We start from the raw sequence: 115343 nt of genomic DNA, 5'->3' as shown, positions 1-115343 counted from the left end.
GCTGCATCGCCTGGCGGACCGACGCGATCCGAGCGATCGGCGCCTGGGACGAACGGCTGCGCAAGGACCAGGACGGCGAGCTGATGATCCGCGCGCTGATCCGCGGCCTGAAGGTGGCGATCTCCAGCCAGGGCAATGGCGTCTACTGGCAGCACAACTCGCCCCATCGCGTCACCAAGGCGCAGATCAAGGACGTGATGTACGCCGCCGACGTGGTGTTCGAGCAGATCGAAGGCTGGGTACGCTCGCGCTTGTCCAGCGGCGACGGCCAGGACGAGCGGTTCGCCCTGGGCCGTCTGTGCTGCAAGACCGCCTGGGTCGCCTACGCCTACGGCGACAGTGCCTCGGGTGCGCGATGGAGCGCCAAGGCACGTGAGTTCGGCTTCCACAACCGCGGCTACAACGCGCGCAGTGCGCTGCTGGCTTCCTTCCTGGGTACCCGCATTGCCTCGCGCGTCAAGGCCAGCACCAGTTCGGTATACCGGCGTATCGCGCAGCGATAGGACGTCTCCATGCGCCGCAGCGGCGACCCTTCGTGCCCGGACGGCCGCTATACGGCCGGTTCACGTCAATCCCTCCAACGTTCGCGGCCCCGACCCACGGTCGAGCCCGCCTCCGATCCGCCACCCATGACCGACACGCACGCAAGCGCCGCCCACCGCATCCTGTTCGAGACGGACCACCTGCACCAGGACCTGCGCAAGCGCAGCGTGCGCGGCGCGGCGGTGACCATTTCCAGCCAGGCGGCGCGGCTGCTGCTGCAGGTCGGCGGCATGGCGTTGCTGGCGCGGCTGCTGTTGCCGGAGGACTTCGGCGTCTACGGCAAGACCATCGCGCTGACCGGCTTCATCACCACCATCCAGACCGGTGGGCTGTCGCTGGCGACCGTGCAGCAGGCGCAGATCAACCATGGCCAGGTCAGCACGCTGTTCTGGCTCAATGTGCTGCTGGGACTCACGGCGGCGGCGCTGGTTGCTGCGCTCAGTCCGGCGATGGCGTGGTTCTACAAGGACCCGCGCGTGCTGGCGATCGGCCTGGCCATGGCCGGCGTGGTGCTGATCAGCAGCCTGGGCGTGCAACATCGCGCGCTGCTGCAGCGACAGATGCGCTTCATGCAGAAGGTCAGCGGCGACCTGGTGGCGCTGCTGTCCGGCTTCGTCGCCGCGGTGATCGCCGCGTCGATGGGCGCCGGCTACTGGTCCTTCGTCATCCAGCAATACACCATGGCGCTGGTCACGCTGGTGATGCTCTACGGCTTCTGCCGCTGGGTGCCGGGATTGCCCCGCCGCCGCAGCGGCGTACGCCCGATGGTCAAGCTCGGCGCCAACCAGAGTGCATCGAGCATCCTCAACTTCGCCAACCGCAACGTCGACAACGTGCTCATCGGCCGCTACATCTCCGATGCCGCGCTGGGTTTCTACACGCTCGCCTATCGGCTGTTGCTGTTGCCGATCCAGCAGATCAACGCACCGTTGTCCTCGGTGATGTTGCCGGCGTTGAGCCGATTGCAGCACCAGCCCAAGCGCTTCTGCCGGTTCTATTACCGCGCGCTGGGCGCGATCGTGTTCGTCGGCATGCCGATCGTGTGCTTCCTGTGGGTGGATGCGCGCTCGGTCATCCAGATCGCCCTGGGGCCGAAGTGGCTGCCTACGGTGCCGCTGTTCCAGGCGCTCGGTGTCGCCGCATTCATCGGTACCTTCAACATCGCCGGCAACTGGGTCTACACGTCGCTGGGGCGCACCGATCGCAGGCTGTTCTGGCAGGGCATCGCCACGCCGGTGACGCTGGCGGCGTTCTTCATCGGCCTGCCGTGGGGCGCTTTCGGCATCGCGGTCTCCTTCAGCGCCACCCGCGTGCTGCTGGTGGTGCCCTCGCTGCACAACGCCTACCGCGGCACGCCGGTCGACCTGTGGACCACGGCCAAGACGCTGGCGCGGCCGGCGGCCACGTCCATCGGCGTGGCCGCCATCCTGTGGGGCCTGCAGCACACGATGACCGAATGGCCGGTGCGGTGGGTGTTCCTGGATGCGCTGATCTACGGCGGCCTGTACCTGGGAGCGTGGCTGGCCAATGCATCGGGGCGGGCGCACCTTCGCGACCTCATGTCGGTGCTGGAGGAGTTGCGCTCGCGCAAGCGCTGAACATGCGGCGGGCATGAGGGTGCCCGGTCGGGCAGGAGGACACCATGCAGGGAACATGGCTTCGCGTGTCGCATCCGCTGCGCCAGGCGGTGTCCGGCGCCATCCGCTATTGCCGGCATCGCACGGCCGCGGTGTTTCCCAGTCCGGTGATCTTCGGCGGCAGTCCCAAGTCGGGCACGACCGCCATCGCGGCGCTGCTGGCCGAGGCGACCGGCCTGTCGATCAGCAACGATCCCTTCTGGCGCGTGCTGCGCAGCGACGGCGACGGCTACCTGCTGCCGGACGTGCTGGAAGGAAACCTGCCGCTCGACGCATTCGTGCGCAAGTATCCGGCGTATTTTTCCGCCCGCATCGTCAAGGACCCGGACTTCGTGTTCCTGTACCGCGAGCTGCAACAAGTGTTTCCCGAGTCGCCGCAGGTGTTCATCGTGCGTGATCCACGGCAGAACATCCGCAGCATCCTCGACCGGCTGCACATGCGCGGCGACCTCGAACACCTGGGGCCGGCCGAAAACCGCCGGCTCGCCCGCGAAGGCGGCTGGCGCGCGGTCCTGGACGGCCGGGGGCTGGGCCTGGACGGGCGGGCGAACTATATCGGCCGTCTGGCCCAGCGATGGGTGCGGGGCGTCGACGCGTACTTCGCTGCCGGCACACCAGTGCACCTGGTGCGCTATGAGGATTTCCTGGAAGACCGCGGCGCCCTCATCGCCGACCTCGCCGAGCTTCTTGGCCTGGAACTGCGGACCGACGTCGACGCCAGGCTGGCCCGGCGGCCGACGCATCACGGCCATCGTTCGCTTTCCACGGAAGCATTTTTCGGCGAGCGCAACCTCGCGCTCATCGAGCATACCTGCGGCGCGCACATGGCGAAGTTCGGCTACGCCTGATCCTGTGCCGGGCGCTATCCGCCGGATACGTTCGGTGCGACGCAGGCGTGCCTGTGGCAAGACTCGTCCTCCTGCCCACCTCGCGTGGTCAGGGAAGGGCCGGGATCGCGACCAGAGCGCGCAGTCGCGCTCCGGAGCCTTCCTCCTCGAACGCGGGAGATGGTGGTGGCGGCCGGCGGTTTCGGCACCTTCGGCAGGCGCGCCATTCACCCGCTTGCGACGGCCGCGATGGCAACGTTCGCTGCGGTGCGGCCGCGGGCCAGGGACGACAGCCGACATGGGCGGCGGCCCTTCGCAAACGGCGGCCGCCCAGCACCGGACAACGACGTGCAAACGCCGCAGCCGTCGATCAACAACCACCGCGCGTACCCGATACCGCACACAAGGAGATCCAAGGTGACGGCCAAAGTTTTCTGCATCGGTTTCCACAAGACCGGAACCACCAGCCTTGCCGAGGCACTGCAGGTGCTCGGCTACCGGGTGACCGGGCCGAACGGCGTGCGCAATCCGGACATCGCCACCAAGGTTCGCCCGATGGCCTGGGATCTGGTCGAGAAGTACGACGCGTTCCAGGACAACCCGTGGCCGATCCTCTACAGGGAGCTGGACCTGCGCTACCCGGGCAGCAAGTTCGTGCTGACCATGCGCAGTACCGAGTCGTGGCTGCGCAGCCAGCTCAAGCATTTCGGCGAGCGCGAGACGGCCATGCGCAAGTGGATCTACGGCGATACCCACGGCTGCCCGCAAGGCAACGAGGAGGTCTACGTCCGCCGCTACGAGACGCACAACCGCGAGGTGCAGGAGTATTTCCGCGATCGTCCCGACGACCTGCTGGTGATGGAGCTGGCCAAGGGCGACGGTTGGGAGAAGCTCGCGCCCTTCCTGGGCAAGCCGATGCCTGCGATGCCGTTCCCCCACGCCAACAAGGCCGGCGATCGCGCACTGGTCGCGAAGCTGCTGAAGAAGGGCAAGGCGCAGCTCGCGCACATGGGCGTGCGGCTGGCCTGACGACAGGAACCTGTCCGTTGCGGATGTTCAAAACGCCCCGCTCGGGGCGTTTTGTACGTCCGGGCTCCTGCAGATCCTCGGGACCGCTCAGGCTTCGGTGGGATGCTCGGGCCAGCCGAAGCGCTCGCCCAGCGACAGGTCCCAGGCTTTTGGCGTGAACACATAGGTGCCCGCGCCCGGTGTGACGGTCAGCTCGCCGACGTAGACCTTGCCCTGGTGCACGTAGAAGTCCACGCGCAGGTAACCGAGCGGCTGCGCCAGCTTCTTGGCCAGCGCCAGCATCTCGGGCAGCGCCTCGGGCTTCTCGGTGGTGCCTGAGCTGGGACGCAGCAGTGGCAGGTCCATCTCGAAGGGCGCCGGCGACCAGTCCTCCAGGTACAGCTGTTGTTCGAGATCGCGGAAGCGGCCGTGCATGTGCTGGATGAACACGAACGGCTCGCGGCCTGGCGAGTTGAACACGTTGAACTTGTAGTCGTCCGGCGCATTGCCGCCGTCCAGCAGCGCCTTCTCGAAGAGGATCTTCGGCGGGATCGAGAGGTAGTGCTTTTCCCGGCTGCGCGAGGCAGCGCCCGCGGCGAGCCAGCCGTTGGCCAGCGCGGCCAGCTGCGCGGGGTCTTCCTTGCGCATGTCGCGGACGATCTTGACCTGCCCGAAGCCATTGCTGGTCTTCATCACGAACGAGGCGGGCAGGTTGTCGAAGGTCGCAGGCGTGACCAAGTCGCAGGACAGGTACGCCGGCACCACATAGTCCGCACCGACCGTGCGGGCGACGTAGTCGCGCGCGGCGACCTTGTCGGCCAGCGTGGTGAACACGGGCACCGGATAGCGCATCCGGTAGAAGATCTTTTCGGAGAAGCGCTTCGGGTTGCGGAAATTGCAGAACCGTCCATGCACCTGCAGGGACTTGTACTGGTAGAACCCAGCGTCCGGAAGCGAATTGAAAAGGCGCTTGATGGCCTTCTTGGGCGCGAGGATCTTCATGACGCTCTCTCTTCCTGTCCTTCCGACCACCCGTCCTTAAGACGGTACGCAAGGCGGGTTGGTGCCATTCGACGACGCGCCTGACCGGGCCTGAACCACCACCCCGGACAGCGGGGCGACGCTACTTCAAGGCCCCGGACCCGTCATCACTGCGCATGCCTGCCGGTGAGTGCCTCCGGAACGGCGATGGGTTGCGTTTGCCGGAGGGGACATCGTTTGTGTATTGGGTAGCACGGGTCCCGCAAGACCCGATGGTCGCAACCGACGTTCCGATGCTTCAGATCGCCTGTCGCGCCCGTTGCGCCTGGTCGCACGCGGCCCGGGCACTCGGGGCGAGATACCCGAACTTCTCCACGATGAACCGGTCGCGGTCGCCGACGAGCTTTTCGGTCTGCTCGTCGTAGTAATAGCCGGGGCCGCGCTTCTTGGAGGAGGTGTTGGTCTTGGGCCGCTCCATCAGCTCGGCGACCTTCTGCGCGGGCACCTCGACGTTCGCGGCCCGCAGCGCTTCGAGCAGGTCGGCCTCCAGGTGCTCGTTGCGGATGAACCGGTCGACGAAGCAGTGCTGCCGCTCGTGCTCGATGAGTTGCTCGGGCGTGGTCACCGCCCGCAGCGTGCCGAACTGGTTCTTGCGGCAGGTGAACAGGCGCATGTAGCGCCAGGTCAGCAAGCCGGCGAAGCGATTGACCGGAAAGCGCCAGTAACCCTCGCCGATGTCGCGCCAGTAGCCCGGGTCGTGCAGCATGCGCACCCATTCGCGGAAAGCACCCGGATCGTTGATGTCGCGGAAGGTGCGCTGCCACTCCTTGGTATGCCAGTTCGGCCGCATGCCCATTACCAGGCGCAGCACCGAGAAGAAGTCCCGCTTCCAGCCGTGGTCGCGCAGGCGGATGCCCGGCGTGCTCAGGTTGCTGTAAAGGTCGCCCCGCCCATCGCAGCAGTAGGCCCAGAGCGACACGTGCCAGTCCCATGGGTCGCGCACCGAGCCCAGGAAGAAACGGTCGCCGGTGAACACCTCCTCGGGGGCCTGGTTGTGGCGCATCACCAGGCGGCCGCCGACGATCTCCTTGAGCAGGTTGCGGATGTGGGTGCATCCGGTCTTCTGCAGTTCGAGAAAGACGATCCTGTCGGAAACGAACATAGGTACTCCAGGTTTCTTGGGTCATGCGCGTCGCGCTGGCCGGCCCACGCGCGCTCGCCCGCACGTGCGGGCGAGCCTCCTGGCCGGCAGCGTCGCGCAGGTGTAGGCGACCGCCGTAGCGGCGACGTTGCCATCGGTTCTGTCGTAGAGCGGTGAACTGCTGACCTCGCTTGGGCCGCTCATGGCGCATGACGCCGCCGATTCACCCACCTACGACAAACGCGATGGCAACGTCCCGGCGTTTCGCGGCACGTCACCGGTGACGCGCCGACCGCCATGCACGGATGACGCCGCCCGCGGGCAACAGCCAACGATGGAGCCGATATGTTTGTTTCCGACAGGATCGTTTTCGTGGAACTGCAGAAGACCGGATGCACCCACATCCGCAAGCTGCTCAAGGAAATCGTCGGGGGCGAGCTCATCGACAAGCACAACCAGGCCGGAGCGCACCTGTTCACCGGCGACCGCTTCTTCCTCGGCTCGATCAGGAACCCGTGGGACTGGTACGTCTCGCACTGGGCCTATGGCTGCGATGGCAAGGGCACGGTGTTCTACAACGTCACCACCGACGGCTGGCGCGGCCGCGGCCGCGGCTGGAAGAAGCACCCGATGCAGACGCTGGCCGAGTTCCTGCAGAGCCGCCCGAACCGTCACGCGGACCAATGGCGACGCACCTACCGCGATGCCAACGACCCGGGCGCATTCCGGCAGTGGCTGCACATGCTGCACGATCCCACCTACTGGCCCGACATCGGTGAGGGCTACTGGAAGTGGCCCGCCAACCGGGTTGCCGGCCTGTTGACATGGCGCTACATGAAGCTGTTCACCTGCCGTGAGGGCGGGCTGGGCGCGTTGAAATCCATCGTGACGCCAGAACAACTGGCGGCGCACGAAAGCCGGCACTGCTTCATCGACGCCTTCATCCGCAACGAGCGGCTGGAATCGGACCTGCTCGATGCCCTGGCCCGCGCCGACATTGCCGTGCCGCCGGCCACGGTCGAGGAGATCCGCATGCGACCGAAGACCAATACGTCTTCGAAGAAGCACGGCGCGCAGTTCTATTACGACGCCGCGACCGAGGCGCTGATTGCCGAGCGCGAGAAGCTGATCGTGGAGAAATTCGGCTACCTCGCCCCGGGGGCTGGTGCCTGCGACCGGCGTGCGACCGCGCCGGTGTAGCGGGGCGCGTTCACGCGCCGGTCATCCCGGCGAGGCCTTCTGCGGCTTCACGCAGCGCGATCGGGCCATGTTCCGACTACTTTGCGTTTCATCTCTCCGGCACGCCCTTCTGACAGCGCTTCCACGCTTGCGTTGAAAGAATTGCCCAGCCCGCCGGCGTTTGTTCAACAGGCGTATGCCGGCAGTGAAGCGGGCCGCCTGCCGGCGACGTCCAGGCGGCCCCTTGTTCCGGAATCGCATAACGCAAGGCTACCGATTTCTTTCACAAACGCTTGTCCAAGATGCAACGTCACGGTTGCCTCCTTGGCGCCCCACTGCAACAGGACTGCCCATGACTCTGGCCGCCACCCCCCAAGACCACGCCGCGCCGCGCACGGAAACCGCGCGGGACACCGATCTGCAGCGCCTCGCCGCTTCCTCTCACCTGAAGCGACTGGAGGCCGAGGCGATCCACATCATGCGCGAGGTGGCGGCCGAGTTCGCCAACCCGGTGATGCTCTATTCGGTGGGCAAGGATTCCTCGGTGCTGCTGCACCTGCTGCAGAAGGCGTTCTACCCGGCGCCGCCACCGATCCCGATGATGCACGTGGATACCACCTGGAAGTTCCGCGAGATGATCGCCTTCCGCGACCGCCGCGCGAAGGAGACCGGCTGCCGGCTGATCGTGCACACCAACCAGGAAGGCGCGGCGCAGGGGGTGAATCCGTTCAGCCACGGCGCCAGCGTGCACACCGACATCATGAAGACCCAGGCGCTGAAGCAGGCGCTGGACATGTACAAGTTCGACGCGGCCATCGGCGGCGCGCGCCGCGACGAGGAGAAGTCGCGCGCCAAGGAGCGCGTGTTCTCCTTCCGCAACGCGCAGCACCGCTGGGATCCGAAGAGCCAGCGCCCCGAGCTGTGGAGCCTCTACAACACGCGCATCCACAAGGGCGAGAGCGTGCGCGTGTTCCCGCTGTCGAACTGGACCGAGCTGGATATCTGGCTCTACATCTACCGCGAGAACATCGAGGTGCCCTCGCTGTACCTGGCCAAGGAACGCCCGATCGTCGAGCGCGAGGGCCAGCTGATCATGGTCGACGACGACCGCATGCCGCTGGAGCCCGGCGAAGTGCCGCAGATGCGCAAGGTCCGTTTCCGCACGCTCGGCTGCTACCCGCTCACCGCGGCGATCGAGTCCGACGCCGACACGCTGCCGGCGGTGATCCAGGAAATGCTCATCGCGCGCACCTCCGAACGCCAGGGTCGCATCATCGACCAGGACGCCTCGGCCTCCATGGAAAAGAAGAAGCAGGAAGGGTATTTCTGATGGATCTGCAAATCACCGATACCGCGCCGGACAACGCCGTCACCGCGATCAACGACTACCTGCAGCGGCACGAGACCAAGAGCTTGCTGCGCTTCATCACCTGCGGCAGTGTCGACGACGGCAAGAGCACCCTGCTCGGTCGCCTGCTGTACGACACCAAGCTGCTGTTCGACGACCAGCTGGCCGCGCTCGAGGGCGACAGCCTGCGCCACGGCACGCAGAACGGCGAACTCGATTTCGCGCTGCTGGTCGATGGCCTGTCCGCCGAGCGCGAGCAGGGCATCACCATCGACGTGGCCTACCGCTTCTTCAGCACGGACAAGCGCAAGTTCATCGTCGCCGACTGCCCGGGACACGAGCAGTACACGCGCAACATGGCCACCGGCGCGTCCACCGCGGACCTCGCGGTCGTGCTGGTCGATGCGCGCAAGGGCCTGATGACGCAGACGCGCCGCCACACCTACATCTGCAGCCTGCTGGGCATCCGCCACGTGCTGCTGGCGGTCAACAAGATGGACCTGGTCGACTACGCGCAGAGCACCTTCAAGCGCATCGAGAGCGACTACCGCCTGGTCGCGGCGCAGATGGGTATCGAGAATGTCACCGCGATCCCGCTCTCCGCGCTGGCCGGCGAGAACGTGTCCAGCCGCTCGCAGGTGATGGGCTGGTACAACGGGCCGAGCCTGCTCGAGCACCTGGAGACGGTGCAGGTGGAGCGGGTCACCAGCAAGCTCGGGTTCCGCATGCCGGTGCAATGGGTCTGCCGTCCCAACCAGAACTTCCGCGGCTACGCGGGCCAGGTGGTGGCCGGCTCGATCGCGCCGGGCGACGAGATCGTCGCGTTGCCCAGCGGCGTGCGTTCGCGCGTGGCGCGCCTGGTCACTGCCGACGGCGACCTGCCGCGCGCAGCCGCCGGGGATGCGGTGGCGATCCAGCTCGAGGACGAGCGCGACATCAGCCGTGGCGACGTGATCGCCTCGATCTCCTCGCCGCCGCAGGTGGCCGACCAGTTCGCCGCGCACCTGTTGTGGATGGACGCCGCCGCGCTGCTGCCGGGCCGTCCGTACTGGCTGAAGATCGGCGCGCGCATGGTCACCGCGCAGGTGACCGAGATCAAGCACCGGGTCGACGTGAACACGCAGGAGAAGCGTGCCGCCAAGCGCCTGGAACTGAACGAGGTCGGCTTCTGCAACGTGAGCCTGGACCACGCGATCGCGTTCGAGTCATACGAGGACTGCCGCGAGCTGGGCGCATTCATCCTGATCGACCGCCAGACCAATGCCACGGTGGCCGCCGGCACGCTCAACTTCGCCTTGCGCCGCGCCGACAACATCCACTGGCAGCACACGGACGTCGATCGCGTGGCGCGTGCGCGCATCAAGGGCCAGACGCCGGCCTGCCTGTGGTTCACCGGCCTGTCGGGTTCCGGCAAGTCGACCATCGCCAACGTGGTGGAGAAGCGCCTGCACGCGATGGGCTACCACACGTACATGCTCGACGGCGACAACGTGCGCCATGGCCTCAACCGCGACCTGGGTTTCACCGACGAGGACCGCGTGGAGAACATCCGCCGCGTGGCGGAGGTCTCCAAGCTGATGGTCGATGCGGGCCTGATCGTGATGGTGTCCTTCATCAGCCCGTTCCGCAGCGAGCGTGGCATGGCACGCAGCCTGTTCGAGAACGGCGAGTTCCGCGAGGTGTTCGTCGACACGCCGCTTGAGGTGTGTGCGCAGCGCGATCCGAAGGGCCTCTACGCGAAGGCGAAGGCCGGGCAGATCCGCAACTTCACCGGCATCGACTCGCCGTACGAGCGCCCGGAAAACCCGGAGATGCACCTGGACACCATGGGTGCCTCCGTGGACGAGCTGGCGCAGCGGATCATCGACGGTCTGCTCGGGCAGTAACCCGGGCCCTTGTGGCCCCCAACAGACCTGCGATTCCGAGCCCCCTCCCGTTCCGGGAGGGGGTTTTTCGTGGGCATGCCGGCTGGGCGAATTCGCCTGATGCTCTTGCACCCTCTCCCTCCGGGGAGAGGGTGCCGGCTGCTCGCGTTGTCCGAGCTGCGCGTACTTTGCTCTTGAACCCTCTCCCCTCCGGGGAGAGGGCAGGGTGAGGGGCTGGGGCTCGCGGGAAGAGGTGGCGGGCGGAGAGCGCTTCAGAGCTTCTGCGACGAGCAGGCCCGAGGCTAGTGCGACCCCTCACCCCAACCCTCTCCCCGGAGGGGAGAGGGAGCCATCTGCTCGCGTTGTCCGAGCTGCGCGTACTTGCTCTTGAACCCTCTCCCCTCCGGGGAGAGGGCAGGGTGAGGGGCCGGGGCTCGCGGCGAAGGGTGGCGGGCGGAGAGCGCTTCAGAGCCTCTGCGACGGGCAGGCCCGGGGCTAGTGCGACCCCTCACCCCAACCCTCTCCCCGGAGGGGAGAGGGAGCCGTCTGCTCGCGTTGCCCGAGCTGCGCGTACTTTGCTCTTGAACCCTCTCCCCTCCGGGAGGGGACAGGGTGAGGGGCCGGGGCTCGCGGGGAAGGGTGGCGGGCGGAGAGCGCTTCAGAGCCTCTGCGACGAGCAGGCCCGAGGCTAGTGCGACCCCTCACCCCAACCCTCTCCCCGGAGGGGAGAGGGAGCCGGCTGCTCGCGTGGTCCGAGCCGTGCGTGCTTGCTCTGGAACACTCTCCCCTCCGGGGAGAGGGAGCCAGTCGCTCGTGGCCTCAATCGAGGGTGCTGGCGACATGCGTCGCCGGCGCCGTGGCGTTTCTGCCGTTCGGTGGAACGTCCTCCCCGTAGGGGCCCGGTTCGGGCCAGCCGAACTTGGCGCCCAGGGCCTCGTCCCATCCCTTCGGCTCGAACACATATCGACCCGCACCCGGCGTGAGCGTGAGTTCGCCGACGTAGATGCGACCCTGGTGCAGATAGAGGTCCACGCGCATGTATCCCAGTGGCTCGGCCAGCTTGCGCGCGACGTGCAGCATCTCGTCGAGTTTTTCGGGGCGAGGGGCGGCGCAACCGCTGGTCTTCTGGTGCAGCAACTGGAAAGGCGCCGGACGCCAGTCCTCCAGGTAGAGATCCTGGGTCAGGTGCTCGAAACGGCCCTGCATGTGCTGGATGAAAACGTAGGGCTTCTGCCCCGGCCCGGGATTGAACACGTTGAACTTGAAGTCGGCCGGCGGCCGGCCATCGGTCAACAGGGCGTGTTCGAAGATGATGCGCGGACGGATATAGCGGTAATGCTTCTCGCGCATGCGCATCGGGAATTCCGATGCCATCCACTGGTTGGCCAGCTGCGCCAGCACGACCGGGTCTTCGTCGCGCTTGTCCAGCACGATGCGAAGCTGGCCGAAGCTGTGATTGGCCTTCATCACGAAGCTGCCGGGCAGGGTGTCGAAGGTTTCCGGCCCGACTTCCTCGGCGATCAGGTAGGCCGGCACCAGATACTGCGAGCCCACCGCGTTGGCTACGTAGCCGCGTACCTCGACCTTGTCCGCCAGGCGGGAGAACAGCGGCGAGGGGTAGCGCATGCGGTGGAAGATCTTTTCCGAGAAACGGCGTGGCCGCTCGAAACGGCAGGGCCGGCCGTGCGTCATCAGGTATTTGTACTGATAGAAGGCGCAGTCGGGCAGCGCCATCACCAGCGGCGATACCTGTTCCCTGAAGGCTTTGAGCTTGCGCGTCATCGTGCTGCCTGCTGCGGGGCGGAGTGTCCGTGACCGCTCCGCGCCCTGGGTTGTCCGCCGTTCCGCGTCCGGGGCGGCAAGCGGTCTTGCGGTGTCGGGTGAACGGTCGAACTCACGCTCTGGCGATTTCCATGGATAAGGGATGACGTAATTGTTGGGCGTGCGTAGTCGATGCAACGTGCAATGTCACGGAAGGGCGGGTGTAGGGCGGCGCAAGCGAGGCGGCCGGTCGCATGCGGCGGTGCGGTGGGCTTGCCGACGGCGTGGGCCGGCCCGCATGCCGTTTCGGTGCGGACCGGCCAGCCGGAAGGGGCAAGCCGGGGGTGCCGCAAGCGCCTGGCGAAAGGTGCTATTTGGCGGCCGAGCCGCGCTTGGGGCCGTGGCTGTTCTTGCTGTAGGAGGACAGCAGGGTGACCGACGAGCGCAGCCGAACGACGTTGCTCGGCAGCTCCGCCGCTTCCAGCGTCGGCCGCGGCTGCGGCGTGGACGGTGCCGACTGCTGCTTCTGCCACAGGCGGGCCATCGCCGTCACGTAGATCGTCGTCAGTGCGCCGAAGGCGATCAGGTTGCTGCCGGGCGCCAGCGAGTGAGTCAGCATGCCGGTCAGCGCAAACAGGATGGCCAGCATCACCAGAGCCACCAGCGTGGTGCGCGGGCCCAGGCCGGCGCGCAGCATCATGTGGTGGATGTGACCGCGGTCCGGCTTGAACGGACTCTTGCCCTCGCGGATGCGGCGCACCACCACCTGCAGCGTGTCGAGCACCGGCAGCGCCACGCACCAGAGCACGTCGATGGTGGAAAGCTCGTTGTCAGGCACGCTCTGGCTCAGGTGGATGAGCGTCCAGGCCAGGATGTAGCCCACCACCATGCTGCCGGCGTCGCCGAGAAAGATCTTCTTGCCGACCAGGCCCAGGTTCGCGGCCAGGTAGGGCACCAGTGCGCCGGCCAGCAGCACCAGCACGATCACGCCAGGCCACTGCGGCTGGCCCTGGTATAGGATGATCGCGGCGATGCTGACCAGGGCGAGCATGCCGGCGAGGCCGTCGATGCCGTCCATCATGTTGAAGGCGTTGAGCAGGCCGATCACCGCGACCACCGTCAGCGGGATGCCGAACACGCCCAGTTCGAACTCGTGGCCGAACAAGTGACCCAACGTATGGATATGCACGCCGGTGAACGCGACCATGGCCAGCACGGCGGCGGTCTGCACCAGCAGCCGTGCGCGCACGCTCAGGTCGAAGCGGTCGTCCAGCGCGCCCACCAATGCCAGCACGGCCGCGGTGGCGAGCAGCACGTTGGTGAAGAGGTGGGTCTGCCCATCGACGACGGCACCGGCAAGCACGCCGAGGAAGGCCGCCAGTCCACCGATCAAGGGGATGTGGCCTACGTGATGCTTGCGTTCATCCGGGCGGTCGACCAGGCCCCAGGCGCCGGCCAACCGGTACAGAATGGCGATCGCCAACGCCGAAACGCAGGCAGCCGTCAGACAAGCGATAAGTATCCGGGAGTACTGCATAGTGGCTAGTCCCATCGTCCTGATCGGGCCATGCCGGCAGACGTAGCTATCCCGTCGCTGACACGGCACACCTGCATGTGCAGGCAAAACCGGATATCCCCGTTCCCTGGCTCCCGCGAAGGAGCTTCCGGAGAGAGTAGGCAGGCACCAGTGCAATTCTCGTCAACAGGAAACAGGCGCGACTTGCCTGCAAGGGAGGGGCCGGAGGGCCTGTCGCGGCCGCTTCGCGATTCAGTGAAGAATCAGTCGAAAAGCAGGTTGATGACCACCAGCGTGGCCACCAGCATCGCCAGCGTCAGCGGGATGCCGACGCGCAGGAAATCCTTGCCGCGGTAGCCGCCGGGGCCGGCCACCATCATCAGCGCCGGATGGCCGGAGCTCAGCAGGAAGGTGTTGGACGAGGATACCGCCACGATCAGGGCGTAGGCTGAAGGATTGCCGCCGGTGGCTACCGCCACGCTGATCGCGATCGGCACCATCATCACGGTCGCGCCTACGTTGGACATCACCTGCGAGAACAGCAGCGTGAGCACCGCAAGGCACGTCTGCAGCACCCACGGCGAGGCGCCGCCCAGCTTGTCCAGCACCTCCTGCGCCAGCCAGGCGGCCGTGCCGGTGGCGTCCATCGACCAGCCCAGCGGAATGAGGCAGGCGGTGACGAAGATGGTCTTCCAGTTGACCGCCTTGTAGGCCTCGTCCATGTTCAGCACGCCAGTCAGCAGCATGCCGATCGCGCCGGTCATCATCGCCACCGACAGGTCCAGGTGGGTGAACAGTGCCAGGCACTTGGCCAGCAGGAAGAAGCCGACCGCCTGCCAGATCTTGCCGGGGCGCTGTTCTTCCTTGGGGATGTCGGTGACGACCACCAGGTCCTTGTCCTCGGCCGCCAGCGCCAGGTCGCGCCAGCTCGAGTGCAGCACCAGCGTGTCGCCGGCGCGCAGGTTGACGCCGCGGACGTCGTCGCGGAACACCTGGTCGCCGCGGTTGATCGCCAGTACCGAAATGCCGTAGCGCTTGCGCAGGCGCAGGTCGCCCACGTTCTGCTTGAGGAAGCGCGAGGACGGCGGCAGCACCGCCTCGGAGATGCCCGCGCGGGTCGGGTTGAACAACTCGCCCAGCTGGCGCATGCGCGGCGACACCTTGCACAGCTGGTTGTTGGCGAAGTGGTTGATCTCCTCGCGCGGCGCCAGCACGCCGAGCACCGAGCCGACCCAGATCACGTAGTCGACCGGCGGCGCCATGCGCGCGTCGTTGCCGCTCTTGATCGCCAGGATCAACGGCGCGCCGTGCAGCTGCTCGACCTCGCCGATGCTCATGCCGACCAGCGGGCTCTCCGCGGTGACGGTCAGCTCCGCGGTCTCGCCGCCGATGCCGTAGGTCTCGGCGAAGTAGCTCTCGGTGCGGCCGGGGGTCACCTTCAGCCGCTCGTCCTCGCGCTCGGGCAGCAGCTTGCGGGTGAACAGCCAGAAGTAGGTGATGCCCAGCAATGCCAGCACCAGGCCGACCGGGGTCACGCTGAACAGGCCGAACTTCGGGATCGTGTGCGCGCCGGGCGGCAGGTTCGCGTTGGCGCTGGCGATCAGGTCGTTGAGGACGATCAGCGGCGAGTTGGCGATCAGCGTGGTGTTGGTCGCCGTCAGGATGCAGAAGCCCATCGGCAGCAGCAGCCGCGAGATTGGCACGCCGGTGCGCGCGGACAGGCGGCTAGTCACCGGGATCATCAGCGCGGCCAGCGCCTGGCTCGGGATCACCGCGCTGAACAGGCTCGTCACCGAGTTGATCACCACGCCCAGCCGCGATTCCTTGCCGCGCGCCATGCGCATGACGAAGTTGGCGGTGAGCGACAGCACGCCGGCGCGGTCCAACCCGGCGCCCATGATCATGATCGCGATGATCGCGATCACCGCGTTGCCGGCGAAGCCATTGAACACGCGGTCGGACGGGATCAGGCCGGTGAGGCCGATCACCACCACCACCAGCAGCGCCACCATGTCGGCGCGGATCCACTCCAGCACCAGCATCAGCATGGTGAAGCCCACCAGCCCGAGCACCAGGATCATTTCGGGGGTGAGCGCGAGGGCCACTAGCGAGCGTCCAGGTAAGGCTGGAGGTGGAAGGCGATGGTGTTTTGCAGTGGATCCCTCACGCGGCGGCGGCCCGTCCCTGTTTGCCCGCCAGTATAAGCGGGGCGTTGCTGCGGCTGGTGAACCTCTCCTCTCCGGGAGAGGGCAGGGTGAGGGCCGGGGCTCGCGGGAAGCCGCCTATGCGCAAAGCCTCGACCCACGGCCCTGTGAGCAGGGCTGAGGCCAGTGCGGTCCCTCACCCCAGCCCTCTCCCCGGCGGGGAGAGGGCGCGGGTCACTCGCAAGGGGGCCAATGCACGCGGCCCTGCCTTTGAACCCTCTCCCCCTCCGGAGAGAGGGAGAGGGTCAATCGCAAGGGGGCCAATGCACGCGGCCTTGCTCTTGAACCATCTTCCCGCCGGGGAGAGGACAGGTGAGGGGCCGGGGCTCGCGGGGAAGCCGATCCATGCGCGAAGCTCTCAACCGAGCCCGATGAGCGGGGTCGATACCCAGTGCGGCCCCTCATCCCGACCTCTTCCGGAGGGCAGGCGCCGAGCGTCACGCCCTGCGGTAGAGCAGGTCCCACACCCCATGCCCGAGCTTCAGGCCGCGCCGCTCGAAGTGCGTCTCGATGCGCCAGGCGGGCTTCTCGGCGTACTGGCCCGGTGCGATGGCGTTGCGCCAGGCTGGCGCGGCTTCCATCACTTCCAGCATGTGCTCGGCGTAGGGCTCCCAGTCGGTGGCCAGGTGCAGCAGGCCGCCGGGTGCCATGCGCGTGGCGAGCAGCGCGACGAACTCCGGTTGCACGATGCGTCGCTTGTTGTGGCGCTTCTTGTGCCACGGGTCGGGAAACCAGATCCGCGCCTCGGCCAGCGTATCCGGCGCGATCTCGTGCTCGAGCACCTCCACCGCGTCGTGCTTGTAGAGGTGCACGTTGCCGGCCTCGCGTGCGGCCAGCGCATTCATCAGGCGGCCAACGCCGGGGCCGTGCACTTCCACGCCGATGTAGTCGCGCACCGGATCGTGCTCGCTCGCCCAGGCCAGCGCCTCGCCGTTGCCGAAGCCGATTTCCAGCACGCGCGGCGCGGCACGCCCGAAGCGCACATCGAAATCCTGCACCGCGCCGGTGTAGTCGATACCGAAGCGGGCCCAGTGGGCGTCGAATGCGCGCTGCTGTGCGGGCGTCATGCGGCCTTCGCGCAACACGAAGCTGCGGATGCGGCGCAGGTAGGGGGAGCTCTGGGGATGTTCGGGCTGTTCGTTCACGGCATGCGCCTGCAGTGCGATGGCATGACGACGGGCGCGCCATGCCGCGGGGTGGCGCATTGTAGCGGCGGCGCCGCGAGGGCGCCGCCAAGAATCAATGTTCGGGATCGAACCGTCGCGCCGATACGTGGCGCGGATGTGCCGCCGGCGCCGGCGCCTGCGACCGCGCGGCCGGCGCCTGCCTTGGCGTCGGTGCCGATTCGCGTTGCTGCGCGGGGGCCGCGTGCGGCACGGGCTTCATCTGGCGAAAGTCCGGCGGTCGCTGGAAGCGCTGTGGTTGCGGCGGCGCCGAGCGGTTGCGCAGTGCCGCGTCGAAGTCGGGTCGGCGCATGTTCGACGGCTGGGCGAGGCGGTCGTTGCCGCGCACGTCCGGCGCCCGTTGCATGGTCTGCCGGGGCGCGATCCGGGCATCGGCGGGCGCGCGCTGGAGGTGGGGACCTGCATTGGCGTCCGGCCGCTGCATCGAGGCGCGCGGCCTGTCGTTGCGCTCGATGCGCGGCACCTGCGGAAGCGTCGGCACGGCGCGCGCGGCGCGTTCGCGGTCGGCCTCGGCGGAGGAGATGAAACTCACCCCCGGCCGGGGGTCGGCTGACGGACGCACGGCATGGTCGCGCACGAAGCGCGCCGAGCGCAGTTCGCCCTGGCGAAGCGGGGCTTCGCGCGGCGCGGTGCGCACGGATCGCTCAAGGCCGCGGGACTCGCGTCCGTTGTGATCCGCCCGTGCGCCGGTGCGTGAGCCGCGCATGTCGACAGGGGCGCGACGCACGTCAGGCGATGCGTCCGCACGTCTGGCCGGGGCGATGTGCGCCACCGCCGGCAGGGTGTCGGCACGCGGACGCAGCACGCGCACGTGCGTGGGCGCGGCGGCGCGCGGTCGGGTCGTGTCGATGCGCTCGGCCACGCGCTCCATGCGCGGCGCATGGCGCGCCACGACCTCCCGCCGCAAACCCTGCGCCGGCAGCGGCCGGGCCTTCGGGCCGCGCGGCGGCGCGAAGCTGTGCGGTGTGGGTTTCGGCGTGGCGTTGCGGGTCAGCAGGCGGGCGCCGTCGAGCTTGCGCGGATCGATATCCAGGCGATGGCGCTGCACGCGGTCGGCGCCGGCGAAGACGCGTCCCGGCACCGCCGTGAAGCCGCGCGGGCCGCCCTCACGCAAAGCCCGCACTGGCGGGGCGATGCCGCGGTGCCAGTCGCGGTAGCGGCGGTCGACGCGATTGACGATCACTGTGTTGTGCACGTGGATGTTGGTCACGTTGACCTGGGTGTAGTAGCGGCGGCTGCCGCGATACCACGGGTCGTAGACGTCCCCCGGGCCGAGCGGATACCAGCCGACCGGGGCACTGCCGATCGAGGCGCGCCAGTGATTGCCGCCGACGAAGGCAACCAGCGCAGGCGCGTAGACCGGCCGCCAGCCGATCGGGCCGGGAACCCAGCACCAGCCGCGGTTGCGCCAGGCCCAACGGCCGTAGTGATAGGGCGCGAAGCCCCAGGGCGCGTCGTCCACCCAGGTCCAGCCCCACGGGCCGACCCACGCCCAGTGGCCGTCGCGGTAGGGCGCCCAGCCGGCATCGACCCGGGCCGGATACCAGACCTGCCCGTATTCCGGATCGCTTTGCCATTCGCCGTATTGATCCAGGTCCTGGTAGCCGATCACGTCCTCGGAAACGTAACGGCGCGATTCGGAGTCGGCGTAGCGGCGGCTGCGCTGGTCGCACCAGGCATCGAAGTCGTCGCCGCCGGCGATGTCTTCCACCTCCACGCCGGTCAATGCGGAGTCGCCGAAGCGGTAGCTGCGCCCGGCGATCACCAGCCGTCGCGCGTCGTTCTCCCCATAGACCGTGGCGCTGCCGTCGAAGGCAGTGATGCGGGTGGACCGGCCATCGCGATCGACATCCACGCGGTAATTACCCGGATGGTCGACTACCAGCGCCACGTTGGGTGTGTCGATCTCGTAGCTCTGGCCGTCGTCGAGCTGGCGCACGGTGAGGTTGAGGGTGCCCTGGGTGAGTTCGAGCTGGGCCAGCTGGTCATCCAGCTGCAGGAAGCCAACGTCGGAGTCGCCGTCCAGGCGCAGCGCAGCGCCGTCCAGTTCCAGCTCGGCGCGTGCGCCCTGGCTGCTGGACAGCCGGTCGCCGGTGGTCAGCGGCCGGTTGATCCCGGCATCGCCCCAGTCCTGCGCACCCGAGGGCAGCAGGCCGACGTCGCCCTCCAGGTAGGACAGGCGGGCAACCCGGTCGGGCGGATCGCCCGCAGCGTCGTCGGTGGCCTGCGCGTGCAGGGCGCCGGCGCCGCACAGCAGCACGGTGGCGGCGCAGGAGCGCCAGAACAGCTGCAGATTCGAAAGTGCACGCATGGGTCTTTCCCTTTCGCCGTGTACGCGCCATGGAAACGGCTGACGTCACGAGGCGATGACCGATTATGGGCTCACCTGTCGTCGGCCAACGCGCCGGGTCGCCCACGGTTCAGCCGGCCGCCATCTGCGGTTCATGCTCCATGCGGGTAGCCCCGACGGGCGCAGGCGTGCCCGGCCCCGTTCCCCAACTCCCGCCTCCCGGGTTACCATCGGCGGCGAACGCGGGTGTAGCTCAATGGTAGAGCTGTAGCTTCCCAAGCTACTGACGAGGGTTCGATTCCCTTCACCCGCTCCAACTCCCTTCGTTGGCCCCTGGCAGTCGCTGGCAACCACGCGGCTTTGTATCGCCGACGATGCGGGTGACGGCTTCGTGGGCCCAAGGGGCAACGCTGGACAACATGGCTGGCGCTGCGTCCGCGAAGGCGTGCGAAGTGGCTGGCATGCAGCCGGGTCATAAGTACGGAGCCGCCATGCCTCGGATCAAAGCGCAGACGCTGGTCATCGCCATCCAGGCCGTCGACTGGCAGTTGCGTTCCCTGCGCGATGAGCTGGCCAGTGGCGCCGCTGGCGAAGAGGCGTACCAGCTGCTTGAAGACTGGTCGCGCGCCGCGGAGGACCTGGAGCACGCCTACGACAGCGAGGCGGCAACCGTGATCAACCTGCCGCCCTACCACGAACTGGTCGGCGGTTAACTCACGTCCGCTCGACCGCCATGGCGGAAGCTGCACGTCCCATCGATCTCTCCCCGGCCCCACGCCCATGACAGACGTGATCACCCTCGGTTGGCGCGAACGGCTGGCGCTTCCTCAGCTGGGCATCGACATGCTCAAGGCGAAGCTCGATACCGGCGCCCGCTCCAGCTCGCTGCACGTGGACGCGCTTGAGCCGTTCGAACGAGGCGGCGCGACCTGGCTACGTTTTTCGATGACCGTCGGCCGGCGCCTGCACCCGAGCAGCGTGCAGTGCGAGGCGCCGGCGCTGGGCCGACGGGTGGTGACCGACACCGGCGGGCACGGCACCGAGCGCTGGTTCGTGCGCACGGACGTGCTGCTGGCGGGGGAACGCTATCCGATCGAAATCAGCCTGACCGACCGCCGGCATATGCTGTTCCCGATGCTCCTGGGCCGCAGCGCGCTGCATGGACGTTTCGCGGTCGATCCTTCGCTTTCCTACACCCAGCCACGCCCGCGCCCGGTCTTCGCCGCCGAGCCGGTGGCGCGGGTCGCCAACCCCCCTCACCACGGCCAGCTTCCATGAAGATCGCGATCCTCTCGCGCAACACTCGGCTCTACTCGACCCGTCGGCTGGTCGAGGCCGCGCGCGAACGCAACCACGTCGTACGCGTGCTCGACCCGCTGCGTTGCTACGTGCGCATCGCGCCCGGACAGGCGTCGGTGCGCTACAAGGGCAAGGCGCTGCGCGACATCGACGCGGTGATCCCGCGCATCGGTACCACCGCCACGTTCTACGGCACCGCGGTGCTGCGCCAGCTGGAGATGATGGGCGTTTACACCCCCAATTCGTCGGACGCGGTGTTGCGCGCGCGCGACAAGCTGCGCTGCCTGCAGATCCTGGCCTCGCACGGGCTGGACATGCCGGTGACGGTGTTCGGTGACAACCCGGATGACACCAACGACGTGCTGGCGATGCTTGGCGAGCCGCCGCACGTGATCAAGCTCAATGAAGGCAGCCAGGGCACCGGGGTGGTGCTGGCCGAGAAGCGCAGTGCCTCGCAGAGCGTGATCGAGGCCTTCCGCGGGCTGTATGCCAACTTCCTGGTGCAGGAGTTCATCGCCGAGGCCAAGGGCAGCGACCTGCGCTGCTTCGTGGTCGGCAGGAAGGTGATCGCCGCGATGCAGCGCGAGGCCAGCCCAGGCGACTTCCGCGCCAATCTCCACCGCGGCGGCACCGCGGTGAAGGCCACCCTGAGTGCCGAGGAAAAGCGCATCGCCATCCGTGCGGCCGGTGCGCTGGGCCTGGGGATCGCCGGCGTGGACCTGTTGCGCTCGGCGCGTGGGCCGCTGCTGCTGGAGGTCAACGCCTCGCCAGGCCTGGAAGGGATCGAGACGGCCACCGGCGTGGACGTCTCCGGCCACATCATCCGGCACCTGGAAGACCAGGCGCGCGCCTGAGCTTTTCTTCACGAGCGCTGCACTAGAACGAGTGCGCCGGGCGCGTCCGTTAACGGCCATGTGAGACATGGTTAACCGCACCGTAACCGCCTGGGCCCTATAAAGACCCCACTGCATGTGCTGGCGGCGACCACCTGGTCGACACCGGCAGATTCGGTATCGGGGCAGTAAGCTTGGGCCCAGGTGCAGCGACGACGAGTCGGGCATCTGGGCCTTTTTATTGGCCGCGGCCCGGCCCAGCCGGCCATCCGTCGGCGAGCTTGTTAAGCTTGCTGCCCTTGATCGACCAGTAGCCTTTGGAGTGGCGCATGCGTGTCCTTGTGATCGAAGACAACAGCGATATCGCGACCAACATCGGCGACTATCTGGAAGACCGTGGCCACGTGGTCGATTTCGCCGGCGACGGCGTGACCGGCCTGCACCTGGCCGTGGTGCACGATTTCGACGTGATCGTGCTGGATCTCACCCTGCCGGGCATGGACGGCCTGGACGTGGCGCGCAAGCTGCGCCATGAAGCACACAAGCAGACCCCGGTGCTGATGCTGACCGCGCGTGATGCGCTGGAGCAGAAGCTCACCGGCTTCGAGTCCGGCGCCGACGACTACATGACCAAGCCGTTCGCCCTGCAGGAGCTGGCCGCGCGGCTGGAAGTGCTGGCGCGCCGCGGCAAGGGCCCGCAGAGCCGCGTGCTCAAGGTCGCCGACCTGACCTACAACCTGGACACGCTCACCGTCAGCCGCGACGGCAAGTCGATCCAGTTGAACCCGATCGGCCTCAAGCTCCTGCAGGCGCTGATGGAGGCCAGCCCTTCGGTGGTCACCCGGCAGGACCTGGAGCAGCGCGTATGGGGCGAGGAACTGCCCGATTCCGATTCGCTGCGCGTGCACATCCACGGTTTGCGCGCGGCGATCGACAAGCCGTTCGACAAGCCGCTGATCCACACCCGCCACGGCATCGGTTACCGCATGGTCGAGCCGGATGCTGTCCAGGCGTAAGCTGCGGTTCCGCCTGATCGTCTCCTTCGCGCTGTTCGGCTTCGGCCTCAGCGCGTTGTTTGCTTTTGCGGCGCTCAACATCCGCACGCGGGTGGAGGACCAGCTGGTCAACGCCAGCCTGCTCGACGACGCCCGCTACGCGAACCATTACGCCCAGGAGCATCCCAACGCGCCTGGCCCCGGTTCGCAGCTGATCACCGGCATGACCAAGAGCGATCGCACGCTCTACAAGGCGCCGCTGGCCTGGCAGGGCCTGGACACCGGCGTCCATGACATCTACGAGCAGGGCGAGGACGGCAAGCAGCATCACTACAAGCTGGCCGTGTACCGCGAGAACCACATCATCAGCTTCGTCCGCTACGACGTGACGCGCGAAGAGCTGGGCAAGCAGCAGCTCTTGATCAGCGTGATCGCGGCGGTGTTCCTGTTCGGCCTGCTCTCGCTCGCGATCGGCCTGTGGCTGTCGCGCAAGGTGTTGAAGCCGGTCAGCGAACTGGCCGCGCGCCTGCGCGACTTCCGCAAGGCCGGCAAGGCGGAGCCGCTGGCATCGCACTTCGCCGACGACGAGGTGGGCGAGCTGGCGCTGGCGCTGGACGAATACGCCGCGCGGCTGACTGCGATGGTCGAGCGCGACCGCGAGTTCAACTCGGACGTCAGCCACGAACTGCGCACGCCGCTGGCGGTCATTGCCAGCACCACCGAACTGCTGCAGGGCTCGCCCGACCTCACCGACAAGCTGCGCGAACGGTTGAAGCGCATCGAGCGCGCCTCGCGCCAGGCCACCGAATTGATCGAGGCCCTGTTGCTGCTCTCGCGCGCCGAACGGCGCGGTCCCACCCGTGGCGAGACCACCGAGGTGGCCAAGGTCGCGGCCGACGTCATCGAGAGCCAGCGCCCGCAGATGCGTGACAAGCCGCTGGACATCGAGCTGACCATCCGCGATGCGGTGAGCGTGAATGCGCCCGCTTCGGTGCTTTCCGTCGCGCTCACCAACCTGATCGGCAACGCCATCAAGTACACGCTTGAAGGCCAGGTGCGGGTCGAAGTAGGCAACGGCCGCATCGAGGTGATCGATACCGGCCCGGGTATCAAGCCGGAGGATGCCGAACGCCTGTTCCAGCGTGGCGTGCGCGGCGAGGGTGCCGGCGGCAGCGGCGCCGGCCTCGGCCTGGCGATCGTGCGCCGCCTGTGCGATCTGTATGGATGGCAGGTTTCGATGCGTCCGCGCAGCGACGCCAATGGCGCCATCGCCAGCCTGGTGTTCGAGCCCGCCTAGACCTGCTCCCTTTCCCCATGGGGAGAGGGTTGGGGTGAGGGGCCGGGGCTCGCGGGACCATAAAAAAGGGCCGCGTCGCGGCCCATTTTTTAGCGAAGCGCTGTGGTCGCTCAGACCGGCTCCAGCCAGCCCCACTGGTCGTTGGTGCGACCGTCGAACAGGCCGAAGTACAGCTCCTGCAGCCGGCGCGTCACGCGGCCGGCGGTCCCGTTGCCGACCTGCTTGCCGTCGATCGAGCGGATCGGCGTGACCTCCGCCGCGGTACCGCACATCAGCACCTCGTCGGCCAGGTAGAGGTACTCGCGCGGCAGGTCGCGCTCGACCACCTCGATGCCGTCCTCGTGCGCCAGCGTCTTGAGCGTGTCGCGGGTGATGCCGGTCAGGATCGAGGCGCTGGCCGGCGTGGTGTGCAGCACGCCATCGAAGACCAGGAACAGGTTCTCGCCCGCGCCTTCGCTGAGCAGGCCGGTGTTGGCCAGCGCGATGCCTTCGCCGAAGCCCAGCCGGCGGGCCTCGCGCGCGATCAGCTGGCCGGACAGGTAGTTGCCGCCGGCCTTGGCACCGGCCGGAATGGTGTTCGGCGCGAACCGCTGCCAGCTCGACACGCAGGCGGTGATGCCCTGTTCCAGCGCCTCCGGCCCGAGATACGGGCCCATCGGCCACGCGGCCACCGCCACGTCGATCGGCGTCTCGGCAGAGAGGCCGAAGCCACCCAGGCCGCGATAGGCCACCGGGCGCAGGTAGGCGGCGCTGAGGCCGTTCTTCCTGATCACTTCACGGCAGGCCGCGGCCAGCTCGTCCTGCGAGTAGGGCAGGACCATGTCGTAGATGCGCGCGGACTGGTACAGGCGCTTCAAGTGGTCGGTCAGGCGGAAGATCGCCGCGCCGTCGGGCGTGGCGTAGCTGCGGATGCCTTCGAACACGGAGGAACCGTAATGCAGCGCATGCGACATCACGTGGGTGGTGGCCTCGCGCCACGGCTTGATCGTGCCGTTCTGCCAGATCCACTCGGGGTATTGCTGCGCCATGGCTCGTTCTCCTGCAGGGGACCGCCCATGATAACGGCGGGGCACCGTCGCCCGCGCGTGCCTACTCCGGGCGCAGCCAAAGGCAGCCGGCGCGTGGCTCGATCGCGAAGCGCGTCTGGCCGCTTTCCTCGCTGCCGTCCTCGGGCACGGTACTCACCACCAGTTCCGATCCGTTTCCGTCCGATGGCAGGTCGATGCCTACCAGCGGGCGCCGCATCAGCGCGGCCAGTGCACGGATATCGGCCACCACGGCGTGCTCGCCGTACCCGCCCCACAGGATCAATCCGGCCAGGCGGTTGGCGTCGGCGTTGGCGAACGCGTCGATCACCGCGCCGCGCAGCTGGTCCACGTCGGCGGCACAGGTGACTGCCGGCGGCCGCAGCGAAGGCGCCTCGGCCGCCGCGGATGACGTGGGCGCGGGCGTGGCCTGCAGATTGGCGCAAGGCTGGTCGGTGAAGACCGGATGGCCGTCCGCGGCGATGCAGTGGTAGATCGGCGACTGCGCGCGGGCGGGCAGCGCGGCGATGACCAGCAACAGCAAAAGGGCGAGGCGCAGCAGGGGCATCGCCCGAGCATAGTGGCCCGATCCCGAAGCTTCAGTGCAGTTGCGCAAGAACCGCTTGCGTCGCCTTGGCCCGGTTCAGCGTGTAGAAGTGAAGTCCCGGCGCGCCGCCCTCGAGCAGGCGCCGGCACAATTGCGCCACCACCTCGGCGCCCAGCGCACGGATCGCTTCGGCGTCGTCGCCGTGGGCCTGCATGCGCTTGGCGATCCAGCGCGGGATTTCCGCGCCGCAGGCGTCGGAGAAGCGCTTGAGCTGGCTGAAGTTGGTGATCGGCATGATGCCCGGCACGATCGGCACGGCGACGCCCAGCCGGCGTACGTCGTCCACGAAGCGAAAATACGCATCCGGGTTGAAGAAGTACTGCGTGATCGCGCCATTGGCGCCCGCATCGATCTTGGCCTTGAAGTGAGCCAGGTCGCGCAGCGCATCCTCCGCCTGCGGATGCGTTTCCGGGTAGGCGGCCACTTCGATCAGGAAATGGTTGCCGGAATGCTCCCGGATGAAGGCGACCAGCTCCGCCGCGTAACGGAAGTCGCCCGGCGAGGCCATGCCGGAGGGCAGGTCGCCGCGCAGCGCCACGATGCGCCGGTATCCGGCGGCCCGGTAACCATCGAGCAGCGCGGCGATCTCGGCCCGCGTACCGCCCATGCATGAGAGGTGTGGCGCTACCGGCAACCCGTGTTCGTGGTGCAGTCGCGCCACCGTCTCCCCGGTGTAGCTCAGCGTCGAGCCGCCCGCACCGAACGTGACCGAGGCGTAATCGGGCGCATGCGCCTTCAGCACTTGCGCGGCGCGGTCCAGTTGCGCGCGCTGCTCGTCGGTCTTGGGCGGAAAAAACTCGAAGCTGATCGCGGCCATGGGCGGCAGGTCCTTGCGGGGCAGGCGGGCATTCTATCCGTTCATCGCGATAAAAGGATAGATACCCAGGGCGGCGATCGTTCGCGGGTCGACCCCGCCCGGGCAGCCGTTCGTCACCGCTGCCGACCGTTCGTCATGTTTTGCCCCAGCGATGGTTCGTCGACGCGCAGCCTTCTCGTCATCCCAAACCGACAGGAGACCTGCCATGTCCAGCCTTACCCTGATCCGCCGCGGCATCCGCCTGGCCGCCCTGGCCCTCGCCCTTGGCGCCACCGGCCTGGCCGCCCGCGACGCCCGCGCCGCCGACGCCCCCGACCATGGCATCACCGTCACGGTGGTGGGCGAGGGCCGGCCGGTGTTGATGATCCCGGGCCTCAACAGCGGCGCGGACACCTGGAAGGAAACCTGCGCCGCGCTGCAGGCCGATCACGTGCAGTGCCTGATCGCCCAGTTGCCGGGGTTCGCCGGACAGCCGGCGGTCGCCAGCGAGCACTACCTGGACGACATGAGCCAGGGCCTGCTCGATTACCTTGCCCGGCACCACCTCGCGCATCCGGTGGTGGTGGGCCACAGCCTCGGCGGCGTGGTCGCGCTGAAGATGGCGATCGCTCAGCCCCAGGCGATCGGCAAGCTGGTGATCGTCGACGCGCTGCCGTTCCTGCCTGCCGCGCAGAACCCGGCCGCCACCGCGCAGAGCATGCAGTCGGTGGTCGCCGGCCTGAAGGCACGGACGCTCAACGCGGACGCCGCCGCCTACCGGGCGCAGGCCGAAGCGACGGCGCGCGGCATGGTGCACGCCCCGGCGCGCGTGGCACAGATCGTCGGCTGGGGCATGGCCAGCGACCGCGCCACCACGGCCGAAGCCATGGGCGAAATGATGACCACCGACCTGCGCCCGTCGCTGGGCGCGATCAAGGCGCCCACGCTGGTGCTCGCCTCGTGGGCGGCCTACGCGCCCTATGGCGCCACCAAGGAGTCGACCGCGCAGCTGTTCCGCAGCCAGTACGCGAAGCTCGACGGCGTGCGCGTGGAGATGAGCCAGGCCGGCTACCATTTCCTGATGTGGGACGACCCGCAGTGGCTGCAGTCGCAGCTGCGCGGTTTCATCGACGGCAAGGCCACGGCCGCGCGCTGAGCGCGGTCCTTTGCGGGGAACGACGGTGCGCGACGGACGGCGGTGGTTCGGGTGGCTCAATCTGGTGCCGTGGACGATCTACCTGGCGATCAGCCTGGCCTTCGGCGCGGGCTACGGCATGTCCGGGTCCGGCGTGCTGCTGCTGTTCGTGACGATCGCGCTGGCGATGTATCTGGTTTCCAGCGGCCTGCGTGCGCTCGCCCTGCGGCGCGGCTGGCTGCAACGCGATGGCTGGGCGTTGAGCGGCCGCCTGCTCGCCAGCGTGATGATCGGCGCGCTGGCAGTGCAGGCGGTGGTGGCGCTGGTCATGGTGCCTGCGGTGGCCCTGCACTGGGTCGCGATGCCGGGCGGGCGGCTGGACTACCGTCCCGCCGCGGTGCTGGTCTACTGGTTCAACGCCGCCATCGTGCTGGGCCTGTGGACCGCCGGCTGGGCCGGTGCGCGGGTGCTCGAACGCGCCCGCCACAGCGAGATCGCACGCCTGCGTGCGGAGGCCGAACGCAACGCGCTGGAGCGCGATGCGCTGCGCGCCCGGCTCAATCCGCACTTCGTGTTCAACGCGCTCAACAATCTGCGTGCGCTGATCAACGAGGACACCGGGCGCGCCCGCGAGATGGTCACCCGGCTGTCGAACACCTTGCGCCACGCGCTGGAACAGAACGACCGCGAGCGCGTGCGCCTGGGCGAGGAACTGGCGGTGGTCGATGACTACCTGGCGATCGAGGCGGTGCACTACGAGCAACGCCTGCGCGTGAACCGCCACATCGCGCCTGCCGCGCTGGATGCGCGGCTGCCGCCGATGGCGCTGCAGCTGCTGGTGGAGAACGCGATCCGCCACGGCATCGCGGTGACGCCCGGCGGCGGCGAGCTGGAGCTGCACGCGCATTGCGTCGACGGCATGCTGCGGCTGGACGTGAGTAATCCGGGCCGCCTCGGCACCGGCAACGGCGGCCACGGCGTGGGTCTTGCCTATCTGCGCGCGCACCTCGGGCGCGATGGCCGTTTCGAACTGACCGAGCATGAGGGCCGTGTCCGCGCCCGCCTGGAGATCGCCCAATGAGCCTGCGCATCCTTATCGTCGACGACGCGCGCCTGGCGCGGCAGGAACTGCGCACGATGCTGGCCGATATCGCCGGCGCCGAGTGCGTGGGAGAGGCCGACGACGTGCCGTCCGCGCGCGAGGCGATCGCCTCGCTCCGGCCCGACCTGCTGCTGCTGGACATCCAGTTGCCCTCCGGCAGCGGCTTCGACGTGATCGAGGGCGTGCAGCCCGTGCCCGCCGTGGTGTTCACCACCGCCTACGACCAGTACGCGGTGCGCGCCTTCGAAGCGAACGCACTGGACTACCTGGTCAAACCGGTCGCGCCCGAACGCCTGCGCGCGGCGCTGGAGCGCGCAGGCGCGGCGACACCGGCCGCACCCGCGCGTGAACTGCTCGGCGCCAATGACAAGGTGTTCCTGCGCGAAGGCGAGCGCTGCTGGTTCGTCACCTTGGGCGAGATCCAGCGCATCGTGGTCGACGGCAATTACGCCCGCGTGTGGTTCCGCGACCAGTGCGTACTGCTGGCACGCAGCCTCAACGCGCTCGAGTCCCGACTGGACCCGGCGCTGTTCTTCCGCGCCAACCGCAACACGCTGGTCAACCTGCGCATGATCTGCTCGGTGGAGCCGTCCGTAGGGGATGGCTACGTGCTGACCCTGAAGGACGGCAGCGAAGTGGAGCTCTCGCGTCGGCAGGCGCGACAGTTCCGCGAGCAGATGGCCTTCTAGCGTGTCCTTGTGCGGCCGTATGGCGGCCCCATCACGGGAGCTCGCACAAGATCACAGCCACCACTGTCGCAAGCGTGACCCCTTACCCCGACCCTCTTCCCGGAGGGGAGAGGGAGCCAAGCTCGCGGCACACGAACACACTGCGGGAACCTGCTTCTGCTCCCTCTCCCCTCCGGGGATAGGGTTGGGGTGAGGGGCCGGGGCTCGCGGGAAACAAAAAAGGGCCGCATCGCTGCGGCCCTTTCTTGTGGAGTGCCACTCTCCCGGACGTGCCGGGGAGGGTCGATCAGTAGCGGTAGTGATCGGCCTTGTACGGCCCTTCCACCGGTACGCCCAGGTACGCGGCCTGCTCGGCCGTCAGCGTGGTCAGCTTCACCCCGATCTTCTCCAGGTGCAGCCGCGCCACTTCCTCGTCGAGCTTCTTGGGCAGGATGTAGACCTTCGGCTCGTAGCTGTCCTTGTGCGCCCACAGGTCGATCTGCGCCAGCGTCTGGTTGGCGAACGAGTTGGACATCACGAAGCTCGGGTGGCCGGTGGCGCAGCCGAGGTTGACCAGGCGGCCTTCGGCCAGCATGAAGATGCTGCGGCCGTCCTTGAAGGTGTACTTGTCCACCTGCGGCTTGATGTTCAGGCGCTCGGCACCGGAGGCATTGAGCTTCTCGACCTGGATCTCGTTGTCGAAGTGGCCGATGTTGCAGACGATCGCCTGGTCCTTCATCGCCTGCATGTGCTCCAGGCGGATCACGTCCTTGTTGCCGGTGGTGGTGACGTAGATGTCGCCGCGGCCGAGCGTCGATTCGACCGTGTTGACCTCGAAGCCTTCCATCGCCGCCTGCAGCGCGTTGATCGGGTCGATCTCGGTGACCACCACGCGCGCGCCGTAGGCCCGCAAGCTGTGCGCGCAGCCCTTGCCGACGTCGCCGTAACCGCACACCACCGCGACCTTGCCGGCCAGCATCACGTCCATCGCGCGCTTGAGGCCATCGGCCAGCGACTCGCGGCAGCCGTACAGGTTGTCGAACTTGCTCTTGGTGACCGAGTCGTTGACGTTGATCGCCGGGATCAGCAGCTTGCCTTCCTGCGCCAGCTGGTAGAGGCGGTGCACGCCAGTGGTGGTCTCCTCCGAGACGCCCTTCCAGTCCTTGACCACGGTGTGCCAGTAGCCCGGGCGCTCGGTGTGCACGCGCTTGAGCAGGTTCTTGATGACCTGCTCCTCGTGGCTGCCCGAGGCGGTGTTCACCCAGTCGCTGCCGTTCTCCAGCTCGTAGCCCTTGTGGATCAGCAGGGTGACGTCGCCGCCGTCGTCCACCACCAGCTGGGGACCGAGGAAGCCACCCTTGCCGTCGGGGAAGCTCAATGCGTCGAGCGTGCAGTCCCAGTACTCCTCCAGCGTCTCGCCCTTCCAGGCGAACACCGGCGTGCCGGTGGCGGCGATCGCGGCGGCGGCGTGGTCCTGGGTGGAGAAGATGTTGCACGAGGCCCAGCGCACGTCGGCGCCGATGTCCTTGAGCGTCTCGATCAGCACCGCGGTCTGGATCGTCATGTGCAGCGAGCCGGTCACGCGCACACCCTTGAGCGGGGCCTGCGGGGCGTACTTGCGGCGGATCGACATCAGGCCGGGCATCTCGTGCTCGGCGATGTCCAGCTCCTTGCGGCCGAACTCGGCCAGGGAAATGTCGCGGATCTTGTAGTCGTGGCCCGGCGGGGCCTGGATGGCGGCGTTCATGCTTGTCTCCGGTTCTTTGGGGAACCTTGGCCACTGCGGCGAAGGTCCGCATGGGTGAGCGCCGTTGTTGCATATACCCGCCGAGCCTGGCCGTCGCGCGACGGTCGCAGCGCCCCTCGGTGGGCACGAAAGGCGCTCATTATAGCGTCCCCAGGGGCCCCGGTAGGAACGCACCTTGCGCGCGACGTCGGAGCTACCAGTCGCGCGCAGGATTCGCTCCTACAAGAGTTTGGCGGCCGATTGGCTAGTCTTGGGGAAACCTCCCGGGAGCTCCCATGGAAGCCAGCCGCGATACCGACTACCTGCCGCACGACGGCCCCTTGCGTGACGATGTGGGCCGGCTCGGCCAGCTGGTCGGCCAGATGCTTGCCGAGCAGGGAGGCGAGCGCTTCTTCGAGCGGGTGGAGACGGTGCGCCAGGCGGCCATCCACCGTCGCCGCGAGGGCGACCCGGTGGCCACGCTGGCACACGCGCTCGAAGGCCTGGACACCGGCCAGGCCGAGGCCCTGGCGCGCGCCTTCGCCACCTACTTCCAGGCGGTCAACATCGCCGAGCGCGTGCACCGCATCCGCCGACGCCGCGACTACCAGCGCGCGGGCGGACCGCCGCAACCCGAATCGCTGCTGGATGTGCTCGGCCGGCTCGAGCGCGAGGGCGTCGGCGCGGATGAACTGCTCGGCTGGCTCGCGCGGACCTGGATCGAGCCGGTATTCACCGCGCACCCCACCGAGGCGATGCGCCGCTCGCTGCTGGAAAAGGAGCAGGCGATCGTGCACGCACTGGTCGACGGCTTCGATCCGGAGCGCACGCCGCAGGAGCGCGCCGAGGACCAGGACCGCATCTACATGGCGCTGTCCACCGGCTGGCAGACCGCCGAGGCTTCGCCGGTGCGCCCCACCGTGCAGGACGAGCACGATCATGTCGGCTTCTACCTGTCCAACCCGATCTACCGCATCGTGCCGGCGCTGTACGAGTCGCTGGCCGGCGCCTTGCAGGCCGTCTACGGCGTGGCCACGCCGCTGCCGCGGCTGCTCGGCTTCGCCAGCTGGGTCGGCGGCGACATGGACGGCAACCCGAACGTCGGCGCCGACACCATCGCCGCCGCGCTGGCCACCCAGCGTGCGCAGGTGCTGGAGCGCTACATCGCCGACGTCGCCAGCCTGGCGCGCCTGCTCAGCCAGACCGTCGAGCGGGTGGCGGTCGATCCTGCGCTGACCGCGCGCCTGGCCGACTACCGAGAGCGCTTCCCGCAGGCCGCGGCACGCATCCGGCCGCGCCATGCCGACATGCCTTACCGCTGCCTGCTCACGCTGGTCGGCGCGCGGCTGGAGGCGACCGGCGACAACGGCGCGGAGAGCTACGCCACGGCCGCCGAGCTGCTGGACGACCTGCAGCTGATCGACGACAGCCTGCTCGGCCACTGCGGCCTGCACGCAGGTGCCTATGCCGTGCGTCGGCTGATCTGGCGCGTGCGCACGTTCGGCTTCCACCTCGCGCGGCTGGACGTGCGGCAGGACTCGCGCGTGCACGACGACGCTCTCTCGGCCTTGCTCGACGATGCCGACTGGGCAGGCCGTGCGGCGGGTGACCGGGCAGCCACGCTGTCGGCGTACGCCGCCGGCCAGGATCGCTTCGCCATCAGCCATGCCGATGCCGTGACCGCTCTGTACGACGTGTTCGCCACGCTGGGCGACGCGCGCCGCCGCTACGGCAGCGAGGCGATCGGGCTGTACATCATCAGCATGGCGCGCTCGGCGGCGGACGTGCTGGCGGTGCTGGCGCTGGCGCGCTACGGCGGGCTCGTGCACCCGGCTCCCGTCCGGGGAGAGGGCTGGGATGAGGGCCAGCCGTTGCGAGAAGCCAGCAACGAAGCGCCAGGCTCTGCGCCCTCTCCCCTCCGGGGAGAGGGCCGGGGTGAGGGGGCGCTCTTGCGGGGAAGTGGCGACGAAGCGCAGGCTTCAACGAGGTCCCCCGCGAGCCCCGGCCCCTCACCTCAATCCTCTCCCCGGAGGGGAGAGGATGCTGGGTGCGCGGTGCCTTTGGACATCGCCCCACTCTTCGAGACCATCGACGACCTCAAGCACGCTCCGGCCACCCTGCGAGCCCTGCTCGACGACCCCGTCTACCGCGCCCACCTGCGTGCCCGCGATGACCGCCAGTGGGTCATGCTCGGCTACTCCGACAGCGGCAAGGACGGTGGCACGCTTGCCTCGCGCTGGGCCTTGCAACGGGCACAGGTGGAACTGCTCGAGGTGGCGAGGGAGGCCGGCATCCGCCTGGCCTTCTTCCACGGCCGCGGCGGTTCGGCCAGCCGCGGCGGCTCGCGCATCGCGCCCGCGCTGATGTCCTCGCCACGGGGCTCGGTCGCCGGGGTGCTGCGGGTGACCGAGCAGGGCGAGGTGATCCACCGCAAGTACGGCATCCGCGCGCTGGCCCTGCGCAACCTGGAGCAGACGGTCAGCGCCGTGCTGCGCGCCTCGCTGCGCCCGCGCGCGCAGGAGCCGCGCGAGGCACGCTGGCGCGAGCAGATGGAGGCGCTCGCCGCGCACAGCCGCCGGCACTACCGCGCGCTGGTCGAGCGCGACGGCTTCGTCGACTACTTCCGCAGCGCCACGCCGATCGACGTGGTCGAGCGCATGACCCTGGGCTCGCGCCCGGCCAGCCGCCGCAGCATGCAGGGCGTGGAGGACCTGCGCGCGATCCCGTGGGTGTTCGCCTGGACCCAGTGCCGCTCCATCATCACCGGCTGGTACGGGCTCGGTTCCGCGCTGGAGCAGGGCGCCGCCGCCTTCGGCGAGCAGGCGCTGGCCGACATGGCGCGCGACTGGCCGTTCTTTGCCAACGCGCTGGACGACGTGGCCATGGTGCTGGCCAAGTGCGACCTGGACATCGCCGAGGCGTTCTCGCGCCTGGCCGGGGAGATGCACGCGCCATTCTTCACGTCGATCCGCGAGGAGTTCGAGCGCACCCGCCATTGGCTGCTCCGGCTCAAGGGCGACGCCGCGCTGCTGGCCGACAATCCCCGCTTGGCAGTCTCGATCCGGTTGCGCAACCCCTACGTCGACCCGATGAGCCTGCTCACTGTCGACCTGCTCGCGCGCTGGCGCGCCGGCGGCAGCGTGGACGACGCCCTGCTGCGCGCGCTGGTCGCCTGTGTCAATGGCGTCTCGCAGGGCTTGCAGAACACCGGCTGATTCTCGACCCGCCTCTTGTAGGAGCGCACCCTGTGCGCGGCCGCCGTGTATCCCGGTCGCGCACAGGGCGCGCTCCTATAGTGTCCGTTCGTGGCTGGGCGGCATCCGGAAGCGGACGCTTCTGACTGGCGGTCGCCCCGCGCAACCGCGATGTTGCACCGTTCCAACGGTTGGCACGCCTGTTGCCAACAGCCCTCCATGGATATCGCCAACACCTCCCTCAAGCTGCGCAAACGCCGGCAACTGCGCTGGGGCCTGTCCCTCGGCGCGCTCGCGGTCGGCGTGCTGGCGATCGTGATCGTGCGGCTCGGCCCGGCGCTGCCGGTCGCGGACCGCGCCAGCCTGTGGATCGATGCGGTGCAGCAAGGCGACATGCTGCAGGAAGTCCGTGCCACCGGCACGCTGGTGCCGCGCTCCAGTCGCTGGCTGGCGGCGGCCACCGCGGCGCAGGTGCAGCAGATCCTGGTCTGGCCCGGCGCGACGGTGAAGCCGGACACCGTGCTGATGCGGCTGGCCAATCCCGAAGTCGAGGATGCCTTGCGCAACGCACAGGCCCTGGTCGCCGCGGCCGAGGCGGAGGTGGCGGCCAAGCGCGCCGAACTGCATTCCCAGTTGCTGGACGAGCGCGCCGCGCTGGCCCAGGCCCAGTCCGACTATGCGCAGGCGCAGGTCAAGGCGCAGGCGGACGCCAAGGCGGTGCAGAAGGACCTGATCCCGCGCGTGCAGTACCAGCAGGGCCTGATCGCACTGAAGCAGCTCAAGGCGCGCATGCAGATCGAACAGGAGCGCGTGGACAGCTTCGCCGGCAGCATGAAGGCGCAGCTGGACGCGGCGCAGGCGCGCGCGCAGCAGCAGCGCAGCAACCTGGTGCTGCGCCAGCGCCAGGCCGATGCGCTCGACGTCACCGCCGGTATCGCTGGCGTGCTGCAGGAAGTGGCCGTGCAGGAAGGCGCGCGCGTCGCCGAAGGCGCCAACCTCGCGCGCGTGGCGCGGCCGGACGTGTTGATCGCGCGGCTGCAGGTGCCCGAGGTACAGGCCAAGGACGTGGCAATGGGCATGGCCGTCGGCGTGGACACGCACAACGGCATTGTCGCCGGCCGCGTGGAGCGGATCGATCCGGCGGTGCGCAACGGCAGCGTGCAGGTCGACGTGGCACTCATCGGCGCATTGCCGCCCGGTGCCCGGCCGGACCTTTCCGTCGACGGCCGCATCCGCATCGCCAGGCTCGACCACGTGTTGTCGGTCGGCCGCCCTGCGCTGGCCAGGGCCGACGGCGACCTGAGCCTGTTCCGCTTCGACCCCGCTGGCGACACGGCCACCCGGGTGCCGGTGCGCGTGGGCGCCGCCTCGGTCGACCGCGTGCAGGTACTGCGCGGCCTGAAGGCGGGCGACCGCGTCATTCTCTCCGACACCAGCCAGTGGGATGGTTATGACCGTATCCGTGTGGAATAGGCCCCTCTTCCCCCGGGAAAGGGGTCGGGAAGAGAGTCCGCCCGCAGCGGACCATGCATCCCGCCCGAACCCTCATCCGGCCCTCCGGGCCACCTTCTCCCGGAGGGAGAGGGATCATCGACAGCAAAGGCGCCGCACATGAACGCGACCACCCACGTCATCACCCTCGAAGGCATCCGCAAGATCTTCCAGACCGACGAGGTGGAAACCCACGCCCTGTCCGACGTGCACCTGACCATCGCCCGTGGCGAGTACGTCTCGATCTCCGGCCCCTCCGGCTGCGGCAAGACCACGCTGCTCTCCATCCTCGGCCTGCTCGACACCGCCAGCGACGGTCGCTACGTGCTCAACGGCCATGACGTGGCCGCGCTCAACGCGGCCGAGCGTGCGCGCATACGCAACGCGGAAATCGGCTTCATCTTCCAGGCGTTCAACCTGATCGGCGACCTGTCGGTCTATGAGAACGTCGAATTGCCGCTCACCTACCGCGGCGGCATCGGCGCCAACGAGCGCCGTGCGCGCGTGCAGGAGGCGCTCGAGCGCGTGGGCATGGCCCACCGCATGCGTCATTACCCCGCGCAGCTTTCCGGCGGCCAGCAGCAGCGCGTGGCGGTGGCGCGCGCGCTGGTCGGGCGGCCGGCGATCCTGCTTGCCGACGAACCGACCGGCAACCTCGATTCGCGCAATGGCGAGGCGGTGATGGCGCTGCTGGACGAACTGCACAGGGGCGGCGCAACCATCTGCATGGTCACCCACGACGCCCGCTACGCGGAACTGGCCCAGCGCAAGATCCGCCTGTTCGACGGCCGCGTGGTCGACGAGGAAACCTTCGACCGCCTGCGCCGCGAGGACGAGCAGCGGCTGGATGCACTGATCGGCCAGCGCATCGAGATCGACGCGTGAACACCTGGCTCGCCGAGATCGGGCGCACCTGGCGCGCCAGCCTGCGCAAGCCCGGCTTCCTGCTGCTGGCCAGTGGCGTGCTGGCGCTGGGCGTGGGGTCCAGCGTCGCGGTGTTCAGCCTGATCGACCGCGTGCTGCTACGGCCGCTGCCGTACGACCAGCCCGCGCAACTGGTGGCGGTAGGTCCGCTGGAAGACACCGGGGTCAGCGGAATCTCGCCGCAGCAATATCAACAGTTGCAGGGAATCGAGGGCGTGCGCGACATGGCGCTCTACATGCCCGGCGCGCCCTCGGTGAACATCTCCGGCCACGGCGAGCCGGTGCTCGCCTCGTCGCTGCAGATGGATCGCCACCTGCTGCCCACGCTGGGCGTGCGGCCGTTGCTCGGGCGCAACTTCACCGCGGAAGAGGACGCGCCGCACGGCCCGGCCGTCGCCCTGGTTTCCTACGGGCTCTGGCAGCGACGCTTCGGCGGCAAGGCGGCGGTCGTCGGGAGCAGCCTGCAGATCGAAGGCCTGCCGCACACGATCGTCGGCGTGTTGCCGGCACAGTTCGACGTCGATGGCGATGTGGTGCTGCCGCTGGCGATGCCGGCCAACAGCCGCTCCGACGGCACCAACTACGAAGCGATAGCACGGCTGCAGTCCCCCGCGCAGCGACAGCGCGTGGCCGCGCAGGTCGACGCTCGCCTGCGTGCGTTCTACGCCCGGTCCACGGGCACGTATGGCGACTGGTGGCGCCACCGCCATTTCGGCGCGCAGGATCTGCATGCTTTCCGCCACGTCGGCGACGGTTTCCAGCTCGCGCTGTTCATGGGCTGCGCGCTGGTCGTGCTGCTGATCGCGCTGGTCAACATGACCAACCTGATGCTGCTGCGCGCACTGTCGCGCCAGCACGACGTTGCGGTACGCGGTGCGTTGGGCGCATCGACCTGGCGACTGGCGCTGCCGGTACTGGCCGAGGGTCTGCTGGTCGGCGTGCTCGGCGCCGGGGCCGGGCTTGGCCTGGCGGCCGCGGCCCTGGCCCTGCTGCGCGGCTTCATGCCGGCCGGCTGGCAACCGGACAGCCTCTATCCGGGCGTGGCGGCCTGGCTGGTCGCCGCGGCCGTCGGTGTGCTGGGCGCGCTGCTGAGCGCCGCGGCCAGCCTGCGGCGGCGCGCGATCACCATGGACGACCTGCGCGAAGACGCCCGCAGCGGACTGGGGTGGTGCGGTGGTCGGCTGGGTCGCTCGCTGGTGATGGCGCAGGTGGCGCTGGCCACCGCGCTGCTGTGCGCTTGCGGATTGTTCGCGCACACCTTGATCGATGCCGCTCGCGTGCCGTTGGGTTACCGCACGCAGGGCATCGTCACCTTCGAACTGGCGCCGATCAAGGCGCTCTACCCGGATGCGGCGGCCGTGGCGACGTTGTCCCAGCGGCTGGTCGGGCGACTGCGCCAGGCGCCCGGCGTCGAGCTCGCGAGCGCCACGACCAACCTGCCTGGCGGCCCGTGGCGCGACCAGTTCAACCTCGGTGGCCTGCATCCACCCGGAGGCGAGGCGGACAACGCGCAGTTCCACGCGGTGGACGAGCACTACTTCGACCTGTTCGCCATCCGCCTGCGCCAGGGCCGCGCGTTCGCCGCGACCGACGTGCGCGGCGCCGAACCGGTGGCGATCGTCAACCGCACCCTCGCCGATCGCTGGTATGGCGGGCAGGCGCTGGGCCAGCTGATCCAGCGCGGCGAGGGGCCGGGCATGGTCTCCGCGCGCATCGTCGGCGTGGTGGAAGACACTTACCAACTTGGCCCGCTCGATCCGCGCTCACGCCAGCCGATCCTCTATCGTCCGCTGGCGCAGGTCAGCGAGGACGCGTTGCGCGCGTTCCGCAGCTTCGAGCCGATGCGCTTCGCGCTCGCTGTCCGCGGCGATCCCGGCAGCTACCGGCGAGCCATGCAGCAGGCGGTGGCCGACGTGGCGCCGGGCCAGCCGATGGACAACGTGCGACTAATGACCCAGGTGGTGCACTCGACCACCCGCGACACGCGCATGCAGCTTTGGCTGACCGGGCTGTTCGCGGCGCTGGCGCTCCTTCTGGCGGCGGCCGGCCTGTATGCGGTGATGGCGGTGGCCGTCGCCGCGCGTGCGCACGAATTCGGCGTGCGCCAGGCGCTGGGCGCGGCGCCCACGCGGCTGGCCTGGCTGGTGCTGCGCGGTGGCGTGGCGCAGGTGGCCATCGGCCTGGGCCTGGGCGTCACGCTGGCTCTGGTTCTCGGGGAGGCCCTGCGCATGCTGTTGCTCGCGCTGGGCCTGGATCGCGGCATGTTCGACCTGCCGGTGCTTGCCATCGTGGCCCTGGTGCTGCTGGGTATCGGCGCGCTCGCGAGCGTGCTGCCGGCCGTGCGCGCCGGCCGCGTGCCGCCGATGCGGGCCTTGCGGGGGGAATGAGATGACAACGCTCCATGGAACCGGCCGGTCGGCCGGACGGCACGCATGAACGTATGGCTCGCGGAGATCGCACGCGCCTGGCGCGCCAGCCTGCGCAAACCCGGCTTCCTGCTGCTGGCCAGTGGCGTGCTGGCGCTGGGCATCGGCGCCAGCGTGGCGGTATTCGCGCTGATCCAGCACACCTTGCTGCGGCCGTTGCCGGTGCCGCAGCCGGAGCGGCTGGTGGTGGTCGGCAAGCTTTGGCAAGGCAAGGTGGGCGGCCTCTCGCCACACGAGTTCCAGCAACTGGATGCGCTCGACGGCACGACCTCGCTGGCGCTCGAACAGGTCGGCATGGTGGCGAACATCGCCGGCAACGGAGAACCTGAGCAGGTGTCGCTGGTGCGCGCCGATCGCGCCCTGCTGCCCACGTTGGGACTGCGTCCGGTGCTGGGCCGCAACTTCACCGCGCAGGAAGACCAGCCGGGCGGACCCAAAGCCGTGTTGCTCAGCCACGGCCTGTGGCTGCGTCGCTACGGCGGCGATGCCTCGGTGATCGGCCGGCGCATGCAGGTGGAGGGCACGCCCGCCACCATCGTGGGTGTGCTGCCGGCGAGCTTCGATGCGGCCAACAGCTTCGATCTGTTCGCCGGGGGCGGCGGCATCGTGCTGCCGATCGCCTTGCCGGCGGTCAGCCACGACTACAACCAGAACGCCCACATCGCAATCGCACGCCTGGCCGATGGCGTGAGCGTGGCGGAAGTGGCCGCACAGGTCGATGCGCGCGAGCGCGCGATGTACCGCGACATGGCGATGGGCGGCGACTGGAAGCAACCGTGGTTCGGCGCCGGCAGCCTGACCGAATTGCAGCACCGCACCGCCCGGCCGGTGCTGCTGGTGTTCATCGCCAGTGCGGCACTGGTGTTGCTGATCGCATGGGTGAACCTGACCAACCTGATGCTGCTGCGCGCGCTCTCGCGCAACCACGACGGCGCCGTGCGCAGCGCGCTGGGCGCACCGGCCTTGCGACTCATGCTGCCGGCGCTGGGCGAAGGTTTGCTGGTGGGCGCGTGCGGCGCATTGGCGGGCATGGCGCTGGGGGCGGCGGGGTTGGCGGTGCTGCAATCGCTCATTCCCGCGCAATGGCTGCACGGCGATTCGGTGCGGCCCGGTCTGGCGGCGTGGGGCGTGGCCTTGGCGATGGGCCTGTTCGGGGCCTTGCTTGCCGCGCTGCTCGCGCTCTGGCGCAGTCGCGGCCGGGTCACGGTGGATCAGCTGCGCGAAGGCGGGCGCTCGGGCATCGGCGTGCACAGCGGCCGGCTCGGGCGGGTGCTGGTGATGGCCCAGGTGGCGCTGGCCGCGATCCTGCTATGCGCGGCCGGCGTGTTCATGCGGGCGCTGTACGACGCTGCGCAGACGCCGCTGGGTTTCGCCAGCGACCACATCCTCACCTTCGAACTGTCGCCGGTGAAGGGCCATCATCCGGATGCCGGCTCGACGCACGACCTGTCGCAACGACTGGTCGAGCAGCTTGCGCGGATCCCCGGCGTGACCGGGACCGCGGTGACCACCAACCTGCCGGCCAGCGACGATGGTTTCGGGCAGTTCCAGAACCAGGCGCGCACGCCGGATGGCAAGGAGATGCATGTGCAGCTCCATGGCGTCGGGCCGGGCTTCTTCGACCTGTTCTCGATCGCGCTGCACGGTGGCCGCGACTTCACCCGCAACGACGTGCGTGGCGCCGAGTTCGTCGCGATCGTCAGCAAGGATCTGGCCGATACCTATTACGACGGCCACGCGATCGGCAAGACGCTTCGCGTGGAAGGCAACGGTGAGGACAGCTGGTCCGCGCGCATCGTCGGCGTGGCCGCCCCGACCCGTCAGCTCGGCCCGCTGCAACCGAACCAGCCGGTCATCTACCTGCCGCTGGACCAGGTACCCGAACCGATACTGCAGATATTCCACAGCCTGGAGCCGTTGCGCTTCGCCCTGCGCGGGCACGGCCAACCGGCCGACTGGCGTGCCGGCATCCGCGAGGCGGTCGCCGGGATCGCGCCGGATCAGCCGGTCGCCAACGTGCGCAGCATGGACAGCATCGTGCGACAGACCACGCAAAGCGCGCGTCTGGGCCTGCTGCTGATCGGCCTGTTCGCGGCGCTGGCCTTGCTGCTCGCTGCGGCGGGCATGTATGCGGTGATGGCGGTGGCGGTCGCCGCGCGCGAGCGCGAGTTCGGCGTGCGGCTGGCGATGGGTGCGCAGCCGACGCGGCTGGTGCGGCTGGTGCTGCGCGGGGGGCTGGCGCAGGTCGCCCTGGGGCTGGTCATCGGCATGGCCGTTGCGCTGGGCCTGACCCATGCCCTTTCCATGATGCTTCTGGGCATGCTCGGACGCGCCAGCGCCTTCGATCCATGGGCCATGCTGGGGGTGTGCGTCGTGCTTGCCGCCGCCGGTCTGCTGGCCTGCCTGCTGCCGGCCTGGCGCGCCAGCCGCGTGCCGCCAATGCGTGCGTTGCGGGGGGAGTGAGCATGGTGCTTTTCAATGAAGCGCGCGAGGCATTCCGCCGGCTGTGGCGGCGACCGGGCTACAGCCTGCTGTCGCTGGGAATACTCGGGGTTGGCCTGGGGCTGACGCTGTTCCTGTTCAGCCTGGTCAACACGCTGATCATCCAGCCGCTGCCGTTGCCGCGCGCGGAGCGGCTGATGGCGTTGGGCGAGCCCACCCACAGCGGCAATGGCATCGACCCGCTGGACAGCGACCAGTACCTGGCCGTGCGCGGCCGCCTGCGCAACGTCGAAACGATAGGGGCCTATGACGGCATCGGCGTGAACGTGGACGAAGGCGGCACCGCGACGTACTACGCCGCCAGTCTGGTGACGGCCTCGATGATGCCGTTGCTGGGCATCGAGCCCGTGCTCGGGCGTACGCTCACGCCCGCGGATGATGCCCCGGGCGCGCCGCCGGTGGCACTGCTGGGCGAGGCATTGTGGCGGCACGGCTTCGGCGCCGACCCGCACATCATCGGGCGCGCCATCCGGATCAATGGCCTGTGGGCCACGGTGGTCGGCGTGGTGCCCAAGGCGGCCAGCCGCCTGCCGGTCACCCACAGCCAGGTCTGGTTGCCGCTGCGGTTGCGGCCCGGCGAGCATCGTGACCTGTGGACGGTGGCGCGACTGGCGCCGTCGAGCCAGCTGTCGCAGGCGCGGGCGGAACTCGATGCGTGGGGCGCGCGCCTGCAGGCGGCCTTGCCGACGACCGAGCGCACGCGGGGCGTGGTCATCAAGCCGTGGAAGTACGGTTTCGTGCCCGAGGACATGCGCCACTGGGTGTGGCTGATGTTCGGCGCCGCGGTGCTGGTGCTGCTGCTGGCCTGCGTCAACGTGGCCAACCTGCAACTGGTGCAGACGCTGCAGCGTCGGCACGAGTTGGCTATGCGCAGCGCCCTGGGCAGCAGTCGCGCGCGGCTGATCGGCGGGGCGCTGGTCGAAAGCCTGCTGCTGAGCCTGGCGGCGCTGGTGGTGGCACTGCCGATCGTGCATTGGGCCAACCGCTGGCTGGTCCAGGTGTATTACGCCAACGCCCCGGGCGCCGGCCCGTTGCATCAGTTCGGCATCGATGCCCGGGTGCTGGCTGCGGCCCTGGCGGCCGCCGTGCTCAGCACGGCCCTGGCCGGCGTCATTCCCGCCTGGCGAGCGTCGCGTGCCGACCTGCAGGATGCCCTGCGCGATGGCGGCAAGGGTTCGGGGGCCGGTTTCAACCGGGTGGCCAGGGCGCTGGTGATGACGGAGATCGCGCTCACCGTGGTGCTGCTGGTCGGCGCCGGCACCTTCGTACGCGCACTGGACGTCCTGCTGGCGCAGCCGGGCGTGGGGGCGACGCATGCCGATCAGGTGCTGGTCGCCAGCGTGGCGCTGCCGCCGCAAACGTATGCGGGCGACACCAGCCGCATCCACTTCTTCGACCAGGTGGTCGAGCGCCTGCGCCAGTTGCCCGGCGTGGTCGATGCCACCGCCTCGGACACGGTACCCAGCGCCTTCCGCGGCAGCCACGAGGAGGTGTCGCTGCCGGGCCAGCCGCAGCCCTCCGAGGGTTGGCCGCGGGTGCAGCTGGGCATCGTCGATGCCCACTTCCTGGACACCTACGGCGTGCGCCTGCGCGAAGGCCGCTTCTTCGATGCGCGCGACAATGCCGGTGGCCAGCGCGTGGCGGTCGTCGACGCCAAGATGGCCGCGGCGATGTGGCCGCACCAGGACGCGCTCGGCCGCAAGCTGGTGTTGTGGCCCGGCTACCCGCAGCCGCTCACGCTGACCGTGGTTGGCGTGGTCGAGTCCCTGCAACTGGACGGCATGCTGGAGAAGTCGTTGCCCGGCATGCTGCTGCCGCTGGACCAGGCGTTGCGGCAGGGGCCGCTGCACAGCGTCGGCCTGGCGGTACGCACGCGTGCCGACGCCACGGCCCTGGCGCAGCCGATGGCTGAGGCCGTTCATGCGGTCGAGCCACAGGCGGCGCTGTATCGGGTGCGCACCCAGGCCAGTGCCATGGCCGAGGGCCGCGTGAACCTCACCGTGCTCACCGGCGTGTTCGGCGCGCTCGGCCTGGTGGCCCTGCTGCTGGCCGGCGCCGGCCTGTACGGCGTGCTGTCGTTCTCCGTGGCGCAACGCACGCGTGAGATCGGCATCCGCCGCGCGATCGGTGCGGGACACGGCGCCGTGGTCCGCACCGTGGCGCGGCAGCTGGCCTGGCAACTCGGGCTGGGCCTGGGTACGGGCCTGCTGCTGGCGATGCCGTGGTCGGCGGTGCTGGCCGACCCGGGACTGCACACGCGCGCCCACGATCCGGCGGTGTTCGTGCCGGTGCTGCTGGTGGTGCTGGGGGTTTCCCTGGCGGCCGCGTTGGTACCGCTGTGGCGGGCGCTGCGCGTCGATCCGGTGGTGGCGCTGAGGTACGAGTGAGGTGAGTCGCCTCCTCGCTTTATCGTGCCGGAGATGGCTGAGGCTTCGGGGCAGGGCTCGCCTCGAAGGGCTCGTGTCGAATTCCTTTTGAAGCCCACCCGATAGGCCGTGGCGAGCCCCGGCCCGCTCCCCGGTGGGGAGAGGGAGCAAGGGTGCGGCGCTATGCTGCATCCCAAACTACAGGCGACCGCATGACCCGATCCGATCCCACCGTGTTGCTGGCCGACGACCAGCCCGACGTGCGCGAGGCGTTGCGCCTTCTGCTCAAGTCCGAAGGCCTCGCCAGCGTGGCCGCCGACGGTCCGGGCGCGGCGCTGGAGACTTTGCGCAAACGCGAATTCGCCTGCGCGCTGATCGACCTCAACTACACCCGCGACACGACCTCCGGCGAGGAGGGACTGGAGCTGCTCGCGCGCCTGCGCGAACAGGCACCGGAATTGCCGGTGGTGGTGATGACCGCCTGGGGCAACGTGCCGCTGGCGGTGGAGGCGATGCGACGCGGCGCCGCCGACTTCATCGAAAAGCCGTGGGACAACGCACGCCTGCTGCGCGTGCTGCGCGCGCAGATCGCGATTGCCGAGGGCTCGCGCCGGCAACGCCGGCTGGAGGCGGAGAACGCGCTGCTGCGCGGTTCGTCCGAGGTGATCGCCGAATCGTCTTCGATGCGACGCGTATTGGAACTCGTCGCGCGCATCGCGCCGAGCGACGCCAACGTGCTGGTGCTCGGCGAGAACGGCACCGGCAAGGGCGTGATCGCGCAGTTGCTGCACGAGCGCTCGGCGCGGGCCGCGCGTTCGCTGGTCAAGGTCAACATGGGTGGCATCGCCGAGAGCGTGTTCGAGTCGGAGATGTTCGGCCACGTGCGCGGCGCCTACACCGACGCCAAGGGCGAGCGCATAGGCCGCTTCGAACTGGCCGATGGCGGCACGCTGTTCCTGGACGAGGTCGGCAACGTGCCGGCCGCGCAGCAGCCCAAGCTGCTGCGCGTACTGGAGGACGGCGAGTTCGAGCGGCTCGGTTCCTCGCGCACGCAGAAGGTCGACGTGCGGCTGGTATCGGCCACCAACGCCGATCTCGATGCCGACGTGGCCGCCGGGCGTTTCCGCAAGGACCTGCTCTACCGCCTCAACACGCTCGAAGTCCGCCTGCCGCCTTTGCGCGAGCGCAGCGAGGACATCCTGCCGCTGGCCCGGGCCTTCCTGGTGCGCAGCGCGCAGCGCTACGGTCGCGACGACCTGCGACTGGCGCCTTCGGCCGAGCGTGCGTTGCTCGCCTGGGCCTGGCCGGGCAACGTGCGCGAACTGCAGCACCTGATGGAGCGCGCCGCACTGCTGGCCGAGCGCGACCAGGTGGACGCCGCGACGCTCAACTTCGGCACCGCCGCCCCGGCGTCGGCGGACCTGGACGGAATGACCCTGGAGCAGGCGGAAGCATGGCTGGTCGCCCGCGCGGTCGAGCGCCACGAGGGCAACCTGCAGCGTGCGGCCGACGCGCTGGGCATCACCCGCCAGTCGCTGTACCGGCGACTGGAAAAGCACGACCTGCGCGCGGCCGGCACCGATGCCGACGACTGACCCGTCGCCCGCGCGCACCGGGCGCATGCCGCGCTTCGAACGGCGCGTGCTCGGCGGCAGCCTGGTGGTGGCCGCGCCCGCGCTGCTCGCCCTGCTGCTGCTCGTGGTGCAGCCGACGCAGGAGAGCACCCTGCGCTGGACGCTGCTTGCGGGCGCCGTGGCCATCACCGTCGCGCTGGCGCGGTGGCAGTACCGTCGCGTGGTGTTCCCGCTGTACACGCTGGCCGGCTTGCTCGAAGCCCTGCGCGAGGGCGACTACAGCCTGCGCGGCGTGCAGGGCGGCGTGCTCGGCGACGTGGTCTACGACATCAATGCGCTGGCCGAGCGGCTGCAGAAGGAGCGGCTGGAGTTCGAGGAATCGGCGCATCTGCTGGGGAAGACCCTGGCCGCGCTGGACAGCGCAGTGTTCGTGTTCGACGAGCAGCATCGGCTGCGGCTGGTCAACCCCGCCGGACAACGCCTGCTCGATGCCGAGCGGCACCGCCTGTTCGGCCTGAGCGCGGCCGAACTGGGCCTCGCCGGCCTGCTGGAAGGCGCGCCGGACCGGGTGGCACTGCACACGTTCCCCGGCCGCAGCGGCCGTTTCCAGGTGCGCCATGCGGCGCTGCGAAGCGGTGGGCGCGGCGGCTGGCTGCTGGTGGTCAATGACGTCGGCAGGGTGCTGCGCGAGGAGGAGCGCGCCGCCTGGCAGCGCCTGCTGCGCGTGCTCGGGCACGAGGTGAACAATTCACTGGCGCCCATCCAGTCGATGGCCGGCACGCTGGCGACCCTGGCTGCGCGCGACCCCTTACCTGACGACTGGCGCGAGGATTTCCGCAGCGGGCTGGACGTGATCGGCAACCGCGCCGGAGCACTGGCGCGCTTCCTCACCGGGTACGGCACGCTGGCGCGGCTGCCCGTACCGCAACGCGGTCCGCTGGACGTGCGCGAGCTGGTCGGCAAGGTCGTGCGACTGCCGCTGGCGCACCCGGGCGACCGGCAGGTCACGCCGGAAGAGGGCGCGCCGCTGCTGGTCGAGGGTGATGCCGACCAACTGGAGCAGGCGCTGATCAACCTGGTGCGCAACGCGACAGAAGCGGCCACAGGCGAGGTCCGCGTGCGCTGGCGCCGGCGCGGCGAACGGGCCGTGATCGAGATCGAGGATGACGGCCCTGGGCCGCCGCCGAGCGAGAACCTGTTCATCCCGTTCTTCACCACCAAACCCGGCGGCTCGGGCATCGGCCTGGCGTTGGCACGGCAGATCGCCGAAGCGCACGATGGCGGCGTGACGCTGACCGCCCGCGACGACGGCAAGCCCGGCGCGCTGGCATGCCTGTGGCTGCCTACCCGGCCGGAAAGCGCGTCCCTGTAGGAGTGCGTCCCGTGCGCGCCTTGAGCCCTCTCCCCTCCGGGGAGAGGGCGCTAAGAGCGCGGTTCATCCATCGAGCTCGATCTAGCGCGTTGTAAATGCATCCGCCTGCGCGCGCGTTGAGCCCTCTCCCCTCCGGGGAGAGGGAGCTAAGAGCGCGGTTCATCCATCGAGCTCGATCTAGCGCGTTGTAAATGCATCCGCCTGCGCGCGCGTTGAGCCCTCTCCCCTCCGGGGAGAGGGTTGGGTGAGGGGTCGGGGCTCGCGGGGAAGTCGTCCGGTGTGCTGGAGCAAATGAGGCGCGGCCAGGGGCGGGCGATGTCGCGAGCGTGGCCCCTCACCCCAGCCCTCTCTCCGCAGGGGAGAGGGAGCTAAGAGCGCGGTTCATCCATCGAGCTCGATCTAGCGCGTTGTAAATGCATCCGCCTGCGCGCGCGTTGAGCCCTCGCCTCCCGGGGGAACCCGGCTCACCCTTCCAGCTCGCTCCAGCGCCCGTAGGCGGTGTCGAGCTCGGCCTGGAGCTTCGCGATCGTCTCGTTGGCTTGCACGATGGCGGTGCTGTCCTGCTGGAAGAACGCCGGCTCGTTCATCGCGGCGGTGCGTTCGGCAATGTCCGTTTCCAGCTGTTCGATGCGTGCCGGCAACTGCTCCAGTTCGCGCTGGTCCTTGAAACTCAGCTTGCGACGTGGCGCCGCCGTCGCGGGGGCGGGCGCAGAAGGCGCCGGAACTGCGGCGCTCTTCACCGGCGCAGGCGCCGCGGGCCGCTGGCGCAACCAGTCGCTGTAGCCGCCCACGTACTCACCGACCTGGCCCTCGCCCTCGAGCACCAGCGTGCTGGAGACCACGTTGTCCAGGAAGGCGCGGTCGTGCGAGACCAGCAGCAACGTGCCGGTGTACTCGGTCAGCAGCTCCTCGAGCAGCTCCAGCGTTTCGACGTCCAGGTCGTTGGTCGGTTCGTCCATCACCAGCAGGTTGGACGGCTGGGCGAACAGCTTGGCCAGCAGCAGGCGGTTGCGCTCGCCGCCGGAAAGACGGGTGATCGGCGCGCGTGCCCGCTCGGGCGAGAACAGGAAGTCCTGCAGGTAGCCGATGACGTGCTTGCGCTGCCCGCCGAGCTCGATGTACTCGCGGCCCTGCGCCACGTTGTCCAGCGCGTTGAGCTTCTCGTCCAGCTGCACCCGGTGCTGGTCGAAATAGGCGATCTGGATGCCGGTGCCGAGCTCGACCGTGCCACGTTCGGGCTTGAGCTCGCCCAGCATGATCTTCAGCAGCGTGCTCTTGCCGGCACCGTTGGGTCCGATGATGCCGATGCGGTCGCCGCGCATGACCGTGGTCGAGAGGTCGTCGATCAGCACGCGGCCTGCATAGGCCTGGTGCACGTGGTCGAGCTCGATGACCTTCTTGCCCGAGGCCTGTGCGCTGGCCAGCGTCATCTTCGCGTTGCCGGCGAGCTCGCGCCGCTCGGCGCGCTCGCGGCGCATCGCCTTGAGCGCGCGCACACGGCCTTCGTTGCGGGTGCGCCGGGCCTTGATGCCCTGGCGGATCCACACTTCCTCCTGCGCCAGCTTGCGGTCGAAGTGCGCGTTGGCCTGCGCCTCGGCGTGCAGGCGCTCTTCGCGCCGGCGCAGGTAGTTGTCGTAGTCGCCGGGCCAGTCGGTGAGCTGGCCGCGGTCGATCTCGACGATGCGCGTGGCCAGCGCGCGCAGGAAACTGCGGTCGTGGGTGACGAACACGATCGAGCCGTCGAAGGACTTCAGGAAGCCCTCGAGCCAGTCGATCGCCTCGATGTCCAGGTGGTTGGTCGGCTCGTCGAGCAGCAGCACGTCCGGCTTCTGCACCAGCGCCTGCGCCAGCAGCACGCGGCGCTTCATGCCGCCGGAGAGCGCGGCGAAGTCGGTTTCGCCCGGCAGCTCCAGCCGCGCGATCACCTCGTTCACCCGGCGGTCAAGATCCCAGCCCTGGCGTGCTTCGATCTCGTGTTGCACCTCGCCGAGCGCGGCGAGGTCGCCTGCAGCCAGCAAATGGTGGTAACGCGCCAGCAAGTGGCCCAGATCGCCCAGGCCTTCGGCGACCACGTCGAACACCGAGCCGGCCGTGGACTGCGGAACTTCCTGCGCCATGCGCGCCACGACCGTGCCGTTCTGCACCCTCACTTCACCGTCGTCCGGGTGCAATTCCCCGGCGATCAACTTCATCAGAGTGGATTTCCCCTCGCCATTGCGGCCGACCACGCAGACGCGTTCACCGCGCTCGATCGACAGGTCGACATCGGCAAGCAGGAGGGGGCCGCCGATGCTGAAATCGACGCGCTGCAATTGGATCAGGGACATCCGCCGATTGTAATTGATGCGCTGCTCCTGAATGCGCATGTGGCGGATGCGGCGTGCCCACGGTGTTGAACGCGCCCATGGCCGGGATGGCAGGGTGCCAAGGATCCCCATGCGCATCGCCCAGATCGCCCCGCTCTGCGAATCGGTTCCACCACGCCTGTACGGCGGGACCGAACGCATCGTCTCCTGGCTCACCGACACCCTGGTGGAACTGGGCCATGAAGTGACCCTGTTCGCCAGCGCCGATGCGCGCACCCGTGCCGAGCTGGTGGCGGTGCGCGACCAGGCGATCCGCCTGGACCCTACGCTCGCCAAGTCCGAGCTGGCGGCGCACCTTTCGATGCTGCAGGAGGTGCGCCGGCGCGCGGACGAGTTCGACGTGCTGCATTTCCACGTCGACATGCTGCATTTTCCGATGTTCGAGGACTGCGCCGGCCGTACGCTGACCACGCTGCACGGACGGCTGGACCTGAAGGACCTGGCCGAGGTGTACCGGCGCTGGCCGCACTATCCGCTGGTCTCGATCTCGCACCATCAGCGCCAGCCGCTGCATTTCGCCAACTGGGCCGGCACCGTGCACCACGGCCTGCCCGAGGACCTGCATCGCCCCCACCCGCGCCCGCGCGGCGGCTACCTTGCCTTCCTTGGTCGCATCTCGCCGGAGAAGCGCCCCGACCGCGCCATTGCGATCGCGCGCGCCAGCGGCATGCCGCTGAAGATGGCGGCCAAGGTCGACCTGGCCGACCGCGCCTATTTCCACGAGGAGATCCAGCCGCTGCTGGACGATCCGCTGGTGGAGTTCGTCGGCGAGATCGGCGATGGCGACAAGGAGGATTTTCTCGGCAATGCCGCGGCGCTGCTGTTCCCGATCGACTGGCCCGAGCCGTTCGGCCTGGTGATGATCGAGGCGATGGCCTGCAGCACGCCGGTGATCGCCTGGCACTGCGGTTCGGTGCCCGAGGTGGTCGAGGAGGGCGTCAGCGGCTTCATCGTGCAGAGCGAGGCGGAGGCGGTGGAGGCGGTGCGGCGACTACCGCAGATCGACCGGCGGCAGGTGCGCGCCTGCTTCGAACGGCGCTTCTCGGCCGAGATCATGGCAAGCAATTACGTGGATCTTTACGAACGACGCTGCCGTGTCGCGCCGGCGCTGCCGGCGTGGCCGGTAGCCTGGGAGGCGGCACGATGAGCGAAGCGACGCAAGACGACGAAACCCCTTCGGCCGGTACCTCGCGCGGGCAATATTCGCTCAAGTCCGGCGACACCTTCGTCGTCTGCGATGCCTTCGGCGACATCCGCGGCGATTCCAATGGCCTGTTCCACAACGATACGCGGCTGCTGTCCGCCTTCGCGCTCGACCTGGGCGGCAAGCCGCCTTCGCTGCTCAGCGCGGCGATCTCCCACGACAACGTGCTGTTCACCGCCAACCTGTCCAACAAGCCGCTGCCGCCGATGGGCGAGCGCGCCACGCCGCAGGGGGTGATCCACCTGCAGCGCACGCGCTTCCTGTGGGACGCGCGGATGTACGAGCGCATCGCCTGCGTGAACTACGGCGACAGCGAGGTGCAGGTCACGCTCACGCTGCATTTCGCCGCCGACTTCCGCGACATCTTCGAGGTGCGCGGCACGCCACGGCGCAAGCGCGGCACGCTGCATCCACCCAAGGTGAGCGAAAGCGCCGTCGCCCTGCGCTACGACGGCCTCGATGGTGTGGCGCGCTGTTCGGTGATCTGCCTTTCGATTCCACCGGACCGGCTGGACGGCAACACCGCCGAGCTTGCGCTGACGCTGCCACGGCTGAGCAACACCGAACTCTACGTGGAAGTCGGCCCCGATCGCGTCGAGCCCAGTCGCCAGCGCTTCCGCGCCGCCGCCGCCAAGGCGCGCCGCGCGATGCGCCGCCGCCGTGGCCACGGCGCCCGTCCACGCAGCAACGCGCGCCTGTTCAACGCATGGCTGGAACGTTCGCGCGCCGATATCGCGCTGCTGACCAGCGAGTTTCCCACCGGGCCGTACCCTTGCGCGGGCATCCCGTGGTTCGCCACGCCATTCGGGCGTGACGGCATCATCACCGCGCTGCAGTTGCTGTGGCTCGATGCCGGCCTCGCCCGGGGCGTGCTGGGCTACCTCGCCGAGCACCAGGCGCACGAGACGTCGACCTTCCGCGATTCGGCGCCGGGCAAGATCATGCATGAGACGCGCAAGAGCGAGATGGCGGAGTTGGGCGAAGTACCCTTCGGTCGCTACTACGGCGGGGTCGATACCACACCGCTGTACGTGATGCTTGCCGGCGCGTATGCCGAGCGCACCGGCGACGACGTCTTCATCGACAAGCTGTGGCCCGCGCTCACCGCCGCGATGGGCTGGATCGAACGCACCTGCGACCGCGACCCGCACGGCTTTCTCACCTACGCGCAGGGCGAGAAGGGCGGCCTGCTCAACCAGGGCTGGAAGGACAGCGAGGATTCGGTGTTCCATGCCGACGGACGCATTCCGCCGGCGCCGATCGCGCTGGTGGAAGTGCAGGGCTACGTGTATGCCGCACTCATCGCCATGGCCCGCCTGGCCGAGCGACGCGGCGACGACGAGGCGGCGGCGGGGTGGCGCCACCGTGCGCTGACCATGCGCAAGGCGATCGAAGACCTGTTCTGGGACGAGGAGATGTGCAACTACGGCATCGCCCGCGACGGCGACGACACGCTGTGCCGCGTGCGTGCGTCGAACGTCGGCCATCTGCTGTACGTGGGCCTGCCCAAGCTGTGGCGGGCGAAGAAGGTGATCCGCCAGTTCCGCTCCGCCCCGTTCGACAGCGGCTGGGGCGTGCGCACGCTGGCGATGCAGCAGGCCCGCTACAACCCGATGTCGTACCACGACGGCTCGGTATGGCCGCACGACGTGGCGATCTGCGCCGCCGGCATGGCCCACTACGGCGAGCGCGAGGACGCGGTGCGCCTGCTCGGCGAGACCTTCGAGGCGGCCGTGCACTTCGGCATGCGCCTGCCGGAGCTGTTCTGCGGCTTCCCGCGCGCCACCGGTGAGCCGCCGATCGCCTACCCGGTCGCCTGCCTGCCGCAGGCGTGGGCCGCCGGTTCGGTGTTCATGATGCTGCAGGCCTGCCTGGGCGTGACCGTCGATGGCTGCCGTGGCGAAGTGCGCATCGACCGGCCGCGGCTGCCCGAGGGCGTGGACCGGCTGACCCTGCACCGGCTCGATGTCGGCGGCGACACCATTGACCTGGGCTTCGAGCGGATCGGTTCGCGCACCGTCGCCTTCCGCGCCGGCGGCTCGGCGGACGTGCGGATCCTCGCCAAGGTCTGAGCCTCCGGGCCGCGAACCTTGGCCTGATGGAAGACCTGCACGAGCGCAGCCTGTGCGCGACTTCCAGGCTTCCCGGTCGCCTACAGGTTGCGCTCCTGCAAGGGGCTTTGCCGATCCAGGAGCCCTCGGCCTCGGCGGGCGGCCCTATCCGGCGGGATACCTGGATGCCGCGACATGTGATTTCCATGTGAAACCGGCACCATAATCCCCGCCGGGACCGGGGGATCGCATGGCAGGGCAGCTGACCGATCGCTACGTTGAAGCCAAGCGCATCGCCATGGCGGCGATGGACGTGCATGCGTCCGCGCGCGATGCGCTGATCGGCGAGCACGTGGGCAAGGACACCGAACTCGAGCGCGAGGTGCGCTGGATGCTCGAGGCGATCGAGCGCACGCATACCGCCACGCTGCCGTTTTCGCCGGCGGCCGTCCCGCCCGATCTGAGCGGCCAGCAGGCGCAGGCCACGGCCCCGCGCAACTACCGCATCCTGCGCATGCTCGGCGAGGGCGGCATGGGCATGGTCTACCTGGCCGAGCGCTGCGACGAGGGCTTCACCCAGCAGGTCGCGCTGAAGTTCCTGAATGCGTCCGCGCAGGGCTCGCCGATCCTGCACGAGCGCTTCAGCCAGGAACGCCGACTGCTGGCGCGGCTGGAACACCCCGGCATCGCGCGCCTGCTCGACGGCGGCGTCATGGATGGCGGCCAACCGTTCCTGGCGATGGAATACGTCGAAGGCCGACGCATCGACGAGTGGTGCGATGCGCACACGCTGTCGCTGAACGAACGCATCGTGCTTTTTCTGAAGGTGTGCGATGCGGTCGAGTTCGCCCATCGCAACCTGGTGATCCATCGCGACATCAAGCCGGCCAATATCCTGGTCACTGCCGATGGCGTTCCCAAGCTGCTGGATTTCGGCATCGCGCGCCTCATCGAGGAGGGCGGACAGGTGCTTGCCACCGCCACCGCGGCGCACGCGCTGACGCTGGCCTACGCCAGCCCCGAACAGATCGAGCAGCAGCCGCTGACCACGGGCGCGGACGTCTATTCGCTGGGCGTGGTGCTGTACCAGCTGATCGCCGGGCGCCGTCCCTACCAGCACCTGGTCACGCCGCACCTGTTGTCCAACGCGATCATCGGCGGCCAGGTCGAGGCGCCCAGCCGCAGTCTGCGCACGGCGCCGGCCAACCAGCGCAGGGCCTCGAAGTCGATCCCGGCCGATGTCGATGCGATCGTGCTCAAGGCGCTGCGCCGGCAGGTCAGCCAGCGCTACGCGACCGTCGCCGAATTCGCCCAGGATCTGCGCCATTACCTCGCGCATCGGCCGGTCAAGGCGCGCCGTGGCCGCCAGTGGTACCGGCTGCGCCGCTACGTCCAGCGCAACCGTTGGCCGCTGGCGGCCGCGGGGATGGTGCTGGCCGCCGTGCTGGCCGGCCTCACCGCTTCGCTGCTTGCGCTGGCGCAGACACGCCAGGCGCAGCGGCTGGCCGAGCAGCGTCAGCACGATCTCGAGCGGATGGTCGATTTCCAGCAGTCCATGTTGCAGAGCGTGGACATCGACGCGATGGGGCACGCGCTGACCCACGACGAGCGCATCCGCGTACTCGCGCGCTTCGATGCACTGGGCGCGCACGCCATCGATCGCAAGCAACTGGAGCAGGCGCTTGCCGGCATCGATGCTTCCGGATCGGCCAGCGCTGCGCTGGATACCTATGTGGTGAGCCATGCGTTGGCCCGGCTCGACCACGACTTCGCGGACTCGCCGCTGCCGGCTGCCGACATGCGCCAGTCGCTGGCCCGGGTGCTGTTGACCATCGGCAGCTATGCGCACGCGGCCGAGGAGCTGCGCACTGTGGTGAAGGTGCGGCTGCAGCGCCTGCCCGCGGGCGACAAGGCGCTGGTGTCCGCGCGCGCCGATCTGGCCGATGCGCTTTACCGCGGCGGCCAGATCGACCAGGCGGCGCAGGTCTACGACGCCGCGTTGCCGGCGGCAGCGGCCTTGTCGCCGGCCGATCCGCTGCAGGTGGCCGTGCTGTCCGGGCGGGCACGCGTGCTTGCCGCGCAGGGCCACCTCGGACAGGCACTGAACCGGCAGGAGGCGCTCTACGCCGGACTGGCGCCACGTCTTCCCGCCACCGACGAAGGCCTGCTGCGGCTGCGCCGTGATCGCGTGGAAACGCTCACCCAACTGGGCGAGCGCAGCCGCGCCCGGGCCGAACTGGAATACCTGGTGCCGCTGTACCGGCAGGCGTTCGGCGCCGAACATCCGGAAACGCTGGCCACCACGCTCACCCTGGCCCGGCTGCTGTTCTCGCAGGAAAACAAATACGAGCGCTCGCTCGCCCTGGCACAGGACGTGGCGGCGATACGCCAACGCCGCCTGGGCGCCGACCATCCGCTGACCTTGCAGGCGCGCGCGCTGGCGGCATCGAACGAGGTGCGCCTTGCGCTCGACCCGACGACCCTGGCGCAAGTGCACGCGCGCCTGGACACGATCATCCAGGCGTACCGGCGCGTGCTCGGGTCGGACAATCCGCAAACGCTCGATGCCATGACCGACATGGTGCGACTGCTGTCCAAGCAGGACCGCTACCCCGAGGCCATCGCCATGGAGCGCGAGATACTGGCCGGCCGCACCCGCACGCTCGGCCCGGACCACTTCAGCACCCTGTATGCGCGTGGCAGCCTGGCCAGTCTGCTGTGTGGCAACGGCCAGTACGTCGAGGCCAGCAAGCAGGGCGAGCAGGTGCTCGATGCGCTGCGCCGCCAGCTCGGCGAGGATCATCCGATGACGCTGGCGACCTACGACCTGATCGGCCGGATCGAGACCAGCGCCGGCCACTGGCTGCGCGCGCGCGATGCCCATGCCAGGGCGCTGGAGGGCCGCGCACGCACGCTGGGCGACACCGACGCGCACACCATCGAGAGCGCCTCGCGGCTGTACGTGGTGCTGCGCAAGCTGGACGATGCGGCCGGCGCGCGGCACGTGCTCACCACCTACCTGCAGCCGGTGATCGCGATGAAGCCCGAAACGCTCAACGCCGGCATGCGCAGCGTGCGCGAAGAGGCGATGGAGGCGGTCGACGACCGGGCGTCGCGCCTGCCTGCATCCGCGGGCGACAACTGAGCCTTCGCATCGCTCGCCGGACGCGCGGCCTCCCGAGCGCCCGAAAATCGGGCCCGCGGCCAAGCGAGCTCGACCGGATAGATTCGACACCTTGAAACAAAATCTCGCCGCAACAGCCATTTGCAGGACGAACTTCTGGCAATTCGGAGGCGCCCTGCATTAAGGTTAGTTCAACGCTACATGACGTCGTCGGCGGCGGCGGGGAACAACGGTGTGAATTCAGAATCGCTTTCGCTCAACAGGCTCGGCGCGCTGTGGATGGTCGCCCTGTTGTGGCTGGTCGCCAGCGTGGCCCATGCCGGCCAGGCGGCCATCGTGGTGGACGCCACCACCGGACGCGTGCTGGGGCAGGTCAATGCCGACGAGCAGAACTACCCGGCCTCGCTGACCAAGATGATGACGCTCTACCTCACCTTCCGTGAGCTCAAAGCCGGCCGCCTCACGCTCGAGGACAACCTGCCGGTGTCCCGCTGGGCGTCCAACCGGGAACCGAGCAAGCTCGGCCTGCGCCCGGGCCAGAACATTTCGGTGCAGGACTGCATCCTGGCGATGGTGACCAAGTCGGCCAACGACGCGGCCTCCGTGGCGGCCGAAAGCATTGGCGGTTCGGAAGCGGGCTTTGCCGACATGATGAACGCCCAGGCAGCGCTGCTCGGCATGGCCAGCACGCATTTCGACAATGCCTCGGGCCTGCCCGACCCGAAGAACTTCTCGACCGCGCGCGACCTGCTGACGCTGGCCATGGCGCTGTACCGCGACTTCCCGCAGTACGCGCACTACTTCTCGACCACCGAGTTCACGTTCCAGGGGCGTGTGGTGCACGGCCACAACCATCTGATGGAACGTTACGAGGGCATGGACGGCCTGAAGACCGGTTACATCGCCGCCTCGGGTTTCAACCTCGCTTCCACCGCCGTGCGCGATGGTCACCGCCTGTTCGCCGTCGTGCTGGGTGGTCGCACCGCGGCCAAGCGCGACCGGCTGATGGCAAGCCTGCTTGATGCCGGCTTCGAGCAGAGCGAAGCGGCGGCTGCCCTGGCTGCCACCGGCCAGCCGGCCACAGGCGTGGCCCATCGCGTGCTGGCCGCGCTTTCGCCCATCGCCAACGCCGAGGCCGATCCGGCGCCGGCGGCGGCCACGCGGCACGCCAAGCGCCATGGCAAGACGGCGACCGCGCGTCGATCCAGCCACCGCGCGAGCCATCACCGGGTCAAGCTGGCCGATCGCAAGAGCAAGCCCGCGGCCGCCAGGGGTGGCGACGACTGAGCTTGCGCCGACCGTACTGACGCACATAAAAAACCCGCGGCGAACCGCGGGTTTTTTTTTTGTCGCGCTGAAGCGCTTACTTGCGCTTGCCGCCCAGGCCGGCGTCGGCGCGCAGCGCCTCGGCCTTGTCGGTCTTCTCCCACGAGAACGCGGTGAAGGTCGAGCCGTCGGCGGCCTTCATCTCGTAGGGCTGGCGACCGAAGTGGCCGTAGCTGGCGGTCTGCTGGTACATCGGGTGGATCAGGTCGAGCATCTTGATGATGCCGTACGGACGCAGGTCGAAGTGCTTGCGGATCAGCTTTTCGATCTTCTCGTCCGGAATCTTGCCGGTGCCGAAGGTGGTCACCGAGATCGAGGTCGGCTCGGCCACGCCGATCGCGTAGGAGACCTGCACCTCGCAGCGGTCGGCCAGGCCGGCGGCCACGACGTTCTTGGCGACGTAGCGCGCCGCATACGCGGCCGAGCGGTCGACCTTGGACGGATCCTTGCCCGAGAACGCGCCACCACCGTGACGGGCCCAGCCACCGTAGGTGTCGACGATGATCTTGCGGCCGGTCAGGCCGCAGTCGCCCACCGGGCCGCCGATCACGAACTTGCCGGTCGGGTTGATATGGAACTTGGTGCCCTTGTGCAGCAGCTTGGCCGGCAGCACGGGCTTGAGGATCTCCTCGCGCACCGCCTCCACCAGATCCTTCTGCTTGATGCCCGGGTCGTGCTGCGTCGAGAGCACGACGGCGTCGATGGCGACGGCCACGTCGTTCTCGTAGCGCAGGGTCACCTGGCTCTTGGCGTCCGGACGCAGCCACGGCAGCGGCGAATTCTTCTTCTTGCGGATCTTGGCCTGCTGCTCGACCAGGCGGTGCGAGTAGTAGATCGCCGCCGGCATGAAGTCGCGCGTTTCATTGGTGGCGTAGCCGAACATCAGGCCCTGGTCGCCGGCGCCCTGTTCCTCGGGCTTCTTGCGGTCCACGCCCTGGTTGATGTCGGGCGACTGCTTGCCGATCAGGTTGAGCACGCCGCAGGTGGCGCCATCGAAACCGACCTCGGAGGAGTCATAGCCGATGTCCAGGATCACCTTGCGGGTCAGGCCCTCCAGGTCGATCCAGGCGGACGTGGTGATCTCGCCGGCGACGATCGCCACGCCGGTCTTCACCATGGTCTCGCACGCCACGCGCGCGCGCGGGTCCTGCGCAAGGATCGCGTCGAGGACGGCGTCGGAGATCTGGTCGGCGACCTTGTCGGGATGGCCTTCGGAGACCGACTCGGAGGTGAAGAGGTAGTTGCTCATCGCGGGTTATATCCTTCCTTTCGGATACAGAGATAAAGAAGCCGCGCATGATACACGCGGCGGCTACGGTTTGCAGGCCAGCGTACTACCCGGGGGGGAAGGTTTCATACCCGTTCAGGCGGCAGACGGCTGGACGGCCAAATGGGGTGCCCGGCGCCTCTCCCTCCGGGAGAAGGCTGGTATCGACGAGACGAGGACGCATGCGCCGCCGCGCGCCTGCGCCCTCTCCCCTCCGGGGGGGGAGGGCTGGGGTGAGGGGTCAGTCTTGCGACCATGGCAGCGGGTGCGAGCTTTAGAGGGAAGCACGGCCTGTATGGAAGTTTCCCGCGAGCCCCGGCCCCTCACCCAACCCTCTCCCCGGAGGGGAGAGGGTTCGTATCGGCGAGATGAGGACGCATGCGCCGCCGCGAGCCTGCTCCCTCTCCCCTCCGGGGAGAGGGCTGGGGTGAGGGGGCAACCTTGCGACCATGGCAGCGGGTGTGAGCTTTTAGAGACAAGCACGGCCTGTATGGAAGTTTCCCGCGAGCCCCGGCCCCTCACCCAACCCTCTCCCCGGAGGGGAGAGGGCTCGTATCGGCGAGATGAGGACGCATGCGCGGCCGCGAGCCTGCTCCCTCTCCCCTCCGGGGAGAGGGCTGGGGTGAGGGGTCAGTCTTGCGACCATGGGAGCGGGTGCGAGCTTTTGGAGGGAAGTACGGCCTGTATGGAAGTTTCCCGCGAGCCCCGGCCCCTCACCCAACCCTCTCCCCGGAGGGGAGAGGGCTCGTATCGGCGAGATGAGGACGCATGCGCCGCCGCGCGCCTGCGCCCTCTCCCCTCCGGGGAGAGGGCTGGGGTGAGGGGTCAGTCTTGCGACCACGGGAGCGGGTGCGAGCTATAGAGGGAAGCACGGCCTGTATGGAAGTTTCCCGCGAGCCCCGGCCCCTCACCCAACCCTCTCCCCGGAGAGGGCTCGTAGAGGCGAGGTGTCAGGCGGCGGCGCGCTGGAGCTCGCCAAGGCCGGCGAAATAGTCGGCGGTCAGGCGCAACTGCTCATTGGCGGTTTCGGCACGGTTGACCACGTGCCGGAAGGCCGCGTTCTCCGGCCGGTCCTTGGCATACCAACCCAAATGCTTGCGCGCGATGCGCACGCCGGCATGTTCGCCGTAGAAGGCGTACAGGTGCTCCAGGTGGCCGAGCAGGATGGCGGCGATTTCGGCCGGCGCGGGCTCGGGCAGCTTCTCGCCGGTGGCCAGGTAGTGCGCGACTTCGCGGAAGATCCACGGTCGCCCTTGCGCGCCGCGTCCGATCATCACGGCATCCGCGCCGGTGACGTCGAGCACGTGGCGGGCACGCTCGGGGCTGGTGACGTCGCCGTTGGCGAGCACCGGAATATGCACGGCCGCCTTCACCGCGGCGATGGTGTCGTACTCGGCTTCGCCTTCGTACTTGTCCGCGCGGGTGCGTCCGTGCACCGAGAGCGCGGCGATGCCGCTGTCTTCGGCGATGCGCGCGATGCTGAGCGCGTTCCTGTGCTCGCGGTCCCACCCGGTGCGGATCTTCAGGGTCACCGGCACTTCCACGGCGTCGGCCACTGCCTTGCATATGCGCGCCACAAGCGGCTCGTCCTGCAGCAGCGCCGAACCCGACCACACGTTGCAAACCTTCTTGGCTGGGCAGCCCATGTTGATGTCGATCATCTGCGCGCCGTTGGCCACGTTGAAGCGCGCCGCCTCGGCCAGCATGCCCGGGTCGTAGCCGGCGATCTGCACGCTGACCGGCTCGGGTTCGCCGGCGTGGTCCATGCGATGCAGCGACTTGCGGGTGTGCCAGAGCTTCGGATCGGCCGTGGTCATCTCCGATACGGCCAAGCCCGCGCCCAGCCGTTTGCACAGCAGGCGGAAAGGCTTGTCGGTGACCCCGGCCATGGGCGCGAGCACCACGGGCGGGTCGATGCGGTAGGGTCCGATCTGCATCCGGCCATTGTACGAGGTCCTGCAGGGTGGGCCTGAGCCGATCGTTTTTTTCCGGTCGGGCGGTGGACTCAAGCCGACCCTACGGACGTGGGCTCGATAGGGTCTCGGCTTCGGCACGCCGCCTCGTGCGGGCGCGCCAGAAAAGGAAGCCGGTCGCCAGGAAGAAGGGCGGCAGCAGCCCGGAGACGACCACCAGCGTCCGCCAGAGCGGACCGGTGGTGCCGGCGTGGAGCGGGTAGATCGCGTTGTTCACCTGCACGCCGGTGTCGGCGCGCATGGCGTCGGAGACCCCCAGCACGCGCGCCTGGTACGGATCGATCCAGAGCGTGCTCCGGCCAGTGGGATTCCATTCGCCCGGCATGCGCACGCGCAGGGTTACGCGGCCGTCCCGCTCGCTCGGGAGGGAGAGCCGGCCCAGCGCCGCGTCCGGCAGCGCCTGCCTCGCGGCAGCCAGCACGGTCGGCCAGTCGATCGGATCCTGGCGCAGGGCGATGGCCGCGGGCTGCGGCGGTTCCGGCCTATCGCCGAACAGGCCCTGCAGCGCCTGACGGGTGCCCGCGTGGTAGCACATCAGCGTGCCGGTCAGGGTCACCAGCAATACCACCGGCAGGCTCAGCGCGCCGAGGCTGCGGTGCCAGCTCAGCCAGCGCCGTACCGGCGGTTGCGCGTGGGGTTTCAGATGCGCCATGACGCGGCCGCGCCCTGGCCACCACAGCACCACGCCCGAGACCAGCAGGAACAGGCTGAACCAACCGAGCACGCCGAGCCAGGTCTCGCCCGCGTGGCCGGCGAGCAGATGCGTGTGCCAGTCGCGCAGGGCAAGCAGCACGTCGTTGCCCGGCGTGCGGGTGAGCAGCAGCTCGCCGCTGGCAGGATCCAGGTAGCGGCGCACGCCGCCGTTGAAGTAGAGCTGCCACACGGGGAGCTCGGTATCCGGAAAGTCGGCGCTGCGCAGTCCCTGCGGCGACCACTCGCGCGCGATGCGCTCGAGTACCGCCGCCTCCTGTGCCGGCGTGGGCAGGGTGTGCGCCGCAAGCTCCGGGTGCAGCGCGCGCAGCAGCGGTCCCTGCAGCGCCAGCACGCTGCCGCTCAGCGCTATCAGGGCGAACACCGTGCCCAGGCTCAGGCCCAGCCACAGATGCAGCTTGCGCAGCCAGTGACGCAGGCTGAACGCGGAACGCGCCGGAGCCACCTGGCGGACGGGATCGCGCTTGACTCTATCGAGCATGCTCAGAACACCTGCTGCCAGGTGAGCGAGACAGTGCGCCCGCGACCGGCGAAGTAGGAGTCGTCGTCGCCCACCGTCTGCGAGACATAGTTGATGTACTGCCTGTTGGCGAGGTTCTGCACGCCCAGCGTCCAGTCGCCGGCCGCGCCGGCCTGCCACTTCACGTAGGCATCGGCGGTGACGTAACCGTCGAAGTGCGCCGTGCGCCTGCCCAGCGTGGCGAAGCCGCGGCTGGCCAGGCGCGACAGCTGCAGGTAGCTCGACAGCGCGTCGTTCCAGCGCTGGGTCCACGACAGGTTCAGCCGGTTCGGCGCGATGTTGGCGCCATCGAGGTCCGAATCGACCTGGCCATCACCGTTGCGGTCGGAGCGTCCGTGGTTGATCGCATAGGACGCATCGATTCGCGTGCCTTCGCGCGGCGTCCAGCCGGCGCGTGCTTCCCAGCCGCTGATCTCGGTGCGCTGGCGGGCCACGTTGTAGACCTGGTTGGGCGCGTCGAAGACGAGCAGGGCGCCTAGCTTCGAGGTCGAGGTCCAGTAGCTGACGCGAGCGTTGAAAACGGCGCCCGCGTACTCGGCGCCCACCTCGCGGTTGTCCGACACCACCGGCTTGAGGTCGAGGAATTCATTCACGCGCTGGCCCGGCACGCTGATCGCGCGCAGCACGCGGCCGACGTCGGGCAGTGTGTAGCCCTCGGCGTAGCTGGCGAACAGGTTGAGCGCGTCGGTGAGGTACCAGACCGCGCCGATGTTCGGCAGCGTCTTCTTGAAGCTGCGCGAGCCGCCCTCGACGGTCACGCCGCCGTAGGATGCCAGCGTGCGGAAGGTAGGGACTTCCAGCCGCCCGTGTTCCTGGCGCAGGCCGGCGTTGATCGACAGCGCCTGCAGCGGCCAGTACTCGGCCTGCAGGAACGGCGCCCAGCCGGTGTAGGTGCTTTCGGGCACCCAGTCGCGGCCAGTCTGTGCCAGCGACTGATGGGTGCGGTCGCGGTAGCCGTCGGCGCCGGCCAGTACCGTGAGCGTGTCGTCGAGCAGTCCGCGGCGCGACCACGACAGCCGCGCGCCGTCCTTGACCGATTCGTTCTGCGACTGGTCGAACACCAGCGGGCCGTAGGCCGGGTCCTGGAACGTGCCGAAGGTGCCGCCGCCGAACAGCTCGCGGTTGCGCTGGTGGTAGAGCTGCGCGCGCAGCTCGCCCTCGGCCAGGTGCGGGTCGCGGTAGTCCAGGCTGGTGGTGAGCACGCGGTTGCGCGGTGCCAGGCCCGGCTGCTTCTGGTGTACCGAGGTGGTCGGGATGCCGGCATCCATGTCGCCGGAGACGGCGGTGTAGTCGCCGTTGCCTTCCAGGTCGAAGCGGTTGGCGGTCAGCTGGAGGCGGCGCTCGCCGACGAAGGTGTAGCCGAGCTTGGCGAAGCCGTCCCGGCTCGTCGAATCCATCAGGTCGCCTTGGGTGCCGTCGACGCCGATCAGCCGGCCATGCGCATCGGAGTACATGCCGCGCTCGCGCCAGGAGGCGCCGGTGACCAGGTCGAACGCGCCCGAGCGCGCGCCGATCAGCCACGCACCGCCGTAACCCAGCCCATCGGCGCCCTGCGTGGGCGCGCTGGCGTCCAGGGTGACTTCCTGGCGCACGCCGTCCCTCGCCGGCGCATGCTTGGTGATGATGTTGATGATGCCGCCGGCGGCACCCAGGCCTTGCAGCGAGTTGGAGCCCTCGACGATCTCGATCCGCTCGATCATCGCCGTGTCGATCGTGTAGCCGTCGCGCGAGCCGTTACGCAGCGGGCTGGACTGCGGTACGCCGTCGATCATGTACAGCGGGTTGCGCCCGCGCAGGGTCTGGCCGCGCACCGAGAGCTTCTGCGTGGACGGCGCGAAGGAGGGCACCAGCGCACCGATGGCGTCGCCCAGGTCCGGCGTGATCGCCAGCTGGTTGGCCAGATCCTGGTGATCGATCACGGTGATCGTCATCGGCAGGGCGCCCTGGCTGCGCGGCAGGCGCAGGGTGCTCTCGGAGACCTCGACCCGCTCCAGCGTGGTCGCCTGCGGCGCGTCGGCGGCGTGCAGCGGGGCCGCCAGGGCCAGGGTCAGGGCGAGCGCGAGCGGGCGTGCGGACGACGGCATGGGAGCCTCCAGTGGGGAAGGCTGCGCATGCTAATGAAAATGATTCTCAACAACAAGTCGAGCCCCGAGCCCTTCTTCTCGGCGGGGTTGGGGAGGGGGTTCGGGCGGAGCGTGGGCTTTCCGCTCCGCCCTGACCCTCTCCCGCCTGTCGGCACCCTCTCCTGTGGGGGGAAGGGTTCGGGAATGAAGGCTGAAGGATGCTTCGACTTCGACTTCGACTTCGGCTGCGCTCGGCACGAAGCGGGTCCTGGAAAATCAGATCCCCGCCTGGTGGCCCAGGTTCGCGCGCGCCGCGTTCTCCGGGATGTGCTTGTGGCGGAACAGGATCACGAACAGCACCGCCACCACCAGCGCGTAGCCGGCGAAGCTCAACCAGATGCCGTGCCACTGCAGCGCACCGTCCGGCGCGGTGAAGAAGCGTTCGATCACCTGGCCGCTGATGGAGCTGCCCAGCACCGCGCCCACGCCGTTGGTCATCAGCATGAACAGGCCCTGCGCGCTGGCGCGGATCTTCGGATCGGCCTGGCCCTCGACGAACAGGGAGCCGGAGATGTTGAAGAAGTCGAACGCCATGCCGTAGACGATGTTGGACATGATGATCATCCACAAAAGCTCGGCCGGGTTGCCGTAGGCGAACAGGCCGAAGCGCAGCACCCAGGCGACCATGCTGATCAGCATCACCTTCTTGATGCCGAAGCGCTTGAGGAAGAACGGGATGGCCAGGATGAACAGCGTTTCGGACATCTGCGAGATCGACAGCACGATGTTCGGATAACGCACCGTGAGCAGGCCCTTGTACGCATCGACCTTGCCGAAGTCGTGCAGGAAGGTGTCGCCGTAGGCGTTGGTCAGCTGCAGCGCGGCGCCCAGCGCCATCGCGAACAGGAAGAACACGGCCATCTTGTAGTTCTTGAACAGCGCGAAGGAGCGCAGGCCCAGCACGTCGATCATCGAGGTGTGGCGGGTGTCGCGCGGCGGGCAGGGCGGCAGCGAGAACGAGTACAGACCCAGCAGTACCGCGGCGATGCCGGCGATGTGGAACTGCTCGGGCGAGGTCTCGATGTGCAGCAGGCTGATCGCCCACATCGCCACGATGAATCCGACCGTGCCCCACACGCGGATCGGCGGATACACCTTCACGATGTCCACGCCCTCGGTCTTGAGCGCGTTGTAGGCCACCGTGATGGAGAGCGCGATGGTCGGCATGTAGAAGCACATGTTGACCAGCATCACCCAGAACAGCGTGGCCGGATTGTCGATCGTCGGCACGATGAACAGCATCAGCGCGCCGCCCAGGTGCAGCACGCCATACAGGCGCTCGGCGTTGATCCATTTGTCGGCGATGACGCCGGTGATCGCCGGCATGAACAGCGAGGCGATACCCATGGTGGAGAAGATCGCGCCGAACTCGGCGCCGCCCCAGTGGCGGGTCTGGAACCAGTAGGCGCCGATGGTGGTGAGCCACGACCCCCACACGAAGAACTGCAGGAAGTTCATCACGATCAGACGCAGCTTGATGTTCATGGTGCAAAGTCCCGCATGTGCTTTTCCCCTGCAAAAGCCGCGGGACGTGCGCCCTGGCTGCAAAGTCCGGCAGGTTAGAGAAAGGGATGCGGCCGGGCAAGGCGCGGCGCAGCGTGCCTGGTCCGATTCGGCGGCACGATCTCCGCCTTCATGGAGGCCTTCCGAATCTGCGGCGCAACCGCGAAAAGCGGGACCATCCTGCCGTGCCCGAGAGCGCAAAGGGATTCCCGCTTCCGCGGGAACGACGCCGTGCGCGGGCGGGGAAGCTTAGACTGCCGCGAATCACTGGGACGATGGAGCCGGTTGACCGATGAACCTTTTTCTCACCATCGCCATGGTCCATCTGGTCGCGCTGCTCAGCCCGGGCCCGGACTTCTTCTTCGTCTCGCAGACCGCGGTCAGCCGCTCGCGCAAGCAGGCGCTGTTCGGCGTGCTTGGCATCACGCTAGGGATCACGTGGTGGTCGGCGCTGGCGTTGCTCGGCCTGCAGCTGGTACTGCACCGGCTGGCGTGGCTGCAGCAAGTGGTCGCGATCGCCGGCGGCCTGTACCTGATGTGGATGGGGCTGCGCATGCTGCGCGGTGCGTTCACGCACGCGCCGGCGATACACGGTCAGGGGACGGCCACGCCGGGTGGAGAGTTGGCCACGCTGCGCGCGGGATTGCTGACCAACCTGGCCAACCCCAAGGTCGTGGTCTATTTCGGCAGCGTGTTCTCCGCCTTCCTTGGCGACCGGGTCGATGCGGCCACGCGCTGGGGCCTGTGGGGGCTGATCGTGGCCGAGACCTTCGTCTGGTTCGCGCTGGTGGCGGCGTTCTTTGCCTTGCCGGCAATGCGCCGCCTCTACTTGCGGATGGCGCGGTGGATCGATGGCTTCGCCGGCGCGGTGTTCATCGCCTTCGGTCTGCACATCATCCTCGCCCGCCGCGGCTGATCGCAGGCGTGTCCGGTGGACTCCAGGCCAACGCTCCGGTCGGGCGTCTGGTGGGCTGAAGCCCACCCTACGCGTGCAAGGCGTGGGCCACGCGTTCGCGCAACATCGGCAACAGTTCGTCCTCGAACCACGGGTTGCGCCGGGTCCAGATCTGGTTGCGCGGGCTGGGGTGCGGCAGCGGGAGGACGCCGTTGGCCAGGTGGGTGCGCCAGTCGCGCACGGTGTCGGTGAGGTTCGTGCCCGCCTGCGCGCCGAGCAGGCCGACCTGCGCGTAGCGGCCGATCGCCAGGGTCAGGTCCACCTTCTTCAGCAGCGGCAGCAGTCGCGGATGCCAGGTGGGCGCGCATTCGCGCCGCGGCGGCAGGTCGGCGCCGCGCGCGCTGCCGGGAAAGCAGAAACCCATCGGCACGATCGCCACGCGGCGGGCGTCGTAGAAGGTGGCTTTGTCGATGCCCAGCCAGTCACGCAGGCGTTCGCCGCTCCTGTCGTCGAACGGCACGCCGCTGGCGTGCACCTTGCGGCCCGGCGCCTGGCTGACGATCAGCAGCCGTGCGGTGGCCGAGGCCTGCAGCACCGGGCGCACGCCATGTGCCAGATCGGCGGCGCAGAGCTGGCAGGCGCGGATTTCGGCGAGAAGGCGATCGAAGGCGGAAGGCATCGGGAAATGGTGGCACAGCTTGCCGGCGACCGATGCGCTTGAATGCATTCGGGCGACGGGTTGCGAGGATCAGGCGGGCAGGAGCTTTCCCGGGTTGAGGATGCCGTCCGGATCGAACGCGCGCTTGACCTCGCCCATCAGGCGGAGCGTCGTCGGCTGCAAGGCAAGCGGCATGAATTCGCGCTTGATCCGGCCGATGCCGTGTTCGCCGGACAAGGTTCCATCGAGCGCGATCACCAGCGCAAAGACGTCGGCCAGGCACGCGTGCGCGCGTTCGCGCTCGGCCGCATCGCGCGGCAGCAGGTTGACGTGGAGGTTGCCATTGCCGGCGTGGCCGAAACTGACGACCAGCACATCGTGCCGCGCCGCCAACCGCTGGATGCCCTGCACCAGCTCGGGCAGGCGGCTGACCGGAACGACCACGTCCTCGTTGATCTTGTCCGGCGCGATCGTGCGCTGCGCGGGCGAGAGCGCCTTGCGCGCGGCCCACAATCGCTGGGCCTCCTCGACGGTAGCGGCCGTGTGCAGGGTCTCCAGGCCGTCGCCGCGGGCGGCGGCCGAGACGGCGGCGACGGCGGCCTCGAGCGTGCCCGGTTCGCCATCGACCTCGATCATCAGCAGCGCGCCGGCCAGCGGCACCTCGTTGCCGGCATGCGCGTGGGCGAGTTTCAGCGCCGTCTCGTCGATGAACTCCAGCGCGCAGGGCGTCACCGGCTGGCCCATGATGCGCGCCACCGCCTGCGCGGCCGCACCGACATCGCGATAGGTCGCGCGCAACGTGCGGATGGCAGAGGGGCGGGGCGTGAGCTTGAGCGTCGCTTCGGTGACCAGCGCCAGCGTGCCTTCCGAGCCGATCAGCAACCGGGTGAGGTCATAGCCGGTCGCGCCCTTGCTGGTGTAGGTGCCGCAGCGGAACCCCTCGCTCGTGCCGGCGACCGCGCGCAGCCCCAGCGTGTTCTCGCGCGGCGTGCCGTACTTGACCGCGCGCGGGCCGGCTGCATTGCAGGCGAGGTTGCCGCCGATGGTGCACCAGGGCGACGAGCTCGGGTCCGGCGGCCAGAACAGGCCGTGCGGCGCCAGCGCACGCTGCAGGTCGGCGTTGATCACGCCCGGCTCGACCACCGTCAGCCGGTTGGCCGGATCGATGCGCAGGATACGGTTCATGCGCTCGAAACTGGCGACCACGCCGCCTTCCACCGGCACCGTGGCGCCGGTGGTGTTGCTGCCGCGCCCGCGCGCGGTGAGCGGGACGCGGTGTTCGCGGCAGGCGCGTACCAGCGCCTCGACCTGCGCGTGTTCGGTGGGAAAGACCACCGCATCGGGTTGCGCGTTGAGGCGCGAGTTGTCGTAGGCGTACGCCAGGCGCTCGGCCGGGCCGGTGTGCGCGGCATCGCCGAAGATCGATTGCAGTGTCTGCAGCAGCGTGTCAGGTAGCGGCATGGGCTCTTCGTTCCGTCGCCCCCGGGCTCCGCCGGGGAGCGGGCGGGTTGTGATGAGGGCGACAGTAGCGCAACCGCCCGCCTTGGCTCCCACTCCCCGCTGGGAGAGGGCTGGGGGGGGGCGGGGCGCGTGGGCGGGGCAGGCTTGTGAAGCCTGTACGCAAAGGCCCTCTCCCCCCGGCGCCGCCAGGGAGCGAGAACAGGCTCATTCGGCTTCGAACGCGCCCTTCAGCCAGTGCATCCTCGCCTCGCCAGCGGGCCCGTCGTAACTCACCACATCAAAGCGGCAGGGCCGGTTGGCGTGCTGGGCATGCGCCGCCAGCCACAGCTGTGCGGTGCGGATCAGCTTTTCCTGCTTGGAACGCGTGATGGAAGCTGCCGCGTCCCCATGGCCGGCGCGCACGCGGTAGCGCACCTCGACGAACACCACCGTATCGCCATCGCGCATGACCAGGTCGAGCTCGCCGTGGCGCGTGTTGTAGTTGCGCGCCAGCGGCTTCAGGCCCGCGCGCTCCAGTTCGCGGCAGGCGCGCTGTTCGAAGGCGTCGCCCGAGGCGCGCATCAGTGGTCGGCGGGCGGAAGCGCGGTCGAGGTGGCGGCCGGCATCCCGGCCGAGCTCGCGGGGATCGGCGTGCGGGTGCCTTCGTCCACCGGCGGGGCGGACGAGGGCACGTCGTCCAGCTGCAGGCTGCCGGTCAGCGGGCGGGCGAGGCCGTCCTGGAAGCGCGCCCAGATCAGCACGCGCCGGATGCGACCGAACTGGTCGGCGGCAAGCTGGCCGCTGGCGCCGGGCAGGTAGCTGCCCGGATGGTCGCGCAGCCAGTCGAGGTAGGGCACCAGGTTCCATGCGTCCATGCCGAAGGCGAACAGCCGCGCCGAGGTGCCGCGTGCAGCGGGCAGCCTGGAGGCGATCGCGTCGTGGCTGGGCAGGCCCGGCTGGGCATCGAACAGCCATGGCGCGTCGGAGAACTCCACCCCGTCCAGGTCGCGGTTGGCGGCAGCGTCATCCACGCCCGCATAGATATGCGAGGTCGCGAACACGGGCAGGCCGACGTGCGCGACGTGCAACTGCGGCAGCAGCAGCCGCGCCTGCTCCGGCCGCATGCTGATGAAGACGCCGGTGCCGCCGGTCGCGACCGGCGCGGGCAGGGCCTCCACATCGGCGGCGGCGGGCGACGAAGCGGCCTCGGCCGGTTCGGTGCCTGCCAGCGGCGTGGCCGTCGTGGGCATGTTCAGGCCGGCGATGGCGTTGGCATAGTTCACCTTGCCCGGAGGCAACGTAGCCATGCCGGCGACGTGACCACCGCGAGCCTCGAACTCGGCCTTGAACGCGCCGGCAGCGCGCTGAGCGAAGTCATCGTCGGAGACCACCACGTAGGCGCCGTGGACGCCGCGCTCGACCATGTGGTCGGCGGCCTGCGCACCCTCGGTTTCCGGCAGCAGGCCAAACTCGGTGGCGCCGGCGGCGGGCAGGCTTTTGTCGTCCGGATGGTTGAGCGAGAGCAACGGCACCGGCAGCTGCGCCTGGCCGAACACCGCGGCGACTTCGGCGCGGGTGAGCGGGCCGACGATCAGCTGGGCGCCGTCGCTGGCGGCCTGCTGGTACGCCTTGAGTGCGCCGTCGGCGGTGCCGCCACTGTCGTACACGCGAACGTTGGCGCGCGGCGCGTGGGTGCGAGCGGCATCGGCATAACCGGCGAAAAAGCCCTGCCGGATGGCCCCGCTGGCGCCGGCGAAATTGCCGCCGAGCGGCAGCAGCAACGCGACGTTGGCAGGCATGCGGTAGCCCTCGCGCACGTTGGCGTCGGCCCCCGGCAGCATGGTGCCGACCGGCTGGTCGAGGTCCGGCTGCGGCTGCGCCACCGGCACGCCGAGCTGGGTCAGTGCCTCGTTGATCCACGGCAGCATGCGGTCGCCTGCCTGCATGGCGGCGCCACGGCGCTTGAGCGGTTCGACGCCCAGCCGGCCGAGCAGGTCGAGGATCTGCTTGCGGTTCTGCGTGTGGTCGAGGCCTTCGAGCTGGGGATCCATCTGGACGCGCGTGCGTGCGGCGCCCCACAGGTCGCCGCTGGCCTCCATGGCGCGCGCGCGAAGTTCCAGCAGGCGCAGTTCGAGCGTCGGCGGGACCGGCGCGGGCTGGGTGGTCAGCTGCAGCGCAGTGTGCGCGTCGTGGTGGGCGAGCGCCAGCTCCGCGCGGAGCAGGTCGTAGCGGGCCGCGTCCTCGCCCTGCAGGCGCGGGCGGCGGACCTGGTCGAGCAGTGGCGCGGCCTGCTCGAGCGCGCCTTCCTCGCGGTACACCTCGGCGGCCAGGATGTTGTAGTGGTCGGTGTCGCCGGTCTGCCGGCCCAGGTCGAGGTAGGCCTGGATGGCCTGGTCAAACTGCCCCTGGCTGGCGAGCTGCTCGGCATGCTGCGCAGCGGCCAGTTCCTGCGGCGAGCGGGTCACCTTGGTCGGCACGCAGGCGCTCGAGACGAAGGCGATCAGCAGGCCGAGGCCGGCGGCGCGGAGCAGTCGCATGGAGTGTCCCTTGGTCGTGGTCGACATGGTGAGCGATCATAGCCGATCGTGCTGCGCGCCCTTTGCGCACTGCCTTTGGGAGTTCCCATGCCTACTGTCCCGCCCGGAAGCCTATCGGTGGTCGCCACGCCGATCGGCAACCGCGACGACATGTCCACACGCGCAATCGCCACGCTGCGCGCGGCCGATGTCATTGCCGCGGAAGACACGCGACACAGTCGTCCTCTTCTGGTCCACCACAACGTCGACGTGCCGTTGGTGCCGCTGCACGAACACAACGAGCGCGAGGTGGTCGATGGGCTGGTGCGACGGATGCTCGAAGGCCAATCGGTGGCGTTGATTTCCGACGCGGGTACGCCGCTGGTCAGCGACCCGGGCTTCCGGCTGGTGCGTGCCGCGCGCGCGGCGGGGATCCGTTGCGTGCCCATCCCCGGCGCCTGCGCGGCGATCGCAGCGTTGTCGGTGGCCGGGTTGCCGAGCGACCGCTTCGTGTTCGAAGGCTTCCTGCCGCCGAAAGCGGCGGCGCGACGCGGGCGGCTGCAGGCGTTGGCAGGCGAGCCGCGCACGCTCATCTTCTATGAGTCCTCCCATCGCGTGGCCGAAAGCCTGGCCGACATGCGCGAGGTGTTTGGCGGCGGGCGCGAGGCGGTGCTGGCACGTGAGCTGACCAAGCTGTTCGAAACGGTGATCGGCGAGCCGCTCGACGAACTGGCCACGCGCGTGGCGGGCGATCCCGACCAGCAGCGCGGCGAGTGCGTGCTGCTGGTGGCCGGTCGCGGCGAGGAGGCGGACGCACGGCTGGCCGAAGGGCAACGCGTGTTCGCGCTGCTGCGCGAAGAGCTGCCGCCAGCCAAGGCAGCCAAGCTTGCTGCAGCGATCACCGGCGCGCCGAGAAAGAGCCTCTACGAAGCGTCGTAGGTTGGCGTCAGCCCGCCGGCGCTCCCAGGTGGCAAGGGTGGGCTGAAGCCCACCCTGCCGAGGCCCGCCTTTTCGAATCCCCGATCCCCAAACCCGCCTCCCGGGCCGGTACAATCGCCCACGGAGTCGGCCGGACAGTCGCGTCGCATCACAAGTGCGTCGAGGAAAGTCCGGGCTCCACAGGGCAGGGTGCCAGGTAACGCCTGGGCAGCGCGAGCTGACGGCCAGTGCAACAGAGAGCAGACCGCCGATGGCCCTCACACTTTCGGGTGGCGGGGGATCAGGTAAGGGTGAAAGGGTGCGGTAAGAGCGCACCGCGTGCGGGGTCAACGTCGCACGGCACGGTAAACCCCACCCGGAGCAAGACCGAATAGGGGAACGATAACGCGGCCCGCGTTGTTCCCGGGTAGGTCGCTGGAGCCAGGCGGCGACGCCTGGCCGAGAGGAATGACTGTCGCGTCGCAAGACGTACAGAACCCGGCTTACAGGCCGGCTCCGCCTCTTGCGGCGGTGCGCTGCGGCGCGCCGCCAGGGAAGGGCCAGGGTGGCGCGGAAGCTCGCGCCACCCTGGCCCTTTTTCGTGCCGCCCTGTAGACGTGTCCTTGGGCGACCGGGATGGTGGGTGCGCGCCCGGCGTAGCAATGGCGATCGCCCCCAGGTGCTCCTTTAGAGGCTGGGGCCTGAACGGCAGTTCATGTGGCGCCTGGCCGGAGGGCGAAACGCGCGTGACCTGCCTCACAGCCGATTTGGAAAAATCCCCAGCTTTCAACCACCTTGCGGATGTTCCTCCTAAACGGCTGGAAATACGTCCACACTTCCGCCTTTCTCCTTGATTCGCAAGCAAAATTCCCTTGACGTCTCAAAAGGCGAGACGTATCGTGGGACCCTGTGTGAAATCGTGGGAATCAGTGGAGTCCACGCAGGTGTTCCAGGGCGAGACCGCCATCACCGTTGACGACAAAGGCCGACTGGCCATCCCGACTGCGTATCGGGAACTGGTCGCGGGCGAGTGCGCCAATCGTCTGGTGGTCACCTACAGCCCGTTCGAGATGGGCTGCCTGTGGATCTACCCCTACGCCGAGTGGGAAACGGTGCGCGACCAGGTCAATGCGTTGCCGATGGTCAAGGCGTCCCACCGCAACCTCCAGATGAAACTGGTGGGCGCGGCGAGCGTGGTCGAGCCCGATGGCGCCTCGCGGATCCTGCTGCCGGCGAGCCAGCGCGGCGCGGCCGGCATCGAGAAGAAGGCGGTGCTGCTGGGCATGGGCAACAAGTTCGAGCTTTGGAGCGAACAGGCCCACCTGGCCAAGATCCGCCAGACCCTCGGCGAAGACGACATTACTGACGACATGGCGGACCTGCGCCTGTAAGGCGCGGTGTTTTCGGGCGGGACTTTTGGACGGGACGGGAGGTGCGGCGTGGCCGAGTTGCGGCACATCCCGGTGATGCTGGGTGAAGCGGTGGAGGGCCTTGCCGTGCAGGCAGGCGGGCGGTATCTGGATGGCACCTTCGGGCGCGGCGGGCACGCACGCGCGGTGCTGTCGCGCCTGGGGCCCGACGGTCGGTTGCTGCTGATGGATCGCGACCCGGCCGCGATCGCTGCCGCCCGCGAAGCTTTTGCCACCGATCCGCGCGTATCGATCCGCCACGGCAATTTCGCGGACATGGCCGACTGGGACGAAACCGCGGCCGGCCTCGACGGCGTTTTGCTCGACCTGGGCGTGTCCTCGCCGCAGCTCGACGAGGCCGCGCGCGGCTTCAGCTTCATGGCCGATGCGCCGCTGGACATGCGCATGGACACCACCCAGGGCGAGAGCGCAGCGGCATTCCTCGCTCGCGCCGACGAGCACGAGATCGCCGACGTGCTGTGGACCTTCGGCGAGGAGCGCTTCAGCCGGAAGATCGCCCGCGCCATCGTGGCGCGTCGCGCCGAGGCGCCGATCACCCGCACCGGCGAACTGGCCGCGCTGATCGACCGCACCATCGGTCGCCGCGAGCCGGGCAAGCACCCGGCCACGCGCAGCTTCCAGGCCCTGCGCATCCGCGTGAACGGTGAGCTCGATGCCGTGCAGCGCGGCCTTGATGCGGCGCTCGAGCGGCTCAAGGTCGGTGGGCGGCTGTCGGTGATCAGCTTCCACTCGCTGGAGGATCGCGCGGTCAAGCAGTTCATCCGCGACCATTCCGGCCGCGTGCAGGGCAGCCGGCGCGGTCCGCCGGTCGCCGCGAAGCCCGCTCGGCTGGCCGCGGTGGGCAAGGCGCGCTTTCCGTCCGACGCGGAGCTGGCGGTCAACCCGCGCGCCCGTTCGGCGGTGCTGCGCGTGGCGGAGAAACTGGCATGAAGGCGCTCGGCGGGGCGGCACTCGTGATCCTGCTGCTGGCCGTGCTGGTCAGCGCGATCGGCGTGGTGTGGACGCGCCACGAGAGCCGCGTGCTGTTCGTCGAGCTGACCCGGCTGCAGAACCAGCGCGATGAACTGAACGTCGAATACGGCCGGCTCGAACTGGAGCAGGCGACCTGGGCCGAGCCGCGGCGCATCGACCAGGAGGCCCGCAGCAAGCTCGGCATGGTCACGCCCAGGCCGCAAGACATCCAGCTGGTGCGCCGATGAGCCTGCGCCGGCCCATTCCCCAGCCTGCCGCCGGCCGCCGCCGTGGCGCCGGCCCGAGCCCGCGCCGGCGCATGCTGCTGGTCGTTGGCGTGCTGTCGCTGGCCTCGGTGGGGCTGGTCGCGCGCGCATTCGACCTGCAGGTGTTGCGCAAGCAGTTCTACCAGGAACAGGGCGACGCACGCTTCCTGCGCGAAGTGAATATCCCGGTCTCGCGCGGCACCATCTTCGATCGCAACGGTGAGCCGCTGGCGGTCTCCACACCCGTGATGTCGGTATGGGCGAATCCGCCCCAGGTGCTGGAGAACGCCGACCGCGTTCCGGATCTCGCCGCCGCGCTTGGCGTGGATGCGGGCGAGTTGAAGGAGCGCCTGGCCCAGCGCGCCGATCGCGAGTTCGTCTATCTGCGCCGGCAGATGCCGCCGGAGGCGGCCCAGGCCGTGCTCGACCTGGACATTCCGGGCGTCAATGCACAACGCGAGTACCGCCGTTACTACCCGTCGGGCGAAGTGACCGCGCACGTACTCGGTTTCACCAACATCGACGACCACGGCCAGGAAGGGCTCGAGCTCGCCTTCGACGACTGGCTTTCGGGCAAGCCGGGCGCCAAGCGGGTGATCCGTGACCGCATGGGGCACGTGGTCGAGGACGTCGAGCAGGTGCGCGAGCCCAAGCCGGGCAAGAGCCTCACGCTGAGCATCGACCGCCGGATCCAGTTCCTTGCCTACAACGAGCTGAAGAATGCGCTGGCCGAGTTCGATGCGTCGTCCGGATCGATGGTGATCCTGGACGTGCCGACTGGCGAAGTGCTGGCGATGGTCAATCTGCCAACCTACAACCCCAATTCGCTTTCCGGCAGCAAGTTCTCCGACCGGCGCAACCGTGCCGTGACCGACCTGGTCGAGCCCGGTTCCACGATCAAGCCGATCCTGATGGCGGCGGCGCTGTCCAGCGGCAAGTACACCCCGACCAGTCCGCTCATCGACACCACCGGGGGCCACTGGTATTTCCAGGGCCACGACATCCACGACACGCACAACTACGGCCTGCTCACGCCCACTGGCGTGATCACCAAGTCGAGCAACGTCGGTGCTGCGCACATCGCGATGACGCTGGACACCGCGCTGATGTACAACACCTATCGGGCGTTCGGCTTCGGCAACAGCACCAACAGCGGCTTCCCGGGCGAATCCTCCGGCCTGCTGCGGATTGGCCGCGACTGGCGTCCGCTGGAACAGGCGATCATGGGCTACGGCTACGGCCTCAACGTGACGCCCCTGCAACTGGCCAACGCCTACGCCACGCTGGGCGACCACGGCGTGATGCATTCGCCCAGCTTCATCAAGGGCGCGGACGGCGAGGCCAAGGCCATCGTCTCGCGGCAGGTCGCCGACGAGATCGTCAAGATGATGGAGACGGTCACCGCACCGGGCGGTACTGCCACCACCGCGCGCATCGCCAATTACATCGTGGCGGGCAAGACCGGCACGGCGCACAAGGCCAACGCGGGTGGCTACTCGCGCGACAATTACACCGCCGCCTTCGCCGGCCTGGTGCCGGCAAGCAACCCGCGGCTGGTCGGCGTGGTGGTCATCGACGACCCGCAGAAGCGCAGCTACTACGGCGGTACGGTGTCCGCGCCGGTGTTCGCGCGCGTGATGGAAGGCGCCCTGCGCCTGCTCGACGTTCCGCCGGACAACATCGGCCGCTGGTATGCCGGTGGGCCCCTGATGAGCCCGACTGGCCTGGCCGGAAGCAGGCCGCCAACCGATCCGCCGATCGACGACGTGCCGCTGGAGGAGCCGTGAACATGCGACTCCTCGCCCCCTTGCTGGATGGCTTCGCCGACGCGGGAGCGCTCGGCGATCTTCGTATTTGCGGCCTGAGCCTGGACTCGCGCCAGGTGCGCCCCGGCGAGGCCTTCGTCGCGCTGCACGGCACGCGCACGCACGGCATCGCCTTCGCCGCCGAGGCGGTGGCGCGCGGTGCCGCACTGGTGCTGGCCGAGGCGCCGGCGGTGGCGGGCTTCACCCCTGGCGTGCCGGTGCTGTGGATCGATGACCTGCACGCGCGCCTGGGCGAGATTGCCGCGCGCTTCTACGACCATCCGTCGCGTACGCTGCGCGTGGTCGGCATCACCGGCACCAACGGCAAGACCTCGACCGTGCAGCTGATCACCCAGGCGCTCGCGCGGCTGGGCCACGTAGCCGCGAGCATCGGCACGCTCGGCGCCGGCCTGTATGGCGCACTCGACGAGGGCGAGCGCACCACGCCCGACGCGATCAGTGTGCAGCGGCTGCTGGCGCGCTTCCGCGACCAGGGAGCGACGCACGTGGCGATGGAGGTGTCCTCGCATGCGCTGCAGCAGGGGCGCGTGGGTGGGGTGGCGTTCGAGGTCGCCGCTTTCACCAACCTGACGCGCGACCACCTCGATTACCACGGCACGATGGAAGCCTACGGCGCGGCCAAGGCCAGGCTGTTCGCCTGGCCGGGGCTGAAGGCGGCGGCGATCAACGTTGACGACGCGTTCGGCCGCGTGCTGGCCGACCGCCTGCCGGCCGGCGTACGTGCGCTGCGCACCAGTGTTATGGGCGAAGCGGACGTCAGTGCCGAGGCTATCGTGACCTCCGCCGAAGGCCTGGCCTTCGAGATCACCACGCCGTGGGGTGCGCACGCCATCCGCAGCGCATTGCTCGGCCGCTTCAACGTGGCCAACCTGCTCGCCGTGGTGGCCTGCCTCGGCGCCCTCGGCGAGCCTTTCGCGCGCATCGTCGAGGTGATCCAGACCCTGGCGCCGGTCAATGGCCGCATGAACCGTCTCGGTGGCGATGGTCGTCACCCGCTGGTGGTGGTCGACTACGCGCACACGCCGGATGCGTTGGAGCAGGCGCTCGCCGCCCTGCGCGCGCATTGCGCCGGCCGGCTGATCTGCGTGTTCGGCTGTGGCGGCGAGCGCGACGCGGGCAAGCGCCCGCAGATGGGTGCGATCGCCGAGCGGCTGGCCGACGTGGCGATCGTCACCGACGACAACCCCCGTGGCGAGGACGGCGACACCATCGTGGCGCAGATCTGTGCCGGCATGCAGCGCAGCGCGATGGTGGAGCGCGACCGCGCGGGCGCCATCGGCATGGCGATCGCCCAGGCCGGTGCGGACGATGTCGTGTTGATCGCCGGCAAGGGCCACGAAACCTACCAGGAAGGGGCCGCCGGCAAGCGTCCCTTTGACGATCTCGCGGTCGCCCGCGCGGCTCTTGCGCAACCGGTCAAGGAGAATCACGCATGATGCGCCTGAGCGAAATCGCCATGTGGACCCATGGCCGCCTACTCGGCCCGGACCTGCAGGTGGATGGGGTGGCGATCGACACCCGCCGGCTGCAGGCGGGCGAGCTGTTCGTGGCGATCAAGGGCGAGCGCGTCGACGGGCATGACTACGTGCGCGAGGCCGCCCTGCGGGGTGCCGCCGCCGCACTGGTCACCCGCCGCGTCGACGTCGACCTGCCGCAGGTGCTGGTCAACGATACCCAGGCCGCGCTCGGCGACCTGGCCAGCGCGGTGCGTGCGCAGCGCGACGTGCGCGTGGTCGGCATCACCGGCTCCAACGGCAAGACCACGGTCAAGACGCTTACCGCCTCCATCCTGTCGCGCCATGGCCGCACCCACGTCAATGCCGGCAATTACAACAATGAACTGGGCCTGCCGCTGACCCTGCTGGCGATGCCCGCCGACAGCGAGTACGCAGTGCTCGAAATGGGTGCCGGCAAGCCGGGTGACATCGCCTACCTCGCGGCCATTGCGCGGCCCGATATTGGCCTCGTCAACACCATTGCGCCGGCGCACCTTGAACGGATGGGCAGTCTGGAGGGCGTGGCCGAAACCAAGGGCGCGTTGTACCAGGCGCTGCCGGCCGATGGCGTGGCGATCATCAACGCCGACGACGCTTTCGCCGGGTTCTTCGAAGGCCTGGCTGGCTCGCGCGCGACGCTGCATTTCGGCCTGGACGGCGACGTCGACGTAGGCGCCACGATTCTCGAGCAACGCGTGGACGGTTCGCGTTTCCTGCTGCGCACGCCCGAAGGCGAAGCCGAGGTGGCGCTGCCGCTGGCCGGGCGCCACAACATCGCCAACGCGCTGGCCGCCGCCTCGATCGCGCTGGCGCTGGACGTGCCGCTGGCGACCGTCGTCGCCGGCCTGCTGCACGTGCCGGGCGTGGCCGGGCGCTTGCGCAGCGAAACCATGCCGGGCGGCTGGACGCTGATCGACGACAGCTACAACGCCAACCCCGGTTCCGTCGGCGCGGCGATCGACACGCTGGCGCTGGCCACCGGCGAGCGATGGCTGGTGCTCGGCGACATGGCCGAGCTCGGCCCCGAGGCGCGTTCGCTGCACGAGGGCATCGGCGCGCGCGCGAAGGCCGCCGGCATCGACCGGCTGTTCGCGGTCGGCCCGCTGAGCGCCGGCGCCGCCAAGGCCTTCGGTACAGGCGGCGAACACCACGCCGACAAGGCGGCGCTGGCCGCCTCGCTGGCGCGCCAGTTGCACGCGGGTGTGACCTGCCTGGTCAAGGGCTCGCGCTCGGCCGGCATGGAGCAGGTCGTGTCCTCACTCAAACAACCCCACGCCTCCGGAGGCCCCGTCGATGCTGCTTGAGCTGGCCGACTGGATGGCACGGCATTTCACCGCCCTGCATCTGTTCCAGTACATCACCTTCCGCACGATCATGGCCGCGCTCACGGCGCTGGCGATGTCGCTGCTGTTGGGTCCGGGGCTGATCATGCGGCTGGCCGCGCTCAAGGCCGGGCAGGTGGTGCGCAGCGATGGCCCGCAGACGCACCTGGTCAAGGCCGGCACGCCGACCATGGGCGGCGTGATGATCCTGTTGGCGATCGCCATCGCCACGCTGCTCTGGGCCGACCTGCACAACCGCTACGTGTGGATCGTGCTGGCGGTGCTGATCGCCTTCGGCGTGATCGGCTTCTACGACGACTACAAGAAGCTGGTGCTCAAGGACAGTCGCGGCCTGGCCTCGCGCTGGAAGTATTTCTGGCAGTCGGTGTTCGGCCTGGCGGCGGCGGTGTTTCTCTACAAGACCGCGCAGCTGCCGGCCGAGACCGCGCTGTACGTGCCGCTGTTCAAGCAGGTGGCGCTGCCGCTGGGCGTACTGTTCGTGGTGGTGGCCTACTTCATGGTGGTCGGGTTCTCCAACGCGGTGAACCTCACCGACGGGCTGGACGGTCTGGCGATCATGCCCTCGGTGCTGGTGTCCGGCGCGCTGGGCGTGTTCGCCTACCTCGCCGGCAACAAGGTGTTCTCCGAATACCTGGGCATCCCTTCGATTCCGGGCGCGGGCGAGCTTTCCATCTTCTGCGGCGCGCTGGCGGGTGCGGGCCTGGGCTTCCTCTGGTTCAACACGTATCCGGCGCAGGTGTTCATGGGCGACGTCGGCGCACTGGCCATTGGCGCGGCGCTGGCCTGCGTGGCCGTGATCGTGCGCCAGGAAATCGTGCTGATCGTGATGGGCGGCGTGTTCGTGCTGGAGACCGTCTCGGTGATGCTGCAAGTGGCCAGCTTCAAGCTCACCGGCAAGCGCATCTTCCGCATGGCACCGATCCATCACCACTTCGAGCTCAAGGGTTGGCCCGAACCACGGGTGATCGTGCGCTTCTGGATCATCAGCGTCGTGCTGGTGCTGATCGGCCTTGCCACGTTGAAGGTGCGCTGATGGGCGGGATTCGGCATTCGGGATCGGGGATTCGCCGGAGCGCGGGCAAGCCCGCGGCGGTCCGTCGTGCCTGCTTTTCCGAATCCCGAACCCCGAATGCCGAATCCCCTACCGGAGGCAACCATGCTTGACCTCCTCAGGCAAACCCAGGCCAAGCGCCGGCAGGGGCCCCGGGGTGCTTTCGACCTGCCGCTGCTGGTCGCGCTCGTCGGGCTGGCCAGCATGGGCGTGGTGATGGTGACCTCAAGCTCCATCGCGGTGGCCGACAGCCAGCACATCGGGGCGTTCTACTACCTGAAGAAGCACCTGTTCTACCTGGCGCTGGGCCTGATCCTGGCCGGCATCGCGATGCGCACCGAGCTGAAGCAGGTAGAGAAGTACGCGTTTCCGCTGCTGCTCGCCGGCGGCGTGATGTTGCTGGCGGTGTTCGTGCCGCATCTGGGCATGCGCATCAATGGCGCGCGGCGCTGGCTCAACTTCGTCGTGCTCAGCTTCCAGCCGGTCGAGGCCGTGAAGCTGATTCTGGTCGTCTACGTGGCGAGCTTCCTGGTGCGCCATCGCGAGAGCGTGGAAACGAAATTCTGGGGCCTGCTGCGGCCGATCATCGTGGCTGGCGTGATCGTGCTGCTGCTGCTCGCGCAGCCGGACTTCGGCTCGGCCACGCTGGTGATCGCGGTCACCATCGGCATGGTCTGGCTGGGTGGCGCGCGGCCGCTGTATCTGTTCCTGATGGGGCTGCCACTGATGCCGGCGCTGGTCGTGGCAGCGACCAGCGAGAGCTACCGCATGAAGCGGCTGACCTCGTTCATGGATCCGTGGAAGGACCCGTTCAACGACGGTTTCCAGCTGACCCAGTCGCTTATGGCGATCGGCCGCGGCGAGTGGACCGGCGTGGGCCTCGGTTCGAGCGTGCTGAAGCTTTCCTACCTGCCCGAGGCGCACACCGACTTCATCCTGGCGGTGATCGGCGAGGAACTGGGCCTGGCCGGCGTCGCGCTGGTCATCGGGCTGTTCGCCACCGTGGTCGGACGCGGCCTGTATTTGGGTCTGAAAGGCGTCGAAGTCGGCCAGCGCTTCGCCGGCTACGTGGCCTTCGGCATCTCGCTGATGCTGGGCTTGCAGGCGATGGTGTCGATCGGCGTGAACCTCGGAGCGTTGCCAACCAAGGGCCTGACCCTGCCGCTGATCAGTTCGGGCGGCTCCTCGGTGCTGATGACCTGCGCCATGGCCGGCGTGCTGCTGCGCGCGACCTTCGAGATCAACCGCGCGCTGGACGCCCGCCAGATGGCCACCCGCATGCCCGCCGTGGCGGTGGCCGACGCCAACGCGGCAGTGGCATCGCCGCGCGAGCGCGAGGCGGTGGCGGCATGATTTACGGGATTCGGCATGCGGGATTCGGGATTCGGACGCACGGCGTGCGCCTTGCCGCGACGGCTTGGGCCATGGTGCCTACGCAGAACCATGATCATCAGTCCGCCGAGCGCTCCAGCGAATCCCGAATCCCGAATCCCGAATCCCGGCCTGTCCTCATCATGGCCGGCGGTACCGGTGGTCACATCTTCCCAGGCCTGGCCGTGGCCGACGTGCTGCGCGCGCAGGGCATCCCGGTGGCCTGGCTGGGCGCGGCCGGCGGCATGGAAACGCGCGTGGTGCCAGCGCACGGCCTCGAGCTGCATACCGTCGCGGTCGGTGGCCTGCGCGGCAAGGGGCTGAAGACGCGCCTGCTGGCGCCGCTGATGCTGGCGCGCGCACTGCTCGCGTCGCTCCGTGTGCTGCGCCGCGTGCGCCCGCGCAGCGTGCTGTCGATGGGTGGCTACGTGGCCGGACCTGGCGGCGTGGCCGCGCGGCTGACCGGCACGCCGCTGCTGGTGCACGAGCAGAACCGCGTGGCCGGCTACACCAACCGCAAGCTGGCCGGTTTTGCCAGGCGGGTGCTCGCCGGCTTCGCCGATGCGCTGCCGAACGGCGAGTGGGTGGGCAATCCGGTGCGTGCCAGCATTGCGGCGCTGCCGCCGCCGCGCGAGCGCTTCGCGGCGCGTGCCGGTCGCCCGCAGTTGCTGGTGCTCGGCGGCAGCCTGGGCGCGCGCGCACTCAACCTCGCGTTGCCGCAGGCGCTGGCGTTGATTCCTGCCGGCCAGCGCCCGGTCATACGCCACCAGTGCGGCAGCCGTGGCCTGGACGAGGCCCGTGCCGCCTACGCGAGCGCGGGCGTCGAGGCTGACGTGGTGCCTTTCATCGAGGACATGGCCGCCGCCTACGGCTGGGCCGACCTCGCCGTGTGCCGTGCCGGCGCGCTGACCATCGCCGAGCTCACCGCGGCGGGCCTGGGCGCCGTGCTGGTGCCTTTCCCGCACGCGGTCGACGACCACCAGACCGGCAACGCGCAGGCGTTGGTGGAAGCCGGCGCCGCCGAACTTATCCAGGAACGTGATTTGGACGTACAGCAACTGGCGCAGCGTCTTTCCGAACTGCTCGCTGACCGCCGCCAACTGACCGCGATGGCACAGGCCGCACGCGCACAGGCCAAGCCCGACGCGGCGGCAACCATTGCCGCTGCCTGCCTGGAGGTGGCCGCATGACGCCGCGCCGCCTGCTGGCCCACGAAGACCTGATGACGACCTTCCGCCGCGTGCATTTCATCGGCATCGGTGGCGTGGGCATGAGCGGTATCGCCGAGGTGCTGCACAACCTGGGCTACGCCGTCTCCGGCTCGGACAAGGCCAACTCGTCGACCGCGCAACGGCTGGCGGCGCTGGGCATCGTCGTGCAGCTGGGCCACGAGGCCGCGCACGTCGCCGACGCCGACGTGGTGGTGACCTCCAGCGCGATCCGGCAGGACAACCCGGAACTGGTCGCCGCCCGTGCCGCACGCATCCCGGTGATCCCGCGCGCGGAGATGCTCGGCGAGCTGATGCGCTTCCGCCGCGGCGTCGCGATCGCCGGCACGCACGGCAAGACCACCACCACCAGCCTGGTCGCCAGCGTACTGGCCGAGGCCAATTACGACCCCACGTTCGTGATCGGCGGCCAGCTCAACGCGGCCGGTGCCAATGCGCGCCTGGGCACCGGCCAGTACCTGGTGGCGGAAGCGGACGAGTCCGATGGCTCGTTCCTGCTGCTCTCGCCGGTCATCGCCGCGGTCACCAACATCGACGCCGATCACCTGGAGAACTACGGCGGCGATTTTGCCCAGGTGAAGAAGGCCTTCGCCGACTTTCTGCATCGCCTGCCGTTCTACGGCCTGGCCGTACTGTGCGTGGACGACGAGGAAGTGGCCAAGCTGGCCAGGGACACCACGCGCCGCGTGATGACCTACGGCATCAGCGCCACCGACGCCGACGTGCGCGCGACCCACGTGCGGCAGAGCGGCTTCCAGATGCTGTTCGACCTGCAGCTGCCCGGCCGCGCCGAGCCGTTGCCGGTCACGTTGAACTTGCCGGGCCGGCACAACGTGCTCAACGCCCTGGCCGCCGCCACGATCGGCTGGCAGCTGGGTGTCGAAGCCGAGGCGATCGCCCGCGCGCTGGAGAACTTCCAGGGTGTCGGCCGGCGTTTCCATCGTCGCGGCGAGCTCGCGCTGGAGCACGGCAGCGTGCTGCTGGTCGACGATTACGGCCACCATCCGCGCGAGCTGGCGGCCGTCTTCGCCGCCGCCCGCGGCGGCTGGCCGGAGCGGCGCCTGGTGGTCGGCTTCCAGCCGCATCGCTATAGCCGCACGCGCGACCTGCTGGACGACTTCGCCAACGTGCTCGCCGAAGCCGACGTGCTGGTGCTCACCGAGGTCTATCCGGCCGGCGAGGCGCCCATCGCAGGCGCCGACGGTCGCGCGCTGGCCCGCGCCGTGCGTGCGCGCGGCAAGGTCGACCCGGTGCTCGTCGAGCACCCGCGCGACTTCAAGGACACCCTGCCGACGCTGCTGCGCGACGGCGACCTCCTGCTGCTGCTCGGCGCTGGCGATATCGGCGCGGCCGCGGTGGAACTCGCGCAGGCCGGACAACTGAGGACAGCCAAGTGAACGCCCAATCGCAGACCACCTCCGCCCGGATCACCGACCCCGCCCAGTTCGGCCGCGTCGCCGTGGTGATGGGCGGCAGCTCCGCCGAGCGCGAGGTGTCGCTCGACTCCGGCCGCAATGTGCTTGCCGCGCTCAAGAGTCGTGGCGTCGATGCGCACGCGATCGATGGCATCCCCGCGCTGCTGGACGCGCTGCGCGCCGGCCACTTCGCGCGCGTGTTCAACATCCTGCATGGCCAGCACGGCGGCGGCGAGGACGGCGTGCTGCAGGGTGCGCTGGAATCGCTCCATGTGCCCTACACCGGCTCCGGCGTTCTCGGTTCGGCGCTGTCGATGGACAAGGTGCGCTCCAAGCGCGTGTGGCAGTCGCTCGGCCTGCCCACGCCAGCTTTCGTCGCGCTGCCGCGCGGAGCCGACGCCGCGGCCGTGCAGGCGGCGGCAAAGCAGGTCGGCTTCCCTCTGATCGTCAAGCCGGCCTGCGAGGGCTCCAGCGTGGGCGTGACGCGCGTGTTCGAGGAAAGCCAGCTGGACAGCGCGGTCGAGCTGGCCGCCCGCTACCCGGGCGACCTGCTGATGGAAACCCTGATCGAGGGCGACGAGATGACCGTCGCCATCCTCGGCGGCCAGGTGCTGCCCTCGATCCACATCGTGCCCAAGGGCGCGTTCTACGACTACAACGCCAAGTACGTCGCCGAGGACACCCAGTACCTCTGCCCGGGGCTGGAAGGGACAGCCGAGGACGAACTGCGCACGCTGGCGCTCAAGGCCTTCGATGCGCTCGGCTGCCACGGCTGGGGCCGCGTGGACGTGATGCGCGACCGCCAGGGCCGCAACTTCCTGCTCGAAGTGAACACCGCGCCGGGCATGACTTCGCACTCGCTGGTGCCCAAGGCGGCCAGAGCCGCTGGCATCGGCTACGAAGAGGTGTGCTGGCGCGTGCTGGAAACCAGCCTCGGGCGCGGCTCTTCCGATGCCCGATGCCCGATACCCGATGCCCACGGCTCCGAAGGAGACGCTTCGTGAGGGGAGCGATCCGCCTCGTCGCCTGGTGCCTGGCCATCGCGCTGGTCGCGTTGCCGGTGGTCGGCGTGTTGCGCGGATGGTTCGCCGCCGACCGCTGGCCGGTGACGCAGCTGACCGTGCAGGCCGAGTTCAAACACGTCAACGCCGAAGAGATCCGCGCGGCCGTGCTGCCGCGCCTGGGCCACGGCTTCTTCGCGCTGGACCTGGACTCGGTGCAGCAGGCGGTCGCGGCGTTGCCGTGGGTCGAGTCGGTCGAGGCACGCAAGCGCTGGCCGGATACGCTGATCCTGCGCATCTACGAGCGCCAGCCGTTCGCGCGCTGGAACGAGACCCGGTTGATCAGCCGCCAGGGCGTGCTGTTCGACGGCGGCAAGATCGCGCCGGCAACACCGCTTCCCGACCTGCGCGGACCGGACGCGCAGATGCCCGAGGTGGTGGCGTTCTACGCCGATGCGCTCAAGGCGGTCGCCCGTACGCCTCTGAAAGTGTCCGGCGTGGCGCTGTCCGAGCGCGGCAGCTGGAGCCTGACCACCGATGCGGGCGCGCAGATCGTGCTGGGCGACCGCGCCCAGGCCGGCAAGCGCCTGCGCCGCTTCCTCGACGTCTACCCGCAGGTGATGGCCGGCCACCCGACCGCCTTTGCCTACGCCGACCTTCGCTACACCAACGGATTCGCCGTGCGCTGGCCCGACGCCGCCGCACCTGCCGCGGGGGCGCCCCGCACATGAGCCTGACCCTATGAAGACGCGCAACGACAAGCAGCTGGTCGTCGGCCTGGACATCGGCACCCACAAGGTGACCGCGATCGTGGGCGAGTACGAGCCGGGCGAGCCGATCGAGGTGATCGGCATCGGCTCGCACGTCTCCCGCGGGATGAAGCGCGGGTCGGTGGTCGACATCGAATCCACCGTGCACTCGATCCAGCGCGCGGTCGAAGAGGCCGAGCTGATGGCTGGCTGCGACATCCGCTCGGTGTTCGCCTCCATCTCGGGCAGTCACCTGGAAACCAAGAACTCGCACGGCACCGCCGCGATCCGCGACCGCGAGGTCACCCCGGGCGACCTGGAGCAGGTGCTTGAGGCGGCCAGCGCGGTGGCGATCCCGGCCGACCGCAAGGTTCTATATAAGGAGTCGCAGGAATACCGCATCGACGGCCAGGACGGCATCCGCTCGCCGGTCGGCATGAGCGGCGTGCGCCTGGAAGCCTCCGTACACCTGGTCACCGGCGCGGCCGCGGCGGTGCAGAACATCTCCAAGTGCATCCAGCGCTGCGGCCTGTCCGTGGATGAGCTGGTGCCCTCGGCGGTGGCCAGCGCCAAATCGGTGCTGACCGACGACGAGCGCGAGCTGGGCGTGTGCCTGGTCGACATCGGTGCCGGCACCACCGACATCGCCATCTATACGCAGGGCTCGATCCGCTACACCAAGTCGCTGCCGGTCGGCGGCGACCAGGTCACCAACGACATCGCCTACGGCGTGCACACGCCAACCGCGCATGCCGAGGAGATCAAGATCAAGTACGCCTGCGCGCTGGCGCAGCTGGCCCATGCCGAGGAAACCATCCAGGTGCCCAGCGTGGGCGACCGGCCGCCGCGCCGGCTCGCGCGCCAGTCGCTCGCGCAGAGCGTGCAGGCGCGCTACGAGGAGATCTTCGAGATGGTGCAGGACGAGCTGCGCCGTTCCGGCTACGACAGCCTGGTCGCCGCGGGCGTGGTGCTGACCGGCGGCGCCTCCCGCATGGAAGGCGCGCTCGAGCTGGCCGAGGAGATCTTCCACAAGATGGTGCGCATCGGCGTGCCGCAGCACGTCACCGGCCTGGGCGAGGTCGTCGCCAATCCGCTGCATTCCACCGGCGTGGGCCTGCTGCTGCACGGCGCGCGCGCCGGCGGCGTGCGCGTGAGCCATCCGGTGGGCGGCAGCGTCGGCGGGCTGGTCGACAAGGTGCGTGGCTGGATCACCAAGAACTTCTGACGGAGAGGGCTGCGCTCTCTCCGGGAGTGGATTTTTCGGCTGGCGCGGAGCGCCACCGCGGGCGAAAGGAGGTTTCGCCCACCACCGCAGGCCGGTAGGACGCCGGACCCGCGGTTACAACGACAACGAAGCTCTACGGAGGACGGGAAATGTTTGAACTGATCGAAAAACTGGCACCCAACGCGGTCATCAAGGTCATCGGCGTGGGCGGCGGCGGCGGCAACGCCGTGGCGCACATGCTCAATGCCAACATCGAAGGCGTCGAGTTCGTCGTCGCCAACACCGACGCGCAGGCGATGAAGAACTGCGGCTCGCGCACCCACCTGCAGCTCGGCGCCAACGTCACCAAGGGCCTGGGCGCGGGCGCCAACCCCGAAGTCGGCCGCCAGGCCGCCCTGGAAGACCGCGAGCGCATCGAGGAAATGCTCGACGGCGCCGACATGGTGTTCATCACCGCCGGCATGGGCGGCGGCACCGGCACCGGCGCGGCCCCGGTCGTGGCGCAGCTGGCCAAGGAGAAGGGCATCCTCACCGTGGCGGTGGTCACCAAGCCGTTCCCGTTCGAGGGCCGCCGCCGCATGCAGGTGGCGATGAAGGGTATCGAGGACCTGTCCCAGCACGTCGACTCGCTGATCACCGTGCCGAACGAGAAGCTGCTCTCCGTGCTCGGCCGCGAGGTCACGCTGCTCAATGCGTTCAAGGCCGCCAACGACGTGCTGCAGGGTGCGGTGCAGGGCATCGCCGATCTGATCACGGCGCCGGGCCTGATCAACGTCGACTTTGCCGACGTGCGCACGGTCATGTCCGAGATGGGCATGGCGATGATGGGTTCGGGCACGGCCCGCGGCGACGACCGCGCGCAAGCCGCGGCCGAGGCGGCGATCAACAACCCGCTGCTGGAGGACGTCAACCTGAACGGCGCCTGCGGCATCCTGGTCAACGTCACCGCCGGTCCGAACCTGACCATGCGCGAGTTCGACGAGATCGGGCGCGTCATCCACGACTTCGCCAGCGAAGACGCCACCGTGGTGATCGGCACCTCGCTCGACCCGGAGATGCAGGACGACGTGCGCGTGACCGTGGTCGCCACGGGCCTGAATCGTGCGGCCGCCACCCGCCAGGCCCCGCGTGCCGTGGCTACCCAGCAGGTGGAAATGCGCCAGCGTCCCCGTCCCGTGGTGCTGCGGACCGGCACCGGCAACGAGGTGGTGGACTACGCCGCCCCGGAGACGGTCGCTTCGCACACCCGCGCCGAGCCGCCGGCCAAGGGCGCCGATCCCAGCCTGGACTACCTTGATATCCCGGCGTTCTTGCGCCGCCAGGCCGACTGAACGGCACGCACCGGAGGCCCTTGCGAAAATTGAACAAAACACCAGATCGGCAGGTCAGTGCATGACGTGGCCCGGCAGGCGTCTAGCGCCTGTGTGGTTTTCGTGACCGTCGCTCCGGTGATTTTGAGGTGAAGACGGCGCGCCGAGGACCGGCGCGCGCACTGGCCGGCAGGGAGTCGCCGGCCTGTCCGCTCCCTTGCGCCGGATACCCGTCCTCCCGGCGCAAGGGGCGTGTCGCGGTAACTGGTTGAGGCGGCGGGGATTTGCCGGACTTGGTGACCGGCATCACACATGAAGGAATGCTAAAGAGGCGACCAGACTGTACGGTACGGTTTGCTATTGCCACAGGTTAAGACTGTGTTAGCATCCGACCCCTGATTGGCTGCTGCCCACACTGGTACCTATAAAAATGATCAAGCAGCGTACGCTCAAGAACATCATCCGTGCGACCGGCGTCGGCCTGCACACCGGCGACAAGGTCTACATGACCTTGCGCCCCGCCGCGCCGAACACGGGTATCGTGTTCCGCCGTACGGACCTCAATCCGCCGGTCGACATCCATGCGCGCCCCGATTGCGTGGGCGACACCCGCCTGTCCACCACCCTGGTCAAGGACGACGTGCGCGTTTCCACCGTCGAGCATCTGCTCTCGGCCATGGCTGGACTGGGCATCGACAACGCGATCGTGGAGCTGTCCGCGCCGGAAGTGCCGATCATGGACGGCAGCGCCGGTCCTTTCGTGTTCCTGCTGCAGTCGGCCGGCATCGAGGAGCAAAGCGTCGCCAAGCGCTTCATCCGCATCAAGAAGCCGATCAAGGTGCAGGAAGGCGACAAGTGGGCCACCTTCGAGCCGTTCGAGGGTTTCAAGGTGGGTTTCTCGATCGAGTTCAACCATCCGATCATCTCCAAGCGCACCTCGCGCGCCGAGATCGACTTCTCCACGACCTCCTTCGTCAAGGAAGTCAGCCGCGCCCGCACGTTCGGCTTCATGCGCGACATCGAGATGTTGCGCGAGCACAACCTGGCGCTGGGCGGCTCGATGGACAACGCCGTGGTGCTGGATGACTACCGCGTGCTCAACGAGGACGGCCTCCGCTACGAGGACGAATTCGTCAAGCACAAGATCCTGGACGCCATCGGCGACCTGTACCTGCTCGGCCACAGCCTGATCGGTGCCTACCACGCGCACAAGTCCGGTCACGAGCTCAATAACAAACTGCTGCGCACCCTGATCGCCGACCCCACCGCGTGGGAAGAGGTGGTCTACAAGGACGACCCGGCGGTTTCGCCGATCTCCTACGCGCACCCGGCCCAGGCGATCTGAACAGGTCCGTCTGATCGGCCACTGCCTGCCCCGAAGGCCGCCTGAGCAAGAGGCGGCCTTCGTCGTTTCTGTGACGCAGGCCATCGGCAATACACGTCGCGATTCACGCTACGGCGACATGCCGGGGTGTACCTGCCCTCCCACCGTGCTATAAAACCTCTGCCGCCCCTGGGGTGGCAAGGGGGAAATCGGTGCCCGACGGGCACTTCGCAAAGGCACGGCGCCCCGCGCCACGTTAGTCCTTGGCGACCGGGAATTCAGCAGTTTCGGCGATGGACGCCAACTCGAGGAACAGTCCCTTCAGTTCAGGGTCTGTGATTGACGCTGCGGCAGCTTTGAGATGAACGGCTGCAGCAGGCGAAAGCGGTTTTGACCGATCCGGTTCCGTTGCGGCCGGGCGGGGGGGAGCCACTTTCACGGTGACCGAACTGGCGCTCGTGCCGATGGCGCGGGCGGTGGCGAGTATCTGCCCCTGCATCAGGCGCAGGCGCGCTGCCCAGGCCGGTGAGGACGCCAGGAAGACGAGGCGGCCGTTGCGCAGGTGGGCAAATCGCACCTGCTCGCGCAAGGGCGTCGGCAACGTCTGGCGCAGGGCACGATCCAACGCATCCAGCTCACCGGCCTTCCGGGCCAGCGAGGCGAACGAACCGCATTCGGCCAGCGGCTTGGGGCCACGGTCGGGGCGGCGGGAGGCGGGGGGATCGGCGCGCTGCATGGTGCCGTCATCTGAAGTGAAAAAAGCAATGCAGATCATACTCGTATCCCGCTCCCGGAAAGTGCCCAAGACCTTCGATCTCGCCCAGCGGCGGTTGCGCTGGCGGCTGGCGGGCCTGGCGATGGCGGCGGTGGTCGGGTGCGGGGTCCTGGGTGCTGCAGTCGCGCTGACCGTGTCCAGTCCGCGCGACCGCGCGCTGGCCGAGATCCGCCAGTTGAAGCAGCAGATCCATGAGCAGGACACACAGCTGGCGGGGGTGCGCAAGGACTCCCAGCGCGAACTCGACGCGCTGGCGATCAAGCTGGGCCAGCTCGAAGCGCAGTCCACTCGCCTCAACGCCCTGGGCGAACGTCTGACCGAGGTCGGCAAGCTCGACCCGAACGAATTCAACTTCGACCAGCCGCCCGCGATGGGTGGCCTGGAAGATACCGCTGGCAGCGCCTACGCGCTGCCACCGACGCTGGACAAGGGCATCGATCAGCTGGCCGGGCAGTTCGACGTGCAGCAGGCGCAACTGTCCGCGCTGCAGAGCCTGCTGCTGGATGCCAAGATCGATTCCAACCTCAAGCCCACCGGCATGCCTGCTTCGGGCTACATCTCCTCCTATTTCGGCGTGCGCCCGGACCCGTTCGACGGTCACAGCGCGCGCCATACCGGCCTGGACATTGCCGTGCCGTTTGGCGCGCCCGTCCACGCCGTGGCCGAAGGCATGGTCACCTTCACCGGCGTGCGCAGCGGCTACGGCAACGTGGTCGAGATCGACCATGGCAACGGCTACATGACCCGCTACGCCCATAACAGCAAGTTGCTGGTGCATCCGGGACAGCGTGTGCACGTGGGCGAGGTGGTCTCGCGCGCCGGATCCACCGGCCGCTCGACCGGCCCGCACGTGCACTTCGAGGTCTGGTACAAGGGCCGTGTGGTCAATCCGCTGGCCTACGTGAAGAGCCACCGCTGATCTCTGCACCCGATCGCACCTTGTAGGAGCCCGCTTGCGGGCGATGCTCTGCTGCGGCCGCCGGCCCGGAGCCTCGCCCGCAAACGGGCTCAGGCATGCTCTTGCGCTTGCTGCCGACCCCTCTTGAATCTCCCGCCTTCCGCCGCCATCCCGGCCCACTGGGGCGGCTGTAGTAACATGTCTCCTTTCGCCCGTGGCCGCCGCGGGCCTTGAGCCTTCACTGACGGAAGATCGATGTTCAATCGTGCCTTGACCAGCCTTTTTGGTAGCCGCAACGAGCGGGTGCTGCGCCAGCTTTCCAAGACCGTCACGCGGATCAACGCGCTGGAGCCGGAGTTCGAAAAGCTGGACGACGCGGCGCTCAAGGCCAAGACCGACGAGTTCAAGGAGCGCCTGGCCAAGGGCGAGACGCTCGACAAGCTCCTGCCCGAGGCCTTTGCCGTCGTGCGCGAAGGCGCCAAGCGCGTGCTCGGCATGCGCCACTACGACGTGCAGATGATCGGCGGCATGGTGCTGCACCAGGGCAAGATCGCCGAGATGCGCACCGGCGAAGGCAAAACGCTCGTGGGCACCTTGCCGGTGTATTTGAACGCCCTGGAAGGCAAGGGTGTTCACGTGGTCACCGTGAACGACTACCTGGCCCGCCGCGACTCGGCGCAGATGGGCAAGCTCTACAGCTTTCTGGGCCTGAGCGTGGGCGTGGTTTACCCGGGCATGGACCACGGCGACAAGCATGCCGCCTACGGCGCCGACATCACCTACGGCACCAACAACGAATTCGGCTTCGACTACCTGCGCGACAACATGGCATTGTCGAAGGAACAGCGCTACCAGCGCGGCCTCAACTACGCCATCGTCGACGAGGTTGACTCGATCCTGATCGACGAGGCGCGCACGCCGCTGATCATTTCCGGCCCGGCCGAGGATTCGCCGCAGCTCTACCTGGCGGTCAACCGCATCGTGCCGCAGATGAAGCGCCAGCAGGTCGAAGACGGCGCGGGCGATTACTGGGTCGACGAAAAGCAGAAGCAGGTGCACCTGTCCGAAGAGGGCATGGCGCACGCCGAGGAGCTGCTGCGCAAGGCCGGCGTGATCGATCCGGACAGCGGTCTGTACGACGCCCGCAACCTGGCCGTGGTGCATCATCTCAACGCCGCGCTGCGGGCCAACGCGATCTACCAGCGCGATGTCGACTACATCGTGCGCGACGGCGAGGTCATCATCGTCGACGAGTTCACCGGCCGTACGCTGGCCGGCCGCCGCTGGTCCGACGGCCTGCACCAGGCGGTCGAGGCGAAGGAAGGCGTGCCGATCCAGCGCGAGAACCAGACGCTGGCGACGGTGACGTTCCAGAACCTGTTCCGCATGTACAAGAAGCTGGCTGGCATGACCGGCACCGCCGACACCGAGGCGTACGAGTTCCAGACCATCTACGGCCTGGAGGTGGTGGTGATCCCCACCCACAAGCCGATGATCCGCAAGGACAACCTGGACATCGTGTTCCTGAGCCAGCAGGCCAAGTACCGCGCGGTGATCGAAGACATCAAGGACTGCCACAAGCGCGGTCAGCCGGTGCTGGTCGGCACCACGTCGATCGAGGTGTCCGAGCTGCTGTCCGAGCTGCTGACCAAGGCCAAGGTCCCGCACGAAGTGCTCAACGCCAAGCAGCATGAGCGCGAGGCGCACATCGTGGCGCAGGCCGGCGCGCCGGGCTCGGTGACCATCGCCACCAACATGGCTGGCCGCGGTACCGACATCGTGCTCGGCGGCAGCCTAGAGGTCGCACTTGCCGCGCTGCCGGAAGATGCCTCCGAAGTGGACCGCCAGCGCGTCAAGAGCGAATGGAAGAAGCGCCACGAGCAGGTGCTGGCTGCCGGTGGCCTGCACATCATCGGCACCGAGCGCCACGAGTCGCGCCGCATCGACAACCAGCTGCGCGGCCGCTCCGGCCGCCAGGGCGACCCGGGCTCCTCGCGCTTCTATCTGGCGCTGGAAGACAACCTGCTGCGCATTTTCGGCGGCGAGGGCCTGGTCCGCTGGATGAAGCGCTTCGGCATGAAGGAAGACGACCCGCTCGAGGAGCGCATGATCAGCCGCCAGATCGAGAAGGCGCAGCGCAAGGTCGAGCAGCACAACTTCGACATCCGCAAGCACCTGCTCGAGTTCGACGACGTCGCCAACGACCAGCGCAAGGTGATCTACCGCCAGCGCGACGAGCTGCTGGAGGGCGAGGATGTCTCGGCCACCATCGCCGACATTCGCGAGGATGTGGTCGAATCCATCGTCAATGCCCACGTGCCGCCGGACAGTATCGACGAGCAGTGGGACATCGCGGGCCTGGAGCGTGCGCTGGACAGCGAGTTCGGCATCGCCACGGGGCTGAAGGCCTGGGTGGAGCAGCAGCACGAGCTGGAAGCTGCGCAGATCCGTGAGCACGTGCGCGAGGCGATGGACCAGGCGTTCAGGGACAAGGAGGCCCAGATCGGCGCCGAGACCATGCGCCAGCTTGAGAAGCACGTGATGCTGAGCGTGGTCGACAACGCCTGGAAGGAACACCTGGCCAGCATGGACTACCTGCGCCAGGGCATCTACCTGCGCGGCTATGCGCAGCAGGATCCCAAACAGGCGTTCAAGCGCGAGTCGTTCGAACTGTTCTCCGAGATGCTCAGCAGGATCAAGACCGAGGTCGTGCAGATGCTCGCCCGCGTGCGCATCCGCAGCGAGGAGGAGGTCGCCGCGATGGAAGCCGAGCAGCAACGGCTGGCGGCACGCCTGCAACAGCAGATGCTCGCCAGCGGCGGCGGAGCGCCGGTCAACGCGCTGGGCAACGATGCCCCGCCGGCGGCGACACCGGGCACCGTGCAGCATGAGGGTCCGAAGATCGGCCGCAACGATCCGTGCCCCTGCGGCTCCGGCAAGAAGTACAAGCACTGCCACGGCCAGCTGGCCTGAGGTTGCCCGCCCGCAGCTCGGCGCTCCCAGCCCCTCCCCCCGGGGGAGAGGGTTGGGGTGTGGGGCCGGGGCTCGCCAGAGCGCTTCCTGAGTTGGGGATGTTTTGGTTCCTTGCGACATCGTTCCGCAACTTGCCTCGCCCACCGCGGGCGAGCCAAGGCGCGAGGTAACCCGCAAGAACGACCAACTGCCCCCATGCGGCTTGATTGGCGTCCAGTCAGAGAACTCGACGCATCAGCCGAGAGCCCGTTTGGGACTGGCAGTAAAGCGAGACGGCTCCCCAACACCTGCGGAATGACGTCAGGAGGGGCGAGACTTCCTTCTGAGACTCGGCGCTGATCAGGAGGCAAAGGAGCAAAAGCTCAATCCGCGCCTCCAGGCGGGCGCTTGCGGTGCGGTTCGGCGTTGACGGTGATGTACTGTGGTTCTTCCTCGTCCACCCGCAGCGCGGTCAGTTGGCCACCCCACACGCAACCGGTGTCGATGGCGTACACGCCAAGACCGGCGAAACGGCCCAGTGCGGACCAGTGCCCGCAGACCAGCCTGACGTCCCGTCGGCGCATGCCCGGTACGGCGAACCACGGATACAGTCCCGGCTTCTGCGTGCCTGGCACGCCCTTGGCCTCGAAATCGATCCGTCCGTTGACGTCGCAGTAGCGCATGCGCGTCATGGTATTGATCGAGGCGCGGAAGCGCTCGATGCCTTGCAGCCGGCTCGACCACGCCGCGGGGCGGTTGCCGAAGAGATTGCGCAGGAGCCGGGGATGGCGGGGGCTGGAAAGCTCCCGCTCCACCTCCTGCGCCGCGCGCAATGCCTGTCGCAACGTCCACGAGGGCGCCAGCCCGGCGTGCACCATGCCCCAGCCCAGGGCTTCGTCATGGTGCAGCAGTTTCTGGTTGCGCAGCCATTCGAACAACACCGGAGCGTCGTCGGCGAACAGCACCTCGCGCAGTTCCGGGTTGACCCGCGATTGGGCGTCGGGCTTGCGCTGGGCGATCGCCAGCAGGCTCAGGTCATGGTTGCCCAGCGTGACGATCACGTTCTCGCGCAGGTCGTGCAGCATGCGCAGCACCTGCAGCGACTCGCCGCCGCGATTGACCAGGTCGCCGCAAAACCACAACTGGTCACGCGACGGATCGAAGCGCAATTTGTCGATCAGGCGCGAGAGCTCGGGATAGCAGCCTTGCACGTCGCCGATTGCATATGTCGCCATCAGAACTCGTCCGTCCGGTCCATCGCAGGCGAACCCTCTGTTGTGCGTGCCATCAGTGCAGGGTGCGCGGTATGGACAGCGTGAACGGCGCGATCGGCGCCTCGAAGCGGGTGCCGTCGTCGGCGAGCATCTGGTAGCTGCCGCGCATCGTGCCCACGGCGGTGTCCAGCACCGCGCCGGAGCTGTACTGGTAACGGTCGCCCGGCCGCATCCACGGCTGGTCGCCGACCACCCCTTCACCGCGTACTTCTTCCACTTTGCCGTTGGCATCGGTGATCACCCAGTGGCGGGTGAGCAGCCGCGCGGGCACGTCGCCGGCGTTGTGCAGCGTCACGGTGTAGGCGAACACGTAGCGGTTGTCGTGCGGCTTGGACTGGTCGGGAACGAAACGGGTTTCGACCTGCACGTCGATCGTGTAGGAAGCTTTGGGATTCATGCGTCGATTGTACGGCCTGCGCGCGGGCCTGGGCGTGTAGGCGACGCGTCAGGCGGGAACTTTGGCCAGCCGTACGAAGTCGCCGGGCGCGAGGGTCTCGGCGCGCGCCTTCGGGTCGATGCCCGCGCTGGCGATGGCCGTGCTGTCGAGCAGGTTCTTCAATCCGTTGGCGAGCGTCTTGCGCCGCTGCGCGAAGGCGGCCTTGACGATGGCGTGCACGCGCTGCGGGTCGGCATCGTGGCGCTCATGCTCCGCCAGCGGTATCAGCCGCACGACCGCCGAATCGACCTTCGGCGGCGGGCGGAACGCGCCCGGCGGCACGGTGAACAGTGGCTCGACCCGGCAGGCCAGCTGCAGCATCACCGATAACCGCCCATACACCTTGCTGCCCGGGTCTGCGGCCATCCGGTCGACCACTTCCTTCTGCAGCATGAAGTGCATGTCTTCAATCGCGGCTGCATGGTCCACGCAGTGGAACAGGATCGGGCTGGAGATGTAGTAGGGCAGGTTGCCGGCCAGGCGTACGCGCGCCACGCCGAGGCGTCGCGCTAGTGCAGTGAAGTCCACCTTGAGCACGTCGGCGTGGACGATCTCCAGTGCACCGACGCCAGCCGCGCGCGCCTGCAGGCCTGGAATCAGGTCGGTATCCAGCTCGACCGCGACGAGGCGGCCGGCGGCAGCCAGCAGCGGCAGTGTGAGCGCGCCCTCGCCTGGACCGATCTCCACGACGCGATCGTCGGCCTTGGGCGAGATCGCGCTGACGATGCGCTCGATGTAGCGTCTCTCGTGCAGGAAATGCTGACCGAAGCTTTTCTTGGGACGGGCGTTCATCGGGTCTTCTCGCGGAACGGGGCTTTCAACCGACGCAGCCGCGCCGGCCGGCCAGCTCCAGGGCCATACGCGCAGCGGCAATCAGGCTGGATGGATCCGCTCGCCCCGTGCCGGCCAGGTCCAGCGCCGTGCCGTGGTCGACCGAGGTACGGATGAAAGGCAGACCGAGGGTCAGGTTGACGGTGCGATCGAAAGCTTCGCTCTTGAGCACGGGCAGCGCCTGGTCGTGATACATCGCCAGCACGGCGTCGTAGCGCTCGCGCTGGGCGGGGACGAAGGCCGTGTCCGCCGGCAGGGGGCCGAGCAAGGACATGCCCTGTGCACGCAACCGCGCCAGCGTGGGCTCGATCACCTCGATTTCTTCGCGTCCGAGGTGGCCGGCTTCGCCGGCGTGCGGGTTGAGGCCGAGTACCGCGATGCGCGGTTCGGCCAGTCCGAACCTGGCCCTGAGCTCGGCATGCACGATGCGCAGCGTGCGCTCCAGCGACCCCGCGGTGACCGCCGCGGGCACTGCGCGCAACGGCAGATGCGTGGTGGCCAGCGCCACGCGAAGCTCCGGGCTGGCCAGCATCATCACCACGTCCACACCGGCGCGCTGGGCGAAAAACTCGGTGTGGCCGCTGAAGGGAATACCGGCGTCGTTGATCGAGGCCTTCTGCAGGGGCGCGGTGACCACGGCCGCGAAGCTGCCCGCGAGGCAGCCATCGGCCGCTTCTGCCAGCGTGGTCAGGATGTGGCGGGCATTGCGTGGGTCGGGCTTGCCCGGGTGCTCTTCCACCACCAGCGGCACGTGCTGCACGCGCAGGCTGCCCGGCACGTGTGCATGCGGCTGGCCGTCGTCTTCGTGCAGTTGCAACGGCACCCCACAGCGGGTCGCCGCGCGCTGCAACAGATGGCGATCGGTGATGGCGATGAGCGCGGCCGCAAACGGCATCGAGGCGAGCCGCGCCAGCAGTTCGGGACCGACGCCGGCCGGTTCCCCGGCAGTCAGCGCCAGACGCGGCAGGCTGGCGTTCAAGGCACGGCTCAGCTCTTGTCCCGTGCGTCCGGGTCCTTCAGCTCCGGCACCAGGATGTTGACGTAGGCGTCGGCGCGCAGCTGGCGCAGGAAGTCCTCGTAGGCCTGCTCGGCCTTGCGGTTGCCGATCGCCTGGCGCGCCTGGTTGCGCTCGCTCTCCTCGGTCACGTCTTTCTTGCGCGTGCCTTCGAGCTGGATGATGTGCCAGCCGGCCTCGCTCTGGAACGGCTGGGAGACCTCGCCATCCTTCAGCTGCGACAGCTGCTGGGCGATCGTGCTGCCCCACTGGTCGCGCTGGAACCAGCCCATGTCGCCGCCGGCGTTGGCGGTGGTCGGATCCTTGGAGTTTTCCTTCGCCAGCTTGGCGAAGTCCTCGTGCTTGTTGACGATGCGGTTGTACAGGTCCTGCGCCTTCTGCTGCGCCTGCTCGGGCGTCAGCAGTTCGCTCGGGCGGATCAGGATCTGGCGGGCGTGGTACTCGGTGACGACCTGGCGGCTGGGCTCGCGCTGGTCGACCAGCTTGAGGATGTGGAAACCGGTCGGGCCGCGCAGCGCGGCGCTGACCTGGCCAGGTTTCATGCCGGTGATGGTGTCGGCGAAGGCCGGCGGGATCTCGTCCATCTTGCGCCAGCCCAGATCGCCGCCTTCGAGCGCGTCCTGGGCGTCGGAGTAGCGGATCGCCGCGGCGTTGAAATCCATGCCGCCCTTGATCGCATCGAGCGCTTCCTGTGCCTTGGCCTCCGCCGCGTTGATATCCGCCGCGGTACCGCCGGCCGGGATCGAGATCTGGATGTGCGCCAGATGCACCTCGCCGGCCTTGTAGGTCGGGCTGTTGAGCAGGTTGTTGATTTCGCTGTCGGTGATGTTGACCGAGTCGCGCACCACGTTCTCGTGCAAGCGCTGGACCATGATCTGGTCGACCAGCTGGCCGCGGAAAGCGGCGAAACTCTGGCCGCTCTGTTCGACCGCCTGCTGCAGCTGCTCAGGGCTCATGCGGTTCTGTTGCGCGACAGTGGCCACCGCCTGGTCGACATCCGCGTTGGACACCCGGATGCCCTGCTCACCGGCCTTGGCGACCTGCAGCTTCATCAGCACCAGGCGGTCGAGCACCTGGCGCTTGAGTACGTCCTCCGGCGGGAGACGGTCGGGCGTGCTGGCGTACTGCTGCCTGACCGAACGCACGGCGTCGTCCAGTTCGCTCTGCAGGATCACATTGTCGTCGACCACCGCAATGATGCGGTCGAGCGGCTGCGTGCCCGAGGTCGTGGCGTCGCCCTGGCCCTGGGCCTGGGGCAGCAACTGGGCCTGGACGGGCAGGACGGTGGCCGCGGCGAGCGCGAGGAGGAGCAGCGCGGTGGGGTGCTTCATCGGTCGGAGCCTTCAATCGCCTGTGCGGCGATGGTTGGAGGAATCGGTGCCTTCAGGTCCGGTCGTGCCGGTCGACAACCGTGGATCGCAACGGCGGCGGAAAGTTCGCGGCCATGCCGTTACTGATAGCCGAGAATACCACGCCGCAGCACGTCTTCCGCCTGGCCGTTGAAGGCGCCCAGGCCCTTGAAGACCAGCTCGAACATGACCGCGTTGTTGGGCCGGCCACGCTCGGCCAGCGGCCCGTCGGCAAGCACGTAATGGCGCCCGACCACTCGCACGGCGACACAGCAGCTGTCGTACTCCAGACCGGCGAGCGCCTCGACCGTGCGACGGTCGCGCACCGAGTAGACCCACCGTCCAAGCAGGCGCCAGCGCTCGGAGATCGGAAAAATGGCCGATGCGTCGTATTGCTCCAGGAAGTTGCGCCGGTAGCGGTAGGAGAAATTGAAGATCCCGTTGGCGCCGATGCGTCGCTGCAGGCCGAGCGTGCCCAGGTCGGTCTGGCGGCTGTTCGGACTCCACTGGTAAGCGCTGTTGAGACGCCAGCGGTCGTTCAGCTGGATGCCAAGCTCGGCCACATAGTCCGAGCGCGTCCAGTCGGTCGGTGCGGCGGTAGTGGTGGCGCCGTTGGGCAATTGCACCCGTTGCGGCGCGAAGTAATGGATCTGGCCGATGCTGGCCGACAGCCGTTCCACGCCATCATCGTCAAGGAAGCGCGTGGTGAGCGCCGCGGTAAGGTTGTTCGCGTTCATCTGGCGATCGGCGCCGGAGAACTGGTTGGGCGAGAACAGCTGCCAGTAGTCGAATGACATGCGCTGGGTATCGAACAGCGGCAGGTCGGTCTGATCCCGATAGGGCGCGTACAGGTAGTAAAGCCGCGGCTCCAGCGTCTGCGTGTAGGTCGTACCGAACAGAGAGGCGGGGCGCTCGAAGATCAGGCCGGTGTCCAGGCTGGCGATTGGCAACGCCCGGCTGGGCGTGCGCTCGCCGAAGGGCGACATCTGCGTGCCGGTCAGCGGTCCGGAAAAACCGTAGTTCGCGTAGTTGGCGTCGAGCTGGTAGGCGGTGTAGCGATAGGCCAGCTTGGGGCGCACGAACCAGGCGGCGCCGCGGAAGTCGGCCGCCAGGTACGGGTACAGATCGAGGCGGTTGCCTTCGATTACATTGTCCTTGCGGAACGCCACCGCCTCGGTGGTCGCGCCGAACTCGAGCCAGCGCGTCAGCGGCACGTCTAGCCCAAGTGCCGCCCGCGGCCAGCGCTTGTACTGCACCACGGTATCGGGCAGGTAGGGGTCGACGTTCTGGTAGCTGTCGGCGCCGAAGGAGGCGTTCCACCAGTCACCGTGCCCGACCACGTAGGCATTGGAGGCGAGCGTGCCGATCGAGGCGGTGTACAGGTCATTCCCGAAATCGCGCAGATAGCTGCGATCGGACGTGCGGTTGATGCTGGCGTTGAACGACCAGGGACCTCCCAGGCGTGTAACGTCGCTGTACTTGAGCAACCAGCGGTCGTGCCCCTGGGTCGGATCGGCATCAGGCCGGTTCTCGCCGCGGTCGTTGGGGAGGTATTCGACGTTTAGCTGCCCGGCCGTGCCCGGCACCAGATAACGGAACTCGCCCGCCAGCATCGTGCCGCGCTGGGTGTAGATGCGCGGCTCGAGCGTGGCGTCGTAGTTCGGCGCCAGGTTGAGGTAATAGGGAATCGAGAACATGGTTCCCGACCGGTTCGAACTGCCGAAGGTCGGGTACAGGAAGCCGCTCTTGCGCCGGTTGTCGACCGGGAAGGTGAAGTAGGGCAGATACAGAAACGGCACGTCCGCGAAGCGCATGGTCGCGCCGTGCGCCTTGCCCACGCCGGTCGCCTTGTCGATCTCCAGGCGCTTGGCGCGCACCTCCCACAGGTGGTGGCCGACGTCGCAGGTGGAATAGCTCACCAGGTTGTAGCGGCTGCGCTGGGCGTCGATCAGTTCGCCGCGCGCGGCAGTGCCGTTGCCGCGCGACTGCAGCAACTGGTAGCGCACGTTCTCGGCCACGCCGTGGTTGGCCTGCGTGTTGCCGCGCATGCGGTCGGCGCTGAGCAGTTCGCCGGCCTCCTGGTAGCGCACGTTGCCTTGGGCGTCGTAGTCGGTGGTGGTGTCGTTGTAGTCGATCCGGTCGCCGCGCAGCAGCTGGTCGGCGCGCTCGATGCGCACGTCGCCCGAGAGCCGATAGACCGCCTCGTTGGAGCTGTCCACATGAGCGGCGTCGACCACCGTGTCGGAGAGCTCGCGGCGCGAGGGATCCCGCGGGAGCGTCGGGTCGTAGAACGCCAGCAGTGCGTTGGGCCGGCACAGCGCGAAACTTTCCGGACGCGGCGGACAATGGAACGCGCCGAGCGGGCAACTCGCCACGTCGGTGCCCGTGCTGGTCGACGCGGCGGGTGCAGTGGCCTCGGGTACCGCGGTCTGGGCCCCGGCCGGGCCGCCGAACAGGGCGAGGGCGGCGGCGACCGCCAGCAGGCGGCGTGGAGGCAAGGCGCGCGGGATCGTGTGGCTCAGCGTCACGGTGGGCTGTCGGCGTTCGTCAGGACGCGTAAAACTAGCAGAAAGGGTGCATGGCCGGCAGGACTGCCCCGGCCAGGCGCACCGTAGGGCGGGGCTTCAGCCCACCGCTCCCACAGGCAGGCGGGGTTCATTGCCGATACGTGCCGCTCAGGCCATCAACGCCGCAACGTGCGCGCTCGCGCTGGCGGCGAGTGCGTCGAGGTCGTAGCCGCCTTCCAGGGTCGAAACGACGCGTCCGGCCGCATGCACGCGGGCGATGTCCACCAGTCGCGCGGTCAGCCAGGCAAAGTCGTCGGCGTCCAGTTGCAGTTGCGCGAGCGGGTCGGCGCGGTGGCCGTCGAAACCGGCCGAGACCAGCAGCAGTTGCGGACGGAAGGCGTCCAGTCGCGTCAGCAGCCGCTCGTCCCATAGCTGCCGGAACGCCTGCGAGCCAGTCTGCGGCGGCAGCGGGGCGTTGAGCAGGTTGCCCACGCCGGTTTCCTCCGCGCCGCCGCTGCCGGGATAGAGCGGCGACTGGTGGCTGGAGACGAACAGCACGCGCGGCTCGCGCGCGAAGATGTCCTGTGTGCCGTTGCCGTGGTGCACGTCGAAGTCGGCAATCGCGACGCGTTCGAGGCCATGTTCGGCCAGCGCGTGCGCGGCGCCGACCGCCACGTTGTTGAACAGGCAGAAGCCCATCGCCTGGTCGGCTGTCGCGTGGTGTCCGGGCGGGCGCACGGCGCAGAACGCGCGACTGGCCCGTTGGTTGAGGACGGCATCGACCGCGGCGGCCACGGCGCCGGCCGCGCGCAGCGCCGCCTCGGCCGAGGCCGGCGACATCAGCGTGTCCTCATCGAGGCGGACCAGCCCGTCCGCGGGGGCGCTGGCAAGGATGCGCGCAACATGGGCGGGATCGTGCACGCGCTCGAGCGCCTCGATGCTGGCGCGCGGCGCCTCGATACGGTCGAGCGCGGCGAAACGGTCGCGGTCCAGGGCCGCCAGCACGGCGTGCAGGCGCGCGGGAGACTCGGGATGGCCGGGGCCGGGGGCGTGCTGCAGGCAGACCGGATGGGTGTAGAGCCGCAGCATCGAAGGAGTCAGCCGCGCGGGCGCCGCTCGTGCTGCCAGATCACCTCGCCGTGGCCGCCGGCACGGGCCAGCACGCGGCAGATCACGAACAGCAGGTCCGACAGCCGGTTGAGGTAGCGCTGCGCCTGCGGGCGCACGGCTTCCTCGCGCGCCAGCGCGATGACCTCGCGCTCGGCGCGGCGGCACACCGTGCGTGCCAGGTGGCCGCAGGCCGCGGCCATGCCGCCGCCGGGCAGGATGAATTCCTTCAGCGGCGGCAGCGGTTCGTTGAAGCCGTCCAGTACCGATTCCAGTCGCGCGATGTCGGCGTCCTGGACCATGGCCATGCCGGGGATGCACAGCTCGCCGCCCAGGTCGAACAGTTCGTGCTGGACCTGGGTCAGCGCCTCGCGCACGTCCGGCGGGACGCCTTCACAGGCCAGCACCATGCCGATCGTGCTGTTGAGTTCGTCCACCGTGCCGTAGGCGGCCACGCGCGCCGAGTCCTTCGGCACGCGCGAACCGTCGCCCAGGCCGGTGCTGCCGTCGTCGCCGGTGCGCGTGTAAATCTTCGACAGGCGGTTGCCCATCAGTGCGCCTGGCCTTCGTGGGTCAGTGCGCGGGTCAGCTGGGTTGCCAGCACGTGCACCACGGCGCCCAGGCCGACGTACAGCGCGGTCACCTGGAGGAACGGCAGATACCAGTCGCCCATGTTCTCGAACCAGGCCGCCATGCTGCGCGGCGCCGGCACGCTGTCGCTGAGCCAGTAGAAGCTGCCGTTGGAGACCACGAAGCAGGCCGCCTCGCTGACCAGCAGCGCGGCCACGGCCAGACCCGCGGTGGAAAGCTTCAGGCCGGCCTGGCGGCGGGCCAGCCAGCTGCCGCCCAGCCACAGCGCGCCGTAGGCGGCCACGAGGAACCAGTACGCCGGCGAGACGCAGTAGTGGCTCCAGAAGTCGAGGCCCTGGCCGGTGATCACCAGGTAGTCGACCAGCACGGCCTCGGCCATCAGCAGCGGGAACGCCCAGCGCCCGGCGCCGCGCAGCCAGAAACCGGCCAGGAAGAACACGCCCCAGGACGCATCCGGGAACGCCTCGAAATGGTGGATGTGCACCGCGCCGCGGGTCATGCCCATCACCAGGGCGAGTGCCAGGAAAATGCCCAGGCGCTGGGTTCGCGTCATAGCCATGAAATGCTCCGTATGCAGGCGGCGTGAGAATGAAGGTAGGACGCGCTAGTTTAGCCGAAGCCCGTCCGGGCCATGCGACGCCCGCGTGTTCGGCCGTATCATCCGCGCCATGACAGACCTCCCCTCTTCACGCGGGCCCGTGCTGATCGTCGGTGGCGGCCTGGTCGGCGCCAGCCTGGCGATCGCACTGGATGCGGCCGGCGTCGATGCGATGCTGGTGGAAGCGGCCGCGCCGCGCGCCGACGCGCAGCCGAGCTACGACGAGCGCAACCTGGCGCTGGCGCGCGCCACGGTCAACGGGCTGGACGCGATCGGCGTGTGGAAGCATGCGCGCGAAGGCGCCACGGCCATCGAGCACATCCATGTCAGCCGCGCGGGTGAATTCGGGAGCGCGCGGCTTGCATCGAGCGATGCCGGCGTCGATGCCCTGGGCTGGACGCTGCCGGCGCGCGAACTGGGTGCGGCGCTGCTGCGCCGGTTGGAGGAATGCACGCGCCTGCAGCGGCTCGCTTCGGCCAGGCTGGAGGCGCTCGAACCGGTCGCCTACGGCTGGCGCGCACAGGTGCGCACGGACGAGGGCGTGCGCCGGATCGACGCGCCGCTGCTGGTCGGCGCCGACGGCACCCATTCGTTCGTGCGCGAGCAACTGGGCATCGCCGCGGACACGTACGATTACGAACAGACACTGTTCGTCTGCACCGTCACCCCCGAACGCGAGCACGGCCATCGCGCCTACGAGCGCTTCAGCGACGAAGGCCCGGTCGCCCTGTTGCCGCTGGCCGGCCGCCGCTGCGGCCTGGTGCTTACCGTGCCCCGGTCGCAGGGCGAGGCGGTGGCGGCGATGGACGACGCGGACTACCTGGCGCTCGCTCAGCGCCGTTTCGGCTGGCGGCTGGGCCGCCTCGGCCGTCCGGGCAAGCGCTTTCCCTACGCGATCCAGCGCGTCGCCGCCAGCCGCCTCACCGGGCCCCGCGCGGTGCTGGTCGGCAACGCGGCGCAGACCGTGCACCCGATCGGCGCGCAGGGCTTCAACCTGGGCCTGCGCGATGCGCTGACCCTGGCCGAACTGGTCGCCGCCGCGAGCGACGCCGGCGACGAGCGCCTGCTCGCCACCTACGCGGCCCGCCGCGCTCCCGACCGCGACGGCACCATGGCGATGAGCCATGGCCTGGTGCAACTGGCCTGCCTGCCCCAGCCCTGGCTCGGCCCGCTGCGCTCGCTGGCGCTGCTGGCCTGCGACCGCCTGCCGCCGTTGAAGGATGCGGTGCTCCGGCGCGGCATGGGCTTCCGCGGCGAGCCGCCGCACGCCGTGCTGGAGCGCACCCCATGAACGCGCGGCTTTCCGAATCGCGCCGGCGCGCGCCGTTGCTCGACGTGGCCGTGGTCGGCGGCGGCATGGTCGGTGCCGCGGCGGCGCTGGCGCTGGCCCGTGCCGGTTTCGCCACCGCGCTGCTGGAAGCGCGCCCGCCCACGTCCTGGCACGCGGAGGACGAGGTCGACCTGCGCGTGGTCGGGCTGGCGGCGTCGTCCGTCGCGCTGCTCGATGGGCTGGGCGTCTGGACGCCCATCCGCGATCGCCGTGCCGCGTCCTATGCGCGGATGCACGTGTGGGATGCGCGCACGGGCGCTGCTGTCGACTTCGACGCCACCGCCGAGGGCCGCGCCTGGCTGGGCTGGATCGTCGAGAACAACCTGGTGCAATGGACCCTGTGGCAGGCGCTGGAGGCGGCTGGCGTGCAGCGGCTGTGCCCGGCGCAGGTGACCGGTTTCCAGACCCACGCCGACCGCATCACCCTCGACCTCGCCGACGACGGTCCGGAATCGCGAAGCGCGCATCCGGGCCTGTCGGCCCGCCTGCTGGTCGCCGCCGACGGTGCCGGCTCGCCGCTGCGCCAGTGGGCCGGGCTGGATACGCATGGCCGCGACTACGGCCAGCGCGGCGTGGTCGCGCATGTCACCACCGAACGTGCGCACCAGCACACCGCGTGGCAGCGCTTCCTGCCGGGCGGGCCACTGGCGCTGCTGCCGCTGGCCGACGGGCGCAGTTCGATCGTGTGGTCGCTGCCCGAGGCCGACGCGCAACGCGTGCTGGCGCTGGACGATGCCGCCTTCTGCGCCGAGCTGGGCGTGGCCAGCGATTTCCGCCTCGGCCCGGTGCTCGCGACCACCCGCCGCGCCGCCTTCCCGCTCAGGCTGCAATTGGCCGATCGCTACCAGGCCGAGCGCCTGGTGCTGCTGGGCGACGCGGCGCACGCGGTGCATCCGCTGGCCGGGCAGGGCGTCAACCTGGGGTTGCGCGACGTGGTCGAGCTGCGCGACACGCTGGTGGCCGCGCGCGAGGCCGGGCGCGACATCGCCGCGCCGCACGTGCTGCGCCGCTACGCGCGACGCCGGCGCAGCGCCGACACGCTCGATGCGTGGAGTTTCGATGCGCTGGGCCGGATCTACGCCTGGCAGGCGCCGCCGCTGGTCGCGGCGCGAGCGCTGGGCGTACGGTGGGTCGACCGGCTGGTGCCGCTCAAGCGCCGCCTGGCCGCACACGCCGCCGGCCGATGATTCCACGCCGCGGCCGGACGCCGCGGAGACCGGCGCGGAGCGCCACCTCACCCCACCGGAGGCCGTCGCCATGCGTCGCATCCTGTTCGCCCTGCTTTCGCTTCCCCTGGCCTTCGCCGCCCAGGCGAAGATGGTGCATCGGTCGGTCGAGTGGACCGATGGCGGCACCCGCTTCCACAGCGTGCTGGTCTACGACGATGCCGGCGCCGGCAAGCGCCCGGGCCTGGTGATGGTGCCCAACTGGTACGGCGTGAACGATGAGGCGATCAGCAAGGCCGAGATGATCGCCGGCAAGCAGTACGTGATCCTGCTCACCGACATGTACGGGCAGGACGTGCGCCCGACCAACAACGATGAGGCGAAGGCCGCGGTGCAGCCGCTCTATGCCGACCGCGCGCTGATGCGCCATCGCATCAATACGGCGCTGGCGCAACTGAAGGCGCAGGCCGGCACGGCGCCGCTGGACACCGGCAAGCTCGCCGCGATCGGCTTCTGCTTCGGTGGCTCGGCGGTGCTGGACCTCGCCCGCAGCGGCGCGGACGTCGCGGCGGTGGTGTCCTTCCATGGCGCCCTGGAGGCCGGCAAGCCGGCGCTGCCGGACCAGTTCAAGGCGCGCGTGCTCGCCATCAACGGCGCCGACGACAAGGGCACGATGCCGGATGCCGGCGCGTTCATGGACGAGATGCGCGCCAGCGAGGCCGACTGGCAGTTCGTGGTGCTCGGCAACGCGGTGCACTGCTTCACCGAAGTGGGTGAAAGCGCGCCCGGCTGCAAGTACGACGCCCGCGCCGCGGCGCGCAGCTACCGCATGATGCACGACTGGCTGGACGCGGCATTCGCCCACCGGCCGTAGTCGGGTTGATCGTGGGGGCGGGTTTCTGCGTTACCGGTTCGCGCAGCGGGCGGGTGGGCTGGAGTCGTCCCTAGGAAACGTGCGAGGCCGCGACGCGGTTGCGGCCCTCCCGCTTGGCCCGGTACAGCCGCGCATCGGCGCGCGCGATCAGCTCGTGCGTGCGTTCGCCCGGCTTGAGCTGCGCGGCCCCGATGCTGGCGGTCAGGCGCAGGCAATGGTCGTCATGGTCGACCTCCATGGCTTCGATCGCCGAGCGCATCGCTTCGGCCCGCTGCGCGGCCGCGGCCAGGTCCGCGCCCTGCATCACCACCATCAGTTCCTCGCCGCCGTAGCGACCGAGCCGGTCGTCCCTGCGGCACAGCGCGGCGACACGCTGTGCCGCGCCGCGGAGCGCGGCATCACCGGCCTGGTGGCCATGGGTGTCGTTGAGCGCCTTGAACGCGTCCAGGTCGAGCATGAGGATCGACAGCGGCGCGCCCGTGCGCTGCGCGGTCTCGTGCGCGAGTTCGAGCTGGCGCATCAGCTCGCGCCGGTTGAGCAGGCCGGTCAGTTCGTCGACGCTGGCCAGCCGGTTGAGCCGCTCGTTGGCTTCCTGCAATTCGTGTGTGCGCTCCTGCACCAGTTGCGCGAGGCGGTCGGCACGGGCCAGCAGGTAGCGGGTGCGCAGGCGCACCAGCAGGTAGACCAGCGCCACGCCGAGCAGGCCCAGCACGATGCGCACCCCGCCTCGTTCGTACCAGCGGCCACGTACTTCCAGCGGGATCACGTCCTGCACGGTGCGTGCGTGCAGTCCGGGGATGTCCGCCCGCAGCCACAGGCGGTAGTTGCCGCCGGGCAGATTCGTGTACGCCGCCGATGGCGGCACGCCGGCCTCCAGTTCGGTCCACTGGGCGTCGAAGCCCTCCAGCCGGTAGCGGTAACGCACGTCGTCGGTGGCGGTGTAGTCGAGCAGGGCGAAGCCCAGCCGCAGGGCATGCACGTTGTCCAGCGGCAGTGGGCGCCGTGCGGTCGGCAGCGCGGCGTAGGGCAGCGGCTTGCCGTCGCGCAGTGCCGCGGTTACGGCCAGTGGCGCATCCGACTGGCGTGGACGCACCTGCGGCGTGGGTTCGATCACGGTGAGTCCGCTCAGTCCACCGAACAGCAGCTCGCCGGAGGGGCCCAGCGCGGCGGTGCGGTGGTTGTAAAAGCGCGCGCCGAGTCCGTCGCGTGCGCCCAGCGAGCGGATCCGGCCGGTCGCCGGTTCGTACACGGCCAGACCGCTGGCGGTGGCGATCCATAGCCGGCCAAGGCGGTCGGCGAGCACGCTGGCGACGTTGTCGCTGCCGAGGCCGTCGCTGCCGCGCAGCACGGTGAAGCGGTAGCCGTGCGGGCCCGGCGGTGTCGCCGGCGTGGCGGCCAGCCCGCCGTAAGTGCCGACCCAGATACGGCCGCCCAGCTCGACCACGGAGCCGGCGTAGTTCTGCGGCAGGCTGCCCGGGTTGCCATCCTCGTGCACGAGGTTTTCGAACCCGCCTGCATCCGGTCGAAGGATGCTGATGCCGCCGCTGGTGGCGATCCACACGCTGCCGTCGGACAGCACGGCGATGTTGCGCACCTAGTCGTCGACCAAGCTGCGCGGGTCACCCGGTTCGTGCCGGTAATGCGTGACGTGCCCGGTGCGGTCGATCCGGTAAAGACCGTTGTAGGTGCCGACCAGCAACGCGTCGCGCCAGGTGCGCAGCGCCAGGACCGGGCGCGTGTCGAGGCCGTCGACCGACCACGGTCGGATCGCCAGCGACACCGGGTCGATGGTGACCAGCCCGCGCGCGCCGGCCACGATGCGCCCGTCCGGCAACGTGTCGATCGCGCGCACGTCCTGGTCCTGCTGCGCGCCGTCCAGGATCAGCAGGCGGATCTGCCCGCTGGCCGGGTCGACGCGGGCGAGGCGGCCGCGGTTGAAGCCGAGCCAGATCGCGCCCTGGCGGTCGGTATGGACGCTGCGCACGTTCTCGTCGAGGGTGGCGTCCTGGCGGCCGAACAGCGCCAGGCCGTCCAGCGTGTGCACGATGGTCGGGCGCGTGTCGCAGCGTGAGGCGTCGATCTCGGTGGCCGCCCACAGGCCGCTGGAGCGGTCCAGAAACAGCGCCCGCACGATGTTGCCGCCCAGCGAGCCCGGGCGCGCGTTGTCGTGGCGCAGGATGTCCAGCGTGCCGTGATGGACGTCGTACACGGCCACGCCCACGCCGTCGGTGGCGATCCACAACCGGCCATCCGGCCCCGCCAGCAGGTCGCGGATGGTGCGGTGCTGGATCGCCGGCGCGCCGCCGTCGAGCCCGGGCGGCACGCGCGCGTGGCCCTGCCGGTCGATCACCGCCACGCCGCGGGTGCCACTGCCGACCCACAGGTTGCCGGCCGCATCCTCGCGCAGTGCCCAGATGTCCTCGTCCAGCACCGGCCTGGCCGCGGCATCGTCGCCATGGAACCGCACGAACTGCGTCGTGCCGGCGCGCCGCAGGTACAGGCCCTGGCCGCTGCCGACCCACAGGTTGCCGCGCCGGTCCTGGCGCACGGCGAACACTGCCATGTCTGCCGGCAGGCCGGCGTCGGCCGATGGGCGCTCGATCGTTCGCAGGTCGTTGCGCAGGTGGCTGAGCCCGTCCTGTCCGCCGACCCAGAAACCGCCCGCGCCGTCCGGGGCCAGGGTGAGGACGTGCGGGCCGGTGCCGTGGGCAGGCGAGGCGTCGTAGGTGGAGAAGCGGTTGTCGCGCGGGTCGAAACGGGCCAGCCCGCCGGCGGAGGTGCCGACGATCAGGCTGCCGTCGGGCGCGGCCTGCAGCGCGCGGATGTAGTTGTCCGGCAGGCCGCCGGGGCCGGACTGGCGGAACACCTGCACGCGGTAGCCGTCGTAGCGCACCAGCCCGCCGAAGGTGCCGATCCAGATCAGGCCGTCGCGGTCCTGCGCGAACGCGGTGGTGGTGGCGTGCGGCAGGCCCGCGCGCACGGTGAGGTGCTCGAAGGCCAGGCTGTCCCAGTGCGACCAGTCGGCGGCCGGGGCCGCGGCAACGGTCGTCGCGGGCAGCAGCAGCGCCAGCCCCAGCAGCGCGAGGGTCAGCCAACGGAGGGGGCGTGAGGAGGGCATCGGGGCCGTCATCGGCCGAAGCGCGGACGGCTTGAACACCGGCGCCGGGCGCGGCCCGCGGAAGCGGTCGGCCAGGCGCGCGGCACGGGCGGCTTAGGCGCTGCGCTCGACCGCGTAGGCGGCCAGTGCATCCAGCGCCTCGCGATAGGGCGTGGCGGGCAGCACCGCCAGCGCGGCGCGGGCGGCCTCGGCGTGCGCCACGGCGCGCTCGTGCGTGCGTTCCAGCGCACCGCTGCGGCGGATGGTGGCGAGCACGCGGTCCAGCGCGGTGAGGTCGCCGTGTTCGATGGCCTGGCGCATCGCCTGCGTTTCGTCGGCCGTGGCCTGCTTCAGGGCGTAGATCACCGGCAGCGTCGGCTTGCCCTCGGCCAGGTCGTCGCCGATGTTCTTGCCCAGGGTGTCGGCGTCGCTGGTGTAGTCGAGCAGGTCGTCGGCGATCTGGAAGGCGTAGCCCAGTTCCAGCCCAAAGCGGCGCAACGCGGCGACCTGGTCGGTCGGCAGGCCGCCGAGCAGGCCACCCAGCTCGGTCGCGGCGGCGAACAGCACCGCGGTCTTGCGCTCGATCACCGCCAGGTACGCCGCTTCGTCCACGTCGGCGTTGCCGATGTTGAGCAGTTGCAGGACTTCGCCCTCGGCGATCGTGTTGGTCGTATCGGCCAGGATGCGCATTACGCGCATGTCGTCCAGTTCCACCATCAGTTGGAACGAGCGCGAATAGAGGAAGTCGCCGACCAGCACGCTGGCGGCGTTGCCCCATAGCGCGTTGGCGGTCTTGCGGCCACGACGCAGGTCGGACTCGTCGACCACGTCGTCGTGCAGCAGGGTAGAGGTATGGATGAATTCGATCACCGCAGCCAGCTTGATGTGCTGCGCGCCCGCGTAGCCGGCGGCGCCGGCGGCCAGCACGTGCAGCATCGGGCGCAGGCGCTTGCCGCCGCCGGCGATGATGTGGTCGGCGATCTGGTTGATCAGCACCACGTCGGAGGCCAGCCGCGCACGGATCAGCGCGTCCACGCGCTGCATGTCGGCGGCGGCCAGTTCACGCACGGCGGCGAAGTCGGCGGTTCGGCTGGCGTCGGCGGGCATCGGTTGCATGGGCGTCCGGGTGGCAAGACGGGCGATTATAGGGCCAGCTCTGCCGTGTGCGGCGGCGCGACATGGCGCCGCAACCGGGCATTCCGAGGCGATCCCTATAATGGGCCGATGACTTCCCGCCCGTTCCCCTTCCGGTGAGCAAGCTCTCGCCCCTCGAGCGCCGCAGTGCGCTGACCCTGGCCTGCGTCATCAGCCTGCGCCTGTTCGGGCTGTTCCTGATCATGCCGGTGTTCTCGCTCTACGCGAAGCAGATGCCCGACGCCAGCGGCCTGCTGATCGGCCTGGCGCTGGGCGTGTACGGGCTGGGCCAGGTGCTGCTGCAGATCCCGCTGGGCCTGTTGTCGGACCGGATCGGGCGCAAGCCGGCGATCACCATCGGCCTGCTGATCTTTGCCGTCGGCGGGCTGGTGGCGGCGATGTCGCACACGCTGATGGGGATCGTGGCCGGCCGCGCGCTGCAGGGCATGGGCGCGGTGGCCGGCGCAGGCACCGCGCTCGCCGCCGACCTCACCCGCGAGGACCAGCGCGGCAAGGTGATGGGCATCATCGGCGTGTCGATCGGCGTGGCGTTCCTGCTGGCACTAATCCTGGGGCCGCCGTTGGAGGCGGTGGCCGGGCTGCCCGGGCTGTTCGGCGCCACCTCGATACTGGCATTGGCCTCGCTGGTGCTGCTGTGGCTGATCGTACCCACGCCGCAGCGTGCGAAGGCGCCCGCCGCGGCGAGCCTCGGCGGCGTGCTGGCGATGCTGCGCGACGGCCGGCTGCTCGTGCTCAACGGCTCGGTGTTCTTCCTGCACCTGCTGCTGACGGCGAGTTTCGTCGGCCTGCCGCTGCTGCTGGCCGAGCGGCTGCATCTGCCGGTGCAGCGGCATTGGGAGCTCTATCTGCCGGTGATGACGATCGCCGCGCTGGTGATGGGCGCCACGATGCACCGCATGAAGGAGATCGGCCAGAGCCTGCGCATCGTGCTGGTGTGCGTGGCGGCCATCGGGCTGGCGTTGCTCGGCTTTGCGCAGTCGGGCGGGCATCTGGCCTGGCTCGGCGTCTCGGCCGCGGCGTTCTTCTCGGCGTTCAACCTGCTGGAGGCGGCATTGCCCAGCCTGGTCTCGCGGCTGGCGCCGGCGCACCTGCGCGGTGCGGCGATGGGCGCGTACTCGACCAGCCAGTTCATCGGCGCCTTCGTCGGCGGCGCCATCGGCGGCATCGCGCTGGGCCGGCTGGGCGTGAGCGGCGTGTTCCTCTGCGCGGCGGCGACCACGCTGCTGTGGTTGCCGCTGGTGGCGTTCGGTGCCCGGCGCATCGCCGCGCGCAGCGCGGCCGAGCAGGCAGCCGCCGCCGGAAGCCCGGGGCAGTAGGACGCCGGCGACAGTCCTTTTCGGCCGCTTTGCGTCCGCCGACTTCCCGGGATTGCGCCACGCCGTGGCCGCCCCCATGTGGCGCGGCATCCCTGTCCAGGCGAGCCTGCCCGTGGCCCACCAGATCGTCGCGCTGATCGCCGAATACGGCCTGCTGCTGGTCTTCCTCAACGTGCTGGTCGAGCAGGCCGGGCTGCCGCTGCCGGCCGTGCCGACGCTGGTGGTGGCCGGCGCGCTGGCCGCGGCCGGCAAGCTGCCGTTGGGGGGCGTGCTGCTGGTGGCGCTGGCCGGGTGCCTGCTCAGCGACTTCGCCTGGTACGCCGCCGGCCGACGCTACGGCGCGGGGGTGATGCGCACGTTGTGCCGCATCTCGCTGTCGCCCGACTCCTGCGTGAGGCAATCGGAGCTGCGCTTCCAGCGCTGGCGCGCACCGGTGCTGCTGGTGGCCAAGTTCGTGCCGGGGCTGTCGACGGTGGCGCCGCCGCTGGTGGGCGCGATGGGCCTGCCGCCGCGGTGGTTCCTGCTGTTCGACGCGCTCGGTTCGTTGCTCTGGGCCGGCGTCGCGGTGGTGCTGGGCTATGCGTTCTCCGACGGGGTGGAGCGCGTGCTCGGGGCGCTCGAGGGCACCGGGGCGCTGGCCCTGCAACTGCTGGGCGCGATGCTCGCGCTCTACATCCTTTTCAAGTGGTGGCAGCGCCGGCGCCTGCTGGTGGCCTTGCGCATGGCCCGGATCGAGGTGGACGAGCTGGCGCAGGCACTGCGCTCGGCGCGGCCGCCGCTGGTGTTCGACGTGCGCGCGGCCGGATCGCGCCAGCTCGACGACCGCGCGATCCCGGGCGCGCTGGCCTTCGATCCGCTGGCGCTGGACGCCGTGCTGGCGGACGTGCCGCGCGAGCGCGAGCTGGTGCTCTACTGCAACTGCCCCAACGAAGTGTCGGCTGCCCGTGCGGCGCAGCTCCTGATGGCGCAGGGCTACCGGCGCGTGCGTCCGCTGCGCGGCGGGCTCGATGCGTGGGTCGCCGCCGGCCAGGTCGTCGGTCCTCTCGCGGTCCTGCCGCCGCGGCACGCCACGCCGGCGCTCTGATCAGCGCAGCGGGCAGCGGCCCGTCAGGGGTTGGCGCGCGGCGTCCTGCACGGCGGCGCTGGCGTCGTCGATCGGCTCGGGCGGTGCGAAGTCGGTACGGACGCTCAGGTTGCGCCCCGCGACGTTCCGGATGTTGGCGATACCGCGGAATCGCCAGAGTGCCCGGCTGCGCGCGTCGTAGGCCACGTCCAGATGCGGCAGGGCGAAGCCGACCAGGCTGTCGAGCCCCAGCCGGAAACGCCGTACCGGGCGGCCGTCGATCACCTGGTCCGGCAGGCGGCGCACCTTCAAGTCGAGCGTGCCGAGCCGGCTGGGCAGCAGGAAGGGCGCGCTCAGGCCGGTGTCCGGGTCGAGGTTCCATTGCGCGCGCAGGAAGGCATCGAAGCCTGCGTCGATCACCGGTGCGGGTGCGTCGTCCAGCAGCGCGCTGCGCTCGGCGCTGCCGGCATCGCGGCGCACGAACACCTCGCGCCGGCCGTCCGCGCGCCGGCGCACGCCTTCGCGGTAGCCGCGGCGCGCGTCCTCCAGGTCGACATCGGGCGACGTCGGCCGGCCATGGTCGCGCACCCACTTGCGCGCGAACGGCTCGCCATCGGGGCAGCGATAGAGCACCAGGCGGGTGCGTCCCTCCGCCGTGGCAAAGATCCAGTGCGATTCGCGGTAGAGCAGGTGGCCATCGTCGGCGTAAGCGCGGGCTTCGAGGTGGACGGCGGGCGTGGCGCCGAATGCCCTCGCCAGCGGCAGGGCCAGGCACAGGCCCAGGGCGAGGCGGGGCAGGGTGCGAAACGTTGGCAAGGCGGTCTCCGGCGGCCCAGGGTCGCCGGCGGACCGGCATGCAGGCAGATACGGTCAACACGCCGGGGTGGATGCGGACAGCGGCCGGCGCGCGCAGCCTTGGCGGGAAGCTATGATAGGGGTCGAGCCGCCGGCGAGCCCGGCGGAACCCATGACGAGGCGGGCGTGCGCCGGCCGCCAGCAAAGCGAGGAATTTCCATGGCACGCGGCATCAACAAGGTCATCATCGTCGGCAACCTGGGCGCCGATCCGGAGGTGCGCTACACCGGCGGCGGCACCGCGGTGTGCAGCCTGAGCGTGGCCACTTCCGAGCAGTGGACCGACAAGCAGTCCGGCGAGCGCCAGGAGCGCACCGAATGGCACCGCGTGAAGCTGTTCGGCAAGCTCGCCGAGATCGCCGGCGAGTATCTGAAGAAGGGCCGCCAGGTCTACATCGAAGGCTCGCTGCGCACCGACAAGTACACCGACAAGAGCGGTGTGGAGAAGTACTCCACCGACATCATCGCCAACGACATGCAGATGCTTGGCGGCATGGGCGGTGAAGGCGGCGGTGCCGGCGGTGGCGGTGGCGGCTTCCGCGAGCGGCCGCAGGGCGGCGGCCAGCGGCAGGGTGGTGGCTACGGCGGCGGGCAGTCCCGCGGCGGCAACGACTACGGCAATGCGCCGCGCCAGAATGCCCCGGCGCCGGCCGAGAGCAGCGGCGGCTTCGACGACGACGACATTCCGTTTTAGGGAAACTCTGATTTTGCCCCGCGGTCTTAGCGAGACCTGAGGATGGATGGTACGTGATGGCCC

87 protein-coding genes, 1 tRNA gene, 1 other RNA gene and 1 riboswitch (1 of these 90 running past the window's edge) are annotated in these 115343 nt (G+C 69.2%); of the genes, 54 read left to right on the top strand and 35 right to left on the bottom strand.

Going from position 1 to position 115343, the window contains the following annotated elements; genetic code table 11:
• The 4 genes from J7I44_RS05855 to J7I44_RS05840 form a co-directional block, all read left to right on the top strand.
• Positions 1-503: the 3' portion of a glycosyltransferase family 2 protein gene (locus tag J7I44_RS05855; protein ID WP_209617285.1), read on the top strand. 490 nt of this gene lie to the left of the window's left edge; only the last 503 of its 993 coding nucleotides appear in the window; the start codon falls outside the window, past its left edge; it ends in the stop codon at positions 501-503.
• A 126-nt stretch (positions 504-629) separates the two neighbouring features.
• Positions 630-2141 carry a lipopolysaccharide biosynthesis protein gene (locus tag J7I44_RS05850; protein ID WP_209617283.1) on the top strand — a complete coding sequence of 504 codons (1512 nt, stop codon included), beginning with the start codon at positions 630-632 and terminating at the stop codon, positions 2139-2141.
• A gap of 44 nt (positions 2142-2185) precedes the next feature.
• Positions 2186-3028 carry a sulfotransferase family protein gene (locus J7I44_RS05845; RefSeq protein ID WP_209617280.1) on the top strand — a complete coding sequence of 281 codons (843 nt, stop codon included), beginning with the start codon at positions 2186-2188 and terminating at the stop codon, positions 3026-3028.
• Positions 3029-3424: 396 nt separating this feature from the next.
• A complete protein-coding gene (locus J7I44_RS05840; RefSeq protein WP_209617277.1) occupies positions 3425-4036 on the top strand; it encodes a sulfotransferase family protein in 612 nt (203 codons plus the stop codon).
• Between the two features lie 87 nt (positions 4037-4123).
• Here J7I44_RS05840 and J7I44_RS05835 read toward each other — a convergent pair whose 3' ends face one another.
• Both J7I44_RS05835 and J7I44_RS05830 read right to left on the bottom strand, forming a co-directional pair.
• Positions 4124-5017: an ATP-grasp fold amidoligase family protein gene (locus J7I44_RS05835; protein WP_209617275.1), complete on the bottom strand. Its 894-nt coding sequence runs from the start codon at positions 5015-5017 to the stop codon at positions 4124-4126.
• Between the two features lie 277 nt (positions 5018-5294).
• Positions 5295-6158 carry a hypothetical protein gene (locus J7I44_RS05830; protein ID WP_209617271.1) on the bottom strand — a complete coding sequence of 288 codons (864 nt, stop codon included), beginning with the start codon at positions 6156-6158 and terminating at the stop codon, positions 5295-5297.
• A gap of 351 nt (positions 6159-6509) precedes the next feature.
• On the opposite strand from J7I44_RS05830, the gene J7I44_RS05825 reads away from it, so the two are divergent.
• The 3 genes from J7I44_RS05825 (at position 6510) to cysN (ending at position 10550) form a co-directional block, all read left to right on the top strand.
• The gene (locus J7I44_RS05825) at positions 6510-7337 is read left to right on the top strand and encodes a hypothetical protein (RefSeq protein ID WP_209617268.1); all 828 of its coding nucleotides are present in this window, start codon (positions 6510-6512) and stop codon (positions 7335-7337) included.
• Between the two features lie 331 nt (positions 7338-7668).
• The gene (gene cysD / locus J7I44_RS05820; protein WP_209617266.1) at positions 7669-8646 is read left to right on the top strand and encodes a sulfate adenylyltransferase subunit CysD; all 978 of its coding nucleotides are present in this window, start codon (positions 7669-7671) and stop codon (positions 8644-8646) included.
• Complete coding sequence (gene cysN / locus J7I44_RS05815) at positions 8646-10550, top strand: sulfate adenylyltransferase subunit CysN (RefSeq protein WP_209617250.1); 1905 nt, start codon at positions 8646-8648, stop codon at positions 10548-10550. The genes cysD and cysN overlap by 1 nt, the downstream gene beginning before the upstream one ends.
• A gap of 798 nt (positions 10551-11348) precedes the next feature.
• On the opposite strand, the gene J7I44_RS05810 is transcribed toward cysN, so the two are convergent.
• The 5 genes from J7I44_RS05810 to J7I44_RS05790 all read right to left on the bottom strand — a co-directional run bounded on the left by J7I44_RS05810 (position 11349) and on the right by J7I44_RS05790 (position 19505).
• Positions 11349-12311 carry an ATP-grasp fold amidoligase family protein gene (locus J7I44_RS05810; RefSeq protein ID WP_209617248.1) on the bottom strand — a complete coding sequence of 321 codons (963 nt, stop codon included), beginning with the start codon at positions 12309-12311 and terminating at the stop codon, positions 11349-11351.
• A gap of 349 nt (positions 12312-12660) precedes the next feature.
• Complete coding sequence (locus J7I44_RS05805) at positions 12661-13842, bottom strand: hypothetical protein (protein WP_209617245.1); 1182 nt, start codon at positions 13840-13842, stop codon at positions 12661-12663.
• A 227-nt stretch (positions 13843-14069) separates the two neighbouring features.
• The gene (locus J7I44_RS05800) at positions 14070-15887 is read right to left on the bottom strand and encodes an SLC13 family permease (protein ID WP_245187979.1); all 1818 of its coding nucleotides are present in this window, start codon (positions 15885-15887) and stop codon (positions 14070-14072) included.
• 560 nt (positions 15888-16447) lie between these two features.
• Positions 16448-17155 (bottom strand): tRNA (guanosine(46)-N7)-methyltransferase TrmB, encoded by a 708-nt coding sequence (trmB, locus tag J7I44_RS05795; RefSeq protein ID WP_209617237.1) that lies wholly within the window; start codon positions 17153-17155, stop codon positions 16448-16450.
• A 94-nt stretch (positions 17156-17249) separates the two neighbouring features.
• Positions 17250-19505, bottom strand: coding sequence for a DUF6600 domain-containing protein (locus tag J7I44_RS05790; protein ID WP_209617234.1), 2256 nt, complete (start codon positions 19503-19505; stop codon positions 17250-17252).
• A gap of 221 nt (positions 19506-19726) precedes the next feature.
• Between J7I44_RS05790 and J7I44_RS05785 the strand changes: the two genes are divergently transcribed.
• From J7I44_RS05785 to J7I44_RS05760, 6 genes are all read left to right on the top strand, one after another.
• Positions 19727-19800, top strand: a tRNA-Gly gene (locus J7I44_RS05785).
• Between the two features lie 175 nt (positions 19801-19975).
• On the top strand, positions 19976-20197 hold the full coding sequence (locus tag J7I44_RS05780) for a Tsi2 family anti-toxin (protein WP_209617231.1): 222 nt from the start codon (positions 19976-19978) through the stop codon (positions 20195-20197).
• A 67-nt stretch (positions 20198-20264) separates the two neighbouring features.
• Positions 20265-20762, top strand: coding sequence for an ATP-dependent zinc protease family protein (locus J7I44_RS05775; RefSeq protein ID WP_209617228.1), 498 nt, complete (start codon positions 20265-20267; stop codon positions 20760-20762).
• A complete protein-coding gene (rimK, locus tag J7I44_RS05770; protein WP_209617225.1) occupies positions 20759-21637 on the top strand; it encodes a 30S ribosomal protein S6--L-glutamate ligase in 879 nt (292 codons plus the stop codon). The genes J7I44_RS05775 and rimK overlap by 4 nt, the downstream gene beginning before the upstream one ends.
• Before the next feature lie 308 nt (positions 21638-21945).
• The gene (locus tag J7I44_RS05765) at positions 21946-22632 is read left to right on the top strand and encodes a response regulator transcription factor (RefSeq protein ID WP_091340102.1); all 687 of its coding nucleotides are present in this window, start codon (positions 21946-21948) and stop codon (positions 22630-22632) included.
• On the top strand, positions 22616-23908 hold the full coding sequence (locus J7I44_RS05760; RefSeq protein ID WP_209617222.1) for a sensor histidine kinase: 1293 nt from the start codon (positions 22616-22618) through the stop codon (positions 23906-23908). The genes J7I44_RS05765 and J7I44_RS05760 overlap by 17 nt, the downstream gene beginning before the upstream one ends.
• A gap of 110 nt (positions 23909-24018) precedes the next feature.
• Here the strand turns inward: J7I44_RS05760 and J7I44_RS05755 are convergent, their stop codons facing one another.
• From J7I44_RS05755 to metF, 3 genes are all read right to left on the bottom strand, one after another.
• Positions 24019-24936, bottom strand: a complete 918-nt coding sequence (locus tag J7I44_RS05755; RefSeq protein WP_209617220.1) for a branched-chain amino acid transaminase — start codon at positions 24934-24936, stop codon at positions 24019-24021.
• 61 nt (positions 24937-24997) lie between these two features.
• On the bottom strand, positions 24998-25501 hold the full coding sequence (locus J7I44_RS05750; protein WP_209617217.1) for a DUF4124 domain-containing protein: 504 nt from the start codon (positions 25499-25501) through the stop codon (positions 24998-25000).
• A gap of 31 nt (positions 25502-25532) precedes the next feature.
• Positions 25533-26357, bottom strand: coding sequence for a methylenetetrahydrofolate reductase [NAD(P)H] (metF, locus tag J7I44_RS05745; protein ID WP_209617214.1), 825 nt, complete (start codon positions 26355-26357; stop codon positions 25533-25535).
• A 205-nt stretch (positions 26358-26562) separates the two neighbouring features.
• On the opposite strand from metF, the gene J7I44_RS05740 reads away from it, so the two are divergent.
• From J7I44_RS05740 to J7I44_RS05730, 3 genes are read left to right on the top strand one after another with little or no spacing between them, the layout of a single operon-like run.
• Complete coding sequence (locus J7I44_RS05740) at positions 26563-27492, top strand: alpha/beta fold hydrolase (RefSeq protein ID WP_209617211.1); 930 nt, start codon at positions 26563-26565, stop codon at positions 27490-27492.
• Positions 27493-27517: 25 nt separating this feature from the next.
• Positions 27518-28552 carry a sensor histidine kinase gene (locus tag J7I44_RS05735; protein WP_209617207.1) on the top strand — a complete coding sequence of 345 codons (1035 nt, stop codon included), beginning with the start codon at positions 27518-27520 and terminating at the stop codon, positions 28550-28552.
• Positions 28549-29262: a LytR/AlgR family response regulator transcription factor gene (locus tag J7I44_RS05730; protein ID WP_209617204.1), complete on the top strand. Its 714-nt coding sequence runs from the start codon at positions 28549-28551 to the stop codon at positions 29260-29262. Before J7I44_RS05735 ends, J7I44_RS05730 begins: the two co-directional genes overlap by 4 nt.
• A 286-nt stretch (positions 29263-29548) precedes the next feature.
• Here the strand turns inward: J7I44_RS05730 and ahcY are convergent, their stop codons facing one another.
• Positions 29549-30988 carry an adenosylhomocysteinase gene (gene ahcY, locus J7I44_RS05725; protein WP_209617201.1) on the bottom strand — a complete coding sequence of 480 codons (1440 nt, stop codon included), beginning with the start codon at positions 30986-30988 and terminating at the stop codon, positions 29549-29551.
• 49 nt (positions 30989-31037) lie between these two features.
• A riboswitch (S-adenosyl-L-homocysteine riboswitch) is annotated at positions 31038-31112 on the bottom strand.
• A gap of 151 nt (positions 31113-31263) precedes the next feature.
• On the opposite strand from ahcY, the gene J7I44_RS05720 reads away from it, so the two are divergent.
• From J7I44_RS05720 to J7I44_RS05685, 8 genes are all read left to right on the top strand, one after another.
• Positions 31264-34182, top strand: coding sequence for a phosphoenolpyruvate carboxylase (locus J7I44_RS05720; protein WP_209617198.1), 2919 nt, complete (start codon positions 31264-31266; stop codon positions 34180-34182).
• Positions 34183-34380: 198 nt separating this feature from the next.
• Positions 34381-35634, top strand: a complete 1254-nt coding sequence (locus tag J7I44_RS05715; RefSeq protein ID WP_209617197.1) for an efflux RND transporter periplasmic adaptor subunit — start codon at positions 34381-34383, stop codon at positions 35632-35634.
• Between the two features lie 138 nt (positions 35635-35772).
• On the top strand, positions 35773-36537 hold the full coding sequence (locus J7I44_RS05710) for an ABC transporter ATP-binding protein (protein WP_209617193.1): 765 nt from the start codon (positions 35773-35775) through the stop codon (positions 36535-36537).
• Positions 36534-38963, top strand: a complete 2430-nt coding sequence (locus J7I44_RS05705; protein WP_209617190.1) for an ABC transporter permease — start codon at positions 36534-36536, stop codon at positions 38961-38963. The genes J7I44_RS05710 and J7I44_RS05705 overlap by 4 nt, the downstream gene beginning before the upstream one ends.
• Positions 38964-39008: 45 nt before the next feature.
• Positions 39009-41465, top strand: coding sequence for an ADOP family duplicated permease (locus J7I44_RS05700; protein WP_209617187.1), 2457 nt, complete (start codon positions 39009-39011; stop codon positions 41463-41465).
• 2 nt (positions 41466-41467) lie between these two features.
• A complete protein-coding gene (locus J7I44_RS05695; RefSeq protein ID WP_209617183.1) occupies positions 41468-43891 on the top strand; it encodes an ADOP family duplicated permease in 2424 nt (807 codons plus the stop codon).
• A 191-nt stretch (positions 43892-44082) separates the two neighbouring features.
• Positions 44083-45465 (top strand): sigma-54-dependent transcriptional regulator, encoded by a 1383-nt coding sequence (locus tag J7I44_RS05690; RefSeq protein WP_209617180.1) that lies wholly within the window; start codon positions 44083-44085, stop codon positions 45463-45465.
• Entirely contained in the window at positions 45452-46816 is a 1365-nt protein-coding gene (locus J7I44_RS05685) for a sensor histidine kinase (RefSeq protein WP_209617177.1), read from the top strand. Before J7I44_RS05690 ends, J7I44_RS05685 begins: the two co-directional genes overlap by 14 nt.
• Positions 46817-47280: 464 nt before the next feature.
• Here J7I44_RS05685 and J7I44_RS05680 read toward each other — a convergent pair whose 3' ends face one another.
• A complete protein-coding gene (locus tag J7I44_RS05680; RefSeq protein ID WP_209617174.1) occupies positions 47281-49143 on the bottom strand; it encodes an ATP-binding cassette domain-containing protein in 1863 nt (620 codons plus the stop codon).
• Between the two features lie 109 nt (positions 49144-49252).
• Here J7I44_RS05680 and J7I44_RS05675 point away from each other — a divergent pair, with 109 nt between their 5' ends.
• From J7I44_RS05675 to J7I44_RS05660, 4 genes are all read left to right on the top strand, one after another.
• Positions 49253-50329, top strand: a complete 1077-nt coding sequence (locus J7I44_RS05675; protein ID WP_209617171.1) for a glycosyltransferase family 4 protein — start codon at positions 49253-49255, stop codon at positions 50327-50329.
• Positions 50326-52458, top strand: a complete 2133-nt coding sequence (locus tag J7I44_RS05670; RefSeq protein ID WP_209617168.1) for an amylo-alpha-1,6-glucosidase — start codon at positions 50326-50328, stop codon at positions 52456-52458. The genes J7I44_RS05675 and J7I44_RS05670 overlap by 4 nt, the downstream gene beginning before the upstream one ends.
• A 229-nt stretch (positions 52459-52687) precedes the next feature.
• Positions 52688-55582 carry a serine/threonine-protein kinase gene (locus tag J7I44_RS05665; protein WP_209617164.1) on the top strand — a complete coding sequence of 965 codons (2895 nt, stop codon included), beginning with the start codon at positions 52688-52690 and terminating at the stop codon, positions 55580-55582.
• 213 nt (positions 55583-55795) lie between these two features.
• Positions 55796-56848: a D-alanyl-D-alanine carboxypeptidase family protein gene (locus tag J7I44_RS05660; RefSeq protein WP_209617160.1), complete on the top strand. Its 1053-nt coding sequence runs from the start codon at positions 55796-55798 to the stop codon at positions 56846-56848.
• A 76-nt stretch (positions 56849-56924) separates the two neighbouring features.
• Here J7I44_RS05660 and metK read toward each other — a convergent pair whose 3' ends face one another.
• From metK to J7I44_RS05635, 5 genes are all read right to left on the bottom strand, one after another.
• Positions 56925-58136 carry a methionine adenosyltransferase gene (gene metK, locus J7I44_RS05655; RefSeq protein ID WP_209617157.1) on the bottom strand — a complete coding sequence of 404 codons (1212 nt, stop codon included), beginning with the start codon at positions 58134-58136 and terminating at the stop codon, positions 56925-56927.
• A 968-nt stretch (positions 58137-59104) separates the two neighbouring features.
• Entirely contained in the window at positions 59105-60091 is a 987-nt protein-coding gene (gene dusB, locus J7I44_RS05650) for a tRNA dihydrouridine synthase DusB (RefSeq protein ID WP_209617153.1), read from the bottom strand.
• A gap of 79 nt (positions 60092-60170) precedes the next feature.
• Complete coding sequence (locus tag J7I44_RS05645) at positions 60171-61319, bottom strand: PepSY-associated TM helix domain-containing protein (RefSeq protein ID WP_209617150.1); 1149 nt, start codon at positions 61317-61319, stop codon at positions 60171-60173.
• Positions 61320-61321: 2 nt separating this feature from the next.
• Positions 61322-63442: a TonB-dependent receptor gene (locus J7I44_RS05640; protein ID WP_209617147.1), complete on the bottom strand. Its 2121-nt coding sequence runs from the start codon at positions 63440-63442 to the stop codon at positions 61322-61324.
• 255 nt (positions 63443-63697) lie between these two features.
• Positions 63698-64966: a nucleoside permease gene (locus tag J7I44_RS05635; RefSeq protein ID WP_209617144.1), complete on the bottom strand. Its 1269-nt coding sequence runs from the start codon at positions 64964-64966 to the stop codon at positions 63698-63700.
• Positions 64967-65276: 310 nt separating this feature from the next.
• On the opposite strand from J7I44_RS05635, the gene J7I44_RS05630 reads away from it, so the two are divergent.
• Positions 65277-65900, top strand: coding sequence for a LysE family transporter (locus J7I44_RS05630; RefSeq protein ID WP_209617142.1), 624 nt, complete (start codon positions 65277-65279; stop codon positions 65898-65900).
• A 67-nt stretch (positions 65901-65967) separates the two neighbouring features.
• Here the strand turns inward: J7I44_RS05630 and J7I44_RS05625 are convergent, their stop codons facing one another.
• The 4 genes from J7I44_RS05625 to J7I44_RS05610 form a co-directional block, all read right to left on the bottom strand.
• Positions 65968-66558, bottom strand: a complete 591-nt coding sequence (locus tag J7I44_RS05625; protein WP_209617140.1) for a uracil-DNA glycosylase family protein — start codon at positions 66556-66558, stop codon at positions 65968-65970.
• 69 nt (positions 66559-66627) lie between these two features.
• Positions 66628-67998: an FAD-binding oxidoreductase gene (locus J7I44_RS05620; RefSeq protein ID WP_209617138.1), complete on the bottom strand. Its 1371-nt coding sequence runs from the start codon at positions 67996-67998 to the stop codon at positions 66628-66630.
• A 204-nt stretch (positions 67999-68202) separates the two neighbouring features.
• The gene (locus tag J7I44_RS05615) at positions 68203-68559 is read right to left on the bottom strand and encodes a YraN family protein (RefSeq protein WP_209617136.1); all 357 of its coding nucleotides are present in this window, start codon (positions 68557-68559) and stop codon (positions 68203-68205) included.
• Positions 68559-70514 carry a penicillin-binding protein activator gene (locus tag J7I44_RS05610; protein WP_209617134.1) on the bottom strand — a complete coding sequence of 652 codons (1956 nt, stop codon included), beginning with the start codon at positions 70512-70514 and terminating at the stop codon, positions 68559-68561. Before J7I44_RS05610 ends, J7I44_RS05615 begins: the two co-directional genes overlap by 1 nt.
• 87 nt (positions 70515-70601) lie before the next feature.
• Here J7I44_RS05610 and rsmI point away from each other — a divergent pair, with 87 nt between their 5' ends.
• From rsmI to lpxC, 17 genes are all read left to right on the top strand, one after another.
• On the top strand, positions 70602-71432 hold the full coding sequence (rsmI, locus tag J7I44_RS05605; protein ID WP_209617132.1) for a 16S rRNA (cytidine(1402)-2'-O)-methyltransferase: 831 nt from the start codon (positions 70602-70604) through the stop codon (positions 71430-71432).
• Positions 71433-71554: 122 nt separating this feature from the next.
• Positions 71555-71933, top strand: an RNA gene (gene rnpB, locus J7I44_RS05600) — RNase P RNA component class A.
• A 422-nt stretch (positions 71934-72355) separates the two neighbouring features.
• Positions 72356-72802 (top strand): division/cell wall cluster transcriptional repressor MraZ, encoded by a 447-nt coding sequence (gene mraZ / locus J7I44_RS05595; RefSeq protein WP_342451877.1) that lies wholly within the window; start codon positions 72356-72358, stop codon positions 72800-72802.
• A 48-nt stretch (positions 72803-72850) separates the two neighbouring features.
• The gene (rsmH, locus tag J7I44_RS05590; RefSeq protein ID WP_342451873.1) at positions 72851-73771 is read left to right on the top strand and encodes a 16S rRNA (cytosine(1402)-N(4))-methyltransferase RsmH; all 921 of its coding nucleotides are present in this window, start codon (positions 72851-72853) and stop codon (positions 73769-73771) included.
• On the top strand, positions 73768-74040 hold the full coding sequence (ftsL, locus tag J7I44_RS05585; RefSeq protein WP_209617127.1) for a cell division protein FtsL: 273 nt from the start codon (positions 73768-73770) through the stop codon (positions 74038-74040). The genes rsmH and ftsL overlap by 4 nt, the downstream gene beginning before the upstream one ends.
• The gene (locus tag J7I44_RS05580) at positions 74037-75845 is read left to right on the top strand and encodes a peptidoglycan D,D-transpeptidase FtsI family protein (RefSeq protein ID WP_209617124.1); all 1809 of its coding nucleotides are present in this window, start codon (positions 74037-74039) and stop codon (positions 75843-75845) included. Before ftsL ends, J7I44_RS05580 begins: the two co-directional genes overlap by 4 nt.
• A gap of 2 nt (positions 75846-75847) precedes the next feature.
• The gene (locus tag J7I44_RS05575; RefSeq protein WP_209617121.1) at positions 75848-77320 is read left to right on the top strand and encodes a UDP-N-acetylmuramoyl-L-alanyl-D-glutamate--2,6-diaminopimelate ligase; all 1473 of its coding nucleotides are present in this window, start codon (positions 75848-75850) and stop codon (positions 77318-77320) included.
• Positions 77317-78684, top strand: a complete 1368-nt coding sequence (locus J7I44_RS05570; protein WP_209617118.1) for a UDP-N-acetylmuramoyl-tripeptide--D-alanyl-D-alanine ligase — start codon at positions 77317-77319, stop codon at positions 78682-78684. Before J7I44_RS05575 ends, J7I44_RS05570 begins: the two co-directional genes overlap by 4 nt.
• Positions 78674-79756 carry a phospho-N-acetylmuramoyl-pentapeptide-transferase gene (gene mraY / locus J7I44_RS05565; RefSeq protein WP_209617115.1) on the top strand — a complete coding sequence of 361 codons (1083 nt, stop codon included), beginning with the start codon at positions 78674-78676 and terminating at the stop codon, positions 79754-79756. The genes J7I44_RS05570 and mraY overlap by 11 nt, the downstream gene beginning before the upstream one ends.
• A 123-nt stretch (positions 79757-79879) precedes the next feature.
• The gene (gene ftsW / locus J7I44_RS05560) at positions 79880-81127 is read left to right on the top strand and encodes a putative lipid II flippase FtsW (protein ID WP_209617112.1); all 1248 of its coding nucleotides are present in this window, start codon (positions 79880-79882) and stop codon (positions 81125-81127) included.
• 161 nt (positions 81128-81288) lie between these two features.
• A complete protein-coding gene (gene murG / locus J7I44_RS05555) occupies positions 81289-82335 on the top strand; it encodes an undecaprenyldiphospho-muramoylpentapeptide beta-N-acetylglucosaminyltransferase (RefSeq protein WP_209617109.1) in 1047 nt (348 codons plus the stop codon).
• Positions 82332-83771, top strand: a complete 1440-nt coding sequence (murC, locus tag J7I44_RS05550) for a UDP-N-acetylmuramate--L-alanine ligase (RefSeq protein ID WP_245187959.1) — start codon at positions 82332-82334, stop codon at positions 83769-83771. The genes murG and murC overlap by 4 nt, the downstream gene beginning before the upstream one ends.
• Complete coding sequence (locus J7I44_RS05545) at positions 83768-84793, top strand: D-alanine--D-alanine ligase (RefSeq protein ID WP_342451872.1); 1026 nt, start codon at positions 83768-83770, stop codon at positions 84791-84793. Before murC ends, J7I44_RS05545 begins: the two co-directional genes overlap by 4 nt.
• The gene (locus tag J7I44_RS05540; RefSeq protein ID WP_209617105.1) at positions 84790-85521 is read left to right on the top strand and encodes a cell division protein FtsQ/DivIB; all 732 of its coding nucleotides are present in this window, start codon (positions 84790-84792) and stop codon (positions 85519-85521) included. The genes J7I44_RS05545 and J7I44_RS05540 overlap by 4 nt, the downstream gene beginning before the upstream one ends.
• Before the next feature lie 10 nt (positions 85522-85531).
• On the top strand, positions 85532-86764 hold the full coding sequence (gene ftsA, locus J7I44_RS05535; protein WP_209617102.1) for a cell division protein FtsA: 1233 nt from the start codon (positions 85532-85534) through the stop codon (positions 86762-86764).
• Between the two features lie 149 nt (positions 86765-86913).
• Positions 86914-88095 carry a cell division protein FtsZ gene (gene ftsZ / locus J7I44_RS05530; RefSeq protein ID WP_209617098.1) on the top strand — a complete coding sequence of 394 codons (1182 nt, stop codon included), beginning with the start codon at positions 86914-86916 and terminating at the stop codon, positions 88093-88095.
• Positions 88096-88504: 409 nt separating this feature from the next.
• Complete coding sequence (lpxC, locus tag J7I44_RS05525; RefSeq protein WP_209617082.1) at positions 88505-89419, top strand: UDP-3-O-acyl-N-acetylglucosamine deacetylase; 915 nt, start codon at positions 88505-88507, stop codon at positions 89417-89419.
• A 235-nt stretch (positions 89420-89654) separates the two neighbouring features.
• Here the strand turns inward: lpxC and J7I44_RS05520 are convergent, their stop codons facing one another.
• The gene (locus tag J7I44_RS05520; protein ID WP_245187973.1) at positions 89655-90134 is read right to left on the bottom strand and encodes a DciA family protein; all 480 of its coding nucleotides are present in this window, start codon (positions 90132-90134) and stop codon (positions 89655-89657) included.
• A 28-nt stretch (positions 90135-90162) separates the two neighbouring features.
• On the opposite strand from J7I44_RS05520, the gene J7I44_RS05515 reads away from it, so the two are divergent.
• Both J7I44_RS05515 and secA read left to right on the top strand, forming a co-directional pair.
• Positions 90163-91092: a peptidoglycan DD-metalloendopeptidase family protein gene (locus J7I44_RS05515; RefSeq protein WP_209617077.1), complete on the top strand. Its 930-nt coding sequence runs from the start codon at positions 90163-90165 to the stop codon at positions 91090-91092.
• Between the two features lie 234 nt (positions 91093-91326).
• Positions 91327-94044: a preprotein translocase subunit SecA gene (gene secA / locus J7I44_RS05510; RefSeq protein WP_209617075.1), complete on the top strand. Its 2718-nt coding sequence runs from the start codon at positions 91327-91329 to the stop codon at positions 94042-94044.
• 362 nt (positions 94045-94406) lie between these two features.
• Here the strand turns inward: secA and J7I44_RS05505 are convergent, their stop codons facing one another.
• The 9 genes from J7I44_RS05505 to J7I44_RS05465 all read right to left on the bottom strand — a co-directional run bounded on the left by J7I44_RS05505 (position 94407) and on the right by J7I44_RS05465 (position 103692).
• Positions 94407-95258: a symmetrical bis(5'-nucleosyl)-tetraphosphatase gene (locus J7I44_RS05505; RefSeq protein ID WP_209617073.1), complete on the bottom strand. Its 852-nt coding sequence runs from the start codon at positions 95256-95258 to the stop codon at positions 94407-94409.
• Positions 95259-95310: 52 nt separating this feature from the next.
• Entirely contained in the window at positions 95311-95694 is a 384-nt protein-coding gene (gene apaG / locus J7I44_RS05500) for a Co2+/Mg2+ efflux protein ApaG (RefSeq protein ID WP_209617070.1), read from the bottom strand.
• 48 nt (positions 95695-95742) lie between these two features.
• Complete coding sequence (gene rsmA, locus J7I44_RS05495; protein ID WP_209617067.1) at positions 95743-96525, bottom strand: 16S rRNA (adenine(1518)-N(6)/adenine(1519)-N(6))-dimethyltransferase RsmA; 783 nt, start codon at positions 96523-96525, stop codon at positions 95743-95745.
• A gap of 25 nt (positions 96526-96550) precedes the next feature.
• Positions 96551-97543 carry a 4-hydroxythreonine-4-phosphate dehydrogenase PdxA gene (gene pdxA / locus J7I44_RS05490; protein ID WP_245187957.1) on the bottom strand — a complete coding sequence of 331 codons (993 nt, stop codon included), beginning with the start codon at positions 97541-97543 and terminating at the stop codon, positions 96551-96553.
• Positions 97544-97551: 8 nt separating this feature from the next.
• Complete coding sequence (locus J7I44_RS05485; RefSeq protein WP_209617065.1) at positions 97552-98910, bottom strand: peptidylprolyl isomerase; 1359 nt, start codon at positions 98908-98910, stop codon at positions 97552-97554.
• Positions 98911-99029: 119 nt separating this feature from the next.
• Positions 99030-101456: an LPS-assembly protein LptD gene (locus J7I44_RS05480; protein ID WP_209617063.1), complete on the bottom strand. Its 2427-nt coding sequence runs from the start codon at positions 101454-101456 to the stop codon at positions 99030-99032.
• A gap of 147 nt (positions 101457-101603) precedes the next feature.
• Entirely contained in the window at positions 101604-102521 is a 918-nt protein-coding gene (locus tag J7I44_RS05475) for a histone deacetylase family protein (RefSeq protein WP_245187971.1), read from the bottom strand.
• An 11-nt stretch (positions 102522-102532) separates the two neighbouring features.
• On the bottom strand, positions 102533-103093 hold the full coding sequence (locus tag J7I44_RS05470) for a cob(I)yrinic acid a,c-diamide adenosyltransferase (protein ID WP_209617049.1): 561 nt from the start codon (positions 103091-103093) through the stop codon (positions 102533-102535).
• A complete protein-coding gene (locus J7I44_RS05465) occupies positions 103093-103692 on the bottom strand; it encodes a hypothetical protein (protein ID WP_209617047.1) in 600 nt (199 codons plus the stop codon). Before J7I44_RS05465 ends, J7I44_RS05470 begins: the two co-directional genes overlap by 1 nt.
• 109 nt (positions 103693-103801) lie before the next feature.
• On the opposite strand from J7I44_RS05465, the gene ubiH reads away from it, so the two are divergent.
• From ubiH to J7I44_RS05450, 3 genes are all read left to right on the top strand, one after another.
• Positions 103802-105022: a 2-octaprenyl-6-methoxyphenyl hydroxylase gene (gene ubiH, locus J7I44_RS05460; protein ID WP_209617045.1), complete on the top strand. Its 1221-nt coding sequence runs from the start codon at positions 103802-103804 to the stop codon at positions 105020-105022.
• Positions 105019-106248, top strand: a complete 1230-nt coding sequence (locus tag J7I44_RS05455) for an FAD-dependent oxidoreductase (protein WP_209617041.1) — start codon at positions 105019-105021, stop codon at positions 106246-106248. The genes ubiH and J7I44_RS05455 overlap by 4 nt, the downstream gene beginning before the upstream one ends.
• 70 nt (positions 106249-106318) lie before the next feature.
• Entirely contained in the window at positions 106319-107101 is a 783-nt protein-coding gene (locus tag J7I44_RS05450; RefSeq protein ID WP_209617038.1) for a dienelactone hydrolase family protein, read from the top strand.
• A 70-nt stretch (positions 107102-107171) separates the two neighbouring features.
• On the opposite strand, the gene J7I44_RS16950 is transcribed toward J7I44_RS05450, so the two are convergent.
• From J7I44_RS16950 to J7I44_RS05435, 3 genes are all read right to left on the bottom strand, one after another.
• A complete protein-coding gene (locus tag J7I44_RS16950) occupies positions 107172-108695 on the bottom strand; it encodes a ligand-binding sensor domain-containing diguanylate cyclase (protein ID WP_209617035.1) in 1524 nt (507 codons plus the stop codon).
• A complete protein-coding gene (locus J7I44_RS05440) occupies positions 108696-110219 on the bottom strand; it encodes a ligand-binding sensor domain-containing protein (protein WP_209617032.1) in 1524 nt (507 codons plus the stop codon).
• A 93-nt stretch (positions 110220-110312) separates the two neighbouring features.
• Positions 110313-111314: a polyprenyl synthetase family protein gene (locus J7I44_RS05435; protein ID WP_209617030.1), complete on the bottom strand. Its 1002-nt coding sequence runs from the start codon at positions 111312-111314 to the stop codon at positions 110313-110315.
• Positions 111315-111448: 134 nt separating this feature from the next.
• On the opposite strand from J7I44_RS05435, the gene J7I44_RS05430 reads away from it, so the two are divergent.
• The gene (locus tag J7I44_RS05430) at positions 111449-112669 is read left to right on the top strand and encodes an MFS transporter (protein ID WP_209617025.1); all 1221 of its coding nucleotides are present in this window, start codon (positions 111449-111451) and stop codon (positions 112667-112669) included.
• A 112-nt stretch (positions 112670-112781) separates the two neighbouring features.
• Entirely contained in the window at positions 112782-113753 is a 972-nt protein-coding gene (locus J7I44_RS05425; RefSeq protein WP_209617023.1) for a DedA family protein/thiosulfate sulfurtransferase GlpE, read from the top strand.
• On the opposite strand, the gene J7I44_RS05420 is transcribed toward J7I44_RS05425, so the two are convergent.
• Positions 113754-114548, bottom strand: a complete 795-nt coding sequence (locus tag J7I44_RS05420; RefSeq protein ID WP_209617022.1) for a hypothetical protein — start codon at positions 114546-114548, stop codon at positions 113754-113756. It abuts the gene before it with no gap.
• Positions 114549-114746: 198 nt separating this feature from the next.
• Here J7I44_RS05420 and ssb point away from each other — a divergent pair, with 198 nt between their 5' ends.
• Positions 114747-115280, top strand: a complete 534-nt coding sequence (ssb, locus tag J7I44_RS05415) for a single-stranded DNA-binding protein (RefSeq protein ID WP_209617020.1) — start codon at positions 114747-114749, stop codon at positions 115278-115280.
• Positions 115281-115343: the final 63 nt, after the last annotated feature.

The organism is Frateuria flava (genome assembly GCF_017837635.1).
Classification (GTDB): domain Bacteria; phylum Pseudomonadota; class Gammaproteobacteria; order Xanthomonadales; family Rhodanobacteraceae; genus Frateuria_A; species Frateuria_A flava.
The sequence above is the reverse complement of the archived record's forward strand: the minus strand, read 5'-3'. Positions and strand labels throughout refer to the sequence as shown.

Coding starts and splice junctions, on each gene's coding strand:
- lpxC (WP_209617082.1), top strand. CDS start 88,505: ATGATCAAGCAGCGTACGCTCAAGAACATCATCCGTGCGACCGGCGTC.
- cysN (WP_209617250.1), top strand. CDS start 8,646: ATGGATCTGCAAATCACCGATACCGCGCCGGACAACGCCGTCACCGCG.
- J7I44_RS05575 (WP_209617121.1), top strand. CDS start 75,848: ATGCGACTCCTCGCCCCCTTGCTGGATGGCTTCGCCGACGCGGGAGCG.
- rsmI (WP_209617132.1), top strand. CDS start 70,602: ATGCCTACTGTCCCGCCCGGAAGCCTATCGGTGGTCGCCACGCCGATC.
- J7I44_RS05440 (WP_209617032.1), bottom strand. CDS start 110,219: ATGCCCTCCTCACGCCCCCTCCGTTGGCTGACCCTCGCGCTGCTGGGG.
- J7I44_RS05450 (WP_209617038.1), top strand. CDS start 106,319: ATGCGTCGCATCCTGTTCGCCCTGCTTTCGCTTCCCCTGGCCTTCGCC.
- J7I44_RS05695 (WP_209617183.1), top strand. CDS start 41,468: ATGGTGCTTTTCAATGAAGCGCGCGAGGCATTCCGCCGGCTGTGGCGG.
- ftsL (WP_209617127.1), top strand. CDS start 73,768: ATGAAGGCGCTCGGCGGGGCGGCACTCGTGATCCTGCTGCTGGCCGTG.
- J7I44_RS05750 (WP_209617217.1), bottom strand. CDS start 25,501: ATGCCCCTGCTGCGCCTCGCCCTTTTGCTGTTGCTGGTCATCGCCGCG.
- J7I44_RS05640 (WP_209617147.1), bottom strand. CDS start 63,442: ATGCCGTCGTCCGCACGCCCGCTCGCGCTCGCCCTGACCCTGGCCCTG.
- metK (WP_209617157.1), bottom strand. CDS start 58,136: ATGAGCAACTACCTCTTCACCTCCGAGTCGGTCTCCGAAGGCCATCCC.
- J7I44_RS05645 (WP_209617150.1), bottom strand. CDS start 61,319: ATGCTCGATAGAGTCAAGCGCGATCCCGTCCGCCAGGTGGCTCCGGCG.
- J7I44_RS05620 (WP_209617138.1), bottom strand. CDS start 67,998: ATGCCGCTACCTGACACGCTGCTGCAGACACTGCAATCGATCTTCGGC.
- J7I44_RS05850 (WP_209617283.1), top strand. CDS start 630: ATGACCGACACGCACGCAAGCGCCGCCCACCGCATCCTGTTCGAGACG.
- J7I44_RS05615 (WP_209617136.1), bottom strand. CDS start 68,559: ATGCGCGCCTCGGGCGACGCCTTCGAACAGCGCGCCTGCCGCGAACTG.
- J7I44_RS05625 (WP_209617140.1), bottom strand. CDS start 66,558: ATGCCTTCCGCCTTCGATCGCCTTCTCGCCGAAATCCGCGCCTGCCAG.
- J7I44_RS05685 (WP_209617177.1), top strand. CDS start 45,452: ATGCCGACGACTGACCCGTCGCCCGCGCGCACCGGGCGCATGCCGCGC.
- ssb (WP_209617020.1), top strand. CDS start 114,747: ATGGCACGCGGCATCAACAAGGTCATCATCGTCGGCAACCTGGGCGCC.
- J7I44_RS05680 (WP_209617174.1), bottom strand. CDS start 49,143: ATGTCCCTGATCCAATTGCAGCGCGTCGATTTCAGCATCGGCGGCCCC.
- J7I44_RS05520 (WP_245187973.1), bottom strand. CDS start 90,134: ATGCAGCGCGCCGATCCCCCCGCCTCCCGCCGCCCCGACCGTGGCCCC.
- J7I44_RS05710 (WP_209617193.1), top strand. CDS start 35,773: ATGAACGCGACCACCCACGTCATCACCCTCGAAGGCATCCGCAAGATC.
- ftsA (WP_209617102.1), top strand. CDS start 85,532: ATGAAGACGCGCAACGACAAGCAGCTGGTCGTCGGCCTGGACATCGGC.
- J7I44_RS05800 (WP_245187979.1), bottom strand. CDS start 15,887: ATGATCCTGGTGCTCGGGCTGGTGGGCTTCACCATGCTGATGCTGGTG.
- J7I44_RS05730 (WP_209617204.1), top strand. CDS start 28,549: ATGAGCCTGCGCATCCTTATCGTCGACGACGCGCGCCTGGCGCGGCAG.
- J7I44_RS05755 (WP_209617220.1), bottom strand. CDS start 24,936: ATGGCGCAGCAATACCCCGAGTGGATCTGGCAGAACGGCACGATCAAG.
- J7I44_RS05570 (WP_209617118.1), top strand. CDS start 77,317: ATGATGCGCCTGAGCGAAATCGCCATGTGGACCCATGGCCGCCTACTC.
- metF (WP_209617214.1), bottom strand. CDS start 26,357: ATGGCCGCGATCAGCTTCGAGTTTTTTCCGCCCAAGACCGACGAGCAG.
- J7I44_RS05675 (WP_209617171.1), top strand. CDS start 49,253: ATGCGCATCGCCCAGATCGCCCCGCTCTGCGAATCGGTTCCACCACGC.
- J7I44_RS05665 (WP_209617164.1), top strand. CDS start 52,688: ATGGCAGGGCAGCTGACCGATCGCTACGTTGAAGCCAAGCGCATCGCC.
- J7I44_RS05455 (WP_209617041.1), top strand. CDS start 105,019: ATGAACGCGCGGCTTTCCGAATCGCGCCGGCGCGCGCCGTTGCTCGAC.
- J7I44_RS05515 (WP_209617077.1), top strand. CDS start 90,163: ATGCAGATCATACTCGTATCCCGCTCCCGGAAAGTGCCCAAGACCTTC.
- ftsZ (WP_209617098.1), top strand. CDS start 86,914: ATGTTTGAACTGATCGAAAAACTGGCACCCAACGCGGTCATCAAGGTC.
- J7I44_RS05790 (WP_209617234.1), bottom strand. CDS start 19,505: ATGCGTGCACTTTCGAATCTGCAGCTGTTCTGGCGCTCCTGCGCCGCC.
- J7I44_RS05700 (WP_209617187.1), top strand. CDS start 39,009: ATGAACGTATGGCTCGCGGAGATCGCACGCGCCTGGCGCGCCAGCCTG.
- ubiH (WP_209617045.1), top strand. CDS start 103,802: ATGACAGACCTCCCCTCTTCACGCGGGCCCGTGCTGATCGTCGGTGGC.
- J7I44_RS05470 (WP_209617049.1), bottom strand. CDS start 103,093: ATGGGCAACCGCCTGTCGAAGATTTACACGCGCACCGGCGACGACGGC.
- J7I44_RS05720 (WP_209617198.1), top strand. CDS start 31,264: ATGGAAGCCAGCCGCGATACCGACTACCTGCCGCACGACGGCCCCTTG.
- J7I44_RS05580 (WP_209617124.1), top strand. CDS start 74,037: ATGAGCCTGCGCCGGCCCATTCCCCAGCCTGCCGCCGGCCGCCGCCGT.
- J7I44_RS05780 (WP_209617231.1), top strand. CDS start 19,976: ATGCCTCGGATCAAAGCGCAGACGCTGGTCATCGCCATCCAGGCCGTC.
- rsmA (WP_209617067.1), bottom strand. CDS start 96,525: ATGAACGCCCGTCCCAAGAAAAGCTTCGGTCAGCATTTCCTGCACGAG.
- J7I44_RS05765 (WP_091340102.1), top strand. CDS start 21,946: ATGCGTGTCCTTGTGATCGAAGACAACAGCGATATCGCGACCAACATC.
- J7I44_RS05775 (WP_209617228.1), top strand. CDS start 20,265: ATGACAGACGTGATCACCCTCGGTTGGCGCGAACGGCTGGCGCTTCCT.
- mraY (WP_209617115.1), top strand. CDS start 78,674: ATGCTGCTTGAGCTGGCCGACTGGATGGCACGGCATTTCACCGCCCTG.
- J7I44_RS05830 (WP_209617271.1), bottom strand. CDS start 6,158: ATGTTCGTTTCCGACAGGATCGTCTTTCTCGAACTGCAGAAGACCGGA.
- J7I44_RS05690 (WP_209617180.1), top strand. CDS start 44,083: ATGACCCGATCCGATCCCACCGTGTTGCTGGCCGACGACCAGCCCGAC.
- J7I44_RS05635 (WP_209617144.1), bottom strand. CDS start 64,966: ATGAACATCAAGCTGCGTCTGATCGTGATGAACTTCCTGCAGTTCTTC.
- murG (WP_209617109.1), top strand. CDS start 81,289: ATGGCCGGCGGTACCGGTGGTCACATCTTCCCAGGCCTGGCCGTGGCC.
- rimK (WP_209617225.1), top strand. CDS start 20,759: ATGAAGATCGCGATCCTCTCGCGCAACACTCGGCTCTACTCGACCCGT.
- ftsW (WP_209617112.1), top strand. CDS start 79,880: ATGCTTGACCTCCTCAGGCAAACCCAGGCCAAGCGCCGGCAGGGGCCC.
- J7I44_RS05805 (WP_209617245.1), bottom strand. CDS start 13,842: ATGGGACTAGCCACTATGCAGTACTCCCGGATACTTATCGCTTGTCTG.
- J7I44_RS05810 (WP_209617248.1), bottom strand. CDS start 12,311: ATGACGCGCAAGCTCAAAGCCTTCAGGGAACAGGTATCGCCGCTGGTG.
- ahcY (WP_209617201.1), bottom strand. CDS start 30,988: ATGAACGCCGCCATCCAGGCCCCGCCGGGCCACGACTACAAGATCCGC.
- J7I44_RS05760 (WP_209617222.1), top strand. CDS start 22,616: ATGCTGTCCAGGCGTAAGCTGCGGTTCCGCCTGATCGTCTCCTTCGCG.
- J7I44_RS05610 (WP_209617134.1), bottom strand. CDS start 70,514: ATGCGACTGCTCCGCGCCGCCGGCCTCGGCCTGCTGATCGCCTTCGTC.
- secA (WP_209617075.1), top strand. CDS start 91,327: ATGTTCAATCGTGCCTTGACCAGCCTTTTTGGTAGCCGCAACGAGCGG.
- murC (WP_245187959.1), top strand. CDS start 82,332: ATGACGCCGCGCCGCCTGCTGGCCCACGAAGACCTGATGACGACCTTC.
- J7I44_RS05485 (WP_209617065.1), bottom strand. CDS start 98,910: ATGAAGCACCCCACCGCGCTGCTCCTCCTCGCGCTCGCCGCGGCCACC.
- J7I44_RS05835 (WP_209617275.1), bottom strand. CDS start 5,017: ATGAAGATCCTCGCGCCCAAGAAGGCCATCAAGCGCCTTTTCAATTCG.
- J7I44_RS05435 (WP_209617030.1), bottom strand. CDS start 111,314: ATGCAACCGATGCCCGCCGACGCCAGCCGAACCGCCGACTTCGCCGCC.
- J7I44_RS05845 (WP_209617280.1), top strand. CDS start 2,186: ATGCAGGGAACATGGCTTCGCGTGTCGCATCCGCTGCGCCAGGCGGTG.
- J7I44_RS05670 (WP_209617168.1), top strand. CDS start 50,326: ATGAGCGAAGCGACGCAAGACGACGAAACCCCTTCGGCCGGTACCTCG.
- J7I44_RS05630 (WP_209617142.1), top strand. CDS start 65,277: ATGAACCTTTTTCTCACCATCGCCATGGTCCATCTGGTCGCGCTGCTC.
- apaG (WP_209617070.1), bottom strand. CDS start 95,694: ATGAATCCCAAAGCTTCCTACACGATCGACGTGCAGGTCGAAACCCGT.
- cysD (WP_209617266.1), top strand. CDS start 7,669: ATGACTCTGGCCGCCACCCCCCAAGACCACGCCGCGCCGCGCACGGAA.
- J7I44_RS05715 (WP_209617197.1), top strand. CDS start 34,381: ATGGATATCGCCAACACCTCCCTCAAGCTGCGCAAACGCCGGCAACTG.
- J7I44_RS05505 (WP_209617073.1), bottom strand. CDS start 95,258: ATGGCGACATATGCAATCGGCGACGTGCAAGGCTGCTATCCCGAGCTC.
- J7I44_RS05465 (WP_209617047.1), bottom strand. CDS start 103,692: ATGGCTATGACGCGAACCCAGCGCCTGGGCATTTTCCTGGCACTCGCC.
- J7I44_RS05740 (WP_209617211.1), top strand. CDS start 26,563: ATGTCCAGCCTTACCCTGATCCGCCGCGGCATCCGCCTGGCCGCCCTG.
- dusB (WP_209617153.1), bottom strand. CDS start 60,091: ATGCAGATCGGACCCTACCGCATCGACCCGCCCGTGGTGCTCGCGCCC.